At 48.0% G+C, this 115,343-nt stretch carries 98 protein-coding genes (2 of these 98 cut by a window edge); 31 read left to right on the top strand and 67 right to left on the bottom strand.

The genetic code is table 11. The features are described from left to right. Nucleotides 1–703, top strand: the final stretch of a protein-coding gene (locus HGT71_RS11115; protein WP_214217810.1) for an AAA family ATPase. The gene continues 1,037 nt to the left of window position 1, outside the view; 703 of the gene's 1,740 nt are visible here — the last part of the coding sequence; its start codon lies off the left edge, out of view; it ends in the stop codon at nt 701–703. Nucleotides 704–771: 68 nt separating this feature from the next. Beyond that, a complete protein-coding gene (fabA, locus tag HGT71_RS11110; protein WP_099822355.1) occupies nt 772–1,290 on the top strand; it encodes a bifunctional 3-hydroxydecanoyl-ACP dehydratase/trans-2-decenoyl-ACP isomerase in 519 nt (172 codons plus the stop codon). 56 nt (nt 1,291–1,346) lie between these two features. Here the strand turns inward: fabA and rmf are convergent, their stop codons facing one another. From rmf to rlmKL, 6 genes are all read right to left on the bottom strand, one after another. Beyond that, a complete protein-coding gene (gene rmf, locus HGT71_RS11105; protein ID WP_092674719.1) occupies nt 1,347–1,514 on the bottom strand; it encodes a ribosome modulation factor in 168 nt (55 codons plus the stop codon). Between the two features lie 157 nt (nt 1,515–1,671). Continuing rightward, complete coding sequence (gene pqiC / locus HGT71_RS11100; protein ID WP_214217809.1) at nt 1,672–2,241, bottom strand: membrane integrity-associated transporter subunit PqiC; 570 nt, start codon at nt 2,239–2,241, stop codon at nt 1,672–1,674. Next, nucleotides 2,238–3,881, bottom strand: a complete 1,644-nt coding sequence (gene pqiB / locus HGT71_RS11095) for an intermembrane transport protein PqiB (protein ID WP_099822357.1) — start codon at nt 3,879–3,881, stop codon at nt 2,238–2,240. Before pqiB ends, pqiC begins: the two co-directional genes overlap by 4 nt. Continuing rightward, nucleotides 3,874–5,145 (bottom strand): membrane integrity-associated transporter subunit PqiA, encoded by a 1,272-nt coding sequence (gene pqiA, locus HGT71_RS11090; RefSeq protein WP_214217808.1) that lies wholly within the window; start codon nt 5,143–5,145, stop codon nt 3,874–3,876. Before pqiA ends, pqiB begins: the two co-directional genes overlap by 8 nt. 14 nt (nt 5,146–5,159) lie before the next feature. Further along, nucleotides 5,160–7,079 carry an ABC transporter ATP-binding protein gene (locus HGT71_RS11085; protein ID WP_214217807.1) on the bottom strand — a complete coding sequence of 640 codons (1,920 nt, stop codon included), beginning with the start codon at nt 7,077–7,079 and terminating at the stop codon, nt 5,160–5,162. Between the two features lie 5 nt (nt 7,080–7,084). After that, nucleotides 7,085–9,202: a bifunctional 23S rRNA (guanine(2069)-N(7))-methyltransferase RlmK/23S rRNA (guanine(2445)-N(2))-methyltransferase RlmL gene (gene rlmKL / locus HGT71_RS11080; RefSeq protein WP_214217806.1), complete on the bottom strand. Its 2,118-nt coding sequence runs from the start codon at nt 9,200–9,202 to the stop codon at nt 7,085–7,087. A gap of 101 nt (nt 9,203–9,303) precedes the next feature. Between rlmKL and HGT71_RS11075 the strand changes: the two genes are divergently transcribed. Beyond that, a complete protein-coding gene (locus tag HGT71_RS11075; RefSeq protein WP_214217805.1) occupies nt 9,304–10,428 on the top strand; it encodes a YcbX family protein in 1,125 nt (374 codons plus the stop codon). On the opposite strand, the gene HGT71_RS11070 is transcribed toward HGT71_RS11075, so the two are convergent. The 3 genes from HGT71_RS11070 to pepN form a co-directional block, all read right to left on the bottom strand. After that, complete coding sequence (locus HGT71_RS11070; RefSeq protein ID WP_214217804.1) at nt 10,425–10,970, bottom strand: cell division protein ZapC; 546 nt, start codon at nt 10,968–10,970, stop codon at nt 10,425–10,427. The two genes, HGT71_RS11075 and HGT71_RS11070, sit on opposite strands and share 4 nt — an antisense overlap. 135 nt (nt 10,971–11,105) lie before the next feature. Next, nucleotides 11,106–12,116, bottom strand: a complete 1,011-nt coding sequence (pyrD, locus tag HGT71_RS11065) for a quinone-dependent dihydroorotate dehydrogenase (protein WP_214217803.1) — start codon at nt 12,114–12,116, stop codon at nt 11,106–11,108. Between the two features lie 145 nt (nt 12,117–12,261). Then, complete coding sequence (gene pepN, locus HGT71_RS11060) at nt 12,262–14,877, bottom strand: aminopeptidase N (RefSeq protein ID WP_214217802.1); 2,616 nt, start codon at nt 14,875–14,877, stop codon at nt 12,262–12,264. A 257-nt stretch (nt 14,878–15,134) separates the two neighbouring features. Between pepN and pncB the strand changes: the two genes are divergently transcribed. The 4 genes from pncB (at nt 15,135) to HGT71_RS11040 (ending at nt 20,515) form a co-directional block, all read left to right on the top strand. Then, complete coding sequence (gene pncB, locus HGT71_RS11055) at nt 15,135–16,340, top strand: nicotinate phosphoribosyltransferase (RefSeq protein WP_099822365.1); 1,206 nt, start codon at nt 15,135–15,137, stop codon at nt 16,338–16,340. Between the two features lie 124 nt (nt 16,341–16,464). Continuing rightward, nucleotides 16,465–17,865, top strand: a complete 1,401-nt coding sequence (gene asnS, locus HGT71_RS11050; RefSeq protein WP_214217801.1) for an asparagine--tRNA ligase — start codon at nt 16,465–16,467, stop codon at nt 17,863–17,865. Between the two features lie 245 nt (nt 17,866–18,110). After that, nucleotides 18,111–19,190 carry a porin gene (locus HGT71_RS11045; RefSeq protein WP_277755755.1) on the top strand — a complete coding sequence of 360 codons (1,080 nt, stop codon included), beginning with the start codon at nt 18,111–18,113 and terminating at the stop codon, nt 19,188–19,190. Nucleotides 19,191–19,321: 131 nt separating this feature from the next. Beyond that, nucleotides 19,322–20,515: an amino acid aminotransferase gene (locus HGT71_RS11040; protein WP_214217800.1), complete on the top strand. Its 1,194-nt coding sequence runs from the start codon at nt 19,322–19,324 to the stop codon at nt 20,513–20,515. 34 nt (nt 20,516–20,549) lie between these two features. Here HGT71_RS11040 and HGT71_RS11035 read toward each other — a convergent pair whose 3' ends face one another. The 7 genes from HGT71_RS11035 to cmoM all read right to left on the bottom strand — a co-directional run bounded on the left by HGT71_RS11035 (nt 20,550) and on the right by cmoM (nt 31,101). Next, nucleotides 20,550–21,188 carry an MBL fold metallo-hydrolase gene (locus HGT71_RS11035; RefSeq protein ID WP_214217799.1) on the bottom strand — a complete coding sequence of 213 codons (639 nt, stop codon included), beginning with the start codon at nt 21,186–21,188 and terminating at the stop codon, nt 20,550–20,552. 13 nt (nt 21,189–21,201) lie between these two features. Beyond that, on the bottom strand, nt 21,202–21,759 hold the full coding sequence (gene mepK / locus HGT71_RS11030; protein ID WP_214217798.1) for a peptidoglycan L,D-endopeptidase MepK: 558 nt from the start codon (nt 21,757–21,759) through the stop codon (nt 21,202–21,204). A gap of 153 nt (nt 21,760–21,912) precedes the next feature. Continuing rightward, nucleotides 21,913–23,694 (bottom strand): L,D-transpeptidase, encoded by a 1,782-nt coding sequence (gene ldtD, locus HGT71_RS11025; protein ID WP_214217797.1) that lies wholly within the window; start codon nt 23,692–23,694, stop codon nt 21,913–21,915. Between the two features lie 142 nt (nt 23,695–23,836). Next, nucleotides 23,837–28,294 carry a chromosome partition protein MukB gene (mukB, locus tag HGT71_RS11020; protein ID WP_214217796.1) on the bottom strand — a complete coding sequence of 1,486 codons (4,458 nt, stop codon included), beginning with the start codon at nt 28,292–28,294 and terminating at the stop codon, nt 23,837–23,839. Further along, complete coding sequence (gene mukE, locus HGT71_RS11015; RefSeq protein ID WP_048911901.1) at nt 28,291–29,016, bottom strand: chromosome partition protein MukE; 726 nt, start codon at nt 29,014–29,016, stop codon at nt 28,291–28,293. The genes mukB and mukE overlap by 4 nt, the downstream gene beginning before the upstream one ends. Next, nucleotides 28,997–30,319, bottom strand: a complete 1,323-nt coding sequence (gene mukF / locus HGT71_RS11010) for a chromosome partition protein MukF (RefSeq protein WP_214217795.1) — start codon at nt 30,317–30,319, stop codon at nt 28,997–28,999. Before mukF ends, mukE begins: the two co-directional genes overlap by 20 nt. Then, nucleotides 30,316–31,101, bottom strand: coding sequence for a tRNA uridine 5-oxyacetic acid(34) methyltransferase CmoM (cmoM, locus tag HGT71_RS11005; RefSeq protein WP_214217794.1), 786 nt, complete (start codon nt 31,099–31,101; stop codon nt 30,316–30,318). The genes mukF and cmoM overlap by 4 nt, the downstream gene beginning before the upstream one ends. 123 nt (nt 31,102–31,224) lie before the next feature. Between cmoM and elyC the strand changes: the two genes are divergently transcribed. Then, nucleotides 31,225–31,983 carry an envelope biogenesis factor ElyC gene (gene elyC / locus HGT71_RS11000; protein WP_214217793.1) on the top strand — a complete coding sequence of 253 codons (759 nt, stop codon included), beginning with the start codon at nt 31,225–31,227 and terminating at the stop codon, nt 31,981–31,983. A gap of 20 nt (nt 31,984–32,003) precedes the next feature. Here the strand turns inward: elyC and kdsB are convergent, their stop codons facing one another. The 8 genes from kdsB to cmk all read right to left on the bottom strand — a co-directional run bounded on the left by kdsB (nt 32,004) and on the right by cmk (nt 41,054). Continuing rightward, nucleotides 32,004–32,750 (bottom strand): 3-deoxy-manno-octulosonate cytidylyltransferase, encoded by a 747-nt coding sequence (gene kdsB / locus HGT71_RS10995; protein ID WP_214217792.1) that lies wholly within the window; start codon nt 32,748–32,750, stop codon nt 32,004–32,006. A gap of 2 nt (nt 32,751–32,752) precedes the next feature. Continuing rightward, on the bottom strand, nt 32,753–32,929 hold the full coding sequence (locus tag HGT71_RS10990) for a Trm112 family protein (RefSeq protein ID WP_214217791.1): 177 nt from the start codon (nt 32,927–32,929) through the stop codon (nt 32,753–32,755). 41 nt (nt 32,930–32,970) lie between these two features. Next, the gene (gene lpxK, locus HGT71_RS10985; RefSeq protein WP_214217790.1) at nt 32,971–33,972 is read right to left on the bottom strand and encodes a tetraacyldisaccharide 4'-kinase; all 1,002 of its coding nucleotides are present in this window, start codon (nt 33,970–33,972) and stop codon (nt 32,971–32,973) included. After that, nucleotides 33,969–35,717, bottom strand: a complete 1,749-nt coding sequence (gene msbA / locus HGT71_RS10980; protein WP_214217789.1) for a lipid A ABC transporter ATP-binding protein/permease MsbA — start codon at nt 35,715–35,717, stop codon at nt 33,969–33,971. The genes lpxK and msbA overlap by 4 nt, the downstream gene beginning before the upstream one ends. 34 nt (nt 35,718–35,751) lie before the next feature. Beyond that, nucleotides 35,752–38,001 carry a DNA internalization-related competence protein ComEC/Rec2 gene (locus HGT71_RS10975; protein WP_214217788.1) on the bottom strand — a complete coding sequence of 750 codons (2,250 nt, stop codon included), beginning with the start codon at nt 37,999–38,001 and terminating at the stop codon, nt 35,752–35,754. A gap of 179 nt (nt 38,002–38,180) precedes the next feature. Continuing rightward, complete coding sequence (gene ihfB, locus HGT71_RS10970) at nt 38,181–38,465, bottom strand: integration host factor subunit beta (RefSeq protein ID WP_048911891.1); 285 nt, start codon at nt 38,463–38,465, stop codon at nt 38,181–38,183. 104 nt (nt 38,466–38,569) lie between these two features. Further along, nucleotides 38,570–40,246, bottom strand: a complete 1,677-nt coding sequence (gene rpsA / locus HGT71_RS10965) for a 30S ribosomal protein S1 (protein WP_048911897.1) — start codon at nt 40,244–40,246, stop codon at nt 38,570–38,572. A 121-nt stretch (nt 40,247–40,367) separates the two neighbouring features. Then, the gene (gene cmk, locus HGT71_RS10960; RefSeq protein ID WP_214217787.1) at nt 40,368–41,054 is read right to left on the bottom strand and encodes a (d)CMP kinase; all 687 of its coding nucleotides are present in this window, start codon (nt 41,052–41,054) and stop codon (nt 40,368–40,370) included. A gap of 168 nt (nt 41,055–41,222) precedes the next feature. Here cmk and HGT71_RS10955 point away from each other — a divergent pair, with 168 nt between their 5' ends. After that, entirely contained in the window at nt 41,223–41,414 is a 192-nt protein-coding gene (locus HGT71_RS10955) for a YaiA family protein (protein ID WP_214217786.1), read from the top strand. 46 nt (nt 41,415–41,460) lie between these two features. On the opposite strand, the gene HGT71_RS10950 is transcribed toward HGT71_RS10955, so the two are convergent. From HGT71_RS10950 to serC, 3 genes are read right to left on the bottom strand one after another with little or no spacing between them, the layout of a single operon-like run. Further along, nucleotides 41,461–43,083 carry a peptide ABC transporter substrate-binding protein gene (locus tag HGT71_RS10950; protein ID WP_338327778.1) on the bottom strand — a complete coding sequence of 541 codons (1,623 nt, stop codon included), beginning with the start codon at nt 43,081–43,083 and terminating at the stop codon, nt 41,461–41,463. A gap of 54 nt (nt 43,084–43,137) precedes the next feature. After that, nucleotides 43,138–44,421, bottom strand: coding sequence for a 3-phosphoshikimate 1-carboxyvinyltransferase (gene aroA / locus HGT71_RS10945; RefSeq protein WP_214217785.1), 1,284 nt, complete (start codon nt 44,419–44,421; stop codon nt 43,138–43,140). 57 nt (nt 44,422–44,478) lie between these two features. Further along, on the bottom strand, nt 44,479–45,564 hold the full coding sequence (gene serC, locus HGT71_RS10940; protein WP_214217784.1) for a 3-phosphoserine/phosphohydroxythreonine transaminase: 1,086 nt from the start codon (nt 45,562–45,564) through the stop codon (nt 44,479–44,481). Between the two features lie 194 nt (nt 45,565–45,758). On the opposite strand from serC, the gene ycaO reads away from it, so the two are divergent. Continuing rightward, nucleotides 45,759–47,519: a 30S ribosomal protein S12 methylthiotransferase accessory factor YcaO gene (gene ycaO, locus HGT71_RS10935; protein WP_214217783.1), complete on the top strand. Its 1,761-nt coding sequence runs from the start codon at nt 45,759–45,761 to the stop codon at nt 47,517–47,519. 38 nt (nt 47,520–47,557) lie between these two features. On the opposite strand, the gene HGT71_RS10930 is transcribed toward ycaO, so the two are convergent. The 6 genes from HGT71_RS10930 to lrp form a co-directional block, all read right to left on the bottom strand. Continuing rightward, nucleotides 47,558–48,718, bottom strand: coding sequence for an MFS transporter (locus tag HGT71_RS10930; protein WP_214217782.1), 1,161 nt, complete (start codon nt 48,716–48,718; stop codon nt 47,558–47,560). Between the two features lie 150 nt (nt 48,719–48,868). Further along, a complete protein-coding gene (gene serS / locus HGT71_RS10925; RefSeq protein ID WP_099822388.1) occupies nt 48,869–50,161 on the bottom strand; it encodes a serine--tRNA ligase in 1,293 nt (430 codons plus the stop codon). A gap of 75 nt (nt 50,162–50,236) precedes the next feature. Further along, a complete protein-coding gene (locus tag HGT71_RS10920) occupies nt 50,237–51,586 on the bottom strand; it encodes a replication-associated recombination protein A (protein WP_214217781.1) in 1,350 nt (449 codons plus the stop codon). A gap of 16 nt (nt 51,587–51,602) precedes the next feature. Beyond that, nucleotides 51,603–52,214 carry an outer membrane lipoprotein periplasmic chaperone LolA gene (gene lolA, locus HGT71_RS10915; RefSeq protein ID WP_214217843.1) on the bottom strand — a complete coding sequence of 204 codons (612 nt, stop codon included), beginning with the start codon at nt 52,212–52,214 and terminating at the stop codon, nt 51,603–51,605. Between the two features lie 161 nt (nt 52,215–52,375). Beyond that, nucleotides 52,376–55,879 (bottom strand): DNA translocase FtsK 4TM domain-containing protein, encoded by a 3,504-nt coding sequence (locus HGT71_RS10910; RefSeq protein WP_244986496.1) that lies wholly within the window; start codon nt 55,877–55,879, stop codon nt 52,376–52,378. A gap of 111 nt (nt 55,880–55,990) precedes the next feature. Beyond that, on the bottom strand, nt 55,991–56,485 hold the full coding sequence (gene lrp / locus HGT71_RS10905) for a leucine-responsive transcriptional regulator Lrp (protein ID WP_048911880.1): 495 nt from the start codon (nt 56,483–56,485) through the stop codon (nt 55,991–55,993). A gap of 388 nt (nt 56,486–56,873) precedes the next feature. Here lrp and trxB point away from each other — a divergent pair, with 388 nt between their 5' ends. From trxB to infA, 5 genes are all read left to right on the top strand, one after another. Next, a complete protein-coding gene (trxB, locus tag HGT71_RS10900) occupies nt 56,874–57,839 on the top strand; it encodes a thioredoxin-disulfide reductase (RefSeq protein ID WP_214217832.1) in 966 nt (321 codons plus the stop codon). A 130-nt stretch (nt 57,840–57,969) separates the two neighbouring features. Then, the gene (cydD, locus tag HGT71_RS10895) at nt 57,970–59,745 is read left to right on the top strand and encodes a heme ABC transporter permease/ATP-binding protein CydD (RefSeq protein WP_214217780.1); all 1,776 of its coding nucleotides are present in this window, start codon (nt 57,970–57,972) and stop codon (nt 59,743–59,745) included. Next, the gene (gene cydC, locus HGT71_RS10890; RefSeq protein WP_214217779.1) at nt 59,745–61,484 is read left to right on the top strand and encodes a heme ABC transporter ATP-binding protein/permease CydC; all 1,740 of its coding nucleotides are present in this window, start codon (nt 59,745–59,747) and stop codon (nt 61,482–61,484) included. Before cydD ends, cydC begins: the two co-directional genes overlap by 1 nt. Next, a complete protein-coding gene (aat, locus tag HGT71_RS10885; protein WP_214217778.1) occupies nt 61,481–62,185 on the top strand; it encodes a leucyl/phenylalanyl-tRNA--protein transferase in 705 nt (234 codons plus the stop codon). Before cydC ends, aat begins: the two co-directional genes overlap by 4 nt. A 315-nt stretch (nt 62,186–62,500) precedes the next feature. Further along, nucleotides 62,501–62,719: a translation initiation factor IF-1 gene (gene infA / locus HGT71_RS10880; RefSeq protein ID WP_028684310.1), complete on the top strand. Its 219-nt coding sequence runs from the start codon at nt 62,501–62,503 to the stop codon at nt 62,717–62,719. A 55-nt stretch (nt 62,720–62,774) separates the two neighbouring features. On the opposite strand, the gene clpA is transcribed toward infA, so the two are convergent. Both clpA and clpS read right to left on the bottom strand, forming a co-directional pair. Then, on the bottom strand, nt 62,775–65,060 hold the full coding sequence (gene clpA / locus HGT71_RS10875; protein WP_214217777.1) for an ATP-dependent Clp protease ATP-binding subunit ClpA: 2,286 nt from the start codon (nt 65,058–65,060) through the stop codon (nt 62,775–62,777). A gap of 53 nt (nt 65,061–65,113) precedes the next feature. After that, a complete protein-coding gene (gene clpS / locus HGT71_RS10870) occupies nt 65,114–65,434 on the bottom strand; it encodes an ATP-dependent Clp protease adapter ClpS (protein ID WP_214217776.1) in 321 nt (106 codons plus the stop codon). A 257-nt stretch (nt 65,435–65,691) separates the two neighbouring features. On the opposite strand from clpS, the gene poxB reads away from it, so the two are divergent. Further along, nucleotides 65,692–67,413, top strand: a complete 1,722-nt coding sequence (gene poxB / locus HGT71_RS10865; RefSeq protein ID WP_214217775.1) for a ubiquinone-dependent pyruvate dehydrogenase — start codon at nt 65,692–65,694, stop codon at nt 67,411–67,413. Between the two features lie 34 nt (nt 67,414–67,447). On the opposite strand, the gene HGT71_RS10860 is transcribed toward poxB, so the two are convergent. Together HGT71_RS10860 and HGT71_RS10855 are read right to left on the bottom strand one after the other, a co-directional pair. After that, nucleotides 67,448–67,666, bottom strand: a complete 219-nt coding sequence (locus HGT71_RS10860; protein WP_214217774.1) for a hypothetical protein — start codon at nt 67,664–67,666, stop codon at nt 67,448–67,450. Nucleotides 67,667–67,801: 135 nt separating this feature from the next. Next, nucleotides 67,802–68,635 (bottom strand): N-acetylmuramoyl-L-alanine amidase, encoded by an 834-nt coding sequence (locus HGT71_RS10855; RefSeq protein WP_214217773.1) that lies wholly within the window; start codon nt 68,633–68,635, stop codon nt 67,802–67,804. Nucleotides 68,636–68,798: 163 nt separating this feature from the next. On the opposite strand from HGT71_RS10855, the gene artP reads away from it, so the two are divergent. From artP to artM, 4 genes are read left to right on the top strand one after another with little or no spacing between them, the layout of a single operon-like run. Beyond that, the gene (artP, locus tag HGT71_RS10850) at nt 68,799–69,527 is read left to right on the top strand and encodes an arginine ABC transporter ATP-binding protein ArtP (protein WP_214217772.1); all 729 of its coding nucleotides are present in this window, start codon (nt 68,799–68,801) and stop codon (nt 69,525–69,527) included. Nucleotides 69,528–69,540: 13 nt separating this feature from the next. Continuing rightward, nucleotides 69,541–70,272, top strand: a complete 732-nt coding sequence (artJ, locus tag HGT71_RS10845) for an arginine ABC transporter substrate-binding protein (protein WP_214217771.1) — start codon at nt 69,541–69,543, stop codon at nt 70,270–70,272. Between the two features lie 6 nt (nt 70,273–70,278). Further along, a complete protein-coding gene (gene artQ / locus HGT71_RS10840; protein ID WP_062811944.1) occupies nt 70,279–70,992 on the top strand; it encodes an arginine ABC transporter permease ArtQ in 714 nt (237 codons plus the stop codon). A 2-nt stretch (nt 70,993–70,994) separates the two neighbouring features. Beyond that, complete coding sequence (artM, locus tag HGT71_RS10835; protein WP_048911877.1) at nt 70,995–71,663, top strand: arginine ABC transporter permease ArtM; 669 nt, start codon at nt 70,995–70,997, stop codon at nt 71,661–71,663. 23 nt (nt 71,664–71,686) lie between these two features. Here artM and rlmC read toward each other — a convergent pair whose 3' ends face one another. Beyond that, entirely contained in the window at nt 71,687–72,814 is a 1,128-nt protein-coding gene (rlmC, locus tag HGT71_RS10830) for a 23S rRNA (uracil(747)-C(5))-methyltransferase RlmC (protein ID WP_214217770.1), read from the bottom strand. An 88-nt stretch (nt 72,815–72,902) separates the two neighbouring features. Continuing rightward, nucleotides 72,903–73,625 (bottom strand): oxygen-insensitive NADPH nitroreductase, encoded by a 723-nt coding sequence (nfsA, locus tag HGT71_RS10825; RefSeq protein ID WP_214217769.1) that lies wholly within the window; start codon nt 73,623–73,625, stop codon nt 72,903–72,905. 166 nt (nt 73,626–73,791) lie between these two features. Between nfsA and HGT71_RS10820 the strand changes: the two genes are divergently transcribed. From HGT71_RS10820 to ybjG, 3 genes are all read left to right on the top strand, one after another. Then, complete coding sequence (locus HGT71_RS10820; protein WP_048911867.1) at nt 73,792–74,055, top strand: GrxA family glutaredoxin; 264 nt, start codon at nt 73,792–73,794, stop codon at nt 74,053–74,055. A 182-nt stretch (nt 74,056–74,237) separates the two neighbouring features. Then, nucleotides 74,238–75,920, top strand: coding sequence for an aspartate:alanine antiporter (locus HGT71_RS10815; protein WP_214217768.1), 1,683 nt, complete (start codon nt 74,238–74,240; stop codon nt 75,918–75,920). A 117-nt stretch (nt 75,921–76,037) separates the two neighbouring features. After that, the gene (gene ybjG, locus HGT71_RS10810; RefSeq protein ID WP_214217767.1) at nt 76,038–76,643 is read left to right on the top strand and encodes an undecaprenyl-diphosphate phosphatase; all 606 of its coding nucleotides are present in this window, start codon (nt 76,038–76,040) and stop codon (nt 76,641–76,643) included. 79 nt (nt 76,644–76,722) lie between these two features. On the opposite strand, the gene HGT71_RS10805 is transcribed toward ybjG, so the two are convergent. Then, complete coding sequence (locus HGT71_RS10805) at nt 76,723–77,919, bottom strand: serine hydrolase (protein ID WP_214217766.1); 1,197 nt, start codon at nt 77,917–77,919, stop codon at nt 76,723–76,725. A 265-nt stretch (nt 77,920–78,184) separates the two neighbouring features. On the opposite strand from HGT71_RS10805, the gene moeA reads away from it, so the two are divergent. After that, nucleotides 78,185–79,417: a molybdopterin molybdotransferase MoeA gene (gene moeA / locus HGT71_RS10800; protein WP_214217765.1), complete on the top strand. Its 1,233-nt coding sequence runs from the start codon at nt 78,185–78,187 to the stop codon at nt 79,415–79,417. Next, a complete protein-coding gene (gene moeB, locus HGT71_RS10795) occupies nt 79,414–80,163 on the top strand; it encodes a molybdopterin-synthase adenylyltransferase MoeB (RefSeq protein WP_214217764.1) in 750 nt (249 codons plus the stop codon). Before moeA ends, moeB begins: the two co-directional genes overlap by 4 nt. A gap of 28 nt (nt 80,164–80,191) precedes the next feature. Here moeB and HGT71_RS10790 read toward each other — a convergent pair whose 3' ends face one another. The 4 genes from HGT71_RS10790 to ompX form a co-directional block, all read right to left on the bottom strand. Next, the gene (locus HGT71_RS10790; RefSeq protein ID WP_214217763.1) at nt 80,192–81,784 is read right to left on the bottom strand and encodes an ABC-F family ATPase; all 1,593 of its coding nucleotides are present in this window, start codon (nt 81,782–81,784) and stop codon (nt 80,192–80,194) included. Between the two features lie 182 nt (nt 81,785–81,966). Next, the gene (locus tag HGT71_RS10785) at nt 81,967–82,365 is read right to left on the bottom strand and encodes an H-NS family histone-like protein (RefSeq protein WP_099822410.1); all 399 of its coding nucleotides are present in this window, start codon (nt 82,363–82,365) and stop codon (nt 81,967–81,969) included. Nucleotides 82,366–82,825: 460 nt separating this feature from the next. After that, nucleotides 82,826–83,293 (bottom strand): manganese-binding transcriptional regulator MntR, encoded by a 468-nt coding sequence (gene mntR, locus HGT71_RS10780; RefSeq protein WP_214217762.1) that lies wholly within the window; start codon nt 83,291–83,293, stop codon nt 82,826–82,828. A gap of 359 nt (nt 83,294–83,652) precedes the next feature. Beyond that, a complete protein-coding gene (ompX, locus tag HGT71_RS10775; protein ID WP_048911852.1) occupies nt 83,653–84,180 on the bottom strand; it encodes an outer membrane protein OmpX in 528 nt (175 codons plus the stop codon). 286 nt (nt 84,181–84,466) lie between these two features. Here ompX and rhtA point away from each other — a divergent pair, with 286 nt between their 5' ends. Then, entirely contained in the window at nt 84,467–85,378 is a 912-nt protein-coding gene (gene rhtA, locus HGT71_RS10770; RefSeq protein WP_214217761.1) for a threonine/homoserine exporter RhtA, read from the top strand. A gap of 115 nt (nt 85,379–85,493) precedes the next feature. Beyond that, nucleotides 85,494–85,997, top strand: coding sequence for a DNA starvation/stationary phase protection protein Dps (gene dps, locus HGT71_RS10765; protein WP_214217760.1), 504 nt, complete (start codon nt 85,494–85,496; stop codon nt 85,995–85,997). A gap of 17 nt (nt 85,998–86,014) precedes the next feature. On the opposite strand, the gene rlmF is transcribed toward dps, so the two are convergent. From rlmF to pbpG, 8 genes are all read right to left on the bottom strand, one after another. Beyond that, a complete protein-coding gene (gene rlmF / locus HGT71_RS10760) occupies nt 86,015–86,938 on the bottom strand; it encodes a 23S rRNA (adenine(1618)-N(6))-methyltransferase RlmF (protein WP_214217759.1) in 924 nt (307 codons plus the stop codon). Beyond that, on the bottom strand, nt 86,914–87,873 hold the full coding sequence (gene ybiB, locus HGT71_RS10755; protein WP_214217758.1) for a DNA-binding protein YbiB: 960 nt from the start codon (nt 87,871–87,873) through the stop codon (nt 86,914–86,916). The genes rlmF and ybiB overlap by 25 nt, the downstream gene beginning before the upstream one ends. 7 nt (nt 87,874–87,880) lie before the next feature. Next, a complete protein-coding gene (dinG, locus tag HGT71_RS10750; RefSeq protein ID WP_214217757.1) occupies nt 87,881–90,058 on the bottom strand; it encodes an ATP-dependent DNA helicase DinG in 2,178 nt (725 codons plus the stop codon). Nucleotides 90,059–90,135: 77 nt separating this feature from the next. Further along, nucleotides 90,136–90,660, bottom strand: coding sequence for a GNAT family N-acetyltransferase (locus HGT71_RS10745; RefSeq protein WP_214217756.1), 525 nt, complete (start codon nt 90,658–90,660; stop codon nt 90,136–90,138). A 270-nt stretch (nt 90,661–90,930) separates the two neighbouring features. Next, nucleotides 90,931–91,455 carry an isopentenyl-diphosphate Delta-isomerase gene (gene idi / locus HGT71_RS10740; protein ID WP_214217755.1) on the bottom strand — a complete coding sequence of 175 codons (525 nt, stop codon included), beginning with the start codon at nt 91,453–91,455 and terminating at the stop codon, nt 90,931–90,933. Between the two features lie 100 nt (nt 91,456–91,555). Then, entirely contained in the window at nt 91,556–93,853 is a 2,298-nt protein-coding gene (gene bglX, locus HGT71_RS10735; RefSeq protein ID WP_214217754.1) for a beta-glucosidase BglX, read from the bottom strand. Between the two features lie 141 nt (nt 93,854–93,994). Then, complete coding sequence (locus HGT71_RS10730; RefSeq protein WP_214217753.1) at nt 93,995–96,421, bottom strand: DUF3772 domain-containing protein; 2,427 nt, start codon at nt 96,419–96,421, stop codon at nt 93,995–93,997. 85 nt (nt 96,422–96,506) lie between these two features. After that, nucleotides 96,507–97,412, bottom strand: coding sequence for a D-alanyl-D-alanine endopeptidase (pbpG, locus tag HGT71_RS10725; protein WP_214217752.1), 906 nt, complete (start codon nt 97,410–97,412; stop codon nt 96,507–96,509). Between the two features lie 231 nt (nt 97,413–97,643). Between pbpG and HGT71_RS10720 the strand changes: the two genes are divergently transcribed. Next, entirely contained in the window at nt 97,644–98,222 is a 579-nt protein-coding gene (locus tag HGT71_RS10720; protein ID WP_048911841.1) for a DedA family protein, read from the top strand. Between the two features lie 147 nt (nt 98,223–98,369). Next, nucleotides 98,370–99,428, top strand: coding sequence for a L,D-transpeptidase family protein (locus HGT71_RS10715; protein WP_214217751.1), 1,059 nt, complete (start codon nt 98,370–98,372; stop codon nt 99,426–99,428). A gap of 40 nt (nt 99,429–99,468) precedes the next feature. Here the strand turns inward: HGT71_RS10715 and HGT71_RS10710 are convergent, their stop codons facing one another. The 11 genes from HGT71_RS10710 to moaA form a co-directional block, all read right to left on the bottom strand. Continuing rightward, nucleotides 99,469–100,671, bottom strand: coding sequence for an MFS transporter (locus tag HGT71_RS10710; RefSeq protein ID WP_214217750.1), 1,203 nt, complete (start codon nt 100,669–100,671; stop codon nt 99,469–99,471). A 76-nt stretch (nt 100,672–100,747) separates the two neighbouring features. Continuing rightward, on the bottom strand, nt 100,748–101,695 hold the full coding sequence (gene dusC / locus HGT71_RS10705; RefSeq protein WP_214217749.1) for a tRNA dihydrouridine(16) synthase DusC: 948 nt from the start codon (nt 101,693–101,695) through the stop codon (nt 100,748–100,750). A 4-nt stretch (nt 101,696–101,699) separates the two neighbouring features. Beyond that, the gene (rhlE, locus tag HGT71_RS10700; protein ID WP_214217748.1) at nt 101,700–103,031 is read right to left on the bottom strand and encodes an ATP-dependent RNA helicase RhlE; all 1,332 of its coding nucleotides are present in this window, start codon (nt 103,029–103,031) and stop codon (nt 101,700–101,702) included. Nucleotides 103,032–103,214: 183 nt separating this feature from the next. Beyond that, entirely contained in the window at nt 103,215–103,607 is a 393-nt protein-coding gene (locus HGT71_RS10695) for a YbhQ family protein (RefSeq protein ID WP_048911836.1), read from the bottom strand. Between the two features lie 450 nt (nt 103,608–104,057). After that, the gene (locus HGT71_RS10690; RefSeq protein ID WP_168174403.1) at nt 104,058–104,768 is read right to left on the bottom strand and encodes a Bax inhibitor-1/YccA family protein; all 711 of its coding nucleotides are present in this window, start codon (nt 104,766–104,768) and stop codon (nt 104,058–104,060) included. Further along, nucleotides 104,768–105,880, bottom strand: coding sequence for a DUF1615 domain-containing protein (locus HGT71_RS10685; RefSeq protein ID WP_214217747.1), 1,113 nt, complete (start codon nt 105,878–105,880; stop codon nt 104,768–104,770). Before HGT71_RS10685 ends, HGT71_RS10690 begins: the two co-directional genes overlap by 1 nt. Beyond that, a complete protein-coding gene (moaE, locus tag HGT71_RS10680) occupies nt 105,877–106,344 on the bottom strand; it encodes a molybdopterin synthase catalytic subunit MoaE (RefSeq protein WP_214217746.1) in 468 nt (155 codons plus the stop codon). The genes HGT71_RS10685 and moaE overlap by 4 nt, the downstream gene beginning before the upstream one ends. Nucleotides 106,345–106,346: 2 nt before the next feature. After that, nucleotides 106,347–106,592, bottom strand: coding sequence for a molybdopterin synthase sulfur carrier subunit (gene moaD / locus HGT71_RS10675; RefSeq protein ID WP_214217745.1), 246 nt, complete (start codon nt 106,590–106,592; stop codon nt 106,347–106,349). Then, nucleotides 106,585–107,070 (bottom strand): cyclic pyranopterin monophosphate synthase MoaC, encoded by a 486-nt coding sequence (moaC, locus tag HGT71_RS10670; protein ID WP_214217744.1) that lies wholly within the window; start codon nt 107,068–107,070, stop codon nt 106,585–106,587. The genes moaD and moaC overlap by 8 nt, the downstream gene beginning before the upstream one ends. Beyond that, on the bottom strand, nt 107,067–107,588 hold the full coding sequence (gene moaB, locus HGT71_RS10665; RefSeq protein ID WP_214217743.1) for a molybdenum cofactor biosynthesis protein B: 522 nt from the start codon (nt 107,586–107,588) through the stop codon (nt 107,067–107,069). The genes moaC and moaB overlap by 4 nt, the downstream gene beginning before the upstream one ends. 14 nt (nt 107,589–107,602) lie before the next feature. Next, a complete protein-coding gene (moaA, locus tag HGT71_RS10660; protein ID WP_214217742.1) occupies nt 107,603–108,583 on the bottom strand; it encodes a GTP 3',8-cyclase MoaA in 981 nt (326 codons plus the stop codon). A gap of 231 nt (nt 108,584–108,814) precedes the next feature. Between moaA and yvcK the strand changes: the two genes are divergently transcribed. Beyond that, complete coding sequence (gene yvcK / locus HGT71_RS10655; RefSeq protein WP_214217741.1) at nt 108,815–109,717, top strand: uridine diphosphate-N-acetylglucosamine-binding protein YvcK; 903 nt, start codon at nt 108,815–108,817, stop codon at nt 109,715–109,717. Nucleotides 109,718–109,761: 44 nt separating this feature from the next. Here yvcK and uvrB read toward each other — a convergent pair whose 3' ends face one another. Then, on the bottom strand, nt 109,762–111,792 hold the full coding sequence (uvrB, locus tag HGT71_RS10650) for an excinuclease ABC subunit UvrB (protein ID WP_099825894.1): 2,031 nt from the start codon (nt 111,790–111,792) through the stop codon (nt 109,762–109,764). Nucleotides 111,793–112,518: 726 nt separating this feature from the next. Between uvrB and HGT71_RS10645 the strand changes: the two genes are divergently transcribed. After that, on the top strand, nt 112,519–113,256 hold the full coding sequence (locus HGT71_RS10645) for an ABC transporter ATP-binding protein (RefSeq protein ID WP_214217740.1): 738 nt from the start codon (nt 112,519–112,521) through the stop codon (nt 113,254–113,256). Here HGT71_RS10645 and bioD read toward each other — a convergent pair. The 3 genes in view from bioD to bioF are tightly spaced (each overlapping or abutting the next) and all read right to left on the bottom strand, a layout consistent with a single transcriptional unit that may run on beyond the window. Beyond that, nucleotides 113,207–113,914: a dethiobiotin synthase gene (gene bioD / locus HGT71_RS10640; RefSeq protein WP_214217739.1), complete on the bottom strand. Its 708-nt coding sequence runs from the start codon at nt 113,912–113,914 to the stop codon at nt 113,207–113,209. The genes HGT71_RS10645 and bioD overlap by 50 nt on opposite strands. Further along, nucleotides 113,911–114,675, bottom strand: a complete 765-nt coding sequence (locus tag HGT71_RS10635) for a methyltransferase domain-containing protein (RefSeq protein WP_214217738.1) — start codon at nt 114,673–114,675, stop codon at nt 113,911–113,913. The genes bioD and HGT71_RS10635 overlap by 4 nt, the downstream gene beginning before the upstream one ends. Next, nucleotides 114,665–115,343, bottom strand: the 3' portion of a protein-coding gene (gene bioF / locus HGT71_RS10630) for an 8-amino-7-oxononanoate synthase (RefSeq protein ID WP_214217737.1). 470 nt of this gene lie beyond the right edge of the window; only the last 679 of its 1,149 coding nucleotides appear in the window; its start codon lies off the right edge, out of view; its stop codon occupies nt 114,665–114,667. The genes HGT71_RS10635 and bioF overlap by 11 nt, the downstream gene beginning before the upstream one ends.

Here is a 115,343-nt window from a genome sequence, read left to right as displayed (position 1 = left end):
ATCCGTCCTCGACCTGCCGGGTCACCCACGCCCGTGGGGTGAACCTGCGCGCATCAGTTGCCTCGTGCATTATGGTGACGGTGAGATTAATGATGTCGAACGTAAGGCTGAGTTGTCTGGCAATATTCATGCTAAAGGGATGATGATTATCGAGGCCTGGTTAATAGCCGAATTAGAGCTTGAACAACAGCTGCCGTTCACTGCATCGATGGTCTTTGAACAATCCTACGCTGAGGTCGATGGCGACAGTGCTTCCCTCGCTGAATTGGCAGTATTGATTAGCGCACTCTCTCTGAAACCCCTGCAACAATCTTTTGCCGTGACAGGGTCTGTCGATCAATTTGGCAATGTTCAGCCTGTCGGCGGCTTGAATGAAAAAATTGAAGGCTTCTTCTCTCTCTGTTCACAGCAGGGTCTGACCGGAAAACAAGGTGTTATTTTACCCGAACGGAATTGTTGCCACCTCTCGTTGTCTGATGAGGTCATTGAGGCAGTCAAACTTCAGCAGTTTCACCTATGGCCAGTTAGCACCGTTGATCAAGCGCTTGAACTGTTAATGTCCTTACCTTGGGTGACTGAGAATGATGACGAGTCTCTTTTGGGCATCATCCAACAACGGATCGATGAAGCTCAACAGCCAGTGAAAGCTGAGGGAGGATTTTTTTCTCCGTCACGATGGCTTAACTGGCTAAAGCGTGATTAACAACTCTTGCTCAGCGTACAAGTGTACGCTATTCTTCGGGCTTCAATTGAAAAGGGCTAAATGTAACTATGGTAGATAAACGCGAATCCTACAGCAAAGATGACCTCATCGCGTCAGGACAAGGGAAATTGTTTGGTGAAAATGGACCACCTCTTCCTGCAGACAACATGTTAATGATGGACCGAGTCATTCTCATGTCTGAGAACGGTGGTCACTTTGATAAAGGCTTCGTCGAAGCTGAACTCGACATCAACCCAGAACTTTGGTTTTTTAAATGTCACTTCGTCAACGATCCGGTTATGCCAGGATGTTTAGGCTTAGACGCAATGTGGCAGTTAGTCGGATTTTATTTAGGCTGGTTGGGCGCAGAAGGTAAAGGCCGCGCGCTAGGCGTAGGCGAAGTGAAATTCACTGGACAAGTGCTGCCAACAGCGAAGAAAGTCACTTATAAAATTCACTTCAAACGCGTCATCAACCGTAAATTAGTGATGGGCGTTGCTGATGGGGAAGTCTTTGTAGACGGTAAATTAATCTATACCGCTACAGACCTAAAAGTTGGCCTATTCAAAGATACTGAATCTTTCTAAAGTCAGCCGCACAAAAAAAAGCAGATTTTGTAAAATCTGCTTTTTTTATGTCTGTTTTATGCGAAAGCTGAACGTTCTTCAATAGCCTTACGCCAACCTCCTAACCAATGTGACCTTGAGTCTAACGTTTGATAGGGACAGAGTTCTTTCGATCGTCCGCTTTTTCCCGTTTTATACCCCAGTGAGTAAGCTCGTTCCAAACGATCGCGTTTTTGTCTCTTCATATCCGTTTACCCTCATAAAGATAGTTGGTTAAAAGAAGCGGTGATAAATTCATCACCTCCTCCTTTGTACCCCTCTCTCATAATGAGATCAACGAGTATTTTTTGAACAGCTTTGCAAGTTTTGAGCTAAGTCAAACTATTCAGTGACTAACGATACTTAAGGACTAATCTGTGACGCAACCTGTTGGGCTTCCTGATACCATGCTTGCGAGAGCGCTTGTACCAAGGCAGGATAGCCATCATCCTTAAGTGGGACACTTTGCTCAAATGAACGACGTACCGCTTCATCTTGATGCTGATAGATCCAGTAACCCTTCACCAGTACATGTCCATCCCAGCGCCCTTGGAAGGCGGTAACCGTCACGGCCAATGAGTCGTTATCTCCCTTCAACGTACTATTGGTGACTAACCAATTCGGCAGTAGATTACTCAAGTTAGTCACTAACGTTTGTTGCAATTGCTGATCAAGAGGGCTAGCCCACAGATTTTGCTCAGCTAACCGGTATTCCACGTCAGAGGTTTGAAAAGCAATTCCTGTACTGGCTAACGCATCAGGCACATTGATAGATTGCACCCAGAGGTGTTTCGGCTGCTGCCCGAAGGCAGAAGTCGAGGTCGCTACCGATGCGCCGCCTTGCGGTGTCGTCAATTGATAATACTTGGTTGATTCGCTACTACTGCAAGCGGTCAAACAGACAGCCAGCAGTGTTATTAAAAGTCTTTTCACTCTTTAGCCTTTTTAGGTTGTGGATCTTTACCCGGTGAGGCCTCGAACACTAGCGCATTGCTCTTGTTATTCAAGGTACGAAGCACTGGCTGCAGTTCTGCAAGAACTTGATCCAAACGTTGTAGGTTGCCGACCAGCTTATTATAAGCCGGCGAGCCTGGTTGTAATCCCTTCATACTCTGGTTTAACTCGCGCAGGGTTTGCTGCATATCCTGCGGCAGAGTTTTCATCGCTGGACTATTCGTAATTTGATTCACATGATCCAGTGTGATTTGCAGTTGTTGCATCGTTTTTTGGCTCTCTTTCAAAGAACCCGTCGCTTCAGTCAGTAATGGGTTCAATGGAAGCTTCTCGAACTTGTCGAGAATCGACATCACTTTCTGCTGCATCTGCGTTAACCCGCCATTCATTGTCGGGATAATGTTGTATTGACCTATCTGCGTAGGACCTTTGTAAGCCCCAGCATCGTTATTAAAGTCCAAATCAACGTACAGCGCACCGGTAATCAGATTCGCCGTTTTTAAGCTTGCTCTGAGTCCATGTTGTAACCCATCGGCAAGGCGTTGCTGCAGATTAAAGTCGGCGCCTAATTTTTTCGAGAAACGTTCTGGTTCGATTTTAATCAATACCGGTATACGGTAATCGCCATTCAGTTTCTTCAACATACTTGGAATAATGAAAGGCACCTGTGCAACCGTTCCTAATCGAATACCACGGAATTCGACCGGCGCACCCTCTTGTAGACCCCGAATAGATTCATTAAAGAATAATAGGTAGTCAGTATGCTGTGTATAAAGCGAGTCGGTAATACTCCGCTGATCATTGAAGAGGTGATAGTGCGCTTTATTCTCTGCTGCCACACCGCGATCCCATCCCTCTGGTACATCAAAGCTCACACCGCCACTGAACAGTGTCGCTAACGAGCCCATTTCTACACGCATTCCGGAGGCCGACATATCAACCGCGATACCGCTGTCTTTCCAGAAACGAACATTACTGGTGACCAGACTGTCGTAAGGGGCTTGGATAAAGAGTTGGTATTCCATTTGGCGCTGTTCTGCATCAAAGCGGCTTTTTTCGACTGATCCGACGCGGAATCCTCTAAATAGCACGGGATCACCTGCATTAAGTTGACCCGCTTGCTCACTGTTCAGGCTGATATGGATGCCTTTAGCATCGGGTGAAGCCAGAGGAGGTGAATCTAACAAGTTATATTGTGCGGACTCTTCACCCTTACTGCCTGCCTGAAGTTCTATATAGGAGCCAGAGAGCAAAGTGCCGAGGCCAGTCACCCCTTCACGGCCAATCTGTGGCTTAACCGTCCAGAAAACACTGTCTTGGTGCAACATTTTTTCCATACCGGTATTTAGCCGGGCACGGATCTCGACGTGTTGTAAGTCATCGCTAAGTTTGGCGCTTTCGACCATCCCGATATCGACGCTTCGACTTTTAATCGCCGTTTTTCCAGGGACGATTCCCTCAGCATTACTGGTCACAAGCACCACTTCTGGCCCTTGATGCGAGAAATGGTAATAAATAATCCATGATCCTATCAGGATGGTGATGATGGGTACTATCCATACCGGTGACCAGCGTTTGATTTGTTTAATCTTGGCTTCACCAAAATGATGATTACTCAATGGACTCTTCCTCACTCTTTTTGATACTTTCTCGATCCCATAGCAAGCGAGAATCGAAGGCTTGTGCTGAGAACATCGTTAAAATAACGACTAAGCAAAATAGTAACGCACCCTCAGCCGGATAGACGTTCATTAATCCACCCATGCGGACCAACGCTGAGAGTACAGCAATAACAAAGACGTCAACCATTGACCAACGGCCGACTACCTCAACAATTTCATAGATAATCTGCATGCGGTGATTGTCTCGCGCGCCATAGCCGCCCGCATTCCAACTCAGCCATCCAATAGCAAGAATTTTCATGCTGGGTACGAGAATACTGGCGATAAAAATAATCATCGCGATTGGCCACGACCCCTCATTCCATAAGAATATAACCCCCGCCATAATATTGGATCCGGAAGCGCTGCCTAAGGCATCAGTCACCATAATCGGCATGATATTCGCGGGGATATATAAAATGATTGAGGTCACGAGTAACGAGAGCGTCCACTGCAAGCTTTGTGGTTTACGCGCATGCCCACGTTGATGGCAACGCGGACAATAGGGTTCATCGGCCGCCACTATCGCTGTACAACAGGGGCAACTGCGTAAATTTTGGTTTATTCCGCTAATCCCCGCGGTCGGCTCGCTGGGTAAAGGAGGCACTGGACTAATACGCTGCCAAATAACATGACGCTCTAAACACTGAAATGCCCGCAATTGAGCGATGCAAAACAGGCACCATGGCCAAAAGCCCAGTTCTAGCCCGATTTTACCGTAGGCCATTAATTTGACAAAACTGACCAACACCCCCGCCATAAAGATCTCAGCCATTCCCCAGTTCTTCATATAGAACAGGCCTTTGGCAAGGGGTATGGTGAGTTGACGAGGCAAACGTCGGTTTAAGGTAAGAATTAATATACTGGCAAGGCAGGCTGCAGGAATAATCTGCACAAACAACAGAAATATTGTTGCAAGGAAGCGATATCGATCATCAACCATCGCTTGCGGAATTTGTAGCAGGGTGATTTGGTTAGTCATTCCCATTACGCTAATGCTAATAAAGGGGAAAAGATTAGCCAACGCTAACATGACTAAGGCTGAGAATGCGTAAACCATTGGCCGACGCAGGGGCTCATGCCATGCGGTTGCCAAGGTGCTTTCACAGCGCATACAGGTTGCCCGCGTACCCGGCGCAAGGCCGGGTAGCTGAGTGGTCATATCACAGTGGGGGCATAGCACCCAGCGGTGAGTCTGATCCTGATGGCAATGGTTACTCATACTGCACCAATGCGTTATTCACCATTCTTAAGATTTTCCAAATATTCCCAGCGCTCGAAGGCAGTATTGAACTCGTCTTCTAACGTCGCCAATTTATCAATGATCGGCTGAGTCTCATCATGGGGACGACTAAAGAAGCTGGCGTCCGCCATCGTGCTCTGTAATTGCGCGATCTCAGTCTCTAAATTTTCCATCTTCTGCGGAAGCTGTTCAAGCTCACGCGTCAGATTATAGCTCAGTTTCGCCGGGGCTTTTTTAGCGACGGATGATTTGTTTGGCTCAACGGCAGGCGTCTCCACTACCGGCGCTGGGCGAGATTTATGCTGAGAACCTCGCGACGTGCTACGTTGATGCTGTGCATCATGATAGCCACCGACATAGCGACCAATTTCCCCTTCGCCCTCGAAGATCCAGCATTCCGTCACGGTGTTATCAACGAATTGACGATCGTGGCTGACCAGTAATACTGAACCTTGGTAACCATCGATTAGCTCTTCGAGCAGCTCTAACGTTTCTACATCTAAATCGTTGGTCGGTTCATCGAGAATTAACAGATTGCTCGGTTTAAGGAACAATTTAGCCAATAGTAAACGGTTTCTTTCACCGCCTGACAGCGCCCTTACTGGGGTCATCGCACGTTTCGGGTGGAATAAGAAGTCCTGCAAGTACCCGAGAACATGGCGAGGCTTACCATTAACCAAGACTTCTTGCTTACCTTCGGCGAGGTTATCCATAACAGTACGATCTGGGTCTAATTCGGCACGGTGCTGGTCGAAGTAAGCCACTTCCAATTTCGTCCCAATATGTACACGACCTTGTTCGGCCTTAAGTTGGCCAAGCATTAAACGCAGTAAGGTGGTCTTACCACAGCCGTTAGAACCGATCAGGGCGATTTTATCGCCGCGCTGTACCTGTACAGAGAACTGATCCACCAGCGTTTTACCGCCAGCATGGTAAACGACGTCTTCCAGCTCGAAAACAATCTTACCGGAACGGCTTGCTTCACCAACCTGCATGTTGGCCTTGCCCATCACTTCTCGGCGCTCAGAACGCTCGCGGCGTAATGCCTTAAGCGCCCTCACCCGACCTTCATTACGGGTCCTACGCGCTTTGATTCCTTGACGGATCCACACTTCTTCTTGCGCTAATTTGCGATCAAACTCTGCATTTTGCAGCTCTTCAACCCGCAATGCTTCCTCTTTACCCAGCAGATATTGATCGTAATCACCCGGCCATGAAACTAATTTACCGCGATCGAGGTCGACGATACGCGTCGCCATATTGCGAATAAAAGAACGGTCGTGCGAGATAAAGATGATGCTACCGTTGAAGGTCTTAAGGAAATTCTCTAACCAGTGAATGGTTTCAATATCTAAGTGGTTCGTTGGCTCATCTAGCATCAAAACCTTAGGATTTGATACCAGTGCGCGGCCAAGTGCCGCTTTACGTAGCCACCCTCCAGACAATGAAGAAAGCTCAGTGTCTGCATCGAGACCAATTTTTAATAATACATCATTGATTCGACTTTCAAGTTGCCAGAGATTCTGATGGTCGAGCACTGCCTGCAAGCGAGCCATCTCGTTAAGATTCTTCTCGCTTGGGTCTTGCATTACGGTATGCGAAATCGCGTGGTAAGCTTTAAGATGCTGCGCTTGCTCAACGACCCCTTCGGCAACAAAATCATAGACCGAGCCAGCAATATTGCGCGGCGGGTCTTGCTGTAAGCGAGCAATAACCAAATCTTGCTCGTAAACGATACGGCCATCATCGAGAGGAACTTCCTGATTAATGATTTTCATCAGGGTCGATTTTCCCGCACCATTTCGGCCAACGAGGCAGACACGCTCGTTCTCTTCGATATGTAATTCAGCGTTATCCAGTAATGGAGCGTCGCTATAGGACAGCCAAGCCCCATGAATGCTAATTAATGACATTGTTATTATTCCTGACCTACACGCGTAACTAACCAGCAATTGTGGATATGTTTATTGCGAGAGAAATCTTGAGATTGTGTTTTAGCGGTAATATCCCGCGCTTGTAAACCGATAGCGGCTAGGCCCTCATGGTCCATACGGAATCCACGTTTATTGTTCGAGAACATAATAGTGCCACCGGTCCGTAACAGATACTGGAGATCGGTCAGCAACGATAGGTGATCGCGCTGTACGTCAAAGCTCTCTTCCATCCGTTTAGAGTTGGAGAAAGTAGGCGGATCGATAAAGATCACGTCAAAGGTTTCTCGTGACTCTCTAATCCAGCTTAGACAATCGGCTTGAATCAAGCGGTGCGATTGTCCTGAAATATCGTTTAATTGGAAATTACGCTCCGCCCACTCTAAGTAAGTCCGAGACATATCGACTGTAGTGGTCGATTTCGCTCCGCCTAAGGCGGCATGAACACTGGCGGTACCGGTATAGGCAAAAAGATTAAGGAAATCTTTATTACCACTCATTTCCCCCAGCATTTTACGCGCCAGACGGTGGTCAATAAACAGGCCGGTATCGAGGTAGTCCGTCAAGTTCACCCAAAAGTGTGCGTTAAACTCGCTTACCTCAAAGAAGTCATTCTTTGTCGCTAATTTCTGATATTGCTGCGTGCCTTTTTGGCGTTCACGAGTTTTAAGCACTAATTTATTCGCTGGTAACTCTAACACCTGCAACGTTACGCTAATTACGTCGAACAAACGTTGACGTGCTTTATGCGGCTCGACCGTTTTCGGTGGCGCATACTCTTGAACCACGACACAGTCAGCATAGCGGTCGATGGCGATATTATAGTCAGGCAGATCAGCATCGTAGATACGATAACACTCTATCCCTTCCTGCTTCGCCCATTTATCCAGCTTCTTAATATTTTTTCGCAGACGGTTGGCAAAGTCCGGTGCTAACTCCCCGACGACCTGTCCCTCTACGGGGGCACGCAGTTTATAATTTTTCTGAACGCAATCTAACGGACCGTTTTTCGCTTTAAATTGACGGTCTGCACGTAATTGTAAGCAATCGAGCAGCTCTGGCGAACCGCTAAAGAGCGACAGATTCCAACCACCAAACTGTGCTTTAAGAATTCGGCCTAATTGGCTATGCAAGGCAATCAATGCAGGCTCGTTCTCAAGACGTTCACCGTAAGGGGGGTTACTGATCACCGTGCCGACTTCCGCTTCAGGCTGCGGATTCTTAAGTTGGATCGCATCTTGACGTTTGAAGCTAATAAAGGGCGCAACGCCCGCACGACGTGCGTTGGTTTGCGCCCGCTCTAACACTTGACCGTCTTTATCGTAACCAAAGAAACGGATTTGCTTACTTTGCATGCCTAAGTTCGCGCGCTGTTGCGCCTCAGCCACAATCTTATCCCACTCGCTCTCGTTAAACTTTTTCCAAGCATAGAAGCCCCAGTGCTCGCGTAACAACCCTGGTGCACGATCGGCCGCGATCATCGCCGCTTCAATTAATAGCGTCCCCGATCCACACATCGGATCGACCATCGGTGTCCCCGGTTTCCAGCCCGAACGCATAATGATCGCGGCAGCTAATGTTTCTTTAAGCGGCGCTTGACCCGTGGCATGACGATAATTACGTTGATGCAAGGCATCGCCACTGAGATCTAAGGAGATGCTGACTTTGTCGCGATGTAACCAGGCATTAATACGGATATGCGGATAATCTCGGTCAACATTAGGACGAGGAAGATTTTTGCGGGTAAAGCTATCGACGATAGCATCTTTGATCCGGAGCGCACCAAATTGACTGTTACGGATTTCGTCGTTAGTGCCTTGAAAATTGATCACGAATGAGGATTCTGGCTCGAAAATCTCATCCCAAGCAATGGATTGGGCCCCCACATAGAGATCAAGGTCACTGAAAACGTTGAATTCTCCCAGCGGTAACATGATGCGCGAGGCGATACGGCTCCAGAGTAGGCTCCGGTACATCACCTCATCGTTACCACTGTAGTGAACACCTCCCGGTACCAGTCGTATATCTTGAGCACCAAAGCTCTCAAGTTCTGTTTTTAAAAGTTCTTCCAGTCCACGACCGGTGCTGGCAAAAAGAGAATTCATAATAAGTTCTTTAAATCGGTAAATTTGTGCCTAGTATAGCGAATCACAACGCTATGTCATAAAGTTACTGTAATTGTTAGCGACGAAAGAGACGCCTTTTAATGATTAGCCTCGCCAAACTGTTTACTTACCCCATAAAGTCGATGCAAGGGACTCAGCTTTCCCATGCGTTGGTGCAGGAAACCGGCTTAACTTGGGACCGCCATTTTATGGTGACATTAGAAGATGGCACCTTTATTACGGCACGTAAGTATCCTGAGATGTTACTGTTCACCCCCACTTTGACGCAACAAGGCCTCTACCTTCAAGCCCCCGACCAGCAGCATGCTTGGATTAAACTCGACGATTTTTCACAACTCAATTATCCAACCGAAGTGTGGGGGAATCACTTTACGGCAAAAATTGCGCCCGATGCGATCAATCAGTGGCTAAGTCACTATTTTCCGCATCCAGTACAATTACGCTGGATTGGCGAAATTCCTCAACGCAAGATCAAGAAACGGCCTGAACATCCCCTCTCTTTTGCTGACGGTTACCCTTTCCTATTAGTGAATGAAGGGTCATTACACGACCTACAAAATCGTTGTCCCGCTGGTGTCGCCATTGAACAATTTAGAGCAAACCTTGTGGTATCCGGGGCCGAGCCATGGCAAGAAGATCATTGGGCTGTGGTACGGATTGGGGAGGTTATTTTTGACGTAGCCAAACCCTGCAGCCGCTGTATTCTGACTACGGTTAACAGTCGTAATGCCCGTAAGCACCCGCAGGGTGAACCCATGCGTACCTTAACTCAGTTTCGTGAGGCCACAGATGGCAGTGGAGATATCGATTTTGGGCTTAATTTAATCGCCCGTAACAGCGGGATAATTCGAATCGGTGACGACTTTTCCGTACTACAGACTAAACCACCGCGTTTATATAAAGAGAAAGTCGTCGAGGCAACGCCCTACGTCGCGCCCTGCGCTGCGCCAACAGATAAAGCGGTAGAGATTGAGTTTGCGGGGAAGCGCTTTACGGGCAATAACCAACAGATTTTGCTGGAACAGTTAGAATTACAAGGACACTCTATTCCCTACTCATGCCGAATGGGCAGTTGTGGCAGCTGTCGGCTCACCAAATTATCGGGATCGGTTAAAGCGTTAAATAGCCGCGCGCTGTCCGAATCAAACTTATTAAGCTGTTGTTGTGTCCCTGAAGCAGGCCCGTTGAAGCTTGAACTGAATTAACCGACTTTTTCTAACACTAATGCCTGTTCTGGCTGCCAAGCAGCTAGACGGTCATTCATAATCTTGATCGCATCACCAAGATAAAGTGATTTACCGCTGTTTAATAACAATTCAGGCTGGGCGACCACACATAAGGAAGCTTGTTGATTGGTTTCCACAACCATTAAGAGCGCTTGTTCATTGTTGCTGGTGAGCTCAGTGAGAACCATTTCACCGACTTCAGGCTGAAGGGCTTGGCGACGTGAGGCGAAATGCCAACTTTTTGGCATTTGCGGTTTCAGGAACCGGTACGCAATTAAGCCATTAATAATCAGTTGTCGAGATTGTGCCTCATCCAGCGCCGTTTGGTGGCAGCTTTCAGCAAATTGTTCGAAAAGCGTTGCATCTTCTACGCAGAAGGGATGAGAGGAAAAAGCGTCAGGAATGAGCATCTTAGATGAGAATTGAGAAGTGAAGCTCGACCCATCATTAAAATCTAACATAACGGAATCTTGTTCCGAATCGTAATGCCATTGCCAGCAATCATCGGGTTTTAAATTCATAAATTACCCCTAAATAGTCTTAAGCTTTAATAAAAAATTTATTAAAAAAAATGTTACTCATTACCAAATCTGAATGAAATATAAACGACATCGCACAAAAAATAAACCACTTTATCTGTGCGAGTCGATTATTGATTAAATACCCATCACAATATTTTTTATTAATTTTGGTCCATGGTAAATAAAACCAGAATAAACTTGTAATAATGTCGCACCCGCAGCACGTTTTTCCTTTGCCGCCATTAATGAATCAATGCCGCCCACCCCTATTATAGGTAAGGCACCCTTTAGCTCGTGGTGCAGTTGTCTAATAATTTCGGTCGACTTTAATTGCACTGGGCGCCCACTCAATCCACCCGCTTCACTTGCATAAGGTAAGCCGGTAACCAAAGAGCGATCCAAGGTGGTGTTAGTGGCAATGACCCCATCAATATTATGTCGGACTAAACTGTCGGCAACTTGAATTAATTCTTCAATAGAAAGATCCGGCGCGATCTTTACAACAACGGGGACATATTTCAGATGCCGCTGTTGGAGATCATGTTGTTTGGTTTTGATTGCCGCCAATAATTCATCCAGCGCTTCACCGTATTGTAAGGATCGTAAACCGGGGGTGTTTGGCGAGGAGATATTGACGGTAATATAACTGGCGTGAGCGTAGACTTTTTCCATACAGAATAAATAATCATCGCTACCTTGTTCAACCGGTGTATCTTTATTTTTCCCGATATTAATACCCAAAATACCCCGGTAGCGAGAGGCCTTTACGTTCTCAACCAGTTGATCAACACCGTGATTATTGAATCCCATTCGGTTGATAATTCCCTCTGCCTGTTCTAAGCGAAATAACCGAGGTTTGTCGTTTCCAGCTTGAGCACGAGGCGTGACCGTACCGATTTCAATAAAGCCAAAACCCATTGCGGCGAACGCATCAATACATTCGCCATTTTTATCCAGCCCTGCGGCTAACCCCACTGGGTTTTGGAAAGTAATGCCCATCGATTCGACCGGCTTATTGGCTAAGCGTTGAGTAATCAGCGCTTCAAAGGGCGTTCCGCTAACTTTTTTTAACGCATGAATCGTCTGTTCATGGATTTTTTCGGCATCAAACTGGAATAGCGCAGAACGAATTAATGGATACAACATTTCCCCTCCAAAGGCTGACAATAGTGATAGCGACGGACTTCAGTCAGGGGGGGATGGTAGCATTTTTGGGATGAAAGTAAATTTAACTCGCGTGGGGAGAAGAAATAAGCTCTAGGCCTTGCACCTAGAGCTTTATAGTAGATAACTACGCCGCTAATGCTTTGGTGATCTTCTCGTAAAGATCCCGAGAAAGATTATCCAAGGTCAAGAGTTGCTCTAAGGCCGCTCGCATCAGTTGCTGACGATTTTCATCGTAGCGTTTCAAGCGGATTAACGGTTCAATCATTCTTGCCGCAATCTGCGGGTTACGGTGATTGAGATCCGTTAGCATTTCCACTAAGAATTGATAACCTGAACCATCCTCAGCATGGAAAGCCGCTGGGTTTGCGGAACAGAAAGCGCCAATTAACGAACGCACGCGGTTAGGGTTTTTCATAGTAAACGAGCGATGCGTTAATAGCTGACGGACGTTCTCGACCACGTGGTCTCCTGGGCGCGTGGCTTGTAAGATAAACCATTTATCCATCACTAAGCCGTCTTGATACCAACGCTCGTCCCATTGCGTCAGCAATTGTTCCGCTGCAGGAAGTTGCGCCGCAACCGCACTGCTTATCGCGGCTAATGCATCGGTCATATTATTGGCCGATTGGTATTGATTGACCGCTAGCTCCTCGCCCAAGGTGGCATCGGCAAAGACGAGGTAAGAGAGCGCAATATTTTTCAGGGCACGTTTACCAATGTCCTGCTCTTCAACACGATACTTTGCGCACAGGTTGTCTTGGTAAGCAACCTTTAGCTCCTTCACCAATGCTGTCGCGAAGAGTTGTAACAGCGAAGCTCTCACTGCCGCGATTGCGGTAGGATGGATAATCTCAAACCACTCGGCGATCTCGTTCTCAGAAGGCAAGGTAAAGATCTGCGCTTTTAAGGCCGGATCGATAGATTCATCGACCAGCACTGCGCGGAACGCATCAACCACATGGCGAGGCACTGACAACGGTTGTTGTTGAGCGAAACGCGAAACGTTTAATTTCAGATAGATAGCTAATAAGCTCTGTGCCGCGTCCCAGCGAGTAAAGGCATTTCGCGCATGTTGCATTAAGAACGTAAGCTGCGCATCACTCCACTGATAGTGTAATTTTACAGGGGCAGAAAACTCGCAGAGTAGCGCTGGCGTGGGTTTGAACCAGACCTTGTCGAAAACGAAAATTTGCGTTGCTTCCGTAACGTTTAGCACAGAATCGATCGCTTCACCCTTGTACTGCAGCGGAATGACCTGCCCTTCGTTATCATATAACTCTATCGCTAAAGGAATATGCAGCGGTTTTTTCTCGGCTTGGTCCGCTGTTGCGGGTGTTTCTTGGGTCACCGTTAAGGTGTAGGTTTCGCTATTCGGATCGTAATCGTCTTCGACGGTCACAACTGGCGTCCCTGACTGACGGTACCATTGACGGAACTGTGTCAAATCAATCCCGGAAGCATCTTCCATTGCCTTAACGAAATCTTCGCACGTCGCCGCACTGCCATCATGACGTTGGAAGTAGAGCGCGATACCGGCTTGGAATTTTTCTTCTCCTAACAGGGTATGGATCATACGAATGACTTCCGATCCTTTCTCGTAAACCGTTAAGGTATAGAAGTTGTTCATCTCCATCACTTGCTCAGGACGGATTGGGTGCGCCATCGGGCTGGCATCCTCAGCAAACTGTGCGCCGCGCATCACGCGAACATTATCAATACGGTTAACTGCGCGAGACCCCAGATCAGAGCTAAACTCCTGGTCGCGGAAAACGGTCAGCCCTTCTTTTAGGCTGAGCTGGAACCAATCGCGGCAGGTGACACGGTTTCCACTCCAGTTATGGAAATATTCATGACCGATCACCGCTTCGATACCGAGGTAATCCTTATCGGTTGCGGTTTCTGGTTTCGCGAGAACATATTTCGAGTTGAAAATATTAAGCCCTTTGTTCTCCATTGCGCCCATATTGAAGAAATCGACGGCGACTATCATAAAAATATCGAGGTCGTATTCTAAATTGAAACGCTCCTCATCCCACTTCATGCTCTGTTTTAGCGAGGTCATCGCCCAGTCTGCACGGTCGAGATTACCGTGATCGACGAAGATTTCTAATGCGACATCACGCCCAGATTTTGTGGTAAAAGTATCGCGTAATACATCGAAATCACCGGCGACTAGCGCGAAAAGGTAACAAGGTTTTGGGAAAGGATCTTGCCAAGTAATCCAATGCTGACCATTATCCAGTTCACCGGCATCAATACGGTTACCGTTGGAGAGTAAATAAGGATAGCGTTGTTTATCGGCGTAAATCGTGGTGCTAAAACGCGCTAACACGTCTGGGCGATCTAAATACCACGTAATATGGTGGAAGCCTTCGGCTTCACACTGTGTACAGAGTGCTTCACCGGATTTATAAAGGCCTTCTAATGCACTGTTTTGATCAGGATGGATCTCGTTTTCAATCTCTAGCGTAAAATGCTCAGGAACGTTACGCAGTCGTAAATTACCGGATTCGATAGCATGGTCCTGCCACAGGTCACCGTTTATTTTTACACTGACGAGGACTAACCCTTCTCCCTGTAACAGCAGATCTTTTGCAGACGCATCACAACGTTTAACTTGGCTTACCGCGACAACCTTAGTGGTCTTTTCATCTAGGTGAAACGTTAGATCGATATCGGTAATGGTAAATTCCGGCGCGGTGTAATCTTTGCGATATTTAACTTGTGGTTGCTGTGTCATGCCATGTCCATGTCAATGATAGAGTGTTAACTCAAAGTCTAGGTGCTCTCTATACCAGATTCCAGTCCTTGACAGCAAGTCGTGCTCTTCTGAGAACATAATTTTAACATTTAGCACAATTTATTCTCGATTTCGCGAATAATCTATGGTGTGATCCAATTCACTTTTTAGGGCGACGAGTTATACTATTGCCTGATATAACGACTTTTTCTGCCGGCCTGCAGAGTGATAATGTCCAAAGGATGCCGATAAGCACTATGAAACCACATGCTTCTCCGATATTGACCACGCTGCTTGATACCGATGCCTATAAATTGCATATGCAGCAAGCGGTGTTTCATCGCTATCGACATTTATCCGTCACCGCTGAGTTCCGCTGTCGAGGTGATGAGTTACTCGGCGTTTATGCCGAGGAAATTGTCTCGCAAATTAATTTAATGCAGCAACTTGCCTTAACGGATGAAGAATATCGTTATTTAGCTTCCCTACCTTTCTTCACCATCGATTACTTAAATTGGCTCAAGACTTTTCGCTTTGATCCCCAACAGGTTGCAGTGAGCAATCAGCAGGGTCAATTAGTGCTGACCATTACCGGGCCTTGGATCGAAGTGATTCTTTGGGAAGTGCCACTACTGGCCTTGATCTCTGAAATTGTGCATCGTGACCGTTCCCCTAACGTTACCGCCGCCGATGCGTTAGCGCTGCTCAATACGAAATTAGCCAAGTTCAAAGCTGACTCAGCTGACCTTGATATGTCGCGTTTTAAATTAATGGACTTTGGCACGCGCCGACGTTTCTCTCAGTCTGTGCAAGAATCTGTGGTGGCGGAACTGGTTAGGGAAGTTCCTTGGCTGGTCGGCACCAGTAATTACGATATTGCCCGTCGCCACCAGTTAGCGCCTGTGGGTACCCAAGCACACGAGTGGTTCCAGGCACACCAACAGATCAGCTCAGAGTTAGCACACAGTCAGCGCGCCGCACTGCAAGCCTGGTTGGAAGAGTATAATGATATGCTCGGCATCGCGTTGACTGATTGTATTGCCACGGATGCATTTTTACGTGATTTCGGCTTTAACTTTGCCAACCGCTATCAGGGGGTTCGTCACGATTCCGGCGATCCCGTTGCATGGGGTGAGAAAATCATTAAGCACTACCTCTCTTTAGGGATTGACCCTCGCGAGAAGACCCTGGTTTTCTCCGACAGTTTAACCTTGGATAAGGCGCTTGAACTCTACCGTCATTTCGATCCGCGCATTAACATTATTTTCGGTGTGGGTACACGCCTGACTTGCGATTTGCCTGGTGTAAGTCCACTGAATATTGTGATTAAGCTCACCAGCTGCGATGGCAAACCCGTGGCAAAATTATCGGATAGCCCGGGCAAAACTATCTGCCAAGACGTTTCTTTTGTCAAAGCGCTAGAAAAAGCGTTCGACTTACCGAAGATAAATTGTACAGGCTAACCCTAGGCCAGAGATAATCTGGCCTAATCCTTTTTTTTCTATCTATTTTGCTTGTTTACTTACCCTGCCTGAGTAACATATCCTACCTTATTCAATAGTGATTCCATCTAACAGAGAGATAATTATGAGCATAGTGCCTGTCGTGGACGTGCTAGACGGTCGTGTAGCTGTAGAGTCAGAGGTTACAGTGCGTGGCTGGGTGCGTACCCGTAGAGATTCCAAAGCTGGTATTTCCTTTATCGCCATTTATGATGGCTCCTGCTTTAATCCTGTTCAGGCGGTTGTAAATAATTCGCTTAATAATTATCAAGATGAAGTTTTGCACCTGACGACTGGCTGCTCCGTCGAAGTCACCGGCACGGTAGTCTCGTCTCCTGGTCAAGGTCAATCTTTCGAAATTCAAGCGACCGCAGTGAAGGTCGTGGGTTGGGTCGAGGATCCCGATAGCTATCCAATGGCGGCTAAACGTCACAGCATCGAATATCTTCGTGAGGTTGCCCACTTACGTCCGCGCACCAACTTAATTGGTGCCGTCGCACGCGTGCGTAATACTTTAGCTCAAGCTATTCACCGCTTCTTTAATGAGCAAGGCTATTTTTGGGTCTCGACGCCGTTAATCACTGCTTCAGATACCGAAGGCGCTGGCGAACTGTTCCGTGTCTCAACACTCGATATGGAAAATCTGCCTCGCAACGATCAAGGTAAAGTCGACTATAGCCAAGACTTCTTTGGTAAAGAAGCGTTCCTTACCGTATCGGGACAGCTAAACGGTGAGACTTATGCTAGCGCATTATCCAAAATCTATACCTTTGGCCCGACGTTTCGTGCAGAAAACTCCAACACTAGCCGTCACCTAGCCGAATTTTGGATGGTTGAACCCGAAGTTGCGTTTGCTCACTTAGATGATGCCGCAGCGTTAGCCGAAGCAATGTTGAAATATTGCTTTAACGCAGTGTTGACCGAGCGCGCTGACGACCTCGCCTTCTTTGCAGAGCGCGTAGATAAAGAAGCGATCAGCCGTTTAGAAAAATTTGTTAGCAGCGATTTTGCCCAAATCGATTATACCGATGCGATCGATATCCTGCTCAACTCTGGCCAAACCTTCGAAAACCCAGTCGAATGGGGAATCGATCTCTCCTCGGAACACGAACGCTACTTAGCTGAAAAACATTTTGCAGCCCCAGTTGTCGTGAAAAACTATCCGAAGGACATCAAAGCCTTCTATATGCGCTTAAATGATGATGGTAAAACCGTTGCCGCGATGGATGTTCTCGCTCCAGGCATTGGTGAGATTATCGGGGGTTCTGAGCGTGAAGAACGTTTAGATGTGTTAGACCAACGTCTAGCTGAAATGGGCCTAAATAAAGAGGATTACTGGTGGTATCGCGATCTCCGTCGCTACGGCACCGTACCACACTCAGGCTTTGGCTTAGGTTTTGAACGTCTTGTCTCTTACGTTACTGGTGTACAAAATGTACGGGATGTTATCGCTTTCCCGCGTACCCCACGCAGTGCTAACTTCTAACATAAGCCTCACTTATAGAAATCCGCTTCGGCGGATTTTTTTTTGCCCGTTGACAGAGATCATTGCAAAAAGTGCCAAGTCACATTATGTTACTTTTTGATACAGCTATAAATGTGATGTTCATCTTCATTTCGTTTCAACACAGTTGTAAATAGCGCTAAAAATGCTATTCAATACGAGCCCGCAATGGGCTTTTAATCTCTAAAACATAAAAATAATTAACAATAATGCCAATGAGGGTATTAATGATGAAGCGCAAAGTTCTTTCTCTACTGGTTCCAAGTCTTTTGGCTATCTCTTCAGCTCAGGCTGCAGAAATCTACAACAAAGACGGTAACAAGCTAGATTTATATGGCAGGGCAGTTGGATTACATTACTTCTCGAATGATAACAGTAATGATGGGGATTTCTCATACGTACGTTTTGGTTTCAAAGGCGAAACGCAAATCAATGAGAATATGACCGGTTACGGTCAATGGGAATATAACATTCAAGCGAATAACAGCGAAGGCAGCGATGCGCAAAACGGAAACAAAACCCGCCTAGGATTTGCCGGTCTGCGTTTTAATCAGTATGGCTCCTTCGATTACGGTCGTAACTATGCTGTCGCTTATGATGCGTTAAGTTACACCGATATGCTGCCAGAATTTGGGGGTGACTTTAGTTACTCTGATTCAATGACAGGCCGTACCACCGGCGTAGCCACCTACCGCAACGCTAATTTCTTCGGATTAATCGAAGGATTAAATGTCGCCCTGCAGTATCAAGGTAAAAATGAACGCGACGATGTACAGCGTTCTAATGGCGATGGCTGGGGCGTTTCGACCAGTTATGCACTGCCTTACAGCTTCGCGATCACCGGTGCTTACCAACAACAAAACCGTACTACCAAGCAACGTAATATGGATTACGGCAGTGGCGACACCGCCAGCGTCTGGGGTGTAGGCTTGAAATATGATAATGCCCCTGTGTATGTTGCCGTCACTTATGCTGAAGGGCAAAACGCCACCCGTATTAGTAGCGATATTAATGGGGTATCTAAATCTGGTTTTGCGAATAAAACGCAGAACTTCGAAGCCGTTGCGCAGTATCAGTTCGACTTCGGTTTACGCCCATCCTTAGCCTTTATCCAGCAAAAAGCGAAAGATGTTGAAGGGATCGGTGATGTTGACCTCGTAAAATATATCGATGTTGGCGCGAGCTACTACTTTAACAAAAACATGTCGACTTATGTTGATTACCGTATTAATCAGCTAAGCAACAATAACAAGCTCGGTCTTAACAACGATAACACCGTTGCGACGGGTCTGGTCTACCAATTCTAAGTATCAACTGTGGCTACCTAATGGGTAGCCACTTTTCATGTCATTTCCCTCCGAAAATTTTTATTAGTCGTTGTACGGGCGTCGACATCCCGCTACCCTAATGCTCACCACACTTCAATTCGGATATTACTATGTTTGAATCAATTCCTGCTGCGCCGGCTGATCCTATTTTAGGGCTAGCGGATTTATATAAGAACGATCTTCGCCCTAACAAGATTAATTTAGGTATAGGGGTCTATAAAGATGAGACCGGTCACACCCCTGTGATGGTCAGTGTCAAAAAGGCTGAGCAGCAGTTAGTCGAAACCGAAACAAGCAAAAATTATCTCAGTATTGAAGGCAACAGCGCTTATGCCCAGGCAAGCCAACGCTTGCTTTTCGGCACGGGCAATCCCATTCTCGCTACACAATGCCTCTTCACGGCGCAAACGCCGGGTGGCACAGGGGCTTTACGTGTCGCTGCAGATTTTCTTGCCCAGCATACTAGCGCTAAGCGTGTCTGGGTCAGTAACCCAAGCTGGCCAAACCATCATAATATCTTTGCTGCGAGTGGCTTAGAGGTCGCGACTTATAACTACTATCAGCCAGAGACCCATAGTCTCGATTTCTCGGCAATGCTCGACTCATTAGCGTCTGCGGAAGCGGGTGATGTCGTACTCCTTCATGGATGTTGCCATAATCCAACGGGTATCGACCCCACCTTAGAACAGTGGCAACAGCTTTCTGAACTCCTGCTGCGTAAAGCGTTACTACCGCTATTCGATTTTGCCTATCAAGGTCTCGGACAAGGTTTGGATGAAGATGCGCAAGGGCTACGTTTATTTGCGCAATCTCACCAAGAGTTCATTGTTTGTAGCTCTTTCTCTAAAAACTTCGGTTTATATAATGAACGTACCGGTGCTTTCACGCTGAAAACCACTACAGCTCAAGCCGGTAATGATGCATTTAGCCAAGTTAAAGCCGTGATCCGTGCAAATTACTCCAATCCGCCGTCACATGGTGCCGCCGTCGTAGCAACGATTTTAAATGATGACAGTCTGAGAGCGATTTGGGAGCAAGAGCTTTTAGAAGTCCGCCAGCGTATTCAGCGTATGCGCCAACTGTTTGTACAAACGTTACAAGAAAAAGGGGCGACCCAAGACTTCTCATTTATTAATAAACAAAATGGGATGTTTTCTTACAGCGGGCTAACTAAAGAACAAGTATTACGGTTACGGGAAGAGTTTGCGATTTACGCGGTTGCGTCAGGTCGGATTAATATTGCCGGGATGACACCAGAAAATATGTCACGTCTCTGCGAATCAATTATTAGCGTAACGCGATAAAAATAGATGCCCGGTCATTACCGGGCATTTTTTATCAGCGTAAAAAAGGATTAGTGAGGCGTTCGTGTCCGAGGGTTGAGCGGGGACCATGGCCTGGGATAAATGTCACGTCATCTCCTAACGGCAGTAACTTCTGTTCAATTGACTCAATCAATTTTTGTCCATCACCTCGGGGAAAATCACTGCGCCCCACCCCACCTTTGAATATTACATCACCCGAGATCAGCAAGTGTTGCTCTGCCTGATAAAACACGATATGTCCAGGCGTGTGACCTGGGCAATGGAGGACACTGAAATCTAGCGTGCCAACGCTGACCGACTCGCCTTCCTCTAACCATTGATCGGGATAAAACACCTCGCAATGCGGGAAACCAAACATCGCGCTTTGCTGAGGTAAACTCTCAAAGAGAAAAAGGTCATCACGATGAGGACCGATTAACGGGACATTAAACTGTTGCGCCAATATCTTTGCCGCCCCCACATGATCTAAATGGCCATGCGTCAGTAAAATTTTATCGATCTCAATGCCCTGTTGGTGCAACAGTGCCGTAATCTTCTCTGCGTCACCGCCTGGATCTATAAGCGCCGCACTGCCGGTTTGAGTGCAGACGACTAGGCTACAATTTTGTGCAAAAGCCGTGACGGGGATCTGCGTGATCGCTATAGCGCTCATGGAATGACTCATCTCAGGACCAATGACGAACGGGGCCGGTATCGATATGCACGAAGTTACTCTTAGGGTAATAGCCCACTCCGCCGGCATTCATTTTTAATGCCGCTTTGCGCACGTTGCTGAGTGCAACACCTTCGATATGGAAATCCATTGCTTGGCCTAAGGTATGATAGCTGTGCTTGGCAACACCGCTGTGAGCACTTCTACCACGCAAATGATTGTTGGTGGCAATGCTACGGAAGCCAGAAACTAACTGAATAGGCTTACGGGTTTCCAACATCACTTGAAGGCGGTAGATATGGTCAAAAAGGTGTGGGTCTATGGCATGAATTTTCTCTGCACGGTAATCACGGAAAAAATGATTAAGCCTTGCAAGTTCACTCGGATTATACGTTTTACCATTGAAGAACTCTGCTTTTAAGCTCTCACCTGTATTGATGTTATTTAACGTCAAAATTCTAGGTCGCGAGGTCGATAATGAGGCTTGTGCGAAATGAGGTAGGCAAGAAATACCGGCTGCAGCTGAACCAAGTAAAAGCAGTTTACGACGATGTGAATCAATTTTTTCCATGGGCATGACATCCGCGAGACGAAAGGACAAAAAAACAACAGAGGAACCATACCCAGAGTGTTGCCCTTCGTCAAGACGCAGACATGAGAACGATCAATTTAATTACACTTAGAAAGATATTCAGCTGGCTTATCCACCCGCTGAACGATAAATCTATAATAGAAACTTCTCAGCGTTACTGATTGCGCTCCAGCCTGAACGCGCTAATTGGTCATAATTATAGATGTCAGTACGGAATTGCGCCTGTCCATCCTCACTCACCCACGCCGTTAAGTAATACAGGTTGACGGGGATACGATGACGAATAGAAATAGGTCGTGTCGTCCGGCTATCAAGTGTCGCGGAAATACGGCTTTGATCCCAACCGACATCCTTCAGAAGTAAGCCAGCCAATTGCGATGCTTTATTAACCCGCACACAACCAGAGCTAATGGCTCGAATATCTTGCTGGAATAATCCATGATTTGGCGTGTCATGGAGGTAAATCGCATCAGAACTCGGCATATTAAACTTATAGCGCCCCAAGGAGTTTTGGGGTCCCGGCGCTTGCATGACACGATAAGGGAAAGCAGAAGCTGATACGGTCTGCCAGTTAACACTTGACGGATTTACCGTGGTTGCGTCCGCCCCCCACCCCGAATAAAGCGTGAAATTATGCTTGGCCAAGTAACTTGGGTCCTTACGCAGTTTCGGCACTAAATCTTCACGAATTAGCGTGTTAGGTACTGTCCACGTTGGGTTAAGCACTACACTGTTCAATGCACTGCGCATTAATGGCGTTTTCCTTTCTGGGCGACCGACAATAACGCGTGAAGAGAGGATAGTTTTGCCATCAACGTAATAATTTAAGGAGTAGTTGGCGATATTAACCATGATGCCATTATGCATATCATCAGGTAACAACCGCAGGCGCTGCATATTCAACGCAAGCAGTGTCGCACGTTGATGTGGAGTAATATTCAGCCACTCACGGGTTTTATAACCAATAATCCCGTCATCGGTTAATCCTTGCCAATGCTGGAATCGTTTCACGGCTGAAACCATTGCATCAGAATAGATATCTTCAGCTGGCCCTGTACTGGCCGGTGCGGCATTGGTTGAAGTAGGTGTTGGCGATAACATTCTTTGCTGACTTGGCGCTGCGACAGTTTGCGGTTGTGTCGATTGCGATGGTTCAGGTTGCGGCGTAGCAGGAATGGAGGATTGTGCTTGCGCTTCACTGAGCCATCCGGCGCGAACAAGTAACTGCCGCAATTGCGGAACGGCCGGATCGCTATCACCTGGGCGAATAGTATGGGTTAAATCGACCTTCGGCCAAGGCTTGTTGTCTGCCAATAAAACCACCAGCGCTTTTTGCATCGGACGATATTGTGGGTGCTGAGGCATTAACCCCTCAATAAAGTGCTGGGTCGTACCATGATTAACAGCTTGCAGCCAACGCCCTACAAGTGCTGAACTTGGTGCTGTCAGGCGAAAACCATTTGGACCATAGAACCATGTCTCCCCTTGGGCGGGCGCGGCATTCACAAATTGTAGATAACCCAATAAGGCATCGGATAACACGACATCGCGTGCATCACCGGATAAATCGCTGCGGCTTAATACTGAGAGCCAGCGTGCAAACTGAGGTTGAACGCCTGATAACGCCACCTCAGAGAGTTGCTGCTCAAAACTGTGAATCGCCGCTTCATCCGTCCATAACGGTTGCTGATGATGCTGACGATAGATGGAAGTGAGTAAGCTGCCATAATAAAGGGAAACACCGGAAGGTAACGCTTGATAAATCGACGCAATACGCTGGCTAGGAGTATTAGTATGAGTAACAGGTGAGCTCGCCAGTTCAGGGGCGGCTTGCGCTACCATTGAACTACCGATCGCTAACGACATACCGCCGACTAGCAATACCGGTTTAAGTTGAAAACACTTTAGAAACATCCCTGACTCCTTACCTTGTTTAGACACGCACCAAAAAGTTCAATGTTTTTTATTATTTTCTTCCTTTGAGTGTAAACGAAAAAACGACATTTGTTATAAACAAATGTCGTTTAATCCGGAGCAAATGATAATTGTGGCTTATCTAGTTATCATCAGCGTTCGATACAACGGTCTCCTGCGCGGGGGTGACTTCAGGTGAAAAACCTTTTAATCCAACTACATGCACATGTTCGATCTCGTTAACCACTTTACGCATTAATTTATAAGTCGTGCCTTTTTCTGGGCTAATATTTTCTGGTGCCGCAATGACTAATTGCATCTCTAATCGCTCACACAGCTCAAATAACGTGGCGATCGAACGCGCATCCAGTCGTGCGGCTTCGTCCAAGAATAATAAGCGACAGGGAGAAATATCTTTCCCTCTAAGACGACGCGATTCATCCTCCCAGCTTTGGACAACCATGACCAATATCGACATCCCGGTCCCGATCGCTTCACCCGTCGACAGCGCCCCGCTTTCTGCACGTAACCAACCGTCAGAGCCACGGTTAACTTCGACTTCCATCTCCAAGTAGTTACGATAATCCAGCAGCTCTTCACCGATCACTTGCGGAGTACGGCTGCCTAAGTCGATATGCGGATTGAGACGTTGGTACAGTTTGGCTAACGCTTCAGAGAAGGTCAGTCGTTGACTGTTGAATAAGTCTTGATGCTGCTCATGATCTTGAGCCAAGGTCTCCAGAAGCGTCGAGTGGGCCTCGCGCACATTTACGTTCAAACGTACGCTATTAACCTGACCGAATTTGACCGCTTGTAAGCCTTGGTTTAATTGGCGTATACGGGTCTGCTCTCGCTGAATTGTCTTACGAATAATATTCGCGGCACTACGAGAACTGATCGCTAGCGTTTGCTCACGAGAGGTTAACTCTTCCGTTAAGCGATTAAGCTCGATTTCCATCTGTTCGATAGCTTCGATCGGATCATCGGTACGGATAATGTCTTGACGGATCCGCTCACGAAGATGCTGGTAGACGGCAATAAAGAAGCGAATCTTACGCTCCGGATAACGTGGCTCTTCTGACAGACGTAACACGTCGCGTAGATGTTCGTTATCGGCGACCGCTAAACGCAACGCTCCCAGTGCTTTATCAGACATTGAACGGAGTTCATCACCGCCTAAATAAGCCAACTCACGACGGTGTAAACGTCTTTCCAAGCCATTCTCTTTCACTAAACGCAAGACGGTACACCATCCCGCTTTTGCGGTGACCACTTGGTTACGGCTTTGGCTGTAATCCCGTTCGACTTTACGTAAACGTTTCTGTAAAGACTCCATTTCCGCTTCACAGAAGGTCAATTGTTTTTCCAATTGATGACGGCGGGCACGGTTATGGCTTAACTGATGGTAAAGCGAGTCACGTAATTCTTTAGCTTGTAACTCTGCATGGGGATCGGCTTTTGCCCCCAAGGCTTGCATCTCTTGCTGTAACTCCGACAGCATATCGCGCTTCGCATCATATGAACTTTTCAATGAAGCCAATAACTGACTACTTTGTGTCAATTGCTGCTGATGCTGACGTAAACGGTCGCGGAGTTCGGTACGCTCGCCCTCAGCCTGCGCTAACTGCTGGCGCAATTTTTGGGTGAGATCGCTATTACCATCAACCATTCCCTCTGCTTCAGAATAGTTAAAGTGCGCGCGGCGCTGAACCACTTCGGTAAGAGCAAACGCTTGCTGACGGTAATCGCGCTGCTGTTGCTGCGCCGTACGATAATCATCCTGTAGTTGTTGATGCTGTTCTGGATCGCTTTGCAACACACTGATCATCGGCTCGAGCTTGGCAAGCTTCTGTCCGAACTGATGTAAGAAGCGTGCCGCTTCCTGCGATTCCTCAACCTGCTCACGCAACTCTTCACAACGATCCGCTAAGGTTTCGTCTAACAGTAAATTGACCCGAGGTAAAAGACGGTTAAGTAATGCCACCCCTTCACGAGCCGTCTCAAATTGCTGACGTTGCTGTTGAGTATTCGCTTCGTGTTGAGCCATCGCCCGTTCGATATCGGTACGGCGCGAAGAGAGTTGGCGGATTTGTGCTTCAGGATCCTGTTCAAAGGCAATCGCCAGATGGCTGCCGATGAAACGACTGAAGGATTGGTGCAGACGCTGTGACTTCTGGACATCAAACGACAGGGTGGCATATTTTTCGCTTAAACTATCACGCTCCTGCGAGAGCAATTCCAGTTGATTTTCACGGGCGGCACGGCCAAAGAGAGGGACCTTCGGGAAACGCGAATAACGCCACTGACGATCAGCAATCTTGACCACCACTGCTTGGTTCAGTTCTTCGACACTGAACACACTGTCATCGAATGATTGGGGGTCCCCTTCAATTAAGTAGAGGTCTTCAGGGCAATCCTCGAGATCAGCCAACAGCGCTTGGATCGGAGCCAGCTCAGGAACAACGATCGCATGACGAGAAGGCCCATAAAGCGCTGAGAAGTAAGGTGCATCCTCGAGAGTGACGTCATCATAAATTTCGGATAACAAAACGCCACCAAACTTTTCAGCTAAATGGTTTAAGCGACTATCTTCTGCGCCGCCCGGCTGGCTTAAGCGCTCGATTTGTTGTTCGACTTGACGACGACGGCTGGCGACTTCATCACGTTCAACTGTGGTTTCCCGCTCACGCTCCAGCAGGTACTGCATATATTCTGTGACCTGACTGCTTTGCGTAAAGACTTGGCCCGTCTGCTCGCTTAATTGTGTCAGGATCTCTTGTGCCGCTAACCAATGAGGCGCGCGATTAGTCAGTACGCTGATCTTTTCGCGAATTTGATCCAATGATTGGCGATGTAATAAACGCTGCTCGCTGGCTTCATCAACGCCGGCGCTTAATTGTTCGATACGCGCTTCATATTCCCGATGTAAGTCTTCAAGCGCATCGGCTTCATATTGCTGGCCTTGACGTTTACAAAATTCGGCTAGCAGACGCTCTGCATCGTGCTGCTCGCGAAGACGCTGTTCTAATTCAGACAAGCGTAAACGTAATGCAGGGAGTTGATCCGCAATATGGCGTTGTTGTTGCGCTTCACGTAGCGCTTCACGTCCAACTTGCCAGGCTTCAGCACGATTGACTGGGCCACTGATTTGTTGCACCAGTTCTAACGCTTGGTTAAATTGGCTGTGGGCTGCCTGCGCAACGCTAAGCTTCTGTTCTAAGTTCAGCAGTAAATTGGTGGCTTCTTCTTCGCGGGCTTGGAAACGTGCCTGCCATTCGGCGGCATTTTCGGCAGATAAATCGTCGAGGTGACAGAGATCCTTGGCCCGCTGTAGCGCATTTACCGCTTGTTGATATTGAATCGCGCGCGTTTGTTGAACATCCAATGCCTGCTGGAAATTGGCGAGCTGGCTTTTGAGCTCATCCACTTCGATTTCAGAAGCTTCGACGTTCTCTTGGTGCGCTTCATTAATCTCTTGCGCTTCAGCCACCACTTCTTGCTGCTCTTCTAAACGATACGAAAGCTCTTCGATCTCGTTTTCGTAACGTTCGATTTTTTCTTGCTGACGCACCGCATTCTGAACAATGGTGAGGTGGTCACTGGCAGCTTGATACTCGCTCTCCAAGTCGCCTTCTGCCCCAACGTGCTCGGAGAGCTCGCGAGCCATCTCCACATGTCGGAACTGTTCAGTCTTCAACTGATGGCGGCCCGTATGCAACTCTTGACGTAGCGCAATGGCGCCGTCTAAGTTAATTCGGCGATCATTGGCATGGCGCATATAGTCCGAAGCAACATATTGCGTGGCTTCGGTAATCAGGTGCTTAAACAGACTGCGGTCAGCTTGGGTAACACGAATCGCTTCAAGCGTCATTCTATTTTCGCGTAATGCCCCTTCCATATCTTGGAAAGCCTTACGCACACCACCGTTTTCAGGTAATAAGTAATCGCGCAGTGAACGGGTGATGGTGCTGGAGATCCCGCCGTATAAAGAGGCTTCAATTAGGCGATAGAATTTACTGCGATCACTTTGGCTGCGTAGACGACGGGGAACGATACCGTGGTCAAACATCATGCTGTGATAATCGGTCACCGAACTGTACGCTTTAAAGGTCATGACCTGTTGCGCATCCATCCGCTCTTTCACTTCGTTCAGCGGACGTACTTTAGCCTGACGACTGTTTAAGACCTCGGTTAAGAGATCCGTCGGTAAGGTATCTTCGGGAATATCATGAATACTGAAAGGTTTAATATCGACTTTTTTATCGCGACCCGCTACTTGCTGGAGACGCACACCGACCAGCGAGCGCTGTCCACGAGAGTTAACGACATCTAAAGCAGCGTAACAAACACCTGGGCGCAGTTTACCGTGTAAACCTTTATCTCGAGACCCGGTGGTCGCACCCGCTTCAGTGGTATTACGAAAGTGTAATAGGGTCAAATCGGGGATTAACGCGGTAATAAAGGCCGCCATGGTCGTCGATTTACCGGCACCGTTGCCCCCTGATAGGGTCGTGACCAATTCATCTAAGTCAAACGTTCGGGCAAAAAAACCGTTCCAGTTTATTAGGGTAAGCGAACGAAATTTTCCACGTTCAATCATGCGTCATCACCTTCTTGTTGCCCTTCGGCCGCGTCATCGTCGGCACGCTCTTTTTCTTCATCTGTCAGCCCTGAACCGCTGTCAATTTCAACCGCTTCGCCATCGCGTATTAAGCGAAGTTGCGCTTCGCGAGGATCATCGCCACTGCGCACTTCTGCACCGAAACGAAAGACTGACTCTTTAATTCTGAATTTACTGCTGTCGTTTGCCATAAACCATACCATGCCCAGACGGCGTAAACGGTTTAAGGAAGAACGTACCTTGTCGAGTAGCTTCGCCCTGTCAACATCCGACCCAGTGGACCGCTGGTTAACATAGCGCAGCAATTTACTCTCATCGGCTAAACTTAATAGTTCGTCATACAGCTCTTGGAAGGTGAAAATCCCTTCGTTAGCCAAGCGTTCTGGGCTGAGATAGAGGTAGCAGAGTATTTTGCCGACCATCATATCCAATTCTGATAGTACCGAACGTGCGATAAGCGTCGTTGAACGTGGACGAAGATAGAAGAAACCTTCGGGTGCGCGAATAAGTTCTACGTGGTAACGACCGTAAAATTCGGCGAGCTCGTGTTCAAAATCCATCAATAAAGCATGGTGATCGAGATCTTCCAGACTGATATGGCGACCTGCACGTAATTGGCTATCTAAGGCTGGAAATAATGGGTTAGCAAGAGCTTGTGCCAATTTAACTGGCATCACTTGTTCAATATTTGTCGATGACATGTGCCTGCACCTTAGCGCCATATTCATTAATAGTGTGCCATTCAGCAGGTAATCCTGCTAAATCGGCTTCAGAAACCCCCAGTTGCACCGCTTGGTCAACCACAATGCGTGCGAGGTCGAAATGGCGTGCCCGAGGGTATTGTGCGAGATAACCTTTCATCACCTCGGCGAGATTAAGCGGCTTACCTTCACGACGGTAAGCCTGAAGAGCGTGTTCAATCATGGCGGCTAACTGCTCGCGAATTTCATTGAACTCTTCGAATTCCAGCTCGGGTGGCAGCTCACCCATCACATCATCGTTGCGTAGGGTCATTTCGTCATCACGCGTGTCGTATAACCGTTCTGCACTGCTATAGGTGAGCGCCCAAGGGGCATCAAAATAGTGTTGAACCGATTGCCGTAAACGTTGGGCAAACACCCGATTCTTATCTAAGTCTATCGCCGTCCGAATAAACTTATGCACATGGCGGTCATACCCTATCCATAAATCGATGGCTTGTTGGCCCCAACTGATAATTCGGTCTAATTTATTTTGCAGTTCGAAAATCAGTTTATCGATATAGGCAAGGTCAGGGATACCATAGATAGATTCTTGAATAACCAATAGATGGGTTTGCAGTTTATCGCCTGCCGCTTCCAACGTATCTTGCAATTCACGTAAGATTCCCGACGTTTCTGACAGCAAGATCTCACAACTTGAGATAGCGGCTCGCCAATCTTTATTCAATAAGTCAGCAATCTCTTGTTTAATTTGCTGTTGCTGCTCATCCATTTGGCGCTGTGTTAAATCGATGCTATCGAAAATTTCAGCGACCGAATACTTTAGCGGCGCGAATACGTTGCGGTGCCAATGGAATTGGTCGCCATCTTGGTGTGCATCGTCTGCTGCGCGCTTAAGTTCATTACCCACAATGGATAATTGCATCGATAAACGCAGAGTTGAGAACTCTTTTTGCCGCACATAATAGTCAGTAATGCCGATGGCTAACGGTGTTAAACGATAGATAGCGTAACCTTCAGCTTGCTCAGAGGTGAATCGGTTAAGAATGCGCTGTTTAACCATATCGTTAATCGCATTATTTCCCCGCAGCTCAACCGTTTCCGGGCTTTGTTCGAATACATTACTGACATGCTTAAACGCATCTAATAACTCAGACTCCGTCAGCTCGCCCTCAATACGTTCGCCATTTAGCGTGGCGATGGCGAGCAGAAAAGCTAATCGCTCGACGGGAAGAGAGATTGCAAAATCACTTTTGCGGGCCCACGACACTAGCTCAGGTATGGTCTGGGTAAAATCACTCATAGCTCATCCTTTATTGCGGGCTTACGTGCCGTGACGTGAATATAACGCCCTAAACTCATAAAAGGTTCCTGACGACTGTAACGCCGTTCCATTTCAATAATCCCCTCTTCACCGTTTGCTGAAGGAGGCAGATCGCGTATGAAGTCACTAAATACTCGGATCCCCGCTTTACTTTCGATGTCAAAACCAACGTTCGTTAACCATTGGTCGACCTCTGCAGGATCGCGCGGGTAATCGGGCGAAAGGGTCTTTTTCTTTCGCTTCTTCATGTGAGCCTTCAAATAACCGAAATTTCCTAAAGTTAAATTTTGCAGCGTCAAGCCATGAAGATTGTAAAACATCAATGATAACACGCCACCCGGAGATAGGGTGTCGAATAACGCAGCGAGCGTTTTTTCCGGCTCAGCCACCCATTCCAGTACCGCATGGAAGAGAACGATATCGACAGGTTTTTCCAGTTGCGTGCCGACTTGTTGCGCACTGGTTTGGATAAACGTCATCTGCGATGCAACGCCTTGCTCTTGCGCATGCTGCTTGGCACGGATTAACATCTGTTCAGAAACATCGCATAAGGTTATCTGATGGCCACGCTGCGCCAAGCCAGAGGAAATTTGTCCGATCCCTCCGCCTGCATCAAGAATAGATAACGGCTCATTGGGGAAGGTCGCTAATAGCTGATCTAACTCTTCCCAAAGAATAATCTGTCGTATACGCCCCTTCAGGGTGCCATAGATGTTTTGAGCAAAACGTTCTGCCAAATCATCGAAATTTCGATCCATCATACTGATACTCCGCATAAACGACAGAGGAAATATGCTATTTTGTCACAGCTCTGATGGGAATGGAGCTATTGCCTGCAGAATCCTGTGTTGGGTGCTGTTTTTTCGTTCGATTCCGGGTTAACTATGCTATTTATATTAAAAAAAATAATCGGTGGCTTACTACTGCCACTGCCTTTTTTATTAGCCTTGTTAGGCGTAGGCCTTTTTTTACTCTGGTTTACCCAGCGCCAACGCTTAGCCAAAGTTTGCCTGACCACGGGTTGGTTAGCTCTGCTGTTACTCAGTCTGCAGCCGATCGCTGATCGCTTATTAACGCCGATTGAGAACCAGTATCCAACCCTTAACCATCCCCCACCGGTGGCTGCTATTGTTGTGCTCGGTGGCGGTTACACTTATAACCCACAGTGGGCGCCCAGTTCCAACCTATTGGGGAACAGTTTGCCGAGGGTCACAGAAGGGGTCAGGCAGTGGCGCATGAATCCGTCAGCGAAACTCATTTTTACCGGCGCCGCCGCAGGGCATAATCCGCGCAGTAGCGCGAGTGTGGCTGAAGAAGTCGCTGAGACGCTCGGCGTGCCCAGAGATAACATGATAGCGTTAGAGTCACCACGCGATACGCATCAAGAGGCTATCGCCGTCAAACAATTACTCGGTGATAAGCCCTTTATTTTAGTGACCTCGGCCAATCATCTGCCGAGAGCCTTACACTTTTTTGCCGCGCAGCAGCTATCACCTATTCCGGCCCCTGCCAATCAGTTAGCTATCCACTCACCGCTTAACGGCTGGGAACGTGCCATCCCCTCACCTTATTGGTTAAGCCACAGTGAACGCGCTTGGTATGAGGGGTTAGGCCGAGGTTGGCAATGGATAACGCAAGGTTAGCCCTCGGGCTAACCTTAGTTTTAAGCGAGAACTTCTCGTACTCTTGCGAGATCTTCTGCTGTATCCACGCCGACTGCGGGAATCGCTTTGGCCGTCGCAACGTGAATTTTTTCACCGTTCCACAGCACGCGTAGCTGTTCAAGTAACTCGCATTGCTCAAGCGGACAAGGCGCCCAAGTGATGTATTGGCGAATAAATCCTGCGCGGTAGGCGTAAATACCGAGGTGGCGCTGAAACTGATCACCAATGGTTGCCTGAGACTGCGCAAAACGTTCACGGTCCCAAGGGATCGTGGCTCTCGAAAAGTACAAGGCATATCCCTGTTTATCGGTGACGACTTTGACCGCATTGGGATTAAACGCTTCATGAGCGTCGGTAATTGGCGCAGATAACGTAGCCATACCACAATTAGCTTGCGCTAAATTGGTCGCGACCTGCTTGATAATTACCGGAGGAATTAAGGGCTCATCGCCTTGGACGTTTACGATGATCGTCGAATCATCGAATCGGTATTTTTCGATCACTTCCGCTAAGCGCTCCGTCCCCGATTGATGATCGGCTCGGGTCATGCACACTTCTCCGCCCGCTGCATCAACCGCGGCCGCCACCTCGTCATGATCCGTGGCGACAATAACGCGATCTGCCCCTGCAGCACGCGCTTGGTTTAGGACATGCACAATCATCGGTTGACCATGAATATCCGCCAAAGGCTTACCTGGAAGTCGTGACGAGGCATAACGTGCCGGGATGATCACCACAAAGCTCATTATTAGCTCTCATCCGCAGTCAAACTACGGGCTTCATTTTCTAACAATACGGGGATCCCGTCTTGGATAGGAAACGCTAAGCCATCAAGTTTACAGATTAACTCTTGTTCTTGAGGATGGTAGTCGAGCTTACCGTGACACACTGGGCAAGCGACAATGCCCGCTAAACGATGATCCATATGACCTCCAAATTGAAAAATCTATTAAACTGCTAAGGCGTTTATCCTTGATCAGCAGTCGGTAGCAATGCCAGTATTTTATTCAGTAATACGTCTGCGTCGGGTTGTGGTAATTGCGCTTCCACAGGAAGATACCACCAGCTCTCTACTGCAAAGGATCGACATTTTACCGCATCCTTTTCCGTCATCAGCAGCGCCTGTTCATGGCTTGCTAACCCCGCAATATCCTCTAAGCGATAAGCCTGATGGTCGTCAAAAGCGACCTCTTTTTGCGGGTGAATGCCTTGAGCGTGCAATGTCGAGAAAAAACGCGGCGGATAGCCAATCCCGGCAAAGGCCACTGAGGATTTATCGACAAACGCGGTTAAGGGAAGTGTATGACCGGTTGCTAGATTAATCCACTGACGCGGCACTAAACGCATTGGAATCTCCCCCGCATGCGCTTCGCCACCGTTAGTGATGACAGCATCAACCTTGCTTAAGCGTGAAGCTCTTTCGCGCATCGGCCCTGCAGGAAGCCACCAACCATTTCCAAAACGTCGTTCACCGTCTATCACCACGATTTCAATATCGCGTTGCAAAGCGTAATGCTGTAACCCATCATCGGTAATGATGACCGAAATTTCTGTATCAGCCTGCAGTAAAGCTTGAATCGCCTCACTCCGTTTTGGTGCGACTGCCACAGGCGCCCCGGTGCGTTGATGAATCAGTACGGGCTCATCACCCGCTTGCTCAGCAGGTGTCTGTGCATCGAGCACTAAAGGATAATGCGGTGCTTTACCGCCATATCCGCGAGAAACGACCGCGGGCTTAAGACCGCGTTGTTGAAGTTGCTCGACTAACCAGATCACAACAGGGGTTTTGCCATTCCCCCCAGCCGTAAGGTTACCGACCACGACAACGGGAACTGGTGCTTTCCAGCTTTTCTTAAGCCCGCATCGATACGCTAAACGAAGACCGGCAGTGATAAGGCCATAAAGCCAAGATAGCGGCAAGAGCAGCCGCCAACTTGCCGATTTACCGCTCCATAAGCGCTCAATCATTGTCCGAACTGGATACGATGCAGTTGCGCGTAAGCCCCAGCTTGCTCAAGGAGTTCTTGATGCGTGCCGCGCTCAATGATCTGACCGTCTTCAACCACGACGATCATATCGGCCTTCTCAATGGTTGATAAGCGGTGTGCAATCACCAGAGAGGTACGATTACGCTGTAATTCGTCCAGTGCCGATTGGATAGCGCGCTCTGATTCCGTATCCAAGGCTGAAGTCGCTTCATCCAAGATTAAGATAGGGCAATCGCGTAATAGTGCACGGGCAATGGCAATACGCTGGCGTTGGCCGCCAGAGAGTAGTACCCCGTTCTCACCTATCACGGTATCCAAGCCGTTATCCATACGGGTGATAAAGTCCATTGCATGCGCCATCTTCGCCACATTTTCGATATCTGCGCGGCTATATTGGTCGGCACGTGCATAGGCAATATTGTTGGCAATAGTATCGTTGAAGAGGTGTACATTCTGTGACACTAAGGCGACTTGGTTGCGAAGCGCTTGCAATTTATAGTCAGTGATTTCGTGACCATCCAATAGAATCTGACCGGATTGAATGTCATAAAATCGCGTCAAGAGGCTGGCTAGGGTCGATTTCCCCGATCCTGAGCGCCCGACCAACGCGACCGTTTTGCCCGCAGGTAGCGTTAAATTGATATTTTTAAGCGCTGGCGTTTCACGTCCGGGATACGTAAAAGTGACGTTTCGGAATTCAATATCCCCTTGAGCGCGTACAGTCGTACGTTGCCCGTTATCCACTTCCTGTTCAGCATCGAGAATACTAAAGAGCGTTTGGCAGGCTGCCATCCCACGTTGGAACTGTGCATTAACGTTAGTTAAGGATTTCAGCGGGCGCATTAAGGCAATCATCGAAGAGAACACGACGGTGATTGTCCCTGCCGTTAAAGTCTCCATTACGGCTGGGAAGCTTGCAGCATAAAGAATGAAGGCCAAGGCTAAGGAAGCAATCAATTGAATAATCGGGTCAGAAATGGATGAAGCACTGACTAATTTCATCCCTTGTTGACGCATCCGATTACTGACGACTGCAAAGCGTTGTGTCTCGATCTCTTGTCCACCAAAAATCAAGACTTCTTTATGGCCCTTAAGCATCTGTTCAGCACTGGTCGTGACTTCACCCATGGTATTTTGCATGGTCTTACTGATATTACGAAAACGTTTAGAGACCAAGCGGATGGTGAAGGAGACAATCGGCGCAAGCAATATCAAAATGAGTGACAGTTGCCAGCTATAGTAAAACATCATGATGAACAAGCCGATGATCGAGGCACCCTCTCTCACCACGGTGACAAGCGCACTGGACGATGACGAGGCAACTTGTTCAGAGTCGTAGGTGATTCTCGAAAGCAGGGTTCCCGTGGATTGCTGGTCAAAAAACGAGACCGGCATGCTCATCATACGCGCAAATAAACTGCGGCGCATACGCATCACTACGTTGCCCGATACCCAAGAGATACAGTAGCTAGAGGCATAGCTGGTGACGCCGCGAATCAACATCAGGCCGATAACTGCTAGCGGCATCCACAGTAATACTGACTTGTCCGCTTTGCCAAACCCGTCATCAAGCAAAGGTTTAAGTAGCGATAACATCAAAGTGTCCCCTGCCGCATTAATAATTAAGGCAATCGCAGCAATAAATAATCCTGCTTTATGGGGGGCTATCATTGGCCAGAGACGACGAAACGTCTGCCACGTTGAGAGATCTTTGTCTAAGTGCATTATTTCTTCACGTTTTTTAACATCGACGGGTAGTTTACCTGTAATCAGGTTTTACACCAAACCATTGATGGTACCATCGAGGGGAAATTTGATCACGAAATTGTAAAACCTCAACGCCGTCGCGTTTCACACGTATTGAGAGTTGCCCAGACTGCGCAGTATCCAGCCACTTTATACCTTTATGTTGATAGCGTTGCACTACAGCTTTGGACGGTAATCGCCACGCGTTATATCTCGCCACCGAGGCTAGAGCCATCTGCGGAGGGAACTTCCTCAGTAGTAAAGCACTAGAGGAGGTTCGGCTACCATGATGCGGAACTTGTAACCAGGTTACGGCGAAGCCTCCCTTCTCGGCAGTGACTAATCTCTGTTCTACATGTTTCTCAATATCTCCCGTTAATAACAGATGATAATGACCGTCACTGATCAATAGTACGCAAGAATCGTTATTTTGCCCCGCCGTTGCGTCATTCTCTGGCCATAGTATACGAAGGGTTAAGCGTCGCCACTGCCAGTTTTCCCCTCGCTGACAAGTTAATCGACCTGGATAAGGATAGGCTGTTCTGACTAAAAGGTTTGGCCATACTTTTTTGATACTGTCTAAGCCTCCAGCATGATCGCTGTGCCGATGACTAATAATGGCTGAGATGGGCGTAATCTGTTTGTCAATTAGCCAAGGAATGATAATTCTCTCCCCTGCATCACTGGTGAGCCAACGATTACCGGTATCATAAATAATGCCTTCACCCTGCTGGCTGATAACTACCGCTAACCCATGTCCAACATCGAGCATATCCACACGCCATAAGATCTCTGGTGGAGCTAATCGCCCACTGGCAACACTTAAAATAATAGCGCTGATGCTCAAAGGATAATACCGCCATAGCTTTATCCGCCAAAGGAGTAGCGCACCCCATACGCCGAGGGCTATCAAGGGCGTATCCGGAAAATAACGCCATCCTGATTCGTGTGGCGCTAACAGGTAAAATAATAACGAGTAAAGCGTATCGTGCATAAAAATTAATCCCTCATTAATACTGTTAGGGAGAGAGATCAAAAATAAAAAAGAAAGGGGCAATATCGTTAAACTCACAATAGGTATCGCGATGATATTTGCCGTCAATGCGGTGAAACTCATACCATGGAAGAAAAAAATTTGAACGGGGAGTAATAAAAGCATCATCCCTAATTGCAAATGCAGCAGTCGTAATAATCCAAACCTTTTTCGGTAGCGGTAAGCAGGAGGGAGTGGAAACACTCTATACCAGAGTAACAATGAAAAGACTGCCAATGCCGACAGCCATAGGCTATCGGATAGAATCATTATTGGATTAATCGCGAGTAATCCCGCGACACATAATAATAAAATGTGGAAACTGGAAAGATTGAGCGAATATCTTTTTATTAGTAACCAAAACGTTAAGGCCAGCATAGCGCGTAGTGCGGATGGCTGTGCCCCTGAAATGAAACAATACAACGCGCTAGCTAGCCATCCCCCACTTTCTGCCAAGTGACTTTGCATTACTCTCAAGGGTAATATGGCTAACAGTAATGTTATCCCACGGCGAGCTAAAAGATAAACTAAGCCAATGTGCATACCGGATATTGCCATTAAATGTCCAATGCCAGTCTCACGAAAGCGTTGATTGATCTCAACAGGGATTTGATCGCGTAAACCAAAGACTAAGGCCCTAGAAATCCCTTGCCAGGGTGAGCCTGCACTCTGCTCTATAAAAAGCATTTCTAAGTGATGGCGCAGAGAACATTTATCACTAATCAGCTGTTGATTGAGTATTTTTGCCGTAAAAGGTGTCGCTTTGGCCAGTGCATTTCGCTGGCTGTCGTATCCACCTTCGTTCAGCAAACTGTGTACCGGCCGTAAAACTAGCTTCATTTTCCAACGTTGGCCCATACAGATGTCACCCTCGATATTGTGGTTAACCCACGCAGAATGAAGACGAAATTGCCTTACTCCATCGACCTTAAGTAGACTGAATTTTACTCTCCCCGTTAAGCTTTGATGTTCGGTGATCACCACTTCGACTATAACGGGTCTTTCACTCAATGAATTAATTTTTGACACCATTGATACGGCAACCCAATGGCTATAGACAAAAAAAATTAAGGTAATGCCGATATAGTGCCAATAAAGCGCTCGGTGCCTTGCCAGTAACACGCCAATAAATGCTATCCCTAATATAAGGGGTATATCGAGTAACTCCGCCATGAATATCAAGGGCAGACAAGCTATTATAAACAGTTGCGCATAGACGACTAATTGCATGAAATTTCTGCCTAAAACTGGCAGATTACACTGCTAAGCGTTAATCGAAATAAGCCACGAATTTTGTTGTGAAGGGAATCTAGAAATGTTTAGCGCTGTGCGCTGAAAATTGGTGAATTTGTGAAATGAGTAGAGATAAAAAACGATATCTTGCGATACCGTCTTTTTAAAACTGCTTTTTAGCTTGGAAGATTAGCTCTATCGCGAAGCTCTTTACCCGGTTTAAAGTGTGGCACATACTTACCTTCCAACTCCACTTTCTCACCAGTTTTAGGATTTCGGCCAACACGTGGGGCACGGTAGTGTAAAGAGAAGCTACCAAAACCACGAATCTCGATACGGTCTCCCTGCGCGAGGGTAGAAGCCATATATTCCAGCATCTCTTTAACAGCATCTTCAACAGCTTTTGCAGGAATTTGAGTCTGCTGGGCTGCGAGGCGTTCAATCAGTTCAGATTTAGTCATTAATCCTCCGGAAATATCCTGTAAAGAAAGACAGTTTTAAAAAAAGCCAAGAGTGCGGACACCCTTGGCTAGTTGGGGGGATGTCACCATCCCCCTGTCGGCAATTACTCGCCTTTAGCTGCTTTGAATGCTTCAGCCATTGCGTTAGAGAAGTTGCCTTCATCTTGTTGCTTATTGTTCACAGCAGCAACAGCATCTTTCTCATCAGCTTCGTCTTTAGCACGTACAGACAGTGTTACAACACGGTTTTTACGGTCAACACCGGTGAATTTCGCTTCAACGTCATCACCAACATTCAGAACCAGAGTTGCATCTTCAACGCGGTCACGTGAAGCTTCTGACGCACGTAAGTAACCTTCAACACCGTCAGCTAGTTCAACAGTTGCGCCTTTAGCGTCGACTGCAGTCACTTTACCATTAACGATAACGCCTTTCTTGTTCAGCGCAACGTAGTTGTTGAATGGATCTTCAGCCAGTTGTTTCACGCCTAAAGAGATACGCTCACGCTCAGCATCAACTTGCAGAACTACTGCAGCAATTTCGTCGCCTTTCTTGTATTCACGAACGGCTTCTTCGCCAGTTGCGTTCCAAGAAATGTCAGACAGGTGAACCAGACCATCGATTCCGCCGTCAAGACCGATGAAGATACCGAAGTCAGTGATTGACTTGATTTTACCTTCAACACGATCGCCTTTGTTGTGAGTTTCTGCGAAGTGCTGCCATGGGTTAGATTTACATTGCTTCAGACCCAGGGAGATACGACGACGCTCTTCGTCAATGTCCAGAACCATAACTTCAACCACATCACCTACGTTTACAACTTTAGATGGGTGGATGTTTTTGTTGGTCCAATCCATTTCAGAAACGTGTACCAGACCTTCAACGCCTTCTTCGATTTCTACGAAGCAGCCGTAATCAGTCAGGTTAGTTACACGACCCGTCAGCTTGGTGCTTTCTGGGTAACGCTTAGCGATAGCAACCCATGGATCTTCGCCCAGTTGTTTCAGACCTAATGATACGCGAGTACGCTCACGGTCGAACTTCAGGACTTTAACATTGATTTCGTCACCAACATTCACGATCTCGCTTGGGTGCTTAACGCGTTTCCAAGCCATATCAGTGATGTGCAGCAGGCCGTCAACACCGCCCAGATCAACGAATGCACCGTAGTCAGTCAGGTTCTTAACGATACCTTTAACTTCCATGCCTTCTTGCAGGTTTTCCAGCAATTGATCACGTTCTGCACTGTTCTCAGACTCGATCACCGCGCGGCGAGAAACCACGACGTTGTTACGCTTCTGATCCAGTTTGATGACTTTAAATTCTAACTCTTTGCCTTCAAGGTGCAGAGTGTCGCGAACCGGACGAACGTCAACCAGTGAACCTGGTAAGAACGCACGAATACCGTTTAGCTCAACAGTGAAGCCGCCCTTGACTTTGCCGTTGATAACACCGGTAACAGTTTCAGCATCTTCGTAAGCTTTTTCCAGCGTGATCCAAGCTTCGTGACGCTTAGCTTTCTCACGGGACAGCAGGGTTTCACCGAAGCCGTCTTCTACTGCGTCCAGCGCAACATCAACTTCGTCGCCTACCTGGATTTCCAGTTCGCCAGCTGCGTTTTTGAATTGCTCTGCAGGAATTGCAGATTCAGATTTCAGGCCCGCATCAACTAGAACGACGTCTTTGTCGATAGAGACAACTACGCCACGAACGATGGAACCCGGGCGGGTTTCGATTTCTTTCAGGGACTCTTCAAAGAGTTGAGCAAAAGATTCAGTCATATTGATAATCTTAGGATTCTTCAATTTAACGTCCATTGGACTTCATGTCTAATGGGGTTGTTTAACATTCTTCACACCATCCATGGAATGAAGCTACAGCAATCTTTTTATTTTAGCACAATTATGCGCCGAAGTTAGGCAATTTTTTTTGAATATATTCAAGGGCCATCGCGGTCACTTTTTCGATATCAATTCCTGTGGAATCAATCACTAATGCATCACTAGCGGGAACCAAGGGTGCAACGGCACGATTTCGGTCGCGATCGTCACGCTCAACCGTCTCGGCTAAAAGGCGCTCAAAGTTAACATCTACGCCTGCTTGCTGCAACTGCTGACGGCGGCGTTCCGCTCGCTCTTCAGCACTGGCATCCAAGAAAATTTTCACGGGTGCGTCAGGGAAAACCACGGTTCCCATGTCGCGCCCGTCTGCAATCAACCCAGGTAATTCGCGGAAATTCCGCTGTCTGCGCAGCAAAGCCTCTCTAACGCGAGGGAACGCCGCAACCTTGGACGCGGTATTGCTCACCTCTTGCGTACGGATCGCGGCGGTCACCTCTTCGCCTTCTAGAATCACTTGGCTACGATGCTGTTCGACCACAAATTTCACGTCAAGATGCGCTGCCAGCGGGACGAGAGCGTCTTCCTGAGTAATATCAACTTGGTGATGGAGTGCGGCTAAGGCTAAGACGCGGTAGATCGCACCTGAGTCGAGCAGATTCCAGGATAACTGTTCAGCCAAGGCTTTACTCAGTGTGCCTTTACCTGCACCGCTTGGACCATCGATGGTAATGACGGGAATGCTTGTCATTCCTAACTCCTTACTGCTTGGCAATGAATCCCGCCAGTATACCTGATTCATCAGCTAAACAGTACCCTCTGTCAGTAGGGTGACTTGCACAACGCATAAGCTTGTCTACACTTAAGGTTGTGAAAAACAAACGATAATCATAGAGATAAGCTATCTAGGAGGCGAGTTATGGCAGGTCATCCCCCGTATCCCCGTAAAGCATGGATTATTGAGGTATCTGATGGTCAAGGTGAAGACAAAGTGGGCCACTACGAATTAAGAGCGGACCACCCCTACCCTGACACTCTGATTAGCCAACATAGTACTCGTCAAGAGGCAGAAGACGCAAAAGAACGCTATGTTGGCGAAGATAAGAAGTAGTAAATAACAGTAAGGCCATGGCGATATTCTCCCATGGCCTTTTTTATTAATGCTTACGGATATACATGTCTTGCGTTTTGTAGAAACCTAAACGACTCACCGACACTCCGCCTACCCAAGGTTTTACCAGTATATTTTGAACATAATAATATAACGGCACGGCTGGCACATCGTGACTTAAAATATCTAACGCTTGTTGATAATCTGCCTTAGCTTTAGCGGGATCTATTTCTGCCGCCGCCGCATTAACGAGCTTATCATAAGCAGCGTTAGTGTATTTGCCATCGTTCTGCGTGTTACCGGTCATAAAGTTATTCAAAAATGTCGGTGGCGCGTCATAATCCGCGAGCCAAGATTGACGGATCAGTTGGAAATCGCCGCTGTGTTGAGTCTGGATAAGCGTCTTCCACTCTTGATTACGCATCGTGATTTGCGCGCCCAAATTCTTTTTCCACATCGAGCTTAAGGCAATCGCAATCTTCAAATGATCTTGTGAGGTATTATAAAGCAACTCTGCTTTCAACGGCTTCTCGGCGCTAAACCCCGCTTCTGCTAATAATTTCTTCGCTTGGGCGATACGCTGAGCAGGCGTCCATTTTGCAATCTCAGTCGGTTGATAAGTCTCTCCGCCAATCTGTAAAGGCATCAGCGTCCACGCCGGTTTTTGCCCCATCCCTAAAATTTTATCCGTGATGATCGATTTGTCGACGGCTAAATTAAGCGCCATACGCACCCGCGGGTCGTTAAACGGCGGCTTATTCATATTGAACCAATATTCGTAGACGCCGAGCAGAGGCGTTTGTTTGATTTGCTCGGGGATCGCTTTTTTAATCTGTGCAAAATTAACAGTGGGAATAGTGTCGGTGATATCAATTTCACCACTTTGATAGCGATTCAAGGTCGCAGAAGGTTCCGCGATAGGCAGGTAAGTGACTTGATTAATAACGGTCGTCTTATTATTCCAGTAGTGTGGATTTCGGACAGAGACGAAGCGTTCGTTTATCACCCACTTATTCGGTTTAAACGCACCACTGACCACAATGTTGGCCGGTTGAGTCCATTGATCCCCGAATTGGGCAACAACCTTTTTATTTACCGGGAAAAAACTCGGTGAGGCTGCTGCCTGTAAAAACCACGACACGGGCTGAGAAAGTGTGACTTGGAAAGTCTGCGGGTCGATGGCTTTCACGCCTAATGCTGAAGGGGGAAGCTTACCACTCATCACCGCGTCAGCATTCAGCAGGTGCACGGCACTAATATAAGATTGATAAGGTGAAGCCGTTTTCGGATCGGCGAGTCTCTGCCAGCTATAGACCAGATCGTCGGCGGTAATCGGTTGACCATTAGACCATGTAAGCCCTGGGCGTAGATGGAAAGTCCATACTTTATTATCTTGATTGTCCCACTTCTCCGCTAACTCTGGATGCACCTTCCCTTCGCTGTCTAAAGCCACAACGCCCGCAAAGCTATCAAGAATAATATTAAACGCTTCGTTGCTCTCAGCCAGTTGCGGATCGAGCGTCGCAGGATCCGAACCATTCCCCCGTGTAATCTGTTGCTGATCGGCGAGTGTCGTCCCCGCTGGCACAACCGCCGCGTCGGTCATCGTCAGCGTACCCAGTCCTAGTAGTGCCATGATTGACATAGAGAGCATTTTACGTTGCATCATTAACCTCATCACCTGTAAGCAAAAAAAAGCGAGCTTAAACGCTCGCTTGAATAATTATGAGAACTGGCTGATCGACTTGAGTCGGTCAAAATAATCAGGGAATGTCTTCGCCGTACAACCTGGATCGAGAATCGTCACCGGCGTATCGGAGAGTGCCACCAAGGAGAAGCACATTGCCATGCGATGGTCGTTATAGGTCCCGATTTCAGCATGGTGTAACTGACTTGGCGGAGTGATAGTGATGTAATCCTCACCTTCAATAACTTCTGCCCCGACCTTACGCAATTCTGTCGCCATCGCAAACAAACGGTCAGTCTCTTTCACCCGCCAGTTATAGATATTGGTCATAGTGGTGGTACCTTGCGCAAACAGCGCGGCGGTAGCAATTGTCATGGCTGCATCGGGGATATGATTCATATCCATCGTCACCGCCTTAAGGGGCGCGCCGGTGCAAGCAATAAAGTCATCACCCCATTCGACGGTTGCACCCATTTTCTCAAGCACCTCGGCGAACTTCACATCACCCTGCACACTGTTACGGCCAATACCGGTAACTTTGACCGTTCCACCACGAATTGCGGCAGCTGCTAAGAAATAGGAGGCCGAAGAGGCATCACCCTCTACCAAAATTTCACCCGGCGCTTGGTACTGTTGTTGACCTTGTACGATAAAGCGTTGGTAATCTTGGTTCTCGACAGTTACACCGAATGAAGCCATTAAATCGAGCGTAATATCAATATAGGGTTTGGAGACCAACTCCCCCTTGATGGTAATCACCGTTTCACCTTGGGTTAACGGGGCTGCCATAAGAAGTGAGGTCAGAAACTGGCTGGATACCGATCCATCAACACTAAGGTTACCGCCCTTGAAACCGCCCTGCAGGCGGATAGGTGGGTAGTGTTCATTTTCTAAATAAGAGATTGTCGCGCCGCCTTCCCGCAGGGCATCGACCAAATGACCGATAGGTCGCTCTTTCATTCTTGGCTCGCCGGTTAACACTATGTCGTTTTCGGCGAGAGAAAGCGCTGCAGCCAGAGGACGAATAGCCGTACCCGCATTACCTAGAAACAGTTCCAGTGGTTCACGACTTTGTAGTGGACCGCCGATGCCCGTCAGGGTACAGACGGTTCGATCGTCTGAAAGCTGATATTCCACCCCCAGTGCGGTTAAAGCCGTGAGCATATGACGGATATCGTCACTGTCCAGCAAGTTAGTTAACCGTGTCGTGCCCTGTGCCATCGCAGCCAATAGCAGTGCACGGTTGGAAACGCTCTTAGAACCTGGAAGGTTTACTGTCCCGCTAACGTGGGAGATAGGTTGTAAAGTCAAAGATTGCATTAAAATACTCATATAACCACTTTCCCCGCTAATGCGAAGAAAGTGTGATGGTGAAAATTAACCGTGGCGCTGTGCGAAGTCTTGCATAAAGGTCGTCAACGCTTGAACACCTTCTAGCGGCATTGCATTATAAATCGATGCGCGCATTCCGCCGACAGCACGGTGTCCTTTTAGCGCATGCAAGCCCGCGGCGAGGGACTCATCTAAGAATAATTTATCGAGCGTCGCATCAGCCAATTGGAAAGGCACGTTCATTTTAGAACGGTTACGCGCAATCACATTGTTACGGTAGAAATCGCTGCGATCAATGGTGTCATAAAGCAAATCAGCCTTAGCTTGGTTTTGCTTGGCCATCGCCTCAATACCGCCCTGCGCTTTAAGCCACTTGAAAACCAGACCTGATAAATACCAAGCAAAAGTCGGCGGGGTATTAAACATCGAATCGTTGTCCGCTAAGGTTTTAAAGTCTAAAACCGACGGGAACTGCTGAAGGGTTTTACCTAACAGATCTTCACGCACAATCACGAGGGTTAAGCCTGCTGGGCCGATATTTTTTTGCGCGCCTGCATAGATAACGCCATAGCGGCTGATATCGAGAGGACGAGAAAGAATGGTCGATGAGAGGTCAGCAACCACGACACGATCGCCAAAATCGGGTTCTTCATCGATTGCGGTACCGTCGATAGTTTCATTCGGGCAGTAGTGTACATAGGCTGATTGATCCGATAACTGCCATTGACTCATTGGCAGTAAGGCGACCTTACCATTTTCCGTGGTTTTGATATCGATAACATTTGGGGTGCAGAATTTCTCAGCTTCATTGATCGCACTGTGCGCCCAATAGCCCCCATCGATATAATCCACCTGTTGGGCTGAACCTAACAAATTAGCGGGGATAGCCGCAAATTGTGCCCGCGCTCCGCCCTGACAAAATAAGACTTTATAGTTAGCAGGAATGGAAAGTAAGTCACGAAGATCTTGTTCTGCTGTCTCGGCAACAGCAATAAATTCTTTACTGCGGTGGCTGATTTCCATTACTGAGGTTCCCAGCCCCTGCCAATCGAGCAGTTCTGTTTGAACTTGTTCTAACACTGCTTTTGGTAACATAGCGGGACCGGAACTAAAATTGAACACCTGCGTCATTGACCTTCACCCTTTATTATTCTGTCAAAGAATTTGTGCTGAGCCTTCGGTTTTATCACTGCCAGATTATTGCTGCAATAGATAATCTCTCCTAGGACAAAGATTGCTGGAAAAGCCTGCACAACGATAGCCGCTCGCGGCGAAAAAACGTATGATAGCCGCTATCATTTGTAGATTAACCAGAGAGCGCCACCATGACGCAAACCTTTATTCCCGGCAAAGACGCCGCCCTTGAAGATTCAATCAGTCGTTTTCAAGATAAACTCCAGCAGCTTGGCTTCACTATCGAAGAAGCTTCGTGGCTTAACCCTGTTCCTAACGTCTGGTCAGTACACGTCCGCGATAAAGATTGCGCGTTATGCTTTACCAACGGTAAAGGAGCAACCAAGAAGGCGGCATTGGCGTCTGCGCTAGGCGAGTATTTCGAGCGTTTATCGACCAACTATTTCTTTGCTGACTTCTGGCTCGGTGATGAAGTAGCGAACGGTCCTTTTGTCCACTATCCAAATGAAAAGTGGTTCCCGTTAAGCAGTGATGATTCGCTACCGGAGGGTATCCTTGATACTCGCTTGCGTGAATTTTACGATCCTGAAAATGAGCTCAGTGGTTCAGACTTGATTGATCTGCAATCCGGCAATCATGAGCGCGGTATTTGTGCCCTTCCTTTTACTCGCCAATCTGATCTGCAGACTGTTTATATTCCTATGAACATTATTGGCAATCTTTATGTCTCTAATGGTATGTCTGCCGGTAACACCGCCAATGAGGCACGCGTCCAAGGATTATCTGAAGTCTTTGAGCGCTATGTGAAGAATAAAATTATCGCCGAATCGATTAGCCTGCCTGAAATTCCGGCTGACGTGCTCGCACGCTATCCTAACGTGACCGAAGCCATTGCCCGTCTCGAGGCGGAAGGCTTTCCAATCCTGTCTTACGATGCATCATTAGGCGGTCAATACCCGGTGATCTGTGTCGTACTCTTCAATCCGAGCAATGGCACCTGCTTCGCCTCCTTTGGTGCACATCCAGATTTTGGTGTCGCCTTAGAACGTACCGTGACCGAGCTGCTACAAGGCCGAGGCTTAAAAGATCTCGACGTCTTTACCCCCCCAACCTTCGATGATGAAGAAGTGGCAGAACATACTAACCTCGAAACCCACTTTATCGATTCAAGTGGTTTAATTTCTTGGGATATGTTTAAAGATGGTGCCGATTATCCGTTTGTCGATTGGTCGTTCTCGGGTTCGACCGAGCAAGAATTCTCGACGTTAATGACGATTTTCCAACAGGTCCAGCAAGAAGTGTATATCGCCGACTACGAGCACCTGGGTGTCTATGCCTGCCGTATCATCGTGCCAGGTATGTCAGATATCTACCCTGCCGAAGACCTGTTGTTAGCCAACAATAATATGGGTGCCGATTTACGCCAAATCATCCTGTCATTGCCTGGCTCTGAATGGGAACCGGAAGAGTACTTAGAACTTATTTCTACACTGGACGACCACGGTCTAGATGACTTTACCCGCGTACGTGAACTGTTAGGGATTGCTACCGGTAAAGATAACGGCTGGTCTACGCTACGAGTGGGCGAATTAAAATCGATGCTAGCTTTAGCTGGCGGTGATATTGATCAAGCACTCACCTGGGCGGAATGGACGATCGAATTCAATGGTTCGGTATTCAGTGCTGAACGTGCGAATTACTATCGTTGCCTACAGACCCTGTTACTGCTGGCTTTGGAAGATGATCGCCACGCTGTCGACTACCTTAACGCCTTCAACAAAATGTACGGTGTAGAAACCGTCGAAGCCGCCTCAGCCGCCGTAAGCGGTGAAGCGCCGTTTTATGGATTACAAGCTGTCGATGCAGCATTGACGGCGTTCCCTGCGCATCAATCATTGTTAGCGGCTTACGAAAAGTTACAAGCCGCCAAACGCCAACACGCGCAAGGCTAACCCGCTAAAAAGAATAAGGCCTCAAATGAGGCCTTTTTTTATGCGTGAGCGATGGGCGTCGCTTGCTGATCGGTTTTTCGCAGCAGCATCATCAGATAAACGAATGAGACGATGGCAATCATCACAAACAAGATATTATCTGACCACGTCTCCATCAGTAATGAAGTGATTGCCGGGCCCGCGAGACTGCCCGCGGTATAACTCAGCAGTAATGCCTGATTCATCGGAATAAGCTCACTCTTACTCACCTTTTCACAAGCCCACGCCATTGCCACCGGGTACAGGGTAAATCCTGCACTGCCAAGAATAAATAATCCAGCGACCAAGGAGGTATTCATCAACATGGCAATTGCCGCCAGAATCACCACAAATACTTGTACACGCAAGACCAATAACCGTCCGTAACGGTCGGCTAATTTCCCTAATGGCCACTGCGCGATAATCCCAGCACTGATGAGTAGCGCCATCCAGTAGCCAACATTACTGTCGCTCATACCCTTATGGGAAAGATAGAGTGGCATTAGCCCATAAAGTGATCCCAACACCACACCAGAGATAATGCAGCCATTGATCCCTAAACGAGATTGACGGCGGAAAAACATCTTCATGACACCCGGTTGTTTTGGTGTCTCCAGTGCCTCTTCCGCTTCGCCTGCGGTCACCGCGACAAATAACAACGGAAGAATCGCGAGCATCATCAGGGTGACTAATGCTGGAACCAGTGCGGTAACCGAGAGTGGCATTGCACTGATAAAGAGCTGACCCAGTACCGTCCCGAGATAATAGACAATCATATACGCGGCAAGCAGACGCCCACGGTTGGATAGCGTACCAGAGCAGAGTAATGCGCTCTCCACTATCACCCAGAGCAAGGCACAGCCATTGCCAGCAATGAAACGCCAAAATGCCCAGCTCTCGAAAGAGTGACTGAAGACGAGGACTAAGGTTGCTATCGCGAAAATCGCAGTGGCTAAGTAGTAGCTACGGTTAAACCCCAAACGATTGATCAATTTCCCCGCAAAGAGCGTCCCAGTAAGATTACCAGTAAAAAAAGCTGAGCTGATTAATCCGATTTGCAAGGTTGACCATGACTCATGGGAGAGCCAAAGCGGGATCTGTGTATTGAGCACAGCAATACACACCGTTAAAAGTAGCAAGCCACTTAATAGCAGAATAACTGGACGTGATAGCGCCGACATGATGGTTGGGATAACTCAGAAGAATAAAAGTGAGCGAATAATGGCAGGGATTACGGCAAAGTCAATTGAGGGAAAGTGTCGAAGGCACTTTTTGTTTCGGCATAAAAAAAGCCCCACCGTAACGGGTGGAGCTTCTTATACAGCGACAGGTTAGCCGATAAACTCAAGTCCCTTCATATAAGGTTTTAACACCTCAGGAACTTGGATTCGACCGTCTGCAAGTTGGTAGTTTTCCAACACCGCAACTAGTGTACGTCCCACCGCTAAGCCAGAACCATTTAGGGTATGGACTAAGCGCGTTTTACGGTCGCTCTTTGAGCGACAACGGGCTTGCATACGACGCGCTTGGAAGTCTCCCATGTTTGAGCAAGAAGAGATTTCACGGTACGTTTCTTGAGCCGGTAACCACACTTCCAAATCATAGGTCTTACAGGCACTAAAACCGATATCGCCAGTACACAGCAGTACTTTACGATAAGGAAGTTCTAATAGCTGTAATACTTTCTCAGCATGACCCGTTAACGACTCTAATGCATCCATTGACTGTTCAGGCGCAACGACTTGGACCATTTCGACTTTATCAAACTGGTGCATACGAATTAATCCGCGAGTGTCGCGGCCATAAGAACCGGCTTCTGAACGGAAGCATGGCGTATGAGCAGTATATTTAAGCGGTAAGGCATCTTCGTCGATGATCTCGTCACGAACCAGATTCGTTACCGGCACTTCAGCCGTGGGGATAAGCGCATATTGGCTATTGCCAGCTTCTTCATCCAATGGACGGGTGTGGAAGAGATCGTTACCAAATTTAGGCAATTGCCCGGTACCAAACAGCGAGTCGTGGTTAACAAGGTAAGGAACGTAGAGTTCAGTATAGTCATGTTGTTCAGTGTGAAGATCCAACATAAATTGCGCCAACGCACGATGCATTTTCGCAATCTGTCCCTTCAGCACCACAAAGCGTGAACCTGTTAATTTCACTGCAGAAGCGAAGTCGATCCCCCCACTTAGCTCACCCAGATCGACGTGATCTTTAACGCTGAAATCGTATTGCTTAGGCGTGCCCCAGCGTAATACCTCTAGATTTTCAGTGTCATCTTTACCGTCTGGAACAACATCATCTGGGATATTCGGTAGGGTCAATGCGAGTTGACGAATGTCGTTGAGTAGCGTGTCCAGATCGGCTTTAGCCTGATCCAGCTTCTCACCCAATCTGTTCACTTCTTGACGCAATGGCTCGATATCTTCCCCACGTGCTTTTGCTTGACCGATCGATTTCGATCGCGCATTACGCTCGGCTTGTAACGTTTCCGTTTCAACTTGTAGCACTTTACGACGTTCTTCGAGCGCACGTAGCGTTTCGACATCTAAAGTAAATCCTCGGCGTGCCAGTTTTTCTGCAACTGCGTCTGGCTCATTACGCAACAGATTGGGATCGAGCATGCTAATCCTGTTTTATGTAAGTGGAAAAAACTTGTCGTGGTAAACGACGACGATAAGTATCAGATTACCGGAATGTTAATTGCTGCGGTAGCGTTTTGTCGGACTATTATGATCCTGTTCAGTAAGCCAGGCGAGTTTTTCAGCAATTTTCGCTTCTAATCCCCGAGAGGTAGGCTGATAGTACCGTTTGTCTGCCATTTCTGGCGGAAAATAGTTCTCACCTGCCGCGTAGGCGTGGGGTTCATCGTGAGCGTAACGATACTCTTTTTTTAGCCCCATCTCTTTCATTAACGCCGTTGGCGCATTACGCAGATGGTCAGGCACGTCGTAGTCTGGCGAATGACGAGCATCGTGCATCGCTTGATTAAAGGCGTTATAGACGGCATTACTTTTCGGTGCACAGGCCAAATAAACCAGCGCTTGGGCGATTGCCCTTTCCCCTTCGGCGGGTCCGACACGGGTATAACAATCCCAGGCCGCTATGGCCACTTGCATCCCACGTGGGTCGGCATTACCGACATCCTCAGACGCAATCGCTAACAGGCGGCGAGCCACATAAAGCGGGTCACCGCCAGCCGTGATGATACGGGCATACCAGTACAGCGCTGCGTCCGGTGACGATCCGCGCACGGACTTATGCACGGCAGAAATAAGATCATAGAAACGGTCACCCTTATTATCAAACCGCGCGCTGCGCTCGCCCGCAATCTCCGTGAGGAGTTCCGGCGTGAGCAGTCGCTGACCTTGCGATGATTCTTCGGCCATATCTGCCATCATCTCTAAGGTATTAAGTGCGCGACGCGCATCGCCATTGACGAGCTCTGCTATCATCTTTCGGGTGGCATCAGGCAAGTAAAGATTTTGTCCCGCCAAGCCACGTTCAGAGTCTGCCATCGCTTGATCGAGAATGGCTTCAACGTCTGCAAGCGTCAGCGATTTCAGTAAATAAACCCGCGCGCGCGACAACAATGCCGAATTTAATTCGAACGAGGGATTCTCCGTGGTCGCGCCAATAAAGGTGATGGTACCATCTTCAATATGCGGGAGAAACGCATCCTGTTGGCTTTTGTTAAAGCGGTGGACCTCGTCAACAAAGAGAATGGTACGCTGGCCGGATTGGCGATTAATACGGGCGAGTTCGATCGCCTCACGGATTTCCTTGATACCAGAAGTCACCGCTGAAACTCGCGAAACCTGCGCCTGCGCGTAAAACGCCATAATCTCCGCCAGCGTAGTCTTCCCAGTACCGGGCGGGCCCCAGAGGATCATCGAATGCAGCTGACCTGCTTTGATAGCTTTCGCTAAGGGTTTACCGGGAGCAAGGAGGTGCTGCTGTCCCACATAGTCATCAAGCGTGGTGGGACGCATTCGTGCCGCCAGAGGTTGAAATTCAGCAGGCGCAAAATCTAACGATAAATTACTCACGGTAAACCTTACTTATTTATTGACGTTGATCGTCCACCGTCACACCTTTCGGTGGCGTGAACTGGAATTTAGCTGCATCGATAGCGCCATTTTTTTGGCTTTTCAGTTGGTAGTTACTGCGTTGACCATCTTGTTCGATCGCGCTGAACTGATTGATTGTCCCTTCTGGTGTCACATCAATACTGAATTGTTTCAGATTGCCGCCACCATTTTTAGGCGTTAATGCAAAGTGGTCGCCCTGCTGGGTCACATTATAGTTTTTCCAATCGGAACGTTGGTTACGGGCAATAAGCATAAACGGTGTATTGCTGGTCGCATTTTTTAGCCAGGTTGCACTGACTTGTTCAACGAAAGGATTATAAAACCAGAGCGTTTTACCATCGGAGATGATAGTGCTTTCATCGGGTGCTGTCATATGCCAGTTAAAAAGACTGGGACGCTTCACCCATAATTCGCCTTGTCCTTGTTGCACGTTTGCACCCGAACCGTCGGTGACGGTTTGGGTAAAGCTTGCATGAAAGCTATTCACTTTATTAAGTCGTGATTGCAGCGCCGCAGCATCATCGGCAAAAGCCTGTGCAGAAAGTAAACCCGCGATTAATCCTGTGGCAACGATCATCTTTTTCATCATTGATAATTCCTTATAAATTCTTGCTCGAGGTTGAAGAACTGTAGCCACTACTTAGCCGATCGAACAGCAGAATGGGTGTAAAGTTGATATGGGGGCACTCTTTGCATAAACAATAGGCCAGAGTTAACTCTGGCCTATTTCTTAACACGAGTGCGTGATTACCTCTCGTGAGGAGGGGGTGAGAGAACCTCTCGGTTACCGTTATTGCCTGGCTCAGAGACAATCCCCTGCGCTTCCATCTGCTCGATAATCCGCGCCGCCCGGTTATAACCAATACGGAATTGACGCTGAACGCCTGAGATAGAGGCACGACGTTTTTCCACCACAAAGGCTACTGCTTGGTCAAACAGCGGATCGAGATCCTCGCCATTACCGTCGAGTCCCCCTGCGCCGTTTTCACTCTCATCCCCTGCAGTGATACTGTCGATATATTGCGGACGACCACGCGCTTTCCAATCTTGAACCACGGCATGCACTTCTTGGTCACGGACGAAGGCACCATGAACCCGCACTGGCATGGATGAGTTTGGCGGCATATAAAGCATATCCCCCATTCCAAGCAAGGACTCAGCACCGCCTTGATCAAGGATAGTCCGGGAATCGATCTTGCTCGACACCGTAAAGGCGATACGTGTCGGGATGTTGGCCTTAATCAAACCTGTGATGACATCCACCGATGGCCGCTGTGTCGCCAGAACCAAGTGTATACCGGCCGCACGTGCTTTTTGAGCAAGACGGGCGATGAGCTCTTCAACTTTTTTACCCACTGCCATCATTAGGTCGGCAAATTCGTCGACCATCACGACGATATAAGGCAGTTTCTCCAGTACTGGCGGCTGGGTATCCATACTGTCACCCGGCTTCCAGAATGGATCAGGGATAGGTCGTCCCATGGCTTCCGCTTGTTCAATCTTCTCGTTGTAGCCCGCTAGGTTACGAACACCCAGCGCCGACATTAATTTATAGCGACGCTCCATCTCCATCACGCTCCAACGCAAGGCGTTGGCAGCATCTTTCATGTCTGTCACTACTTCGGTTAACAGATGCGGGATCCCTTCGTAGACCGATAACTCCAACATTTTCGGGTCGATCATGATAAAGCGCACTTCGTCTGGCGTAGCTTTATACAAGATACTGAGGATCATTGCGTTAACACCGACAGATTTACCCGAACCGGTCGTACCGGCGACCAGTAAGTGCGGCATTTTACCCAGATCAGCCACCACCGGATCCCCCGAGATGTCTTTACCGAGTACCACACTCAATGGCGATGGATTGTCTCGGAATGCTGGGCAATCGAGGACTTCGCGAAGATAAACGGTTTGACGATGCTGGTTGGGTAGTTCAAGGCCAACATAAGGTTTACCTGGGATAACTTCGACCACCCGCACTGCGATAGCCGAAAGCGAACGCGCGAGGTCACGGGAAAGGTTAGAAATACGCGCGGCTTTCACTCCTGGTGCAAGGTCTAGCTCGAAGCGCGTAATCACCGGCCCTGGTGAAATTCCCACAACGTCGGCTTTAATACGGAAATCCGCAAGCCGTGCTTCCACCAGCTGCCCTGTTTGCTCTAATGCGAACATATCGACGGGCTCTTCTTCAGCTGGCGGAGCGGTCAATAAATCCAGTGTCGGCAGCGGTGTCGTCGGTTTGGCTAAAGGCTGCTCATGTCTCACCAAGAATGGGTGGAATAAGCTATCTTTTGCCGTATTTTGGCTTTCAACTTCTTCGTGGGTTTCCGCGGTCGGCGTTGGCTCAACCGCAGCACTGTAAACCGGCGCCGCCGATTCAGGCTGAGCAGGAGTTGTCGGCTCGGAAGGCGTAATAGTAAACAGCGGCTCACTCGGTGACTCCGTGACTAACTCTTCCATCGGCGAGAAACTGAAATCGGCTAGGTCGACGAGCGGTGATTTTTGCACCGTATCAACGGTATTAGGTTGCTCGTAACGCTGTTGTTGCGCCGCATGGAACTGACGAGCCAGCTCTTCTTGCTCTGCCTGCTCTTCAGGATCTGGCTCAGTAATATCGGTAGCCTCAACCTCTGCATAGCGTTGCTCTTGCTGTGCTGAAAATTGTGCGGCAAGTTCAGCGTTATGCTGGGCCTGCTCATCATCAATACTCTCTTCCTGATGCGTCGCGGTTTCGCGTTGACGAAGTTCCTCTTCAGCTTGTCGTTGCGAGGGCAGTTTAATGCCATAAGAAGCCAACTCGCGGCGCGTAGGGATACGCACAGGATTAGGACGAGGTAACTCCGGACCTATCCCCTGCTTAACCTGAGCGTTATTCCCCGACTCTTTAAGTTTCTGACCGGATAAATCTGGTGTCGTTAATTTTCCCATGCTCGCCGCTGCGGCAAAGGGCGATAAAGGTTTAGCGCTCGCTGCTGCTGTGGCGGCCGTCGCTGCAGTAGCCGTTACAGGGCTTGCCGACGTTGAAGAAGGTGGTGTCGGCGCTCGCTCAGGGTAACTGACCTGCGGCGTAACCGCCTCATTCTGCGTGGTGTGTTGCGAGCGAGGCTGATATTCGCGGCTTTCTGCTGGGATCTCAAAGTGGTATACCGGTTGAGATAAGGGTTCTGGAACAGAAACCGTATGCTCTGGCATCTGCGCCGGAGGGACGGCAGCGTCAACCCCTGACGTATCTGGGGTGACTGGCATTGTTGGCTGTGCCATCTCCGTGGCGGGTAGTACCGCAACGTCCTCTACCTTGGCAGACTGGTCAATGGCCGCTGGCGTAAACGCCACCGGTTGGCTTGCTAAAGGGTCAGGCGTAGCCGCAGGCGATACTGTATTCGGTTGGTAATCTAATAATGGATCATAATCCAATAGCGGATCATACTCTTCCTGCGCAACAGCCGTTGGGGCCTGCGGACGAGGAGCCAGTAATGGGTCGTCATGATCGGCAGCCGATGCAGTAGAGGCGTGTTTATTGGCAAAGCGGCGGAACACACTGCGGTTGGCTTTTGGGACTGGAGTCTGCGCTGAATCAGGAGTTTCGACAGTAGGCTGCTCGAACTCTTCTTCTTCATCCCAGTACTCTTCTTCGCGGCGATGGCTAGCAAAGGTCACGATACGCATTACCGTGTTACCGATTTTCTCGGCAATCGTTAGCCAAGACCAGCCAGTATAAAGCGTAATACCCGCAGCCCAGATGAAAAGCAGAATCAGCGTACCTAAGGCTGGCGCAAAATACTGCGACATAGCACTGCTTACGAGACTCCCGATAACGCCACCTGAAGCAAAGTACCAGATATCATCGGCGTTGAGCGAGGCTAGACCACAGGTCGTTACCACGAGGCTTAACACACCGATCAGACGTAAACCAATGGCGAAAAAGTCGATGTAATGCTGCTCTTTAAAGCGGTAGCGATGCGCAATCCAACATAACCCGAGGATAACGACAGGGATAGCATAAGCCATCATCCCAAAGATGAAGAGCAAAGTATCCGCCAGCCAGGCACCGATTCCACCGCCCAAATTATGGATAGGTTCGTGCCAAGCCGTTTGCGACCAACTTGGATCAGAAGGGTTAAAACTCACTAATGAGATCATCAAATAGACGGCAAACAGCGCAACCAGAATCAATAACGCTTCCAGTAAACGACGTCCGCTACTCATAGGGGTTAAAGCAATATCTTTATCTTCAATGTATTCCTGGCTCAAGAGTACTCTCCAGGTGCCTGTCTAGGGAGGAAGGAACAACGCCTAATACGCTGTTCCTGTATGCATTTACAGGAGTGTACCGAAAAAATTCAGCCTTTGCACCTGTCAGATTTAGCGAGTTTTGATCACTAAACGATTACTTTGCTTAACTTCTTCCATGACAACGTAGGTTCTGGTGTCGTTCACGCCAGGTAATCTTAACAGTGTTTCGCCAAGCAGTTTACGGTAGGCAGACATATCAGGGACGCGGGTTTTAAGGAGATAATCAAAATCGCCAGAGACTAAATGACACTCTTGGGTTTCTTCTAACTTCTGTACGGCAGCATTGAACTGTTCGAAAACATCCGGCGCTCCACGATTCAGAGTTATCTCAACAAAAACGAGTAGAGAAGCATCCAAATAATGCGGGTTCAATAGCGCGGTATATCCCAAGATGAAACCTTGACGCTCCAGACGACGAACGCGTTCTAAGCAAGGTGTAGGCGATAAGCCGACTCGCTTTGACAGTTCTACGTTAGAAATTCGCCCATCCTTCTGTAATTCATTAAGTATATTGCGATCGATACGATCGAGGTCCTTACTAGGACGCTTTTTGTTATCTACCATTTTTGATTATCTCTTTTATTCCGAGCTTCAATGCAAAGCCCGCCCCTGTGCCCGGGGATTGTTTGGCCCGCTTATGTTGTGTCGTAGCTTATTGCCGTTATGCTGAAGCGATTAACGGCTTCCCCTGTTTTCGCAAAACAATAGCGGATTGTCAAAGCAAAACATCTTTTTTCAGTACAACATTCGGTATTTTTTTTATTTTTATCCGTGAGGTATGATTATTCTAGAAAAAAAAACCGGTTTTAGCGGGTTTTGACCCCAATTACATCAGAATTTTCCGCTGAGATACCGCTTACCTATTGCAGTAATAGAGAACAACATTAGCTGATGCTTTTTTTCATGAAGAAGTTTCCCTACAATCAACAAAATTATGATTTAACACTGAGGAATAAAAATGGCCAAACACAGCAAACTCTTAATCCTAGGATCAGGTCCTGCGGGTTATACCGCTGCGGTCTATGCTGCACGTGCCAACCTTAACCCCGTTCTGATTACTGGGGTAGAAAAAGGCGGACAACTGACCACGACGACGGAAGTCGAAAACTGGCCGGGGGATGCCAACGATCTGACAGGTCCTCTCCTCATGGACCGCATGCACGAACATGCCGTTAAATTCAATACCGAAATTGTGCTCGATCACATCAACCGTGTCGATTTACAACAGCGCCCATTCCGTCTTTTTGGCGACAGCGAAGAGTACACCGCTGACGCGCTTATCATCGCGACAGGTGCTTCGGCACGTTATATCGGCTTGCCATCTGAAGAGGCATTTAAAGGGCGTGGCGTTTCCGCCTGTGCGACCTGTGATGGTTTCTTCTATCGTAAGCAGAAAGTTGCGGTGGTGGGTGGCGGGAATACTGCCGTCGAAGAGGCGCTCTATCTATCAAATATCGCTGCAGAAGTTCACCTCATTCACCGCCGGGATAATTTCCGGGCAGAGAAGATACTGATTGACCGGCTGATGGATAAAGTGAGCAGCGGCAACATCATCCTGCATACCGACCGTACCTTAGACGAAGTGGTCGGTAACGAGATGGGGGTAACCGGCGTAAAACTGAAGTCGACTCATGATGGTAGTATTGATGAGTTAGCGGTAGCAGGTGTGTTTATCGCGATTGGCCATAAACCAAATACGGCGATTTTCGCAGAGCAGCTGACTCTTCAAGATGGCTATATCGTGGTGCAATCAGGCCTAGCCGGTAACGCAACACAAACCAGCATTCCTGGCGTGTTCGCCGCAGGGGATGTGATGGATCATAACTACCGTCAGGCAATCACCTCTGCAGGCACCGGCTGCATGGCAGCCCTCGATGCTGAACGCTATTTAGATGGATTAGTTAGCGAAAATAACTAATTTGTTAATTGTATGATCTAGATTAATCCCGGCGACAGGTTATCTGTCGCCTTTTTTATCTCCTGCGTGCTAGAGTTGTTAGGAATTTCAGATAGTCGATGTTCAATTCCAACAGGTCAAAGACTCTTCCGTGGATAAATCAAGACAAAAACAGCTTACCCTCTGGCTCAAAGCGCAGCGTATTCATGCTAAACGTTGGCTTACACTCTCGGTCATTTTGGGCACCTGCAGCGCACTCACGATACTTTTACAGGCTTATTGTTTGGCAGAACTTCTGCAACGCGCCTTAATCGATCATCAACCCCTTCCGCATCTTTACCACTGGTTAGCCCTGCTCGTCGGTTGTTTTGCGCTACGCTCAGTGCTGCACTACAGCCGCGAAAAAGTCGGTGTCAAAGCAGGCGAGGCATTACGACTCGCTATCCGCCAACTTGTGTTAAACCGCTTAGAAAGGTTAGGACCGGTTTGGATCGCTTCTCGACCCGTCGGCAGTTGGACCACCTTGCTGCATGAACAGATTGAGAAAATGCACGACTATTACGCTCGTTATCGGCCGCAAATGACCTTGGCTGCCGTGATCCCGCTGCTTATTCTGATTACCCTATTTCCCATAAACTGGGCGGCGGCGACCATTCTATTCCTGACGGCCCCGTTAATCCCACTGTTTATGGCAATGGTCGGGATGGGAGCCGCCGATGCTAATCGCCGTAACTTTGCGGCGCTTGCACGCCTGAGCGGCGATTTTCTCGATCGCCTGCGCGGCCTTGATACTTTGCGTCTCTTTAATCGACGCCATGCGGAAGAGCAGGCGATCGCAGACAGTACAGAGCAGTTTCGCTTACGTACAATGGAAGTCCTGCGTATCGCCTTCCTCTCTTCAGCCGTTCTTGAGTTTTTCGCATCAGTCTCCATCGCGATCGTCGCCGTGTATTTCGGCTTTTCGTACCTCGGTGTGTTTCACTTTGGCAGCTATCATGGCGCAGTGACCCTATTCGCTGGCTTTATCGCGTTAATTTTAGCTCCAGAATTTTTCCAACCTCTGCGTGATTTAGGCAGTTTTTATCATGCCAAAGCCCAAGCCGCCGGGGCCGCCGATGAAATTGAAAGTTTCCTTACGGAAACGGACCCTTTGCACCCTAGTGCTCAGCGCGAAGACCTGACTCTCGATCCCTCCCAAGCTCTCACCATTGAGGCCCGCGATTGGGTCATCACCTCAATCGATGGTGTGCAGTTAGTTGGTCCACTCAATTTTTGCTTCAATGTCGATCAACGCGTGGCATTAGTAGGACCGAGCGGGTCGGGTAAAAGTACACTACTTAATGCGCTCTTAGGCTTTCTGCCTTATCAAGGGTCGTTACTGATCAATGGCCATGAACTTAATAGGGTGTCACGCGAAGACTGGCTGAAATCGGTGAGTTGGGTAGGCCAGCATCCTCGGCTATTCCCTTGCTCTATCGCAGAAAATATTTCTCCGCAAGGCGAACTCAGCGAACAAGCACTGAATACGTTAGTGGCACAAACCGGTATCGATGAGTTTCTTGAGCGCTTGCCGCAAGGTCTCGCCACGCAAGTCGGTGAAGAGAGTCAGAATTTATCTGTTGGCCAGGCACAACGCATTGCGGTCGCCCGTGCGCTGGCGAAGCAGGCGCAACTTTTACTGCTCGATGAACCTACTGCCAGTTTGGACCGCCATCATGAGCAACGGATCATGCACTGTTTGCAACAGGCGAGTCACCAACAACTGACTATCATGGTCACCCATCAGCTCGACCAATTGACCGACTGGCCCACTATTATTGTTATGGAAGCAGGGAAAATTGTGCAGATGGGCGATTTCCGTTCGCTTGCCGCTGAGCAGGGACTGTTTCAAACATTGTTAAGCCATCGCTCAGGGGAGATTGAATAATGAAAGCATTGTTCCCTTTTTTAACGCTGTGGCGTAGGCATCGTTGGCAGTTAGTGTTAGGCGTATTGTTAGCCACCCTCACTTTGCTCGCCAGTGTTGGGCTGTTGAGTCTGTCTGGCTGGTTTCTCGCTGCTTCCGCAATGGCCGGCAGCGCCGGTATTTATACTTTTAACTATATGCTACCCGCCGCCGGGGTTCGAGGGGCGGCAATCCTGCGCACGGTTGCCCGTTATCTTGAGCGTTTAGTCAGTCATGACGCCACCTTCAAAGTATTAAAGCATCTGCGCGTTACTATCTTCAGTAAAATTTATCCACTCGCGCCTGCAGGGACCTCTCAATTCCGTCAGGGCGATTTACTGAACCGTTTTGTCGGCGACGTTGAGACGCTAGATCATTTATATTTACGGGTTCTCTCACCGATGATTGGGGCCTTACTGGTAACACTTGTCGTCGGGGTGGGGTTAAGTTATATCAACCACCAAGCCGCGCTGATGGTAGCGGGTGTGATGATTATTGTTATCCTGCTGTTTCCTCCCCTGTTCTATCGAGTGGGCAAACCGGCGGGTGAACAGATTGCTAGCTTGAGTAGTGCTTATCGGCAACAACTGACTACTCATCTCAGCGCGATGTCTGAACTCTTGTTGTACCCACCACGACAGGATTGGCGTCAGGAGCTTGAACAGACCGAGAAAAAATGGTTGGCAACGCAAGCGAGGCAGCAAAATCTTAATGCCTTGGCACAAAGTATCATCATCTTGCTGACCGGCTTAACCATTGTCGCAGTCTTTGTTATTATGTCCCGCCATCAGATCGCACAAATTGCCACCGCCGACAATGCATTATTGGTTTTCTGTGTACTGGCTGCATTTGAAGCGCTTGGTCCGGTTGCAACGGCTTTTCTCCACCTCTCTGAAGTATCGATTGCTGCCGAGCGCTTGAACCAGTTGTTAACGCAACAGCCTGTGGTGACCTTTCCCTCTCAATCGGTCGCCATCGATGATCGTGCTGCTGAACTCTCTATCGAAGGTGTGGATTTTGCTTACAGCCCTACCGGGCCTAAGGTGTTAGAGCACTTAACGTTGACACTTGCCGCGAAACAGAAAGTAGCACTACTCGGAAGCACCGGATGCGGGAAAACAACGTTATTACAATTGCTTACCCGTGCTTGGGACCCGTTGACCGGTACAATCCTTATCAATAATCAGCCTTTAACGGCCTTTTCAGAACCCCAGCTTCGTTCCACCATCACGGTCGTTAGCCAGCGAGTGGCCGTCTTCAATCAGACGTTACGTGAAAACTTAACACTCGCTCAACCGCTCGCTGACGATGCACAACTCATCGAAAGCCTGGAGGTTGTCGGCTTAACTACGCTTCTTGAAGGCGCAGGATTAGATAGCTGGTTAGGGGAAGGCGGCCGCCCACTTTCCGGTGGCGAACGTCGTCGCTTAGCGATAGCCCGGGCACTGTTACATAACGCGCCGATTTGGCTATTAGACGAACCTCTTGAAGGGTTGGATGCCCAGACCGAACATCTGATTATGCAACTTCTTCTTAGGGTCACCGCTGAAAAAACGGTGCTGATGGTTACACACCGCCTGACCGGTATTGAAGCTGTCGATAAAATCTGTGTGATGGACCAAGGCCATATTATTGAAGCAGGAACGCACCAACAGCTGATGGCGGATAAGGCCCGCTATTACGCTTTTCGCCAACGCCAGCAAGGCCATAATGGACGATGAGTGCGATCTACCTCCCCTGCCTAGATGGTCGGCCTGACACGCCATTTCCGTCTACCGATAGCGCCCTAACCTCGCCGCAAGGGCTTCTCGCTTACGGTGGTGATCTGCGACCAGAACGGTTACTCTCAGCCTATAAGCAGGGTATTTTCCCTTGGTTCTCTGAGGAGGACCCTATTTTGTGGTGGAGCCCCGATCCGCGTGCCGTGCTACCGGTTGAGGGCTTTCATCTCAGTCGCAGTATGCAACGCTTTTTACGCCGCTGCCCTTATCACGTCACGCTTAATCATAACTTCCGCGCGGTGATAGAAGGCTGTGCCAGCACACATGTTGAGGGGACGTGGATCACTGAAGACGTCATCGCGGCATGGTGTGATCTCGCCGCAATCGGCCAAGCCCATTCGTTGGAAGTGTGGTGCGGCCATGAACTGGTTGGCGGGCTCTACGGGATGGCATTAGGCGGGATGTTCTGCGGAGAGTCGATGTTCAGTCGCCAGCCCAACGCATCAAAATTGGCATTGCTGCAACTCTGTCGGCATTTTTCAGTATATGGCGGTGAGGTGATCGATTGTCAGATACTTAATCCGCATACGCATTCCTTGGGCGCACGAGAAATTCCCCGCCAACAGTTTCTGACCCAATTAGCTGACCTGCAGAAACGAATTATCCCGTCAGAATGCTGGGTGAAAAAGCGGTTATTTTAAATCAGGGTGAATCTTTAACAGGCTTTTTTGATAAAAAGGTAGTATAATACTGGCGCTTGTTATGCTGGTGGCGGTTTAGTTAACACCCTATTTTCTTTTTACCCCACGCTTTCCTTGCGGAATAACGCGTCAGTAGATGGCGAAAATTGCCCTACTCTCACTTGTTCCTCAAACGACATAACACCCAAATTCACGTAAAGATCGCTCGCTTGACGCCAAGCACAGACCTAATTGGTCGCCTTTTCTTTACACAGGTATAAGACTTCGGCATTATTCTGTCGAGTAAACATTTAGTTAGTCCATTCAGAGGATTCGATGGCCAAAGAAGACAATATTGAAATGCAGGGCACCGTATTAGATACGTTACCCAACACCATGTTCCGTGTAGAACTCGAAAATGGGCACGTTGTTACTGCTCATATCTCAGGTAAAATGCGTAAAAACTACATTCGTATTCTTACCGGTGATAAAGTCACCGTTGAACTGACCCCCTACGATTTAACGAAAGGTCGCATTGTCTTCCGTAGTCGTTAATCTTTCATTTAATGACTGCCATAAAAAAGGCCGGATTTTCCGGCCTTTTTATTTTCTAGTGAACGGTCCCTTCTGCTTTCTGCTTCGCCGCACTCTCAAAATGGTAAGTCAGCTGATCTTTCTTACGATCTAGCCCCACTGACACCGATCCCCCTTCAACCAATGAACCAAACAACAACTCATTGGCTAACGGTTTCTTCAAGTTTTCTTGTACCGCTCTAGCCATAGGACGGGCCCCCATCGCTTTATCGTAGCCTTTCTCTGCTAGCCATTCGCGAGCTTCATCACTCACTTCAAGTGACACACCCTTAGGATCAAGCTGAGCTTGCAGTTCAACGATGAATTTATCCACCACCTGATGAATAACGGTTGTGGACAGATGCTCAAACCAGATGATGTTATCAAGACGGTTACGGAATTCTGGAGTAAAGATTTTCTTAATCTCTTCCAGAGCATCGGTACTATTGTCTTGTTGAATCAAGCCGATCGTTTTACGTTCTGTCTCACGCACGCCCGCATTGGTAGTCATCACTAAGATCACATTACGGAAGTCCGCCTTACGGCCGTTATTATCGGTCAAGGTGCCGTTATCCATTACCTGTAGCAGTAAATTAAACACATCTGGATGCGCTTTCTCAATTTCATCCAGTAACACTACAGAGTGAGGATGTTTGATGACCGCGTCAGTTAATAATCCACCTTGTTCATAACCCACATAGCCTGGAGGCGCACCAATCAGACGGCTGACCGTATGGCGCTCCATGTATTCCGACATATCAAACCGCAGTAACTCAATACCTAACGCTTTGGCCAACTGAGCCGTCACCTCGGTTTTCCCCACGCCAGTTGGTCCCGCGAAGAGGAATGACCCGACAGGTTTGTGCTCATTGCCTAGGCCTGCCCGACTCATTTTGATCGCTTCCGATAACGCATTAATCGCTTTATCTTGACCAAATACCAGCATTTTTAAGCGGTCATCGAGACTGCGTAACGTGTCGCGGTCAGTGGCGGATACGCTTTTTTCAGGGATTCGCGCAATGCGGGCTAAAACGGTCTCAATATCTTGAATATTGATGGTTTTTTTACGTTTACTATTCGGTAATAAACGCGCCCGAGCACCGGCTTCATCGATCACATCTATCGCCTTATCAGGAAGATGACGATCGTTGATATATTTGACGGCTAACTCTACTGCAGCGCGGATAGCTTTGGCTGTGTAGCGCACATCATGATGCTTCTCGTATTTCGGTTTGAGGCCGGTCAGAATTTTTACAGTCTCATCCATTGTCGGTTCGACAATATCAATTTTTTGGAAGCGGCGCGCTAAAGCCCGGTCTTTTTCAAAGATTGAGCTGTACTCTTGATAGGTGGTGGAACCCATCACACGGATTTTACCACTGGAAAGTAGCGGCTTGATCAAATTAGCAGCGTCGACTTGCCCACCGGAAGCCGCCCCTGCCCCGATGATAGTGTGAATCTCATCGATGAACAGAATGCTGTTCTGATCTTGCTCAAGCTGTTTTAGCAACGCTTTGAAGCGCTTTTCAAAATCACCGCGATATTTTGTTCCTGCAAGCAGTGAACCAATATCGAGCGAATAGATCACACACTCTTTCATTACGTCGGGCACATCGCCTTGCTCAATACGCCACGCAAGGCCTTCGGCGATAGCCGTTTTGCCAACACCCGACTCACCCACCAGTAGCGGGTTATTTTTACGACGACGGCAGAAGACTTGAACGGTTCTCTCTAACTCTTTCTCACGTCCGATAAGCGGATCAATACCGCCCACGCGAGCGAGCTGATTAAGATTTGTCGTAAAGCTGTCAATACGTTCTTCACTGGAGCCGCTTGCAGCATCGTCTGAAGAGGCACTGTTTTCGGACGGTTTATCTTCAGCACTGTCATCTTTGCGCGTGCCATGGGAAAGATAATTAACAATGTCTAGGCGACTCACTTCATATTTTCTCAGTAAGTAGGCCGCTTGTGACTCTTGTTCACTAAAAATCGCCACCAGCACGTTAGCGCCGGTCACTTCGCTACGCCCAGAGGATTGGACATGGAAGACCGCACGTTGCAGAACACGTTGGAAGCTTAATGTGGGTTGCGTTTCTCGCTCTTCATCCGCTTCGGGAAGCACTGGCGTTGTTTTTTGAATGAACGTTTCCAGTTCTGCACGCAACGCAGCGAGGTCGACTGAGCAAGCCTCTAACGCTTCGCGCGCAGCGGGATTGCTGATCAACGCGAGTAGCAGATGCTCGACGGTCATAAATTCGTGATGGTGCTCACGCGCTCTGGCGAAAGCCATATTTAAACTGAGTTCCAGTTCCTGATTGAGCATTAGGCACCTCCGATCGGTTAACGCTTAGGTCTCAGCCTAGATATATGGGCTGATTAGCTTTTTTCCAGCATACATAGCAACGGATGCTCATTTTCCTTCGCGTAACGATTCACTTGCATGACTTTAGTTTCAGCCACTTCGGCGGTAAATTCACCACAAATCGCCTTCCCTTCATAATGCACTGTAAGCATCAGTTGCGTTGCACGCTCAATATCGAGTGAGAAGAATTTTTGTAAAACCTCGATGACAAACTCCATAGGGGTGTAATCGTCATTCAATAACACAACTCTATACATAGACGGCGGTTGTAGCGCCTCGTCGAGATGACTGTCTAAAAGTTGTTCGAAGTCGAAACCATGATGCGTGTTAGCCATAATTACCCAGCAATACTTGAATGAAAAGCACAAATTTTACTGTTAGTTTATCATGAACCCTAGCATTTAGCAGAACCGACCTAATTTTAGTCTAGCCCTTTTGGCACAATACATCTAAAAAAAACCTTATGACAAGCCATCCCCTGACTTTTATTTGCTGGACCGCATTCTAGGTTTATCCCTTCTGCGCAAACAGTGGCGAAAGTTGAACTACAATTACCCCATATCACGTTTATCCAAGGCAAGGGGAGTAGTACATGGAAAAGACAGTCGCGGCATTACTGGTCGAGACCTTAACAGAGGTAGGCGTCAAACATATATGGGGGGTCACCGGTGATTCGCTAAATGGGATTAGCGATAGTCTTAATAAACAGTCAGCGATCACTTGGATGTCAACGCGACATGAAGAAGCTGCGGCTTTCGCAGCTGGGGCTGAAGCACAAGTTACCAATGAATTGGCAGTCTGTGCAGGATCCTGTGGGCCAGGTAACTTGCACTTAATCAATGGCCTCTTTGATTGCCATCGGAACCATCAACCGGTCCTTGCCATCGCCGCGCATATCCCTTCCAGCGAAATTGGCAGTAACTACTTTCAGGAAACCCACCCGCAAGAACTGTTTAAAGAGTGCAGTCACTATTGTGAACTCGTGAGTAATCCTGAACAGTTCCCGCAAATCTTGGCGATAGCCCTACGTACGGCGATTGTGAAACGCGGCGTTGCGGTGATCGTCCTGCCTGGCGATATCGCCTTACAGAGCATTAAGGTGCCCGATAGCCTTGAGTGGTATCCCCCGTCACTACCTGAGGTTAAACCGGTGGCGTCGGAACTGGAACAACTGGCTGACGTATTAAACAGCGCTCACAATATTACGCTGATGTGCGGCAGCGGCTGTGCCGGAGCGCATGATGACGTCGTGGCCTTAGCTGAAAAACTTCAAGCACCGATTGTGCACGCACTGCGTGGTAAAGAACATATCGAGTATGATAACCCCTATGATGTCGGGATGACTGGACTGATTGGGTTCTCCTCTGGCTATCACGCCATGCTTGAGGCGGATACGCTGGTGTTATTAGGGACACAGTTCCCTTACCGCGCATTCTATCCTGAGTCGGCGAAGATTATTCAAATTGATATCAACCCATCGAGTATCGGTTCGCACTGCCATGTTAACTTTCCACTTATTGGCGATATCAAAGCGACTGTTCAGGCGTTGCTGCCCTTACTTAGCGCTTCCCATGATTCCGCTCACCTTGAGAAATCCGTTAAGCATTATAAAAAAAGTCGCCAACAGTTAGATGATTTAGCCGTAGCAAACGATGATCGCCCTATTCATCCGCAGTATCTAGCCCAACAAATAGATCGACTCGCCACTGACGACACGATTTTTACCTGTGATGTTGGCACGCCAACAGTTTGGGCGGCGCGTTATCTCACCATGAATGGTAAAAGACGTTTATTAGGGTCGTTTAACCATGGGTCGATGGCGAACGCTATGCCTCAAGCGATGGGCGCACAATCTGTCGACAGGTCGCGTCAAGTCGTCGCGATGTGTGGTGACGGTGGCTTTGCAATGTTGATGGGTGATTTATTGACCATTGCTCAGCACCAATTACCGGTCAAACTGGTGATATTCAATAACAGTGTGCTGGGGTTTGTGGCGATGGAAATGAAAGCCGGGGGCTATCTGACCAATGGTACCGAATTGGATAACCCTGATTTTGCCGCCATCGCTAAGGCGTGTAATATCGAAAGCTTCAGCGTACAGAAGGCCTCAGAATTAAGCGGTGTCTTACAACAGGCGTTTGACCACCCGGGCCCAGTACTGATTGATGTGACGACCGCAAAAGATGAGTTAGCGATGCCGCCGCAGATAAAACTTGAACAAGCCAAAGGTTTCAGCCTGTATATGCTTAAGGCGATCATCAATGGCCAAGGCAGCGAGATTATCGATTTAGCAAAAACCAACCTGTTCCGCTAGCCTATACTTCAGCCAGCCCCTGATAAGGGGCTGCTTATTCCGATTCTATAAACTTCGTCAATATTGCTATTGCCAGTGCCATGCCCTGCTCAGGACATTCGCCGTAGTCATAAGCGTCACGCTGTGCCTGTTGCATACAGTCGATCAGCGCCTGTACGGTGAGGGGTTGCTGGTTACCCAGCACCGTTAGGACTGCGCCGCCAATTTCATTGCACAAATTTTGTCCATCACTGTGTTGAAAAGTCGTGGTCATCGAAACCTCCCGCATTGCGATGTAACGGTGATCAACAGGAACGAGCAAACGGTTCCTTCTGCATGATTATTCATCTTTCAAGCACGGCTCAGGGCAAACTGCTCTGCCAGGATCGCCGCGACAATTATCTAATGATTAATGGTGCCAAGGATACTGCAGCAGAAGGGCCTGCAACCGTGCAAGGGTTAATTGATCACCCTGACCACTGCTATTCTCTGGCTGAAAATGCATCTGAAATGCGCGAATAACTTGCCGCTGTTCCTGCAGCGTAGCATGAGCGCTGAACGTATAACCATATTGTTTCAGCAAGGGAAGCAGCAGCGCATTGTCGACCGGTGTATCGGGTGCTCGTCCCGCCAATAACTTATTGACTCGCTTCTGATCCGGCCACGCGCCTATCCCTTGTTGAGCCAGCTGTTGCCACGGAAAGCAAGGTCCTGGATCCACTTTTCTTAATGGGGCGATATCGCTATGTCCAATGATATTCGCAGGCTCTATCTTATAGCGGTCAGCTATCTCTCTGACCAATTTATTCAGCACGGCAATCTGCTGCGGCGGATAACTTTCACAGTGACCGTGATGCTGACCAGAGGGTAGGCGATAGCCTCGGTTCACTAACTCGATGCCTATCGACGTTTTATTAAGATTATAGGTCCCCCGCCACGCGCTGATCCCGGCGTGCCAAGCAGCCTGATCTTCAGGCACTAGCTGATAGGTTTCTGGCGACCTCTGATGATCTTTTGGATACTGCGCAATCAGATAATGGCTACTGACTTGCTTACCCGTGAGCAGCGTTAATGCCCGCTGCTCATCTGCCACAGTGTAATGGATCACAATAGCGTTAATTCTTGGTTGATGACTGCGCGCGACGTAGGTAGTGTTAATTGCCTGCGGCACAGTCAATGAACTAGGCATTGTTGCCTGACACCCCGATAACAGTGCCAGTATAATGAGAAATCTCTTTTTCATTTTTTACCCCTTTAGCCAGTGATACTTTACTTTACCTCTGTTCCCGCGATTGACCAAACAAGGTAAGGATGAGGCGAGAAAAAGTCTGCATCAGAATTGCATACTTATGCATAATGAATTACTATCTCGGCAAATACACTCTTATAAAAGTCAGATTTATCGCATGAGCATTCATTTAGAAGGCGTAAATTGTTTCTACGGTGGTCAACAAGCCCTGTACGATATTACTTTGAACTGTGCTCAAGGAGAGACGCTTGTGCTGCTCGGCCCGAGCGGTGCAGGAAAGAGCTCATTGCTGCGTGTATTAAACTTATTAGAAATTCCGCGTTCAGGCCAGCTATCCATTGCTCAGCAACAGTTCGATTTCACGCAACGCCCCTCCGCTGCGGCGATTCGTACGCTACGTCAAGATGTTGGCATGGTTTTCCAGCAGTACAATTTATGGCCTCACCTCACCGTTGAACAAAACCTTATTCAGGCGCCGTGTAAAGTATTAGGCTTAAGTCGTAGCGAGGCCCAAGCCCGCGCCAAGAAATATTTAGAGCGCTTACGCTTGGCGGACTACGCTCAGCGCTACCCCCTGCATCTTTCGGGTGGACAACAACAACGGGTCGCGATTGCGCGAGCGTTAATGATGGAACCTCAGGTGTTACTGTTCGATGAACCTACCGCGGCCCTCGATCCTGAGATCACCGGTCAAGTGGTAAAGATTATTAATGAACTCTCGGCGACCAATATCACCCAAGTTATCGTGACACACGAAGTTGAGGTCGCAAAAAAAACGGCATCACATATTGTCTATATGGAAAATGGACGTATTGTTGAGCAAGGAAACGCTGATCGTTTTACGCATCCTCAAACACGCGAATTTGCGAACTATCTTTCACATTAAGGACAGGGTTACCATGAAAAAAATTCTTATCGCTGCACTCCTCACCAGCCTGTCAGCCTCAGCATTCGCGGCCGAAACGCTCCGTTTCGGAACTGAAGCCTCCTATCCTCCCTTCGAATTTGTTGGCAGTGATAACAAAATCCAAGGGTTTGATGTGGATTTAGCGATGGCAGTTTGTAAGCAAATTAATGCAAGCTGTAGCTTTACCAATCAATCATTCGACAGTTTAATCCCCAGCTTAAAATTCCGTCGTATCGACGCGGCGATGGCGGGAATGGATATTACGCCTGAGCGTCAAAAGCAGGTATTATTCAGTACCCCTTACTATCTTAACTCTGCGCTATTTGTCGCAGAAAAAGGCAAAGTGGCTAGCCTAGCAGCGTTGAAAGGTAAGAAAGTCGGCGTACAAAATGGCACCACTCACCAGAAATACCTTGCAGATAAACACAGCGAGATTAAGGCTGTTCCATATGATAGCTATCAAAATGCGATTCTTGACTTAAAAAATGGTCGTATCGATGCGGTCTTTGGTGATACTGCTGTCATCAATGAATCGTTGAAAAATAACCCATCACTGGCACCAGTCGGTGATAAAGTCACCGATAAAGATTACTTCAGTACGGGTGTCGCAATTGCGGTCCGCCAAGGAAACAGCGCGCTACAACAGCAATTTAACCAAGGTTTAGCCAAAGTCAAAGCCGACGGTGAATACCAAAAAATTTACGACAAGTGGTTCCAGAAATAATCGCTAATGAATGAATTACCTTATCTTCTCAATGCCGGCGGCTTGACCGTCGGCCTTGCCCTTTGCGCACTCGTTGTCGGCTTAACGCTGGCGATGATTTTCGCCAGTTGGGAATCCCTCTCCTGTAAACCGTTAGCGTGGATCGGCAGTTTACTGGTGATGCTTATTCGTGGCTTACCGGAAATCTTAGTCGTATTAGGGATCTATTACGGTTCCTCGCAGCTATTGCTTACCCTGTCTGATGGCTTTTCACTGCCGTTGGGCTTCACTACCTTACACTTACAACTCCACATCGAAAACTTCGATGTCAGTCCATTTTTGTGTGGGGTGATTGCGCTTGCGCTGTTGTACTCAGCCTATGCCTCGCAAACCCTGCGCGGTGCATTGCGAGCAGTGCCTCAAGGACAGCGAGAGTCTGCCTACGCCTTAGGAATGCGTAAATCGACCGTCTTTTTTACTATCGTTATGCCACAAATGTGGCGTCACGCCCTGCCCGGATTGGGAAATCAGTGGCTAGTGCTGTTAAAAGATACAGCTTTAGTCTCCCTCATCAGTGTGAATGATTTAATGTTGCAAACTAAAGGTATCGCGACGCGCACCGAGCAGCCCTTCACGTGGTACTTGGTTGCGGCGGGTATTTATCTAATTATTACCTTGTTGAGTCAGGCAATCTTAAAATTTGCTGAGCGCCGTGTCACACGCTTTGAGTTGGAGCAATAATGATGGGCGACTATTTACTGAAGCTTAGCGCTGGCTTACCCGTCAGCCTGGGTCTTACCGTCAGTGCAGCACTTATTGCCCTGCTGATCGCCGTAACCCTCACCATTCTTCTATCATTACGTCATCGCGTAACCAATGCGGTGATCCACTGTTACTTAACCCTATTTACTGGGACACCGTTACTGGTACAGATCTTTTTAATCTATTACGGCCCAGGACAGTTCCCGATCTTGCAGCACTATCCCACGCTATGGTCGATTCTCTCTCAACCTGGCTTCTGTGCGGTGGTAGCATTATCGTTAAACAGTGCCGCTTACACGACACAGCTACTCTATGGCGCGGTCAAGGCTATCCCTGCAGGACAGTGGCAATCCTGTTATGCTTTGGGGATGACACGGGGAGAGACACTTAAAGTGTTACTCCCTTATGCGTTTAAGCGTGCACTCTCTTCCTACTCTAACGAAGTGGTATTGGTGTTTAAGAGCACGTCGTTAGCCTATACCATCACCCTGATGGACGTGATGGGGTTGAGCCAACAACTGTATGGCGGCACTTACGACGTCAACGTGTTTGTGGCGGCAGGTATTATCTATCTCTGTATTAATGGGCTGTTGACCTTACTGATGAGGGCGATCGAAACCTATGCCCTCCGCTTTGAGCGTCGCGCTTAATGAATAAGTTGCCTGTTGGCAACTTATTGTTCACGTATCAGTAGAGAGAGCACTTCGCTGTGCGCAGTATGCGGGAAGAGGTCGAATAGCTGAACGCGTTCGAGACGGTAGCCTTGCAGTCGCGCAATATCCTTTGCCAGAGTTTCTGGATTACAGCTCGAATAGAGGATCACCGCAGGCTTAACACTGACGATAAAGTCACAAAGCGCTTGGCCAATTCCCCGTCTTGGCGGATTAACTAGCAGTAAATCCGGTGGACTCTCCTCGTTAACGGCGTAACGGGTGGCATCTAGGGCACGGAATTCCGTATTCTTTAATCCGAGTTTACGGGCAGAATCTTTTGCACAGGCAATCGCCTCAGCCGAGATTTCAATCCCCGTTAAGTGGGTTTCGGCCCTGGCACAATGCAGTCCAAAGCCCCCCACCCCACAAAACAGATCCCATAAGGTGTCGAGCTTAAGCCCTTGCGTCCATTCACGCGCCGTTAAATAGAGTTTAGCGGCAACCTCAGGGTTGGTTTGGAAGAAGCTTTGCGGGCGGATCCATAAAGGAATACGGTTGAATGACTCCGCTAGTGCTGAGGCATCACTCAAAATAATCTCCTGCTCGCCCTCCATAATCGCCATATGAACCGGCTGAATATTCACTGAGATTACGGTTAATTGCGGCAAGCATTGCTGGAGTTCCGGTAACACTTTTTTAAGCTGATCTAACTTTTTATCCGACCGTAAGACAAAGCGAAGCATCATCCCGCCCTGCGTACTTTCTGTTAACAGTAAGTATTTCAGTTCGCCTTTGCGCCGAGCGATATGGTAAGGGGTTAAGCCCGCTTTCGCGATAAAAGGTAATAATTGGCGAAAAACTGGGGCAAAAGTTTCCGGATAAAGGGGGCAGTCGATCAAGTCCACGCCTTGACCCTCGGGATTAACGATTCCCAAAATTGGGCGTTCCACCGAACCACTGACGACCATTTTTGCCTTGTTACGAAACCGAGATTGCGCAGACGGTACAGGGGGGTACCACTCCGTTACTGGTATATCGGTTAATAGCTGTTCAATCTTCGCCTGTTTATCGGCGAGTTGCGTAACATATTCTTTGGGGAGCCATTGACAAGAGCGACACTGACCCGCGTCATAGCGAGGGCAAAACATAGGTTACCTGTGGACGAAAGTAAATGGGGCGCGGCAGTATAGCATTGAAGCGGGATGAAATCCTATGGCTCTCACCCCGCAACAGCGGTTAGCGGGTAATCCAACCTTGCTGCTGAAGGAAGGCGAGCATATGGGGGCGGCTTTCTTTCGTGATCATCCTTTCCACCATTTCACTCCAGGTTTCATGGCGGTTGGCACTGCTGCGATGTTGATAATATTCCAATAGATGTTGGTCGTAGGCCGCGAGCGTCTCAGTTTCGATCGGCTGGTAGTGATTTTCATGCACAAACATCGAGAGCGGCATACGCGGCTTCAGCTCGGGTTTATCTGTTGGCCAACCGAGGCAGAGTCCAAATAAGGGTAAAACAAATTTAGGCAGATCCAGCAGCTCACTTACCGCTTGCGGTTGGTTTCGAAGGCCGCCAATGAAAACACCCCCTAAGCCGAGTGATTCCGCCGCCACCATCGCATTTTGGGCTAACAGTGCCGTATCGACACACCCCAAGATCAATTGTTCGGCATAGCCTAACTCCGCATGCTCACTGATTTGCTTGTGTCGGTTAAAGTCGGCACACAGGACCCAAAATTCGGCCGCCTCGACCACCCAAGACTGGTCGCCTGCCAGTTCAGCCAGACGCTGGCGTTTGTCTTTATCCGTGATCCTTACCACCGACGCGCATTGTAATAAACTTGAGGTAGACGCTGATTGAGCTGCCAACAAGATGGCTTCACGTTGTTCTGCGCTGATGGGTTCGTCGCTAAAATGGCGAATAGAACGGTGCTGGCGAAGAAGGTCGATGGTCGGTGTCATAACGCACTCCAAAAATAGGGTAAAGCGTAAGTGTAGCCATTACTCAACCGTCTAGCATCCCTACCGACTCACCGATTGTGCGAAATCGACGATAAGCCCTCTTCTCGACTTCCAATCTTTCAGCCAGCAAGGCATGATAAATCGTTCATTCTTCAAAGGAGCTGTTATGTTTGTGGTAATTTTTGGTCGTCCTGCTTGTCCCTATTGTGTCCGTGCCAAAGAGTTAGCGGATAAATTGACTGAAGAGCGTGACGATTTTAGCTATCGCTATGTGGATATTCACGCTGAAGGGATCAGCAAAGACGATTTATCGAAAAGCGCAGGGAAGACGGTGGAAACTGTTCCGCAAATCTTCATCGACGAATCACACGTTGGCGGCTTTACCGAGTTTGAAGCCTACGCCAAGCAACACCTTGGATTATATCAATAATCTTTTCGGGTACTGACGCATCAGTACCCGCCATCCCTCTGTATAAAATCATTTTTTCTCTCAAACAGTCATAGCAGTTAGGCAAGTGAACGATTAGAATGAGTCGGTTTTTTAGAACCGTCAGCCGAAGCCCAAAGCTGGCTGATGGAATCACTCTTCGACTTATTAATGAAAATTGACTCGTGAATATAAACGTTGCAAATTTGCTCAGCGCCAATGATGTCTTGCTTCTTTTTGTAGTGCTCTCTCTCGGTCTTTGCTTAGGAAAACTTCGGCTTGGCAGTATCCAGCTCGGTAGCTCAATCGGGGTACTGGTGGTCTCTCTGCTGCTAGGCGAACAACATTACTCTATTAATACTAATGCGCTGAGCTTAGGTTTCATGCTGTTTATTTTCTGCGTGGGTATCGAAGCCGGGCCTAACTTCTTTTCAATTTTTTTCCGTGATGGGAAAAACTATTTAATGCTCGCTTTGGTGATGGTTGGTAGTGCATTACTGATCGTGCTGGGTCTGGGCAAACTTTTTCACTGGGATATTGGCCTCTCTGCTGGAATACTGGCAGGCTCGATGACCTCTACACCGGTACTGGTCGGGGCCGGAGACACACTCCGGCAAGTGATTAGTGATCCCCAACAACTCGCCCTGTTGCAAGATAATCTCAGTCTAGGCTATGCCTTAACCTATTTAGTCGGCTTAGTCAGTTTGATCTTTGCTGCCCGCTACCTTCCACGATTACAACACCAGGATCTTCCTACTAGCGCACAGCAAATCGCACGCGAGCGCGGCTTAGATGCCGATAGCCAGCGTAAGGTTTTTTTACCGGTTATCCGTGCCTACCGTGTCGGAAAAGAACTTGTCGAGTGGAGTGGCGGTAAAAACTTACGCGAACTGGGGATTTATCGACACACGGGTTGCTACATCGAGCGAATCCGACGTAACGGTATCTTGGCTAGTCCAGACGGCGATGCAGTGTTACAAGAAGGTGATGATATCTCTTTGGTCGGTTATCCCGATGCGCATGCGCGATTAGATCCGAGTTTCCGTCATGGGAAAGAGGTGTTCGATCGTGACCTACTGGATATGCGAATTGTCACCGAAGAGATCGTGGTAAAAAACCATAATGCGGTCAATAAGCGTCTAGGGAAACTTCGCTTAACCGATCATGGCTGCTTTCTTAACCGTGTTATCCGCAACCAGATCGAAATGCCCATTGATGACGATATCTTATTAAATAAAGGCGATATCTTACAGATCAGCGGTGAGACAAGACGGGTCAAGAGTATTGCCGACCGCATTGGTTTTGTCGCTATTCACAGTCAAATGACCGACCTACTGGCCTTCTGTTCCTTCTTTATCGTTGGATTGATGATCGGTATGGTGACATTTCAATTCAGCAATTTTGGTTTTGGTATTGGTAATGCGGCCGGGCTACTTTTTGCAGGGATTATGCTCGGTTTCTTACGTGCCAACCACCCAACCTTCGGTTATATCCCGCAAGGGGCATTGACCATGGTAAAAGAGTTTGGATTGCTGGTCTTTATGGCCGGTGTCGGCTTAAGCGCAGGCAGTGGCTTACACCATGGGCTGGGTGAGAACGGGCTTTCCATGCTGCTGTGTGGCGTCGTCGTCAGTCTTTTACCTGTTGTAATCTGTTACTGTTTCGGCGCTTATGTGTTACGAATGAACCGAGCGATGCTGTTCGGTGCCTTGATGGGAGCGCGCACCTGCGCCCCAGCGCTAGAAATTATTAGCGATACCGCGCGCAGCAGTATTCCCGCGCTAGGGTATGCTGGGACCTATGCGATTGCTAACGTTATTCTGACCCTTGCTGGGACACTTGTGGTGATGTTGTGGCCAGGCGGCTAGCCATCAGCCTATAGGGTGAAAAGATAAGACTTTTCACCCTAGTCGCAAAACATTAATTATATTAACATTGAACGTTAACAATTAATGCTACCCACCCTTCAGGAGAATAGTAATATTATGGAGCAGTTGAATACTCAACTTTTTTTATGGCTTAATGCGACTCCAGATTCTCCTCATTGGTTGATTAATTTCGCCACCATTTTGGCTAAAGATGTTGTCGGTATCATTCCGCTACTCGTGGTCGGTCTATGGCTCTGGTCACCTAAAAATTGCTTAGATTCGCGCCGTGAGCTGGTACTTAAGACAGCAACCGCTTTACTCTACGCTATCGTGTTCTCCTTCGTCATCGGTGTAATATTCCCACACCCTCGGCCCTTCGCGATTGGCTTGGGATATCATTGGTTGAATCACTCTGCAGATACCTCTTTCCCAAGCGATCACGGCACCTTTATCTTTACCTTCAGTTTAGCCTTCCTATTCTGGCATCGCGCCTGGTCGGGCATTGCACTGCTTGCCGTTGGCGTGTTGATCGCGTGGTCACGTATTTATCTTGGTGTACACTGGCCACTCGATATGGTCGGTGGACTGCTGGTGGGAATGATTGGCTGTTTATCGGCCGAGCTGGGTTGGAGATTTTATGGGCAAGCACTTTTAAGCTTCGCTCATAAAGTGTATCGCCAACTGTTTGCCTTACCGATCCGCTGGGGTTGGACACAAGATTAATGATTGCTTGAAACAAAAAAGCCAGGAAATGGACTGACTCCAAAATCCTGACTTTTTTATGGTCGCTATTGCGTACTCATTAGAACCATTTAGCAAACAGGGCAGAGATATGCAGCCAGACGTAATCAACTAATCGACTGAACATTCCACCCTCTTTCACATCTTCCAATACGACTAAAGGTTTCTGATCGACAACTTTCCCGTTGATTTGGAAATTCACTTGGCCGACCACCTGCCCTTTAGTCAGCGGGGCGGAAAGCTGATTTTGGTTTAAGGTATAATCGGCCTTTAACGCATTCACCTGACCTTTAGGAACGGTAACAGAAGCGTTATCCATTACGCCTAGCGCAGCCTGCTTCGTCTCGCCAAACCAGACTTTAGTCTGTACAAAGGGTTTGCCAGCTTTAATAGGCGATAACGTTTCGAAGTTTTGGAAGCCCCAATTCAACAATTTTTCGCTTTCACGAAAACGGACAGAGTCGGTATTTGCACCCAGTACCACTGAAATAAGGCGCATATTGCCGGATGTCGCAGAAGCCACTAAATTATTACCCGCTCCTGAGGTGTATCCCGTTTTAATCCCATCAACGTTCAGCGATGAATTCCACAATAGACGGTTGCGGTTAGGTTGACGAATATTATTGAAGCTAAACTCTTTCTCTTTATTCAGCGCGTATTCTTCCGGTACATCACGGATTAAGGCTTGACCAATCAGTGCCATATCACGTGCGGTACTGTATTGGCCAGGCTCATCGAGGCCATGCACGGTGGTGAAGTGGGTATTCTTAAGGCCAAGCTTTTGACTGTAATTATTCATTAAGCCAATAAAGGTATCTTGGCTGCCCGCAACATAATCAGCAAGTGCGATACAGGCGTCATTTCCCGATTGAATAACGACCCCGCGATTAAGGTCAGCCACAGAGACCTGTGAACCGGGTTTCAGGAACATCACCGACGAGCCACGCAGTTTTGGATTCCCCGTGGCCCACGCGTCTTGACCAATGATCACGTTATCCGTCGACTTGATTTTTCCACTTTTCAATGCTTGACCTACCACATAGCTGGTCATCATTTTGGTTAAACTAGCAGGATCTAATCGATCATCGGCATGCGATTCGGTGAGAACTTTACCGCTATCATAGTCCATCAGCACCCATGCTTTAGCCTCAACCTGCGGAGCATTAGGTTGAGGGTCAGCAAAAGCAATGCTTGGGGCAATAATCAATACAGCGAGTAACGCTGGGCGAAGCGGGGTCGACATCTTTAATGGGCGCATTATTTTTACTCAATCCTAATTAACTCGTTGAAAACGAGGATATCCTGACAGAGTGTCAGTATCTACAGTCGTGTTAAAAGATTTACAATTTTTTTTCAACGTTGAGTCTCTCATCATGGCACGCTAAGACGCACGACCCCGTAATTGCTATGCTGATTGATTAGACTAAGCCCTATTATCACCGGGAAAAGAAGAGACTCCTCCACCCAGCAAACGTTACTAACGTGTTACTCTATAGTCAATTACCCCATTGAACGAGGTTAAGATGGAACCCTTTACCGCGGACCTACTCTCCGTCGAAGACGCCCAAGCACTTTTACTCGATGACCTTTCCCCGCTTATTTCCTCACAAACCCTGAACATTAATGAGGCCTTGGGTTGGGTGACGGCCGAGCCGATTATCTCTCCACTCAATGTACCCAGTTTCGATAATTCAGCGATGGATGGCTATGCTTTACGGCTGTCTGATCTCCACGCCGTCGAGACTTTACCGATTGCGGGTCAGGCGTTTGCTGGTAATCCCTATCCGGGTTCCCTGCCCGCCGGTCACGTTGTCCAAATTATGACTGGAGCACCGATCCCCGAAGGCTGTGAAGCCGTTATTATGCAAGAGCAGACCGACAGGACGACACAAGGTATTCAGCTGAAGTCAGCCGTAAAGGCTGGGCAAAATATTCGACGAGTGGGTGAAGATATTCGTCAAGGACAAGTCGTACTTGAGGCTGGTGTCCGTCTTAAAGTGAAAGATCTTCCTCTATTGGCATCTTTAGGTATACAAAACGTCAAGGTCATACGCCCTCTGCGCGTAGCGATTTTTTCGACCGGAGATGAACTGGTCTTACCAGGAACCCCTCTCGCGGCTGGGCAGATATACGACACTAACCGCTTTGCGATTTCATTAATGCTACAACGTCTAGGCTGTAATGTGATCGACCTAGGCATTATCCCGGATAATAAACCGTCACTGACCGACGCTTTCCACCGCGCGGATCATCAGGCTGATTTGGTCATTAGTACTGGTGGCGTATCGGTAGGGGCTGCTGACTATACCCGTGATGTGCTATTGGCGTGCGGGAACATTAGGTTCTGGAAGTTAGCGATGAAACCCGGTAAGCCTTTCGCCTTCGGAAGATTACGCGAAAGCCTGTTTTGTGGATTACCCGGTAATCCCGTTTCAGCTGTGGTGACTTTTTGCCAGCTGGTCTACCCGATGATCCTCCGATTACAAGGGATCACTGCTGCGCCTTTCACTTCCTTCACTGCAACCTTGACTGCCCCAATCACTAAGCAACCGGGCCGGACCGAATTTCAGCGTGGATATTATCGATCTCAGCACGGTGAACTCCACGTCACAGCGGATGATAAACAGGGTTCGCATATGTTCAGTACCTTTACGCATGCCAACTGTTTTATCTGCTTGCCGCGTGAGTCGGGTTCACTCTCCCAAGGTGAGAAAGTGATGATCCAGCCCTTCCCCGAATTTTTAGACGGTGCATGATGCCTTTATCTGATAATGCGTTATTACGCTACGACCGGCAAATAGCCCTAAAAGATTTTGATATTGATAAGCAGCAACAGCTCGCCGCAGCAAACGTTATGATTGTAGGAATGGGAGGGTTAGGCTGCGTTGTGGCGACTTATTTAGCCTCAAGCGGCATCGGCCAGCTAACATTAGTTGATCCCGATACCGTCAGCCTCTCTAACCTTCCTAGACAGATACTCTTCACTGAGACCGACTGCGGGAAAGCGAAAGTTGAGGTGGCACAACATCAGCTCGCCTTGCGTAATCCAGAGTGTCGAATCAGTGTTGTGCAGCAAGCTGTCGATGAATCCAGTGAATGGCAGGTACGCTGTGCTGAACAGCAGATAGTTATCGATTGTACCGACCAGCTTTCGAGCCGCCAGCAGATAAATCGTCATTGTTTTGCGACCTCTACTCCGCTCATTTCAGGCGCAGCTATCCGAATGGAAGGTTGTGTGATCAGCTTTACTTGGCAGAAGGACGAGCCTTGCTACGAGTGTCTCAGCCATTTTTTTGGCGAACCTATCGGTAGCTGTGTAGAAAATGGCGTGATGGCACCGCTGACTGGAATTATCGGGAGTTTACAAGCAATGGAAGCGATTAGGCATTTGACCCAATATGGCAGTACCACACAAGGCCGGTACCTGCTTTACGATGCGATGAATTTCAGCTTTACCTCGTTAAAGGTAAAGCGAAATCCACACTGTGAGCTTTGTGCCTAACCTCAATAAGCGTTAGGCACAGTGGTCACTAGTTGATACCTTGGGAATTAAGATAATCTTCATAATTACCGGTAAAGTCGCTGACTTTACCGGGTTTAATTTCCAGAACCCGAGTGGCTAAGGAGCTGACAAATTCGCGGTCATGTGAAACGAAGATCAGCGTCCCTTCGAACATTTCTAGTGCCATATTCAACGATTCGATGGATTCCATATCTAAGTGGTTCGTTGGCTCATCCATAATTAAGATATTCGGTTTTTGCATCATTAATTTACCGAATAGCATCCGCCCCTTTTCCCCTCCAGATAGCACTTTAGCCGGCTTTTTAATATCGTCTTGGCTAAACAGCAAACGACCCAGCACACTTCTTACTGATTGCTCGTCATCACCCGCTTGCATCCATTGGCTCATCCAGTCAAAAACCGTTAAGTCGTTTGCAAATTCGTATTCATGGTCCTGAGCATAATAACCAATTGAAGCATTTTCAGACCATTTAACACTGCCACTTTCTGGCGTGACATCACCAACTAACGTTTTAAGTAACGTGGTTTTACCGATACCGTTGGCACCAATAATCGCTAATTTCTCTCCGACTTCGAGGAGGAGACTCAGTGTTGAAAATAGCGGTCCGTTATCGAATCCTTTGGTTAACGCTTCAACTTCTAAAGCATTACGGAATAGTTTTTTATCTTGTTCGAAGCGGATAAAGGGATTTTGTCGGCTCGATGCTTTGACTTCATCTAATTTAATTTTATCGATCTGTTTCGCACGCGATGTTGCTTGGCGTGACTTCGATGCGTTAGCACTAAAGCGGCTAACGAAAGATTGCAGTTCTGCAATCTGTGCTTTCTTCTTAGCATTATCAGAAAGTAGGCGCTCACGAGATTGCGTAGCCGCCGTCATGTATTCATCGTAATTACCTGGATACACACGAATTTCACCGTAATCCAAATCGGCCATATGGGTGCAGACCATATTTAGGAAGTGACGGTCATGCGAAATAATAACCATCGTACTATCACGCTCATTTAACGTTTGTTCTAACCAGCGGATGGTATCGATATCCAAGTTGTTGGTCGGTTCATCTAATAGCAGAATATCAGGATTAGAAAACAGTGCTTGGGCAAGTAATACACGTAGCTTCCAGCCAGGAGCGACTTCGCTCATAGGGCCATAATGTAAATCGACCTCAATTCCAACACCCAGTAACAGTTCTCCCGCACGCGCTTCAGCGCTATAACCATCCATTTCACCATAGAGGACTTCGAGATCGGCGACCTTATAGCCTTCTTCTTCACTCATTTCCGGTAATGCGTAAATACGGTCCCTTTCTTGCTTAATTTGCCATAACTCATCATGGCCCATTATCACTGTATCCAAGACACTGAAGGCTTCAAAAGCAAACTGGTCTTGGCGTAACTTACCAATACGCTCATTCGTATCTTGCGCAACATTACCCGCCGTTGGTTGTAAATCACGTCCCAAAATTTTCATAAAGGTTGATTTACCGCTACCGTTTGCGCCAATTAACCCATAGCGGTTACCTCCGCCAAATTTAACAGAAATATTTTCAAATAGTGGTTTACTACCAAATTGCATGGTTACGTTATTGGTTACTAACACGATTAAGCCTTTTAATTAATGGGGTTGGGCAATGATGGAGTATGACTTGACAGAATTTACCGCTGTGTAATCACGACATGATAAGGTAATTATAACTCATCTGGAAAAATTCTCTGAATGTTACAGAAAGAAAAACAATAAAAAAACCAGCGCAAGCGCTGGTTCTTCAAGAGCACTGAGGCTTAGATTAAGAAGCTATCCAGTGATTTACCTTCGTCCAGCGCTTTTTTGATAGCAGCTGGAGTACGGCCTTGACCAGTCCAAGATTTCTTCTCACCATTCTCATCAGTATACGCATACTTAGCAGGGCGAGGTGCACGTTTAGCACGTTTTTTACTTGTCTCTGCTGCGCCTAGTAATTCGCTTGGGTCGATACCTTCGGCCGCTAATAATTCGCGGTATTTAGAAAGCTTTTCCGCTTTCTCACGGTTTAATTCTTCTTCAGCTTCAATTTCTTCACGACGTTCGGTCACGACAGTCGTTAATTTTTCTAAAATCTCTTCCAGATCAGTTAACTCAACTTCGCGAGCTTGTGCGCGGAGTGTACGGATATTGTTCAGTAGTTTAAAAACGTCGCTCATTATTTTTTCCCTTTCTATAAATTTTAAAAATCACAATAATGCCAAGGTTACCGAAATTAGTTTAGAAAATAAATAGAAAATTAGAAAATATTAATTCTAAAAATAAATATTATTTCAAGGTAAAGAGATCTGACACCTTCATTACAAATTCATTACTTTTGAAATTGTTAAATCATTAAACGCTTTTAATCTAACATTGGAATATACTTTATTAAGTAACTACCAGTTTCAGATAATTCTGGTACTGATTCCATTCAAAAATTGTGTTCATTACTTTCTCTTATAGTGTAAAAGAATTTTGATTAATTAACATAATTTTCAGAAAAAAAAATAATACGTCTTGAGGTTCGGTAACAATAACGACGAAAGAGCAGCGTTAAATTGACGAGGGAATAATAGCCGTAATCACTAATTATCCCCTACTCTTTATAAGGAAAATACCGATTTCTCGCGGCTTATTTTAGAGATTAATTTTTTTTTGGGCGATAAATACTTTGAAAACGGCTAAGGTCTCATCGCTAACATGGTGTTCGATCCCTTCGGCATCACAGTGCGCGACTTCCGGCGAAATACCTAGACTTAATAAAAATTCTTCAACTATTGCATGGCGCTCTCGGCTCTGCTGAGCCAAACTTTCACCTTCTTGAGTTAAAAATACCCCACGATATGGGATTTGTTGAATAAGCCCGGCAGCCGCTAAACGTTTCAGCATTTTTGCTACGGTGGGTTGTGAAACACCTAATCGTGCAGCCATATCTACCTGACGGACTTCGCCAAACTCATGAATAAGATCAGAAATTAACTCAAGGTAGTCATCAATAAGTTCGCGTCGATGCGCTTCTCTAACCTGTTTAAACCCTTCAACATGGTTTTCTAGATCTTTAATTGGGCCAATTGTTGGCTTTACACGAGTGTTAGGGTGATTCATCGAAATTCCTTACAAAGGCCAATGTCGACATTGCCGACCATGCTCACTATCTTAAACGAGATGAGGTCAAGCTCAACCCTTTTCTCACATAGCATTGGCTAAACAATATAGCCTGTGCTATAAATTATTAACGTTGACTATTCTGTCATCATTGTTGAGGAGGTCGAGCTATGCGTTGTAACCAAGAACACCCTCAGACATCGAGTCGTGCTCAACCCTCGCCTGTCCAGTCGTCTTGGTACGGCTACGCGACACTCTCTCCTTTTCAATTACGCCTTTACCTCTTAAAACGCCTACTACGCATTTTCTATAGGTAAAAAAAAACGACCCAAAAGGGTCGTTTTTTTGGAACTGTACAATTAGAAGCTGTAACCAACACCAGCGATCCAAGTACCAACGTCCACGTTACGGATACGGCTTTGCTCGTAACCAACGTCAAGTGCAACGTTTTCCCACGGGTTGAATTGCAGACCAGCACCGTAAGCTACGCCGACATCGCTGTTGCTTTTGCTGTTGTAACCTGCAGCACCGTGACCTTCAGCGTTGTTTTGAACGCGACCGATACCGATACCTACAACACCGTAGATGCTCGCCCAGTCATTCAGACGGTAAGCAGGACCTGCAGTGATGCCGTAGTACTGACCTTTACGGTAGTCATTAACGTTTTTGTTGGAATCTTTCTCAGTGTAAGTGAAAGATGCGATCCAACCTAATGGGTTAGACTCATCTTCGTAACGGTATTTTAAGTTGAAACCGTTAGCTTTGTTTAAAACACCTTGGTAATCGCTTTGTGCGTAACCACCAGTAACGGTGCTTTTAGCCATTGCAGAACCTGCAGAAACGGCGAGTAAACAAGCTAAAGCTGAAAGACATGCAATTTTTTTCATAATAACCTCAATGTGAAATTACTTTTATTTTTACTGACAACAGATGAAATATAACAAAAAAAAGTAAGAAACTCTGCTCGAATTTTGTTGTCCAACCCCGAGCAACATGTAACATAACGTGTACATTATCACTTATCTTACTGATAAACATGACTTAATTGTTCAAAAAAAGCACCTTATTTTTTTTGTAAAATAACAAATCTTTAAGCATATTCTGAATCTCTATAGCTATTTTTTCACGTTTCAATACAATTCTACCCTACCATTCACCAGATTTGAGCTCGCTATGACCACTCTGCAAAAAGGTGCTGCATCGGTATTTTACCCAATCGGCCTGTTGCTCATTGCCATGTTTACCTTACAAGGTGCAGCCTCTTTGGCTAAGTCATTATTCTCTGAAGTGGGTGCCCCAGGTGTTGCGGCGTTACGTTTAGGTCTTTCTACGATAATGTTGTGGGGGATGTTTAAACCTTGGCGATTAACGTTTTCCCCCGAACAACGTCGGCCATTAATTTTCTATGGCCTTGCCTTAGGTGGGATGAATTTCCTCTTTTATATGGCCTTGCGGACTATCCCGTTAGGAATCGGCGTCGCGTTGGAATTTGTTGGGCCGCTAACGCTTGCACTCGCTAATTCTCGCAAACTCACCGATTTTTTATGGATCATTATCGCCGTCAGCGGTCTGTGGATGTTACTACCGGTCCACGGTGGCGCGAATAATATTGATCCGCTCGGGGCGTTTTTTGCTTTGGCGGCAGGTGCCTGTTGGGCTATCTACATTATATTTGGTCAAAAAGCCGGGGCGGAACATGGTGCGGCAACGGTAGCGGTGGGATCACTCATCGCCTCGTTGGTCTTTGTACCCACCGGACTCATCATGGCAGAACCCGGTATTTGGCATTGGTCCATTATTCCTGTCGGGCTATTGGTTGCGTTACTTTCAAATGCGATACCTTATTCCTTGGAAATGATGGCATTAACGCGTTTACCTGCCAGAGTATTTGGCACGCTAATGAGTATGGAACCGGCTGTTGCTGCCTTCTCAGGATTTTTATTTCTCAATGAACACTTAACCCTTACCCAACTTGTCGGGCTATTGGCAATAGTATTGGCTTCGGCAGGGTCAGCGTTGACCATGAAACCTAAGGCTGGTCGTATCAAACGCATTAAGATTAAAAAGAAAAATCATTCTCATTAGGGTTAAATTATTCAGTCTATCTCACTGATAGGCTAGACCTTGCTGCAGTTTTTCAATGCACTGCTATACTAGTTTCAGTTGATTTCAATAGGTTCATAACAAGAAGGAATTTTTCATGAGTACTGCAAAACTTGTTAAAAAAAATAATACTGAACTGCTTTACACCCGCAATGACGTGTCGGATGAAGATAAAGCCGCAACGATTCAAGTATTAAACAAAATCGTGGTTGAACTGATTGATCTTTCACTGATCACTAAGCAAGCGCACTGGAATATGCGCGGTGCTAACTTTATGGCTGTTCATGAGATGCTTGATGGATTCCGCACTGCTATCACTGAGCACCAGGACAATGTGGCCGAACGTGCCGTACAGTTAGGTGGCGTCGCACTGGGTACCACCCAAGTGGTCAATGACAAAACACCATTAAAAAGCTACCCATTGAACATCCACAATGTTCAAGATCACTTAGTTGCTTTAGCAGAGCGCTATGCGTTGGTCGCTAACGATGTACGTAAGGCGATCAGCGATGTTAACGATGAAGATACTGCCGATATCTTCACCGCAGCCTCTCGCGACCTAGATAAGTTCTTATGGTTTATCGAAGCAAATATCGAGTAATTACTCGCGAAGCCAGCTTAGGCTGGCTTCATCAATGCTTTTCTTTCTCGCTTAGTATGAAAACTCCACACCAACAGTCGACTCTTTTTATTCCCCTGCCCCATCTCTATTTCTTTAACCACTGGCACAGACTTTTGCCTTAATATTTTTCTTAACGTACCTAAACTTTGCTGCTTGGCGACCAAGGTCGTAAACCACAATACTTGGTTTTTATAAATTACGCTTTCGTCGATCATCTGGCTTATAAAGCCAATCTCTCCGCCCGGACACCATAGTTCATGGTAACGTCCGGCAAAATTGAGCTGCTCAGTCGCCAGGCCTAAGTGATTGTTTTTCCTCGCTGTACCTTGTGCCGCGGCCTGCGCCGATGTATGGAACGGAGGGTTACATAAGGTCGCATGATAAAACTCATTCGGCTGTATAATACCGTCGAAAATTTTTCGTGAGTCTCTTTGCCTTCTTAAGCGAATCGCTCGCGTCAACCCGGTATTCATGGCTAACAATTGCTGTGCCGCGCGAATCGACTCAGGCTGACAATCACTGCCCGTAAATCGCCAACCGTATTCGGCGCTGCCGATTAACGGATAAATACAGTTCGCGCCACAACCAATATCCAAAACAGAAATATCGGGACCATATGGGGTTGGCAAGTCGTCGGCCAAACAATCCGCTAAGTGGTGGATATAATCGGCTCGACCCGGTATGGGTGGGCATAGGTGATCATCGGGTAACATCCACTCTACTTGATACCAATGTTTTAACAGCGCTTTATTTAACAGCTTAACGGCTTCAGGCTCGCCGAAGTTTAGGCTCTCTTTACCGGTGGGCGTCAGAGTCGACCAGGTTTTGAGGCTAGGTTCCAACCTAAAGAGTGCTGTTAAATCATAATGGCCTTGATAACGATTTCTAGGGTGCATCAGTAACCTTGCTCCGTAAGCCATAAATCCGCATCGCGCTGTAAACCAAAACGTCCGCAAACGACTAAGCAGCTGATCATCTGCTCGCGAAGTGGCAGTGGAATCGCGATATGTTTATCTAACACGGCCTGCATCCACGCAATTGTGGTCGCAATCTCTTTGTTCGCAGCCAACGGCGTTTGTGCAGGCACACCACGCGCTAGGATTTCTAAGGTTTCGTTCGTATCAGTATCGACATAGTGCATTGCCGAAGGTCGTTGCGGATTAAGATAGACTTCGCCCTCACACCCGTTAGAGACCAGTGCCTTAGCCTGAATATCACGGAAGAATTGCGTCACTTTGGGTAGATATTCAGGATGTGACACGCTAGTCAGCCGCACTCCCGCCTGTGCAACAAAGGGTGAAATAAGTTTCGCTAAGGTATGAGCGCTATTACGCAGACCGAGATGCCACCTTAAGTCGAGCTGCTTCGCTAAAGGGCGGCATAGCGTATCGATTGTCATAAACGAGAAACCCGTCTTTAAAAGCTGTTGATGACTTTCAGCAATATCACCTGCCGGGTTGATACCCATTGCCGCAAGGATCGCTGCGCTAGTAATACGCGTCGGGTCATTATGGACACCGTGTAGAAAGACATTCACCCCACACTTATGCAGTAACAACGCTAAAAGGGGTGTCATATTCGCTTGGCGGCGAGCGCCATTATAGCTCGGGATGATTAAAGTATTCGGCAAGGCTGGCCATTGTGGTAAAAACGCCTCCAGTCCCCGGTAGAAACCCAGTAATTCTTCTTCTCCCTCTCCTTTAATCCGTAAAGCGATTAAGATCGCCCCGAGAGAGAGATCATCAACCTCATCCCTTAATATCGCGCCATAAAGCGCCGCCGCAGTCTCTTCGTCAAGATGGCGAGCATGCAGTTTGCCACGACCAATCTCTTTAATTACTTGTTTAATATCCATGAGTTCTCTACTTACGCGATGTACGACGACGGGCTGTTTTCTGCTTTAACGCTGAAGGTACTACGCTAGCATCATTCGGCGCAAATTTTGGCTGTTCAATTGGAAAGACCGGCAGCGAGGCCAAGAGTCGGCTTCCATATTGACGTGTTATCAGCCGACGATCATAAATAATAATTTCACCGTGGCAATGATGGCTGCGTATTAATCTGCCGACTTGCTGGATTAACGTGAATGAAGCCGTGGGTAAACTCTGACTTTCGAAAGGATAGCGTTGCTTACTCTTAAGCCACTCACCTTCTGTTACGATCACTGGACTATCAATGGGAGCAAACGCAATTTTGTGAATGTGAACCGCCGTCAGTAAATCCCCTTTTAAGTCCAGTCCTTCCGCAAAAGATTGCAAACCAATCAGAATACTTTGTTGCCCTGCTAGCACTCGCTCACGATGCAGTGCGATCAATCGCGTGCGCGGTTGGTCACCTTGAACTAACATCGCTAAGCGTTTATCGCTCATCAAGGTGACGAATTGCTGCAATGCACGCATGCTGGAAAAGAGGACTAAAATCCCTTTATGATTCGATTCCACCAGCGTCTGGCGGAAAATCCCTGCCATTTCAGTAAGGTGTAATGCTTCGTGTTGGAAATCAGGCTCATACTGCATCTGCGGGATGATCAACTTACCCTGCTGCGCATGATTGAAAGGACTCTCTAGGCAGACAAAGCGGTCAGTGGCTTTTTCGCTTAACCCAGAGAGTTCCTGAAAGCGATTGAAAGTGTTGAGGCTGCGCAGAGTAGCCGAGGTTAAAATAGTGTGCGGGACCTTTGACCAAAGGATATTTTCAAGCTGCGTACTGACACGGATGCCCGCACAATGTAACCATAGTTGCAGTTTATCCTCCGCTGTCTCTAAGCTTGCCCATTTCGACACTGGCGCCCCAGACAGTTGTCGCAATGCCGCTAGGCGCCATAATTTTGACTGCGCTTCAAAATGGCCGAAAAAACGATTGAGCTGCAGCATGCCGCGGTGAATCCGCACCATATCTGCTTTGCCAGTTTGTTCGCCCAAGAAATTTAATAACGTCTCGGCTGCCGCGCGTAATCCGTCATAAAGTTTATACAGCTGTTCACATTGCTCCCTAAGCGCGTCGGGTAGTTCCCCCATCACAAATCGATAACTCTGCTCCGGCGCAGCCTTAACCTGAGGTAATAAAGCCTGTGTAAAGGCCATGACTAACTCGTCAATCGTTTCTCGGTGGGCCGCCAATCGTTCGGGCTTCGCCAGCGCTGGCGGAGATTTCAGCGTAAATTGCGCAGAGATCTGCTCAATCGTTTTTGCAAACAGATCGAGTTGGAGACCTAAACTGCTCGGCGTAATCTCCGCGCTGATCTCTAAGGCATCGCGCGCAACATCGGGAAGATGATGTCCTTCATCCATAATCAGCAATAAATCTTTCGCGGGAGGTAATACAGAGTCGCTCTCTAAGGCCGCCATCACTAGAGCATGGTTGGTGATCACCACGTCAACACTGTCAATATCACGCCGTGCCAAAAAGAAAGGACACTCTTTATACCATTGACAATGGTGAGCTAAACAATGCGCTTTATCCGTCGATAAGCGCGCCCATAAACGATCGTTAATGTTCTCTGGGTAGTGGTCACGTACGCCGTCCCAACTGCCCTTATCAAGCCCCTGCTGCAGCTGTTCACATTGTTGTTGTTCCTGCGGCGAGATAGCCCCTGGCGCTTGGCTACTGAGCGAATCGTCATCCAAAAGGTAAAGCAGATCCGGCTGGCTATTATCACCCGTAAAATAGAGGTTACGCGGGCAGACATAACGTCGCCGACCGAAGGCAGTGGTATAGGTGAGATCGGGGATAAAGCGTTTGAGTAGCGGCAGATCTTTACCGTAAATTTGATCTTGTAACGCAACATTAGCCGTACTGACGACGAGGGTTTTACTCTCTTCTCGACTGACCGCAATACCGGGGATAAGGTAAGAAAGGGTTTTCCCTACCCCGGTCGGCGCTTCGATGGCTAAATGTCGGCCCGAGTCACCGGCCAAGGTTTTGGCTACTTCCGCCATCATCTGACGCTGTGCCAGCCGAGGGATAAAATCATCAACGTTTCGCTGAAGTTTTTTATACCAATCGCTGATTTGCGCTTTTATTGCTGAAGTGAGTGCCATAACAACCCATTATCGAGTGAAACAGCCTGTATTTTTACACAGTATCCATGCAACGTCAGTAATTGTGGGGAATTTTTTTAATCATGAGTCAGGGTGCGAAACATCACAGTGGTCGCTTGGTATTCGCCTAACGTCGACTGTGCATAGCAGGGAATTTCTCCCGCCACTCTCCAGCCTAAAGATTGATAAAGGGCAACCGTGAAATCCTCTGTACGCGTATCGAGCACTAAAAGTTTAAGCCCCAGTTGTGTCGCACTGTCGACGGCCGTCTGCATCAGTCTTTTCGCGATCCCTTGACGCCGCCATGCCTGGCTGACGATCAATTTAAAAATCTCACCGCGATGGGTTCCGTTATACTTTGCGCAGGGCTCTATACCAATGACCCCAACAATATGTTGGTCAATTCGGGCACAATAAAAATAGACTTCATCGTGTGCAATCGCCTCACTCTGGCGCTGCCAGAAGCGATACATTGCATCAACCTGCTCGGTGGCGTTGGTATAGCCAATGCTAGCATCCAAGCTGACCGCTTCTTGCATCAATGCCGTTAACTGCTGAAGATCGTCGTCATTAATGGGTGATGTTATACGAGTAATAATCATCAGGCCCTCCTTTAGGAACGACTTTACCTGAACATCTTTTTCAGACGTCATAATATTATCTTATTGATACCGGATAAGGCACACAGCTTTAATGATCTCCGGGTTAGGAGTATTATCCCCGCAAACTATCTTTGAGACTCTGTAAATGAACATCAAAAAAATTTTTTTTATTACGCTTTTTATAGTGATGGCGTTAGGGGGAATTGGTGGCGTGGCGCTAATGGGGTATTCGATTGTAATCGGTAAATAGCCTCTCGCGTTGGGGGACGATTAATCCCCCGCCTGCAACTGCTTAGCCAGCATCGGAAAAGTCGTTTTAAACCACGGAGTAAACCGTTCCGGCGACGTAATTAGCTCTTGCTGAACCTCGGAGAGTGAAGCAAAACGATAGTTTTCGGCTTCATTCGGATTGAGTACAGGAAGTTGATCGGTCAACCCCGTAAAAATATGCCCAAACTCATGCTCAACCAAACCATCCGTTACCGGTAGATTATAATAAGTCTGCGTCAGCTTAGTGAGTGGTAGCTTTAACCCCATCTCTTCCTCAAGACGTCGTTCTGCGGCCTGCGGCGTACTCTCATTCGGAAAAGGGTGACCGCAACAGGTATTACTCCAGAGCCCACCACAATGGTATTTACTGAATGCCCGTTGCTGCAGCATAAGTTGCTGCTTGGTATTAAAAATGTACACAGTGATGGCACGATGTAGACGCCCCTGACGGTGGGCGGCTAATTTTTCCATTTTTCCCAGTGGATTGTCATGTTCATCCACCAGTATCACTTCGATATTTTCCATGCTTTCACCACATTTAGACATGCCAGAAGCCTAAGTGTAGCAGCCTTATTTTAAAAAAAAACTGCCTTATAACAAGGCAGCACAATTATCCAGCGAATGCTTAAGGGTAGTTGAATGATTTCGTTTCGGTATGGACTGAGTCGGTGCCGATTAACACCTCAAATTTTCCCGGCTCAATCCCCCATTTCATCTGTTGATTCCAGAAGCCTAAATCCTGTTTGCTGAGAGTGAAGCTCACTTTTTTCGATTCACCCGGTTGTAACTGCACCTTCTGAAATGCCTTCAACTCTTTAACCGGCCTACTAATCGAAGCGACGGGATCGTGTAAGTAAAGCTGCACGATGGTGCCCCCTGCCCGTTTACCCCTATTTGTGACCGTAACCGATGCGGTGGTGACCCCCTGCGACGAGCCTGTTGCGGAAAGTGTTATCGGTGACAAGGAAAACGCGGTATAGCTCAAGCCAAATCCAAAAGGGTAGAGTGGGCTATTATTGATATCAAAGTAGTGAGAAGTATATTTATTCGGATGCGTAAAGTCGTAAGGGCGGCCGGTTGGCAGATGGTTGTAGTAGAGCGGCAGTTGTCCGACTGAGCGCGGGAATGTCACCGGTAATTTCCCAGAGGGGTTCACATCACCGAATAATACATCGCTGATCGCATGCCCGCCTTCGGTTCCACTAAACCAGGTCTCTAAAATTACCTCGGCTTGTTGATCTTGCTGCGTAATATCCAATGCACGACCATTCATCAACACCAGTACCAGCGGTTTACCGGTGGCCTTAATCGCCGTGATAAGGTCACGTTGCGCTTTAGGCAGGCGGATATCACTACGACTTGAGGCCTCGTGAGCCATGCCTTGAGACTCTCCTACCGCCATGACCACGATATCGGCTTTTTTCGCAGTAGCGATCGCTTCCTCGCGAAGCTGCTGCGGGCTACGTTTATCGACTTCTACCGCAGGCTCATAAAGATTGAGAAAAGCCTGTACCTTAGGGTTATCGGTAATATTTGAGCCTCTGGCATAAAGCAGTGTGGCGTTATTCGCCACGGCTTCACGCATTCCCTGTAATAACGTCACTGACTGCTTAGTCACCCCTGCGGCCGACCAGCTGCCCATAATATCTCGCTGGCTATCGGCTAACGGACCGATTAAGGCAATCGTCCCCTGCTTCTTAAGCGGTAATATTTGCTGCCAGTTTTTAAGCAGTACTAAGCTTTGCGCTGCCACTTCACGGGCTTGAACACGGTGTAAACGATCTTCGGCATTAGTATCTTGCGGGTCACTTTCTGCTGGGCCTAAATGACTGTAGGCATCGCGAAATAGACCCATATCGTATTTCACATTCAGGACATGCCGTGCGGCATTATCCACTTCTGCCTCGCTTACCGCGCCGCTTTTCACTAATCTTGGTAAATATTGGCTGTAGTATTGGTCGCTCATGCTCATATCAATACCAGCTTTAATCGCCACACGCACGGCATCCGCTGGGTCGCTCGCGACCCCATGATTGATTAACTCTTTAATCGCGCCATGGTCACTGACGGTAATCCCCTTAAAATGCCATTGATGACGAAGCAGGTCGGTCAGCAGCCAATGATTGGCCGTAGCCGGGACACCATTGATGGAATTTAGCGAAACCATTACCCCGCCGCTGCCCGCTTGCAATGCCGTTTGGTAAGGGGGCAGGTAATGCTGGAACATCTGCTGAGGGCTCATATCGACACTATTGTATTCTCTGCCCCCCTCTACCGCGCCGTATAAAGCAAAATGCTTCACACTGGTCATCACCGAATTCCGGTCGGCAGGACTCTTGCCTTGCATCGCTTCAACCATGGTTTTACCCATAATCGAGGTTAAATAGGTGTCTTCACCAAACCCTTCTGAACTTCGACCCCAGCGAGGTTCATGACTGACATCGACCATAGGTGCCCAGGTCATATTCAAGCCGTCCTGCGCCGCTTCCAGAGCGGAGATACGGCCAACCGTTGCTACGGCTTGAGTGTCCCAACTTGCCGCAAGTCCAAGCGGTATCGGGAAGATAGTACGCTGACCGTGCACGACATCGTAAGCAAAAAATAAGGGAATTTTCAGTCGGCTTATCTGCATGACTTGGTCTTGCATAACACGGATATCGGGACGCGTAACGGTATTAAAGATCGCGCCCACCTGTCCTTTTTCAATCATCTGCTTAATGGTTGACTTCGGGGTGTCGGGTCCAACACTGATCAATCGTAGCTGGCCAATTTTTTCGTCTAAGGTCATTTTCTTTAATAAGGCAGAAACAAAATGATCACGCTGAGATTCATTGGGTATCTGAGGTGAAACGGGATCGGCAAAGAGGGAAGTGCAGAAAAATGCTAAGGGTAAGACAATAGCCTGAGGACACATCGATTTCATTAACAACTCTCTTTAGGATAATCCCTACCACTCACGCGCTTAGGGAGAAGATGATTGAGTGATGATAATGTCAGAATATTGTAAAAAAGAGAAAGTAAATTAATGAATGGCACGACGCGATGCGCCGTGCCAAAGTGAGGCTTATTGCGGGTCGACGGCTTGCGCCTGTTCTAACGCTTTTTGTTCAATTACCATCGTTTGAGGCGAAGATAGCGCGACATCTGCCGCGCGTAATCTTACTAATACCTCAAATAAAAGTTCACTGCGGGTGGCGGAGATTAACCGTTGTGAATTCACATTTCCCGTCACACTCAAGAGGATCCCTTGCGCGGAGAGATCCTTGAAACTCACCGACGGTGCCGGGTTATCCAAGATTTTCTCATTGTCATTGAACGCCCCGAGTAAAATATCTTTTACCTGTACTGGGTCGATATCTAATGGGAAGGTTAAGGGAATGGTCACCACCCCTTGAGCATTACCCATGGTCGCATTACGAACGTTTTGCGAGATAAATTGTGAATTGGGAACAATTACCGTCGATTTATCGGTTAAGAGGATCTCGGTAGCACGCACGTTTATCCGGCGAATATCGCCTTCAATTCCGCTGATCGTCACGAGATCGCCGACTTTAACCGGCCGTTCGGTAAGTAAGATTAAGCCAGAGATAAAGTTTTTAACGATCTCTTGCAAGCCAAAACCGATACCGACGGATAAGGCACTGACAATCCATGCTAATTTGTTCCACTGCACGCCAATCGCCGATAGGGTCATCAGTAAGACCAGGACAAACCCAATATTACTGAATAAGGTCACCAGCGACACACGCATTCCTGCGTCCATGGAAGTTTGGGGGAGAAAATCATTGTCCAGCCAGTTACGCACTGAACGGAGCACGTAAATACCGGCAACCAAAGTCACCAGCGCCATCACTATGTGTGAGGGGATTAAATTCAGTTTTTCAAGGCCGCGTCCAGCAAAGAAATCGATAATGCGACTCAGGATCTCGCCAGGGCTAGAGGATGAGATAGTGCCGTTCATCAATAATAAAATCAGCATAATAATGAGTGCAGATTTTAGTAAGCCAGAGAATAAGCTGCCTAATTGCAGTAACGTCTTCTCATTAAGATTAAGTGAACGGGTGACTAATTTACCCGGCGCACTATTGGTCGAGAATAAGACTTGGCATCCATCAATCGCTAAGGCATTAAGGAAATAAAAAGTACTGAGTAATATCCCGACCCAGATGACTTCGTAACTTAAGTATCGCGCCAACCCGACATAGCCAATGACCAAGCAGATCAGAATCGTAATCCCGGTAAGGATTAAAGCAATATCGACTAGGCCAGCGATGCGCGAACGTTCAACCTCATGACCTTCACGTTCTAAGCGTCGACGGATACGGCGTGTGCGGACAACCATCAGTAAGCAGAGTAAGCCGGTCAGAATCGCGGTAAGACCATTACCTAAGATAGTGGTATTCACGCTGGTTTCGATCGCCCGGTTAAAAGCTTCGAGTCCTTGGAAGATAAAGACTAGCGTCGCGATGATAATAGGGAAAGGCTTTAAGGCTTTCGCTAATTCATCATTGATCACCGGCAAACGCCAGCTTGGGCGACGCGTAGAAAGGAAGGCACGCCCTAGGCCGGCAATTAGCCCCGCTAACAGGCTCTGAATACCTAAGCTCGACACCAAGTCCCGTACATCGTCGGCGACATCGGGATGACGAGCAAAAGCTAAAGCCAAGAAATTACAGCACAGGGTGATGGCGAGCAGAGTCGTTATAGCGATCGCACAAGCGAGAAAGCTACGCCGCAGCCGCCCTTCAGAGAGTTTATTAATACTGACCCAAGCGAGGAACTCTTCCATATAACGGCGGCCAGCAACCATTACCAGTACGGCTGCAATAAACCACAGTGCCGTCCCCAAACGGTAACCGGGAGAGAAAGAGAGCTGCACACTTTGCTTGAGATCTTGAGCAAAACCAACAATCTTCGGCCCATCGACCGGATTATTGTAGAGTGGCTGCCAGAATTTAGCGGCTAGAATACTGCCGATATTAAGACTGACTTGATTTTTTAGCCGATCCCGTCGGTAATTTAAAATCTGCGACGACAAAACTGATGCGCCGTTCTGTAACGCGTTGGCTTGTTTGATCTGATCATCTAAACGTGATTTTTGTGCCATAAGCTGGCGACGCTTACTGGTGACATCAGAGGTCTCTTTTACACCACTGCCCGCCTCCGGGGCTGGTCCTAATACGGCCAACTGCGCATCGATCTGCTGGCTTTGTGGCACCAAGTTTTGTGAAAGCGTATTAGCATTTTCACCCAGCTCGACAGCCATATCATTTAATTGAGCGAGTTGTGACTCATCTGAGACACTCGAAACTTGTCCTTTAATTTTATCAAGGATAACTTGCATCTTCGGCAATTCTACCGCGGCATTGACCTTGGGAGCTGCCTCGTCACTACTTTGATCAATACTGTCCTCTGCCAGTACCGACGTCATCGGTACCGCTAAGGTAAAGAGCATACAGAGCGTCAAGATGACTTTTTGTAAACGACTCATACACATTCCTAAATTCCTTCCTTATCGCTATGAATAAGTATAGGGAGTTGTCAAAAATCTGCCTATCAGAAGGTGGCTGAAAAGCTTATTTTGCGGCTGCTCTATAGGCTAAGGCTGCGGCCGGAACGGGAGCCGCCTTTCCAGTTTCTAACCAACTGCGAATACGATTAGCGTCGGCAAAGTGGGTATATTTCCCAAAGGCATCCAATACGACCAATGCCACTGGCCGACCATTAATGACGGTTCGCATCGCTAAACAGTGGCCGGCTTCATCGGTATAGCCCGTTTTCGTTAGCGCAATCTGCCATGTTTTGTTATAGACCAGATGATTGGTATTACGGAAAGGTAAGTTGTAACGCGGATTCTGGAAAGAGGCCGTGGTTTCCTGCGTAGTGCTTAATTGCCCTATTAACGGATAAGCACGGGTCGCCTTAAGTAATTTAACTAAATCCTCGGCATCGGAAACGTTATGGATAGACAACCCCGTCGGTTCAACATAATGGGTATGATTCATCCCTAACGCACGCGCCTTCGCATTCATCGCTTGAATAAACGCGTTATAGCCGCCTTTATAGTTCGCCGCTAAGCTTGCTGCCGCGCGGTTTTCAGAGGACATCAATGCCAGCAGCATCATGTCGCGGCGGCTAATATGACTGTTCAATTTGACTCGCGAAAATACACCACGCATCTCTGAGGTTTGATGAATATGCACGGGGAGCAGCTCATCTAACGGCTGTTTAGCATCCAAAGCAACCATCACTGTCATCAGTTTAGTGATTGAGGCAATCGGCCTTACTCGGTCCGGATGAAGTGAAAAGATCACTTTATTGCTGGCTAGGTCGACGACCAAGGCGCTGCCAGAAGCGATCGGCGGTTGCACTAATCGATTCTCTTGGCTTGCACTATACTTAGCCGGAGTCACTTTCGCTGACACGGAAAAACAACAACATAACAGGAGAGCTAGGATACAATGATGGCGTTTTACTGGCATTTTTCGTCTAATATGGTCAAAGTCAATTTTCTGTATTGGCTACAGGCTGCCCACCTCCGAACCGGAGAAAAGCTGGCGACAGCATCATACGCGTGTCGAGTCAGAAAATGCTAAGTCTGTTTACTGATTTAGGCGGGTATTTGTAAAAAAATCTGTCAATTCACTATTTCGTATGCGGATAGTCGTATACATGATGATAAAACGATCATTTACTTACTTCAGGACCTTATTTTGTCTATCGATATTCATTCTCTGATCTCACATTACGGTTATCTCGCACTGGTTATCGGCTGTATGGCTGAAGGAGAAACCTTTGTTCTGCTGGGGGGGATTGCCGCGCACGAAGGGTTGCTGCACCTCTATTGGGTGATCGCTGCCGCCATGCTGGGCGGTATTATCGGCGACCAGATTCTGTTCTTTTTGGGTTGGCGCTATGGCACCAAGTTCTTAACCCGCTTCGAAAAGCAGCAGAGTAAAATTGATAAAGCGAACACGCTGATTCACCGACACCCTGCCCTATTTGTTATCGGGGCGAGATTTATGTACGGCTTTCGAATTATCGGACCGATCATCATCGGGTCCAGTGGGTTGCATCCTTGGCTATTCGTGTTACTCAACATAATCGGGGCCGCGATCTGGGCGGGACTCTTTGCAAGTCTAGGATTTTATGCCGGCAAGATTATTACCCCGTGGCTAAATCGTATCGAAGGTTACCTTGAACCCCTGTTTTGGGTGGCGGTGGCGGCATTAGTGATTTGGGGGGCTTGGAAACTTATTCAGTGGCTACGAACCCGAAATTCTGCTCAGTGATCACCAGAAATATCAGAATCTTTCACTGAAATACAAAAGCAGATGTTCATTCATCTCGTCTGCACATATACTGAGCATAAGGCTGAATTTGGTTCGGCCTATTACCTTGTTCACACTACCGTTAATCAGGTTTAAGCCATACATTCTATGAAAAAAAGCATCCGCGCGTTGATCTCTGCTGCCATGACTGTTGCAGCCTTTTCTCAGACTGCACAGGCGGTGGTATATCCACTTCCGGCAGCCAACAGTAGTATTACTGGTGAGAACCTCGAAGTTTCTATCCCTAGTGACAGCAGATTACCGCTGGAAGCTTTTGCAGCACAATATGAGATGGGGCTGAGTAATATTTTAGAAGCTAACCCGGGTATTGATGTATATCTACCGAAGGCTGGATCTAAACTGATCATCCCACAGCAATTGATTTTGCCTGATGCCCCGCGCGAAGGGATCGTTATCAACAGTGCTGAAATGCGTCTTTACTACTATCCGAAAGGCGGACACACCGTCGTCGTCCTACCTATTGGTATCGGTCAATTAGGCAAAGATACGCCACTTAATTGGGTCACTAAGGTCGAAAGTAAACGCCCTAACCCAACGTGGACCCCGACGGCGAAAATGCACAGTGAATATGCGGATGAGGGTAAAAATCTACCGACCATCTTCCCTGCGGGTCCGGATAACCCTATGGGGCTTTACGCGCTCTATATTGGCAAAATGTACGCCGTCCACGGCACCAATGCTGATTTCGGTATTGGGCTGCGTGTTAGCCACGGCTGTGTTCGTCTACGTGGTGACGATATTAAATGGCTGTTCGAACATGTCCCGGTGGGCACCCGCGTGCAATTCGTCAACCAACCAGTTAAAGCGTCCGTCGAAGCCGATGGGTCACGTTACCTAGAGGTGCACAATCCTCTGTCAACCACCGAAGAACAATTTACCAGTAATGCAGTAGTGCCGATTACCTTGACGCAATCTGTCAGTAAAGTGCTTTCTGATTCCAGCGTTAATCAAGACGTCGTGAACCAAGTATTGAAAAATCGTTCTGGGATGCCAGTAAAAGTCAATGGTGTAGCAGAAGCTCATGCGAACACGCCACAGCCTGTTTCTGAACAGAGTGACGCGCAACCGACTGAGGCACCCGACTCGGCTTTCTCCGCACAAGGAGCAAGCGATTCAGTGACTCAGCCACCACCGGTTGAAGAGTAATCTTTTCGTCGGCCACACCCTACGGTGTGGCCGATACAGCCTACTGCCCACTTTCGATGAGTCGACGGCTCTTAACCAGTAACGTTCCCACCAGCAACGCACCTAAACAAACCATGACGGCCGCAGCCAGATAGATTGACCGAATCCCGCTATGATTCATCAGCAAACCCGCCACTGGTCCAGTTAATCCCAAGGCAAGATCTAAGAAAGCGGAATAAGTGCCCAGTGCAGACCCTTTACTCTGTTCACTGACCCGCCGAACCGCTTCGACGCCCAATGCGGGAAAGACCAATGAAAAGCCTGCACCGGTAAGCAGTGCTCCAATATCGGCCCACAATACGCTTTCTGCATGCCAGAGCATAAATAATCCGATGGCCTCAGTGATGAGACAGCCGAGAGAGACGGCCAGCCCTCCGAAACGCGTGATCATATGACTAAACAGAAAGCGCGATAACACAAAGCCTAAGCTATAAAGGCTTAATGTCATGGCTGCGCCCTGCCACCCACGACTGGAGAAATAAAGGGTAATAAAGGTCGCAATCACGCCAAAGCCTAGCGTGCCTAACGCTAACCCCATCCCGTAAGGGCTGACTACCCCCAACACTTGGCGAAAAGGCAGACGTGGTGCCGTCAGCGAGATAGTAATACTGGCTTTGTGACGTGCTATCAAAAAACCTATCACGCCCATCAGCGTAATCAACCCCGCGAAGCCACTGATGCCAAACCATTGGTTCAACATCACCCCAAAGGGTGCGCCAACAGCCATCGCAAAATAGGTCGCGACGCCATTCCACGAGATAACCCGTGCAGTATGGACAGAACCTACTAAATTCATTCCCCATAATGTCGCACCAGTGCTACTGAAACTTTCACCAATCCCTAAGCAGATTCGACCTATCGCAAGCAGCAGTAGACTACTCATTGGGTGGCTAGCAGATAAGGCAGCGATTACCGTCATCGCGCCGCTGAGACCACAAAGTACCATCCCCAGCATAACGACTTTCTTCGGCCCAAAGTGGTCAGCCAGTCTACCGCTCTGTGGGCGACTGATTAGGGTTGAAAAATATTGTAGGCTGATAATTAACCCAGCGATAAAGGGCGAGTAGCCTAATTGATGGTGCACAAAACCTGGCAATACTGCTAAAGGGAGGCCGACTGAGAGATAGCAAAAGAAGGTAAATATCATTACCGACAAGATACGCTGATTAAGTTGACCGCGCGTCGGTTCGCTCTGCTGAGGCATATACACACCAAAATAAAAACAGGAATATCCTCAGCATAGCATATCAATAAGTCGAGGTTGCGTTACAAGGTTGGTATTAGGTTAATTTTATTAACTCTTTGTTAATGGCTTGGGCAATTGCGCGAGAATGCGTCATCGGACGGATTTGACTGAAGAGCTCATCAGCCTGAGCGTAGGATTTTCGTAAGTAGCCTAGCCATTGTTTAATCCGCGCCACATGATACATACCGGTATCACCCTGCTTTTCAAGATGACAATAGTTCTCCAGTAGCGCTACCACTTCTGGCCATGGCATCGCCGGATGATTATATTTGATCATCTTACTGAGGTTTGGGAGATGAAGCGCGCCTCGGCCGACCATCAGGTCACTGCAGCCGGTGGTCGCCAAACACGCTTGTGCCGATGCCCAATCCCAAATTTCACCGTTAGCGATCACCGGGATCGTCAGTCGCTCTCGAAGCGCGGCTATTGCCGACCAGTTAATGGCCTCTGCGCGATAACCATCCTGCTTAGTTCGCCCGTGAATCACAATTTCCGTTGCCCCAGCCTGCTCGACCGCATCGGCAATTTCGGTACTGTGATCGATGGAATCCCAACCTAAACGGACTTTTACGGTAACGGGAAGCGTAGAAGGAACCGCATGACGCATTGCTTTCGCCGCCTGGTAGATCAGTTCTGGGTCTTTTAATAACGATGCCCCGCCACCACTACCATTAACAGTTTTAGAAGGACAGCCACAATTCAGATCGACTCCCCAAGATCCTAGCTCCACTGCGCGATGCGCATTTTCAGCTAACCACTGTGGGTGCTGACCCAGTAGCTGGATCCTGACCAGCGTCCCTGTTGGCGTGCGACTCTGGTGCGCTAATTCTGGACACAAACGATAGAACGATTTCTTGGGTAATAACTGATCAACGACTCTTAAAAACTCCGTGACACAGAGATCGTAGTCGTTGACCTTAGTCAGGAGTTCCCTGACTAAGGCGTCCAGCACACCTTCCATCGGTGCTAACAATACACGCATTGGACTAGCGATTACCCTGCGGTTTCTTCGCGGCAGGCTTTGTTGACGCAGAAGCCCCATTACGCGTGCGAGGCCGAGAGCTATTTTGTCCTTGAGGACGGCCCTGTCCGCGCGAGCCATTATGCTCAGAGCGTCCACCGCGTCCAGCACCACGTCCGCCTTGGCGTCCGTTTTGAATCGGTTCAGCTTTAATAGACGGATCCGGCTCGTAGCCTGGAATGGCTAGACGAGGAATTTCTTTTTTCAAGAGCTTTTCGATATCACGTAATAACTTATGTTCATCTACACACACAAGTGACAGTGCAGATCCACTGGCCGCTGCACGGCCAGTACGGCCAATACGGTGCACATAATCCTCCGCCACATTAGGAAGCTCGTAGTTCACGACGTGAGGCAGTTCTTCAATATCGATGCCACGTGCCGCAATATCGGTCGCGACTAATACGCGCACTTCACCGGTTTTAAAATGCTCAAGCGCACGCGTTCGTGCACCTTGACTTTTATTACCGTGGATCGCAGCAGCCGTAATCCCATCTTTATTTAGCTGCTCTGCAAGGTGGTTAGCACCGTGCTTGGTACGGGTGAAGACTAATACCTGCTGCCAATTTTCCTTACCGATTAAATAAGAAAGCAATTCACGCTTACGCTTCTTATCAACGAAATGCACCTGTTGAGATACTTGTTCGGAAGCGGTATTACGGCGAGCCACTTCGACTAATTTTGGATGATCTAGTAACTTTTCCGCCAGTGCTTTGATCTCGTCAGAGAAGGTCGCCGAGAACAGTAAGTTCTGACGACGCGTCGGCAATTTCGCTAAAATACGACGGATATCATGGATAAAGCCCATATCTAGCATACGGTCGGCTTCGTCCAGCACTAAAATTTCGATATTCGATAATTGCACGGCATTCTGCTGCACGAGATCGAGTAATCGACCCGGTGTCGCAACCAGTACGTCAACTCCGCCACGCAATTTCATCATTTGCGGATTGATGCTGACGCCGCCGAATACCACCAGCGACCGTAATTTAAGGTAACGGCTATAGCTTTGCACATTCTCCCCGACTTGTGCGGCCAGTTCGCGCGTAGGCGTTAAAATGAGTGCTCGTACCGGCCTACGTCCATTAATAGGCTTCTCGCTTGCGGCAAGACGGTGTAACAGTGGCAAGGTGAACCCTGCGGTTTTACCCGTACCCGTTTGCGCGCTGGCTAATAAGTCATCCCCCGCTAAAACGATAGGAATCGCTTGTTGTTGGATTGGCGTAGGGGTGGTGTAGCCCTGTTCGTTAACAGCACGCAAAATCTCGGCATGTAAACCGAGTGAATCGAAAGTCATGGGGTATTGCTCCAGAGACACCCTGACCGTCTATTCACGGTGCAGTTTTCAGGGGGGGAATTGTCACTAAATTGAGAGAGATCAACGCAAACTACAATGCGATAAGTGCAAGGAGTGTATCAGACTTTAGACAGGACTGCGAGGATGTTAAAAAGGCCAGTCAAATGACTGGCCTTGGAGGTATTAGCTGCGTTTTTTCTCGACTTGCTGACCGGAACCTTTGGCGAACAATGAGAAAAGTGCGGGCCCAATGAGCATCGCCACACCTAATCCACAAATCAGTAGCGGATTGTGCAATACACGAGAGAATAAGAAGAGTGACAACATCGCCGCACCAAAATAGTAGGTGGTAGAGGCTTCTTCTAGATAATCTCCCACTGCGCGTAAGCGCGAGACATTTTGCGTAATTAACATAGCAACCAGCAAAACGACATAACTTGCGACCAATCCGGCACTGACTTCAACTAACAACTTGTGTTTAAAGCCCCAAATTAATGAAGCCACGATGGTTAAGTGCATCGCGATATGAAAACACGTTTGCCCAGTGACAATCTGAACACGGTTAGACCATTTCATAGTTATCTCCTAGTAATACTCGCATTAAAGCAAAACACTCTAACGCCAGTAATTGTCTTCCGAGAGTAATCGAATTAATTCGGTTGACCACTACTCTGTACTGCAATTGTGATATGACCGATATTTCTTCAGATAATTCCTTAAGAAGACGGCCTCAGTCTGCCACAAATAAGTAGAAATATCATATTTTGTTTTAAAGCCGGTGATTAATTAGTATGAAACACTGTAAAAATAGCTATTAATAAGGATTTTTAGAATAATGTAGTGAAAGGCTTTTTATTGGTCAAAAAACAATCCGCAGGAGAGTTTTATTAATAAATGGTCTTTAAAAACAGTAGGTTGAAATAAAACCTCTTTTTTTGGTGTATTCAACTTAAGAAATTTCTGCTGTTTTTTTGCGCAAAAAAAAGAGGGGTTAATCCCCTCTTTTCACGATCTTCTGCTGTTACGTTATCGTCTATCACCAAAAATTCTTAGTAACATCATGAAAAGATTGATGAAATCTAAGTATAAGGTGAGTGCTCCAACGATACTATAACGACGAAAATTCGCCTTATCCGATGCATCAATATTCTCACCTAGTTGGCGAAGTTTTTGTGTGTCGTAGGCGGTTAAGCCGACAAATACCACTACACCGATGTAGGTAATCGCCCACATTAATGCGGTACTCTTAAGCCAGTAATTAACCAGCGAAGCGATTAATATGCCGATGAGCGCCATAAACAGTAAGCTTCCCAATTTACTGAGGTCGCGCTTCGTTACCGCACCATAAACCGTCATCGCACCAAACATCGCCGCCGTCACCACAAAGGTACTGGCAATCGAAGAATAGGTGAAGGCAAGAAAAATACTGGCCATGGTCAGCCCGGTCAGTACGGAGTACAGCATAAACAGGCCAGTGGCCAGTGCTGCGCTCATTTTATGCACCATACCTGACAGTACGAATACCACGGCAAGTTGTGCAATGATTAACCCAAAGAAGGTTATTCGGCTGGAGAATATGGCTTCCATGACTGCAGGCGTTCTTGCGGCAAACCAGCTGACAAACGCCGTTAATAATAAGCCAGTGGTCATCCAACCATAAACTTGGGTCATATACGCTTGTACGCGACTGCCCGACGAGGTGTGTCCTAACGATGAAGGACGTTGATAATTTTCCATTACTCCTCCCTAGCTTGAAGTAAACAGTGTTGATAACGTTGGTTTACGCGTTGTGCAAACCAGGCGGTCGTCAAATTACGAGTAATTTTTGGGCTTTCTAATGTGATCCCTGGTAACCGCTCGTGTGGCCAAGCCTGCCCTCGCTTTTTATCCGCGGCAGAAAAGACCTTTTTCCATAATTGGCTTTGTTCAAATTCAAGTGATTCACCTAGTGACAACTGTTGGTGAATCGCTGAGTCGCTCAGTTGCAGTGTAGAGCGAATCGACCTAATCGCCAACTCGGTGTGACTCGGCGCGTCACTCTGATATTGAATTAAATCGCCATCTAATGCCAATTTTTGTCCGCTCAAATAGGAGACTGCCGCTTGGAAGGCAGCATTACGACTGGCATACCACCCTGCATTATAGTCGGCAAAACGGTATAAAGGCACCGAATAATGGGTGGGGTAGCCGAGCAGATGCAGTGTACCAAAGTAGACCCCACCGCGCTGGGTAAGGACTTCTTTACGAATACTTTTCTCTACCTTGTAAGGGTAATCCTCTGCATGCTGTTCCGCAAAGGCGATACTCACCTGCATCGGCCCTCCAGTATGGATAGGATTAAAGCGACCAAATAATCGTTGGCCTAAGGGAACAGAATCAATTAAATCGTCAAAAATATCACTCAGTTCACGTTCGCTGCGCACAGTATCTAATCGCTCAGTGTAGCTTTTACCATTGGTCGACGGAATTTTTAATGCCGTACGTACTACAAATTCAGGAATATGCAGTGAGCCTGCTCGACGATAAATCTCCTGCCAAGCAATCTGCGGTAAACCTTTAACCGGCGCGTCGGCATTAAAATTGGTCTCTTGGCCCGCCACAGCAATGACTGCGCACAGATTAGAAACATTAGCATCGATCTGTTGATGTAAAAACGCTTGGTAGATATCCTCCGACCAGGCAGTTTTGTTCGACACAGAACTTGGCAGCAGCTGCTTAACTTGAGTGGTTACGGCAACTTTTGGTCGTACTGGCGCTTTGGGTTTTTCCGACGCACAACTCGCCAGCAGTAATGCCATCATAGCCGATAGCGTCAATTTTAGGGCTGTCGGTCGCGTCACGTTGATCATTCCTTATTGTTCCATTTCTCTGAGGCGGTACTGTCTTGTAAGGTAGGTGATAACCACCTTGTCCCCTCAGCTGTACTTTCACGTTTCCAAAAAGGCGCTTGGCTTTTCAATAAATCCATAATGAATTCTGTTGCCAAGAAGGCGGCATGCCGGTGAATTGCACTGACGATCACCAATACAATCTCTTCTCCTAACGAAAACGTCCCGACGCGATGAATAATCGTGATGTTATTGACTGCAAAGCGCTCCCTAGCATGATCCGCCAGGCCATTTAACACTCGCTCGGTCATGCCTGGATAGTGCTCCAAGGTAAGCTGACTCACCGCTTGACCTTGGTTCATGTCGCGCACCTTACCGACGAAAAAGACGATAGCGCCATCTTGATGATGGCTGGCGGCAAGCCGATATTCATTTTCGACATTGAAAGGCGCGGCAGTGACCTCAATACGGGTCAACGCAAGCATCGTTATCCCCCCGTGACGGGTGGGAAGAAGGCCACCTCATCACCTGACTGCAGAGGCTGTGAAACGTCGCAAATTTCTTGGTTCACCGCAACCAATAAGCGCCCATCCGCCAGTGCCAACTGCCAGCGTTTACCGCGTTGTACGAGCGCGGTACGGAGTTGTTCAACCGTGTTAAATTCGGCAGGCAGCATGAGCTTATCGCACTCAACCAGTTCACGGGTTTGTGCAAAAAAAAGCACCTTAATCATGCCAACTCCCTTGATAGTCACCGGATTTTCCACCCTGCTTCTCCACCAGCCGGATACACTCAATCACCATATCTTTCTGTACCGCTTTACACATGTCGTATAAGGTCAACGCCGCAACTGAGGCTGCCGTTAAAGCTTCCATCTCCACGCCTGTTTGCCCGCTTAGGCGGCAGAGCGTTTGGATATGAATACGGCAAGGATCCTGTAGCGGGGTTAGCAACACTTCCACTTTGGTCAGCATTAACGGGTGACACAGAGGGATCAGATCCCACGTCTTCTTCGCGGCTTGAATCCCGGCGATACGTGCCACAGCAAAGACATCCCCTTTAGGATGTTTGCCTTCAGTAATTAATTGTAGGGTATGCGCATTGAGGGAGAGATAGGCTTCGGCGCGCGCTTGGCGTAATGTCACCGCTTTTTCGCTGACATCCACCATATTCGCCTCGCCCGCTTGATTAAGGTGAGATAATGAATTCATGGAGAGACTTTCTTGAGTTGTGAGACGAAATTACAGGGAGTCGTGTTGATATCGAGCTGTGCATCGATAATCTGTTCCCAAGCCAATTGACACGCCGAGGTGGAACCAGGAAAGGCAAAGATGACTGTTTTATTCGCCAGCCCTGCTACCGCACGAGATTGTAAGGTCGCCTGCTGAATTTGTTCAAACGAGAACATCCTAAACAGCTCACCAAACCCCGTGATCTCTTTATCAAATAACGGAACGATCGCCTCAGGCGTTGTATTCTGTTCATGAAACCCCGTTCCGCCATTGATTAACACCACTTGGATATGCGGACTCGCAATCGCTTGTGACACGATGGCGCGTATTGCATAGCGATTATCGGGACAAATCGCACGCTCAACCACGCGATGTCCGGCATGCTCCACCGCCTGTTGCAGATAATCGCCAGAGCTATCATTTTCCTCGGTACGATGGTTCGAGATCGTTAACACTGCAATATTTAGAGAAGGTGTGTTCCCTTGTGGATTACCCATTTCAGCTCCTCGCCTTAACCACCAATATAAGAGAGATTGCGCGCCATGCCCGTCATCCCTTGATGGAGAAAATGTGTCTGTTTCTTCTGAGCCAAGCTCGACTGAATACGTTCTTGTAGTAACGATTGTTGGCCATCAGCCTGCAGTAAATCACGCAGATCGATGGCTTGCTCACCAAATAAACAGAGGTGTAATTGACCGATAGCCGAGACCCGTAATCGGTTACAGCTATCACAGAAACCTTTGTCATAAGGCATGATCAACCCTATCTGTCCAAGATAGTCAGGATGACTAAAAATTTGGGCGGGTCCCGCATCAGCGGCTCGGGCGACGGCTTGCCAACCTTGATCCACTAATTGGCGGCGTAGATGCTCACCAGAAAGGTGGTGCTTAGCAAAGTAATCGTTACCCTCTCCCGTTTCCATTAACTCAATAAAACGTAGCTGCAGTGGACGATCCTTTATCCACGCGAGGAATTCGGGGAGCTGTTGAGTGAGGTGTTTCATCAACACGACGTTGATTTTGACCACGGGAAAACCGGCTGCCAAGCTGGCATCGATTCCAGCCATAACGTCAGTAAATTTATTCTGACCGGTTATTTGATGAAACTGGCGCGCATCCAGGCTATCTAGACTGACGTTAACCGCAGTCAGCCCCGCCGCACGCCAATTTGCCGCCTCTTTCGCTAAGCGGTAGCCATTGGTTGTCATAGCAATCTGTTGTATCGCCGGTTGCTGACGGATAGCGGCGATGATGTCGCTAAAATCACGGCGCATTGAGGGCTCACCGCCGGTTAACCGTATTTTCGTCGTCCCCAATTGACCAAAAGCTTGCGCCACTCGGGCGATCTCCTCGACAGATAAGAACGCCTCTCGGTCCTTACTCGGTCGATAGCCATCAGGTAAACAGTACGTACAGCGAAAGTTACAGACGTCCGTGATAGACAGCCGTAAGTAATAAAATTTGCGCTGATAGGTATCGGTCAAGGGTAACAAATAAATACCTCGTTAAAGGTGATGCAACAAAATATCCATTCACGCCAATTCACGTGTAATGAAAAACCGGGGAAGTGATGACATTATCCTAGCTTGAATAGGTATAAGTGTCATGTTTGGCTGATCAATTCTCTGATATTTTTCAAATTTGTCTTGGGCAATACGTGGAGAACAGCAGATAATACGCGCTAGTATTTGCTGTAAACACTCGACCTTAAGGATGATGCCCAAATGAACCGCACCTTAGCAGATCTTGATAGAGTCGTTGCCATCGGTGGCGGCCATGGCTTAGGACGAGTAATGTCTTCGCTCTCCTCTCTCGGTTCTCGCCTCACCGGAATTGTCACGACTACCGATAATGGCGGCTCGACAGGTCGCATCCGACGCTCAGAGGGCGGCATTGCGTGGGGAGACACACGTAACTGCTTAAATCAGCTCATTACCCAGCCAAGTGTCGCGTCAGCGATGTTTGAATATCGCTTTTCCGGCCAAGGGGAATTAGCGGGGCATAACTTAGGGAATTTAATGTTACGTGCGCTGGATAGCCTGAGTGTTCGGCCGTTAGAGGCAATCAATCTCATACGTAATGTATTGAAAGTCGATGCCTTTTTAATCCCCATGTCGGAACAGCCTGTCGACTTAGTCGCCACGGATGCTCGCGGGACCTTAATCCACGGCGAGACCGAGATCGATGCAATGAAGGAGTGGCCAACGAGCTTAGCCCTCTCGGCTCCAGTAAAAGCCACCCGCGAAGCGGTTGAAGCGATTCTCGATGCCGACCTGATTATTTTGGGCCCTGGCAGTTTGTATACCAGTATTATGCCGGTCATTTTAGTGAAAGCGATTAGCCAAGCGTTGCGCCGTACTCCGGCAAAGATGTTATTTATCGATAATCTTGGAACAGAACTGAGCCCTGCGGGGCATCTTTCAGTGGCGGAGAAACTCACCTTAATTGAGAGTGAAATAGGCCGTCGGGTGATAGACGGCGTTATTCTGGGTCCCACCGCTGACAGTCAAGGCATTACCCAACGACTGCGCATCCAGCGGCCATTAGATGCTAGCGATGTGGGTTATCGCCATGACAGACAGCTGCTACGCCAAGCGTTAGAGGATGCCTTTCAAGCCTTGCATTAAGATCCTTGCAGCACGGCACGCTGTCCGTGTCGTGCTGCGGTTGCCTACATAGCGATAAGCAATAAATCTCGGAGCTGATGAAGCTCATCACGCAAACGAGCAGCCTCTTCAAATTCGAGGTTTTGCGCATGTTTCTGCATGGTACGCTCGTATTCCGAAATTTTCTTCTGTAACTCCGGCGCAGTCATTAGCGAATATTCCGCCGCTGTTTCCGCCGCTTTTAGTTCAATATCCCCTTTAGACGGGCTGGCTTTTTTACCGGACACCGACGCACCACCAATTTCAAGAATATCCGTAATTTTCTTGTTTAATTTGGTCGGCGTAATACCGTGCTCTTTGTTCCAAGCCTCTTGCTTTTCACGACGACGCTCGGTCTCCTCAATTGCACGGGCCATGGACGGCGTAATCTTATCTGCATAAAGAATCGCTTTACCGCTCACGTTTCGAGCCGCCCGTCCAATCGTCTGAATCAATGATCGATCGGAGCGCAGGAAGCCTTCTTTATCGGCATCCAAAATCGCCACCAGCGAGACTTCTGGCATATCCAGACCTTCTCGCAGTAAGTTGATCCCTACCAAGACATCAAACTTCCCTAAGCGTAGATCACGAATAATTTCCATCCGTTCAACTGTATCGATATCAGAGTGAAGGTAGCGGACCTTCTCACCATGCTCTTCTAAATATTCGGTTAGATCTTCTGCCATACGCTTAGTCAATACGGTGACCAGTACCCTTTCATTGATTTCAACGCGTTGGCGTATTTCAGACAATAAGTCATCCACTTGGGTCGCCACCGGCCTAATCTCTAAGATTGGATCCAGCAATCCTGTTGGACGCACCACTTGATCAATCACTTCCTCGCCCGATTTTTCCAGTTCGTATTTACCTGGGGTCGCTGAGACATAGATCGTTTGCGGGGCGAGCGCTTCGAACTCCTCAAACTTCATCGGCCGGTTATCCAGAGCAGAAGGTAAGCGGAAGCCATACTCAACCAGGTTTTCCTTACGCGCTCGGTCACCTTTATACATCCCACCAATCTGCGGGATAGTCACGTGGGACTCGTCCACCACCAGCAGGCCGTCTGCGGGCAAATAGTCAAATAAGGTTGGCGGTGCCTGACCTGGGCCCCGTCCGGACAGGTAGCGCGAGTAGTTTTCGATACCTGAACAGTAGCCCAGTTCATTCATCATCTCGAGATCGAATTGCGTGCGCTGTGTGATGCGCTGCTCTTCAAGGAGCTTATTATTGTCTAAGAGGACTTTTTTACGATCAGCCAGCTCGACTTTAATCTCCTCCATCGCTTGCAATATCCGCTCACGAGGGGTGACATAGTGAGTTTTCGGATAGATAGTAAAGCGTGCGACAGATTGCTCGATTTGCCCAGTTAGCGGGTCAAAGAGGGAGAGTCTTTCGACTTCTTCATCAAATAATTCCACGCGCAACGCTAAATCGTCTGATTCCGCTGGGAAAATATCAATCACATCACCACGAACACGGAACGTCGCTCGCTGAAAAGCTTGATCGTTACGTGTGTACTGCAGCTCTGACAGACGGCGCAGAATGCTACGCTGGTCAATAATCATGCCTCGCGTTAAATGCAGCATCATTTTTAAATAGGCATCAGGATCACCTAGCCCATAGATAGCCGAGACTGAAGCCACAACGATCACGTCCTTGCGCTCGAGTAAGGCTTTAGTGGCTGAGAGACGCATTTGCTCAATATGTTCATTCACCGAAGCATCTTTTTCAATAAAGGTATCGGAACTCGGTACATAGGCTTCCGGCTGGTAATAATCGTAGTAAGACACGAAATACTCAACGGCGTTTTCGGGGAAAAAAGCCTTCATCTCCCCATAAAGCTGTGCAGCCAGCGTCTTATTCGGTGCCATGATCATGGTGGGACGGTTTGAATCGGCAATAACGTTAGCGATGGTAAAGGTTTTCCCTGAACCGGTCACGCCAAGTAACGTTTGATGAGCGAGACCATCGTCTAACCCTTCTTCTAATTTTTTTATCGCTTCAGGCTGATCACCAGAAGGCTTAAATTCCGAGTGTAAGGTAAAAACTTTACTCATAATCATTGGTCCCGGTTAGTCAGTATCAGGATGAGGGGTAATTTTACTCCTTAGCGGTAAGAAGTACAGATTTTTACTGGATAAACATCCAGTCCGCTCGTACACTTATCGCCAAAAATGCTCGGCGTCGAATAAAAGTCATTCAGTCAATCTTTTTTTAGGTTATCCACCGTCCGCCGTGGACAATTTATTTTTGTCAAGCATTTGTCATTAAGTTCGCGGCCTCGCGTGTTGGCGACCGTTCACGCTATTGCTTTTGCGTAACGTATTGATTTTAAATTTATATAAAAATAAGTGTAGTTTACAACCACTCCAATGCCAACCCGCATCATTCATCGGCTAGCCACTGTTTTCAGAGGGTAATACACATGGTTATCCACAGGAATGGTGGATAACTGCTGGCAGGCCAGTAGCCGTGGGCTGTGTATAATTTTTCAGAAAGATGACAAACCAATAAAAAAATTTTTTTTTGATGATGGCACTTTTTTACTTCGGCAATTCCGCTGCAAATTATTGTCAGAAATCTTAACTGAACAGGGAAAGTCAATACTTGTTGAGATAAATAATTGCCATTTTATGATTCGTTATGCACCACTAACGTTCATCCTTTTCGTCCATTGACTCATCCCGCCCTCTCTCCTTCGCTACCCCCCCTTACAAAAACTGGCGCGCTTATTGCTTAACAACTCTATTACATAGCTTGCTAATGGATTGGGAGATGACACCATGCTTCAGCTGAGAGAGATCAATCAAGCCTACGACGACCACCATACGCTCTGGGATATCAACCTTGAAGTGAACCAAAATAGTTGCTCAGCCATCGTCGGGCAACAAGGCACCGGTAAGACAACCTTATTCCATTGTATTTTGGGGTTTCTGCCCATCATGAGTGGCGAGATGACGTGGCAGCCGCAAAATACGCTGCCTTGTAGTTTGATTTCGCTTCCTAGTCAGTTTCGTTCGCAATTAGGCATAACCTATGTTCCACAAGGGAGTCCGATTTTCTCGCAACTGAGTGTAGAAGAAAATTTACTCATTGCGCTGAAAGCAGGCCATCAAAGACGCTTACCCGCGACCTTACCCTCGATAATCAGTCAGCTATTCCCAACCCTGATCACCGAACGCCATCAACGCAGCGGGACATTAGCGAAAGGATTACAATACCAATTGGCGCTGGCCCGGGCCGTGATCAGCCACCCTAAGTTAATTTTATTGGATGAACCTTCGGAAGGTTTGACCGCGCATGAAGCCGACCAGCTTGTTGCGATAATTACTGCCCTCACTAAGCAACATAATATTAGCGTGTTATTGATGGACAAGAATTTGCCCTTTGTGAAACGGGTCGCCGATAACTTTACCCTGCTTCATCATGGTCGAAGTATCATGTCGGGGACGGCCGCCGATTTAATGCGTTTCAGCGGCGCGGTGGAGTGGAGTACTCACGCATTGACGAAGGTAATGTGAGATAGTGCCCAAGATTATCCAATTGCTCCGCATCGCTTAGATACGGGATTTCGCCCAGTAACGGCGCATTAATCTGGTCAGTGAGGTAGCCACAATAAGCAGCATATTCGTGTGGCTCAGGACTCAGGCTATTAGCCACCCAACCTGCTAACGTCAGTCCCGCTTGCTGAATAGCCGCTTGGGTCAATAAAGCGTGATTGATACAGCCTAGCTTCATTCCTACCACTAAGATAACCGGGAGTCCCTGCGCACTCACCCATTGACCATAGTGTTGCTGTGCAGAAAGTGGGGTAAACCAGCCCCCTGCCCCTTCCACTAACACCCAATTCGCTTGCGCTTGTAAGGCCGATAGTCCTTCATCGAGCCGTGGGAAGCTGATCGGTTGGCCTTCGCGCTGGCTCGCAATATGCGGAGAGGTCGGTTGCTCGAAGGTAAGCGGGTTGACCGACGCATAGGGTAAGTCTAGGTTACTGTAGCGCTGTAAAATCAACGCATCACGATTACGTAAGCCTTCCGTTGTCCATTCAGAGCCTGATGCAACCGGTTTATACCCTGCGGTGGTGTAGCCCTCGCGCGCAGCGGCTTGCAGTAGCGCGGCCGATACCAGCGTTTTGCCGACATCTGTATCGGTTCCGGTTAAGAAATACGTGTGACTCATCGGGAAACTCCAAAAACGATTTGATAGGTGAGACGGTAACCTTGCTCGTCTCGAGGCCAGTGGTCAGCCAATTGATGAAAAAAGGCTCGTCCGCCTAGCCCTGCCTGACGACCCGCGTGCAAGTGTGACGCCCCGATACCTTTTAACGACCAGAGAGCATCGAGGGGGGACGAAAAATGGCAGATAATAGGTGCTTGCCAAGCAGTCAGCCCCAGAGACTCCGCCGTGGCGAGCAGTGACTCAGCACTGGACCAGCGATTGATCGGTGCAGAACGCCCCAACCGCTGCCAGACCTGTTCAATTTCCGGTAAAGAGCCGGCGGCTAGGGTTGAGATGGCGAGTTTCCCTTGGGCCGTCAGCGAGCGTTGCAACTGCTGCACGGTTTGTCGGAAATCACTGCACCACTGTAGCGCAAGATTACTCCATAAGTAGTCAACACTTTGCGCAAGGAAAGGGAACGCTTCAAGGTCGCCACGCACATAGTGATCTGCCGAGTGCTGTTGAACGGCCTGTTGCAACATTCCGCTGGAGAGGTCAAAAGCTGTCACGCAATGACCCTGCCCACGAAAATAACGACTAAACCAGCCTGAACCTGCTCCAGCATCCACCAGTAAACCAGGCTTGTGCCAGTCGCAGTGCGCCATGAGTTGCTCGCCAACAATACGTTGAAACGCAGCAAAATGATCGTACTGTTTGGCTGCACGACCAAATGCTTGAGCCAGCGCCTTTTTATCGACCTGGATTGGGGGATTAGAGGACATGATGCAAGGCCTCAACCAAACGGGTAATCTGCTCGGTACTGTGTGCAGCACTCAGCGTAATTCTTAAGCGTGCGCTTCCCACTGGGACCGTCGGTGGGCGAATCGCTTGGACCCAATGCCCTGCAGATTGCAGGCCTTGGGCGACGGCTAACGCTCGATGATTATCACCGATAATCACTGGCTGGATCGCTGTTAATGAATCGGTTAGGGGAATTCCCTGCTGACTACATGAGGTTCGAAAATCGCTGATATTTTGGCTCAGCTTTTCACGGTATTCCGGTTGCTGACGAACGATTTCGATACTGGCTAAGACAGCAGCAGCCTGGGCCGCGGGTAATGCCGTGCTATAAATGAGATGACGAGCCGATTGTTCCAAGTAAGCCGCTACCGCGTCGGAACAGAGAATGGCCGCACCGCTCACCCCAAGCGCTTTACCAAAGGTCACTACCAGTATGTCGGGTGTAACCTGCTGTTGGGCGCAGCTGCCACGCCCTTCTTCACCCAACACACCGATACCATGCGCATCATCGACCATTAACCATGCTTGCTGTTCGCGGCACATTTCTCTGATCGCGGCTAACGGCGCTTGATCGCCATCCATACTGAAGACGCCCTCGGTAATAACTAGACGATTCTCCGTGTCGGTCGCCGCTAATTGCCGTGCAAGG

The organism is Rosenbergiella epipactidis (assembly GCF_018494055.1).
Classification (GTDB): domain Bacteria; phylum Pseudomonadota; class Gammaproteobacteria; order Enterobacterales; family Enterobacteriaceae; genus Rosenbergiella; species Rosenbergiella epipactidis.
This window is presented reverse-complemented; position numbering and strand designations above follow the sequence as displayed.

What these genes read in the sequence shown, in the direction of transcription:
- fabA (WP_099822355.1), top strand. Translation starts at nt 772, where the DNA reads ATGGTAGATAAACGCGAATCCTACAGCAAAGATGACCTCATCGCGTCA.
- rmf (WP_092674719.1), bottom strand. Translation starts at nt 1,514, where the DNA reads ATGAAGAGACAAAAACGCGATCGTTTGGAACGAGCTTACTCACTGGGG.
- pqiA (WP_214217808.1), bottom strand. Translation starts at nt 5,145, where the DNA reads ATGAGTAACCATTGCCATCAGGATCAGACTCACCGCTGGGTGCTATGC.
- HGT71_RS11085 (WP_214217807.1), bottom strand. Translation starts at nt 7,079, where the DNA reads ATGTCATTAATTAGCATTCATGGGGCTTGGCTGTCCTATAGCGACGCT.
- rlmKL (WP_214217806.1), bottom strand. Translation starts at nt 9,202, where the DNA reads ATGAATTCTCTTTTTGCCAGCACCGGTCGTGGACTGGAAGAACTTTTA.
- HGT71_RS11075 (WP_214217805.1), top strand. Translation starts at nt 9,304, where the DNA reads ATGATTAGCCTCGCCAAACTGTTTACTTACCCCATAAAGTCGATGCAA.
- HGT71_RS11070 (WP_214217804.1), bottom strand. Translation starts at nt 10,970, where the DNA reads ATGAATTTAAAACCCGATGATTGCTGGCAATGGCATTACGATTCGGAA.
- pyrD (WP_214217803.1), bottom strand. Translation starts at nt 12,116, where the DNA reads ATGTTGTATCCATTAATTCGTTCTGCGCTATTCCAGTTTGATGCCGAA.
- pepN (WP_214217802.1), bottom strand. Translation starts at nt 14,877, where the DNA reads ATGACACAGCAACCACAAGTTAAATATCGCAAAGATTACACCGCGCCG.
- pncB (WP_099822365.1), top strand. Translation starts at nt 15,135, where the DNA reads ATGAAACCACATGCTTCTCCGATATTGACCACGCTGCTTGATACCGAT.
- asnS (WP_214217801.1), top strand. Translation starts at nt 16,465, where the DNA reads ATGAGCATAGTGCCTGTCGTGGACGTGCTAGACGGTCGTGTAGCTGTA.
- HGT71_RS11045 (WP_277755755.1), top strand. Translation starts at nt 18,111, where the DNA reads ATGATGAAGCGCAAAGTTCTTTCTCTACTGGTTCCAAGTCTTTTGGCT.
- HGT71_RS11040 (WP_214217800.1), top strand. Translation starts at nt 19,322, where the DNA reads ATGTTTGAATCAATTCCTGCTGCGCCGGCTGATCCTATTTTAGGGCTA.
- HGT71_RS11035 (WP_214217799.1), bottom strand. Translation starts at nt 21,188, where the DNA reads ATGAGCGCTATAGCGATCACGCAGATCCCCGTCACGGCTTTTGCACAA.
- mepK (WP_214217798.1), bottom strand. Translation starts at nt 21,759, where the DNA reads ATGGAAAAAATTGATTCACATCGTCGTAAACTGCTTTTACTTGGTTCA.
- ldtD (WP_214217797.1), bottom strand. Translation starts at nt 23,694, where the DNA reads ATGTTTCTAAAGTGTTTTCAACTTAAACCGGTATTGCTAGTCGGCGGT.
- mukB (WP_214217796.1), bottom strand. Translation starts at nt 28,294, where the DNA reads ATGATTGAACGTGGAAAATTTCGTTCGCTTACCCTAATAAACTGGAAC.
- mukE (WP_048911901.1), bottom strand. Translation starts at nt 29,016, where the DNA reads ATGTCATCGACAAATATTGAACAAGTGATGCCAGTTAAATTGGCACAA.
- mukF (WP_214217795.1), bottom strand. Translation starts at nt 30,319, where the DNA reads ATGAGTGATTTTACCCAGACCATACCTGAGCTAGTGTCGTGGGCCCGC.
- cmoM (WP_214217794.1), bottom strand. Translation starts at nt 31,101, where the DNA reads ATGATGGATCGAAATTTCGATGATTTGGCAGAACGTTTTGCTCAAAAC.
- elyC (WP_214217793.1), top strand. Translation starts at nt 31,225, where the DNA reads ATGCTATTTATATTAAAAAAAATAATCGGTGGCTTACTACTGCCACTG.
- kdsB (WP_214217792.1), bottom strand. Translation starts at nt 32,750, where the DNA reads ATGAGCTTTGTGGTGATCATCCCGGCACGTTATGCCTCGTCACGACTT.
- HGT71_RS10990 (WP_214217791.1), bottom strand. Translation starts at nt 32,929, where the DNA reads ATGGATCATCGTTTAGCGGGCATTGTCGCTTGCCCAGTGTGTCACGGT.
- lpxK (WP_214217790.1), bottom strand. Translation starts at nt 33,972, where the DNA reads ATGATTGAGCGCTTATGGAGCGGTAAATCGGCAAGTTGGCGGCTGCTC.
- msbA (WP_214217789.1), bottom strand. Translation starts at nt 35,717, where the DNA reads ATGCACTTAGACAAAGATCTCTCAACGTGGCAGACGTTTCGTCGTCTC.
- HGT71_RS10975 (WP_214217788.1), bottom strand. Translation starts at nt 38,001, where the DNA reads ATGCAATTAGTCGTCTATGCGCAACTGTTTATAATAGCTTGTCTGCCC.
- ihfB (WP_048911891.1), bottom strand. Translation starts at nt 38,465, where the DNA reads ATGACTAAATCTGAACTGATTGAACGCCTCGCAGCCCAGCAGACTCAA.
- rpsA (WP_048911897.1), bottom strand. Translation starts at nt 40,246, where the DNA reads ATGACTGAATCTTTTGCTCAACTCTTTGAAGAGTCCCTGAAAGAAATC.
- cmk (WP_214217787.1), bottom strand. Translation starts at nt 41,054, where the DNA reads ATGACAAGCATTCCCGTCATTACCATCGATGGTCCAAGCGGTGCAGGT.
- HGT71_RS10955 (WP_214217786.1), top strand. Translation starts at nt 41,223, where the DNA reads ATGGCAGGTCATCCCCCGTATCCCCGTAAAGCATGGATTATTGAGGTA.
- HGT71_RS10950 (WP_338327778.1), bottom strand. Translation starts at nt 43,083, where the DNA reads ATGATGCAACGTAAAATGCTCTCTATGTCAATCATGGCACTACTAGGA.
- aroA (WP_214217785.1), bottom strand. Translation starts at nt 44,421, where the DNA reads ATGCAATCTTTGACTTTACAACCTATCTCCCACGTTAGCGGGACAGTA.
- serC (WP_214217784.1), bottom strand. Translation starts at nt 45,564, where the DNA reads ATGACGCAGGTGTTCAATTTTAGTTCCGGTCCCGCTATGTTACCAAAA.
- ycaO (WP_214217783.1), top strand. Translation starts at nt 45,759, where the DNA reads ATGACGCAAACCTTTATTCCCGGCAAAGACGCCGCCCTTGAAGATTCA.
- HGT71_RS10930 (WP_214217782.1), bottom strand. Translation starts at nt 48,718, where the DNA reads ATGTCGGCGCTATCACGTCCAGTTATTCTGCTATTAAGTGGCTTGCTA.
- serS (WP_099822388.1), bottom strand. Translation starts at nt 50,161, where the DNA reads ATGCTCGATCCCAATCTGTTGCGTAATGAGCCAGACGCAGTTGCAGAA.
- lolA (WP_214217843.1), bottom strand. Translation starts at nt 52,214, where the DNA reads ATGAAAAAGATGATCGTTGCCACAGGATTAATCGCGGGTTTACTTTCT.
- lrp (WP_048911880.1), bottom strand. Translation starts at nt 56,485, where the DNA reads ATGGTAGATAACAAAAAGCGTCCTAGTAAGGACCTCGATCGTATCGAT.
- cydC (WP_214217779.1), top strand. Translation starts at nt 59,745, where the DNA reads ATGAAAGCATTGTTCCCTTTTTTAACGCTGTGGCGTAGGCATCGTTGG.
- aat (WP_214217778.1), top strand. Translation starts at nt 61,481, where the DNA reads ATGAGTGCGATCTACCTCCCCTGCCTAGATGGTCGGCCTGACACGCCA.
- infA (WP_028684310.1), top strand. Translation starts at nt 62,501, where the DNA reads ATGGCCAAAGAAGACAATATTGAAATGCAGGGCACCGTATTAGATACG.
- clpA (WP_214217777.1), bottom strand. Translation starts at nt 65,060, where the DNA reads ATGCTCAATCAGGAACTGGAACTCAGTTTAAATATGGCTTTCGCCAGA.
- clpS (WP_214217776.1), bottom strand. Translation starts at nt 65,434, where the DNA reads ATGGCTAACACGCATCATGGTTTCGACTTCGAACAACTTTTAGACAGT.
- poxB (WP_214217775.1), top strand. Translation starts at nt 65,692, where the DNA reads ATGGAAAAGACAGTCGCGGCATTACTGGTCGAGACCTTAACAGAGGTA.
- HGT71_RS10860 (WP_214217774.1), bottom strand. Translation starts at nt 67,666, where the DNA reads ATGACCACGACTTTTCAACACAGTGATGGACAAAATTTGTGCAATGAA.
- HGT71_RS10855 (WP_214217773.1), bottom strand. Translation starts at nt 68,635, where the DNA reads ATGAAAAAGAGATTTCTCATTATACTGGCACTGTTATCGGGGTGTCAG.
- artP (WP_214217772.1), top strand. Translation starts at nt 68,799, where the DNA reads ATGAGCATTCATTTAGAAGGCGTAAATTGTTTCTACGGTGGTCAACAA.
- artJ (WP_214217771.1), top strand. Translation starts at nt 69,541, where the DNA reads ATGAAAAAAATTCTTATCGCTGCACTCCTCACCAGCCTGTCAGCCTCA.
- artQ (WP_062811944.1), top strand. Translation starts at nt 70,279, where the DNA reads ATGAATGAATTACCTTATCTTCTCAATGCCGGCGGCTTGACCGTCGGC.
- artM (WP_048911877.1), top strand. Translation starts at nt 70,995, where the DNA reads ATGGGCGACTATTTACTGAAGCTTAGCGCTGGCTTACCCGTCAGCCTG.
- rlmC (WP_214217770.1), bottom strand. Translation starts at nt 72,814, where the DNA reads ATGTTTTGCCCTCGCTATGACGCGGGTCAGTGTCGCTCTTGTCAATGG.
- nfsA (WP_214217769.1), bottom strand. Translation starts at nt 73,625, where the DNA reads ATGACACCGACCATCGACCTTCTTCGCCAGCACCGTTCTATTCGCCAT.
- HGT71_RS10820 (WP_048911867.1), top strand. Translation starts at nt 73,792, where the DNA reads ATGTTTGTGGTAATTTTTGGTCGTCCTGCTTGTCCCTATTGTGTCCGT.
- ybjG (WP_214217767.1), top strand. Translation starts at nt 76,038, where the DNA reads ATGGAGCAGTTGAATACTCAACTTTTTTTATGGCTTAATGCGACTCCA.
- HGT71_RS10805 (WP_214217766.1), bottom strand. Translation starts at nt 77,919, where the DNA reads ATGCGCCCATTAAAGATGTCGACCCCGCTTCGCCCAGCGTTACTCGCT.
- moeA (WP_214217765.1), top strand. Translation starts at nt 78,185, where the DNA reads ATGGAACCCTTTACCGCGGACCTACTCTCCGTCGAAGACGCCCAAGCA.
- moeB (WP_214217764.1), top strand. Translation starts at nt 79,414, where the DNA reads ATGATGCCTTTATCTGATAATGCGTTATTACGCTACGACCGGCAAATA.
- HGT71_RS10785 (WP_099822410.1), bottom strand. Translation starts at nt 82,365, where the DNA reads ATGAGCGACGTTTTTAAACTACTGAACAATATCCGTACACTCCGCGCA.
- mntR (WP_214217762.1), bottom strand. Translation starts at nt 83,293, where the DNA reads ATGAATCACCCTAACACTCGTGTAAAGCCAACAATTGGCCCAATTAAA.
- ompX (WP_048911852.1), bottom strand. Translation starts at nt 84,180, where the DNA reads ATGAAAAAAATTGCATGTCTTTCAGCTTTAGCTTGTTTACTCGCCGTT.
- rhtA (WP_214217761.1), top strand. Translation starts at nt 84,467, where the DNA reads ATGACCACTCTGCAAAAAGGTGCTGCATCGGTATTTTACCCAATCGGC.
- dps (WP_214217760.1), top strand. Translation starts at nt 85,494, where the DNA reads ATGAGTACTGCAAAACTTGTTAAAAAAAATAATACTGAACTGCTTTAC.
- rlmF (WP_214217759.1), bottom strand. Translation starts at nt 86,938, where the DNA reads ATGGCTTACGGAGCAAGGTTACTGATGCACCCTAGAAATCGTTATCAA.
- ybiB (WP_214217758.1), bottom strand. Translation starts at nt 87,873, where the DNA reads ATGGATATTAAACAAGTAATTAAAGAGATTGGTCGTGGCAAACTGCAT.
- dinG (WP_214217757.1), bottom strand. Translation starts at nt 90,058, where the DNA reads ATGGCACTCACTTCAGCAATAAAAGCGCAAATCAGCGATTGGTATAAA.
- HGT71_RS10745 (WP_214217756.1), bottom strand. Translation starts at nt 90,660, where the DNA reads ATGATTATTACTCGTATAACATCACCCATTAATGACGACGATCTTCAG.
- idi (WP_214217755.1), bottom strand. Translation starts at nt 91,455, where the DNA reads ATGGAAAATATCGAAGTGATACTGGTGGATGAACATGACAATCCACTG.
- bglX (WP_214217754.1), bottom strand. Translation starts at nt 93,853, where the DNA reads ATGAAATCGATGTGTCCTCAGGCTATTGTCTTACCCTTAGCATTTTTC.
- HGT71_RS10730 (WP_214217753.1), bottom strand. Translation starts at nt 96,421, where the DNA reads ATGAGTCGTTTACAAAAAGTCATCTTGACGCTCTGTATGCTCTTTACC.
- pbpG (WP_214217752.1), bottom strand. Translation starts at nt 97,412, where the DNA reads ATGCCAGTAAAACGCCATCATTGTATCCTAGCTCTCCTGTTATGTTGT.
- HGT71_RS10715 (WP_214217751.1), top strand. Translation starts at nt 98,370, where the DNA reads ATGAAAAAAAGCATCCGCGCGTTGATCTCTGCTGCCATGACTGTTGCA.
- HGT71_RS10710 (WP_214217750.1), bottom strand. Translation starts at nt 100,671, where the DNA reads ATGCCTCAGCAGAGCGAACCGACGCGCGGTCAACTTAATCAGCGTATC.
- dusC (WP_214217749.1), bottom strand. Translation starts at nt 101,695, where the DNA reads ATGCGTGTATTGTTAGCACCGATGGAAGGTGTGCTGGACGCCTTAGTC.
- rhlE (WP_214217748.1), bottom strand. Translation starts at nt 103,031, where the DNA reads ATGACTTTCGATTCACTCGGTTTACATGCCGAGATTTTGCGTGCTGTT.
- HGT71_RS10695 (WP_048911836.1), bottom strand. Translation starts at nt 103,607, where the DNA reads ATGAAATGGTCTAACCGTGTTCAGATTGTCACTGGGCAAACGTGTTTT.
- HGT71_RS10690 (WP_168174403.1), bottom strand. Translation starts at nt 104,768, where the DNA reads ATGGAAAATTATCAACGTCCTTCATCGTTAGGACACACCTCGTCGGGC.
- HGT71_RS10685 (WP_214217747.1), bottom strand. Translation starts at nt 105,880, where the DNA reads ATGATCAACGTGACGCGACCGACAGCCCTAAAATTGACGCTATCGGCT.
- moaE (WP_214217746.1), bottom strand. Translation starts at nt 106,344, where the DNA reads ATGCTTGCGTTGACCCGTATTGAGGTCACTGCCGCGCCTTTCAATGTC.
- moaD (WP_214217745.1), bottom strand. Translation starts at nt 106,592, where the DNA reads ATGATTAAGGTGCTTTTTTTTGCACAAACCCGTGAACTGGTTGAGTGC.
- moaC (WP_214217744.1), bottom strand. Translation starts at nt 107,070, where the DNA reads ATGAATTCATTATCTCACCTTAATCAAGCGGGCGAGGCGAATATGGTG.
- moaB (WP_214217743.1), bottom strand. Translation starts at nt 107,588, where the DNA reads ATGGGTAATCCACAAGGGAACACACCTTCTCTAAATATTGCAGTGTTA.
- yvcK (WP_214217741.1), top strand. Translation starts at nt 108,815, where the DNA reads ATGAACCGCACCTTAGCAGATCTTGATAGAGTCGTTGCCATCGGTGGC.
- uvrB (WP_099825894.1), bottom strand. Translation starts at nt 111,792, where the DNA reads ATGAGTAAAGTTTTTACCTTACACTCGGAATTTAAGCCTTCTGGTGAT.
- HGT71_RS10645 (WP_214217740.1), top strand. Translation starts at nt 112,519, where the DNA reads ATGCTTCAGCTGAGAGAGATCAATCAAGCCTACGACGACCACCATACG.
- bioD (WP_214217739.1), bottom strand. Translation starts at nt 113,914, where the DNA reads ATGAGTCACACGTATTTCTTAACCGGAACCGATACAGATGTCGGCAAA.
- HGT71_RS10635 (WP_214217738.1), bottom strand. Translation starts at nt 114,675, where the DNA reads ATGTCCTCTAATCCCCCAATCCAGGTCGATAAAAAGGCGCTGGCTCAA.